At 70.4% G+C, this 115,343-nt stretch carries 99 protein-coding genes, 1 pseudogene and 4 riboswitches (2 of these 104 cut by a window edge); of the genes and pseudogenes, 48 read left to right on the top strand and 52 right to left on the bottom strand.

Annotated elements, in window-relative coordinates:
- The 5 genes from ISO16_RS10480 to ISO16_RS10465 all read right to left on the bottom strand — a co-directional run.
- On the bottom strand, positions 1–670 hold the 5' portion of the coding sequence (locus ISO16_RS10480) for an FAD-binding oxidoreductase (RefSeq protein WP_072635908.1). 122 nt of this gene lie to the left of the window's left edge; only the first 670 of its 792 coding nucleotides appear in the window; it begins with the start codon at positions 668–670; its stop codon lies beyond the left edge, outside the window.
- 40 nt (positions 671–710) lie between these two features.
- Positions 711–833 (bottom strand): hypothetical protein, encoded by a 123-nt coding sequence (locus tag ISO16_RS28920; protein ID WP_268256893.1) that lies wholly within the window; start codon positions 831–833, stop codon positions 711–713.
- A 55-nt stretch (positions 834–888) separates the two neighbouring features.
- The gene (locus ISO16_RS10475; RefSeq protein ID WP_072635907.1) at positions 889–1,212 is read right to left on the bottom strand and encodes a YciI family protein; all 324 of its coding nucleotides are present in this window, start codon (positions 1,210–1,212) and stop codon (positions 889–891) included.
- A gap of 119 nt (positions 1,213–1,331) precedes the next feature.
- Entirely contained in the window at positions 1,332–2,507 is a 1,176-nt protein-coding gene (locus tag ISO16_RS10470) for an Nramp family divalent metal transporter (protein WP_043796689.1), read from the bottom strand.
- A 382-nt stretch (positions 2,508–2,889) separates the two neighbouring features.
- Positions 2,890–3,828 carry a dihydrodipicolinate synthase family protein gene (locus tag ISO16_RS10465; protein ID WP_006931219.1) on the bottom strand — a complete coding sequence of 313 codons (939 nt, stop codon included), beginning with the start codon at positions 3,826–3,828 and terminating at the stop codon, positions 2,890–2,892.
- A 177-nt stretch (positions 3,829–4,005) separates the two neighbouring features.
- On the opposite strand from ISO16_RS10465, the gene ISO16_RS10460 reads away from it, so the two are divergent.
- The 3 genes from ISO16_RS10460 (at position 4,006) to ISO16_RS10450 (ending at position 10,205) form a co-directional block, all read left to right on the top strand.
- Positions 4,006–5,052 (top strand): LacI family DNA-binding transcriptional regulator, encoded by a 1,047-nt coding sequence (locus tag ISO16_RS10460; protein WP_029545453.1) that lies wholly within the window; start codon positions 4,006–4,008, stop codon positions 5,050–5,052.
- A 551-nt stretch (positions 5,053–5,603) separates the two neighbouring features.
- A complete protein-coding gene (locus tag ISO16_RS10455; RefSeq protein WP_072635906.1) occupies positions 5,604–7,157 on the top strand; it encodes an AMP-binding protein in 1,554 nt (517 codons plus the stop codon).
- A 231-nt stretch (positions 7,158–7,388) separates the two neighbouring features.
- Positions 7,389–10,205, top strand: coding sequence for a BTAD domain-containing putative transcriptional regulator (locus tag ISO16_RS10450; protein ID WP_072635905.1), 2,817 nt, complete (start codon positions 7,389–7,391; stop codon positions 10,203–10,205).
- Here ISO16_RS10450 and ISO16_RS10445 read toward each other — a convergent pair whose 3' ends face one another.
- From ISO16_RS10445 to ISO16_RS10370, 17 genes are all read right to left on the bottom strand, one after another.
- Positions 10,206–10,751 (bottom strand): phage tail protein, encoded by a 546-nt coding sequence (locus ISO16_RS10445; RefSeq protein WP_072635904.1) that lies wholly within the window; start codon positions 10,749–10,751, stop codon positions 10,206–10,208.
- Complete coding sequence (locus tag ISO16_RS10440; protein ID WP_072635903.1) at positions 10,748–12,697, bottom strand: putative baseplate assembly protein; 1,950 nt, start codon at positions 12,695–12,697, stop codon at positions 10,748–10,750. The genes ISO16_RS10445 and ISO16_RS10440 overlap by 4 nt, the downstream gene beginning before the upstream one ends.
- A 4-nt stretch (positions 12,698–12,701) precedes the next feature.
- A complete protein-coding gene (locus tag ISO16_RS10435) occupies positions 12,702–13,139 on the bottom strand; it encodes a GPW/gp25 family protein (protein WP_072635902.1) in 438 nt (145 codons plus the stop codon).
- Between the two features lie 3 nt (positions 13,140–13,142).
- Entirely contained in the window at positions 13,143–13,424 is a 282-nt protein-coding gene (locus ISO16_RS10430; RefSeq protein WP_072635975.1) for a PAAR domain-containing protein, read from the bottom strand.
- 10 nt (positions 13,425–13,434) lie between these two features.
- On the bottom strand, positions 13,435–15,246 hold the full coding sequence (locus tag ISO16_RS10425) for a VgrG-related protein (protein ID WP_072635901.1): 1,812 nt from the start codon (positions 15,244–15,246) through the stop codon (positions 13,435–13,437).
- Entirely contained in the window at positions 15,243–16,037 is a 795-nt protein-coding gene (locus tag ISO16_RS10420) for a CIS tube protein (RefSeq protein ID WP_072635900.1), read from the bottom strand. The genes ISO16_RS10425 and ISO16_RS10420 overlap by 4 nt, the downstream gene beginning before the upstream one ends.
- Positions 16,038–16,047: 10 nt before the next feature.
- A complete protein-coding gene (locus tag ISO16_RS10415; protein ID WP_072635899.1) occupies positions 16,048–16,488 on the bottom strand; it encodes a phage tail protein in 441 nt (146 codons plus the stop codon).
- 2,527 nt (positions 16,489–19,015) lie between these two features.
- Positions 19,016–19,216, bottom strand: a complete 201-nt coding sequence (locus ISO16_RS28985) for a DUF6760 family protein (RefSeq protein WP_139310894.1) — start codon at positions 19,214–19,216, stop codon at positions 19,016–19,018.
- A complete protein-coding gene (locus ISO16_RS10410) occupies positions 19,168–19,461 on the bottom strand; it encodes a phage tail assembly protein (protein WP_202400428.1) in 294 nt (97 codons plus the stop codon). The genes ISO16_RS28985 and ISO16_RS10410 overlap by 49 nt, the downstream gene beginning before the upstream one ends.
- 148 nt (positions 19,462–19,609) lie before the next feature.
- Entirely contained in the window at positions 19,610–20,062 is a 453-nt protein-coding gene (locus ISO16_RS10405) for a phage tail protein (protein ID WP_050035730.1), read from the bottom strand.
- Between the two features lie 28 nt (positions 20,063–20,090).
- Entirely contained in the window at positions 20,091–21,626 is a 1,536-nt protein-coding gene (locus ISO16_RS10400) for a phage tail sheath family protein (protein WP_072635897.1), read from the bottom strand.
- 519 nt (positions 21,627–22,145) lie between these two features.
- Positions 22,146–25,760, bottom strand: coding sequence for a phage tail protein (locus ISO16_RS10395; RefSeq protein WP_170913971.1), 3,615 nt, complete (start codon positions 25,758–25,760; stop codon positions 22,146–22,148).
- A 103-nt stretch (positions 25,761–25,863) separates the two neighbouring features.
- On the bottom strand, positions 25,864–26,592 hold the full coding sequence (locus tag ISO16_RS10390) for an eCIS core domain-containing protein (protein ID WP_072635973.1): 729 nt from the start codon (positions 26,590–26,592) through the stop codon (positions 25,864–25,866).
- 123 nt (positions 26,593–26,715) lie between these two features.
- Positions 26,716–27,588 carry an RsiV family protein gene (locus ISO16_RS10385; protein ID WP_195886202.1) on the bottom strand — a complete coding sequence of 291 codons (873 nt, stop codon included), beginning with the start codon at positions 27,586–27,588 and terminating at the stop codon, positions 26,716–26,718.
- Between the two features lie 80 nt (positions 27,589–27,668).
- Positions 27,669–28,163, bottom strand: a complete 495-nt coding sequence (locus ISO16_RS10380; protein WP_050035726.1) for a hypothetical protein — start codon at positions 28,161–28,163, stop codon at positions 27,669–27,671.
- Positions 28,160–29,650: a peptidoglycan DD-metalloendopeptidase family protein gene (locus ISO16_RS10375; protein WP_170913970.1), complete on the bottom strand. Its 1,491-nt coding sequence runs from the start codon at positions 29,648–29,650 to the stop codon at positions 28,160–28,162. The genes ISO16_RS10380 and ISO16_RS10375 overlap by 4 nt, the downstream gene beginning before the upstream one ends.
- Before the next feature lie 1,510 nt (positions 29,651–31,160).
- Positions 31,161–32,051: a hypothetical protein gene (locus tag ISO16_RS10370; RefSeq protein WP_195886201.1), complete on the bottom strand. Its 891-nt coding sequence runs from the start codon at positions 32,049–32,051 to the stop codon at positions 31,161–31,163.
- Positions 32,052–32,069: 18 nt separating this feature from the next.
- Here ISO16_RS10370 and ISO16_RS10365 point away from each other — a divergent pair, with 18 nt between their 5' ends.
- Positions 32,070–33,491: a COG1470 family protein gene (locus tag ISO16_RS10365; RefSeq protein ID WP_195886200.1), complete on the top strand. Its 1,422-nt coding sequence runs from the start codon at positions 32,070–32,072 to the stop codon at positions 33,489–33,491.
- 8 nt (positions 33,492–33,499) lie between these two features.
- Here the strand turns inward: ISO16_RS10365 and ISO16_RS10360 are convergent, their stop codons facing one another.
- The 4 genes from ISO16_RS10360 to ISO16_RS10345 form a co-directional block, all read right to left on the bottom strand.
- A complete protein-coding gene (locus tag ISO16_RS10360) occupies positions 33,500–35,524 on the bottom strand; it encodes an ATP-binding protein (protein ID WP_072635892.1) in 2,025 nt (674 codons plus the stop codon).
- On the bottom strand, positions 35,521–36,258 hold the full coding sequence (locus ISO16_RS10355; RefSeq protein WP_072635971.1) for a DUF4255 domain-containing protein: 738 nt from the start codon (positions 36,256–36,258) through the stop codon (positions 35,521–35,523). The genes ISO16_RS10360 and ISO16_RS10355 overlap by 4 nt, the downstream gene beginning before the upstream one ends.
- Before the next feature lie 14 nt (positions 36,259–36,272).
- Positions 36,273–36,884: a response regulator transcription factor gene (locus ISO16_RS10350; RefSeq protein WP_373566445.1), complete on the bottom strand. Its 612-nt coding sequence runs from the start codon at positions 36,882–36,884 to the stop codon at positions 36,273–36,275.
- 255 nt (positions 36,885–37,139) lie between these two features.
- Positions 37,140–38,300: an FAD-binding oxidoreductase gene (locus ISO16_RS10345; RefSeq protein WP_072635891.1), complete on the bottom strand. Its 1,161-nt coding sequence runs from the start codon at positions 38,298–38,300 to the stop codon at positions 37,140–37,142.
- A 242-nt stretch (positions 38,301–38,542) separates the two neighbouring features.
- Here ISO16_RS10345 and clpB point away from each other — a divergent pair, with 242 nt between their 5' ends.
- From clpB to ISO16_RS10300, 9 genes are all read left to right on the top strand, one after another.
- Complete coding sequence (gene clpB / locus ISO16_RS10340; RefSeq protein ID WP_050035718.1) at positions 38,543–41,098, top strand: ATP-dependent chaperone ClpB; 2,556 nt, start codon at positions 38,543–38,545, stop codon at positions 41,096–41,098.
- A gap of 77 nt (positions 41,099–41,175) precedes the next feature.
- Positions 41,176–42,111 carry a DUF5666 domain-containing protein gene (locus ISO16_RS10335; RefSeq protein ID WP_072635890.1) on the top strand — a complete coding sequence of 312 codons (936 nt, stop codon included), beginning with the start codon at positions 41,176–41,178 and terminating at the stop codon, positions 42,109–42,111.
- Between the two features lie 30 nt (positions 42,112–42,141).
- The gene (locus ISO16_RS10330; RefSeq protein ID WP_006931240.1) at positions 42,142–42,801 is read left to right on the top strand and encodes a hypothetical protein; all 660 of its coding nucleotides are present in this window, start codon (positions 42,142–42,144) and stop codon (positions 42,799–42,801) included.
- Between the two features lie 50 nt (positions 42,802–42,851).
- The gene (locus ISO16_RS10325; protein WP_072635889.1) at positions 42,852–43,640 is read left to right on the top strand and encodes an SDR family NAD(P)-dependent oxidoreductase; all 789 of its coding nucleotides are present in this window, start codon (positions 42,852–42,854) and stop codon (positions 43,638–43,640) included.
- 108 nt (positions 43,641–43,748) lie between these two features.
- Positions 43,749–44,381 carry a LemA family protein gene (locus ISO16_RS10320; protein WP_029545439.1) on the top strand — a complete coding sequence of 211 codons (633 nt, stop codon included), beginning with the start codon at positions 43,749–43,751 and terminating at the stop codon, positions 44,379–44,381.
- A 78-nt stretch (positions 44,382–44,459) separates the two neighbouring features.
- Complete coding sequence (gene pyrE / locus ISO16_RS10315; RefSeq protein WP_006945331.1) at positions 44,460–44,999, top strand: orotate phosphoribosyltransferase; 540 nt, start codon at positions 44,460–44,462, stop codon at positions 44,997–44,999.
- Between the two features lie 19 nt (positions 45,000–45,018).
- Positions 45,019–46,125, top strand: a complete 1,107-nt coding sequence (gene galT / locus ISO16_RS10310) for a galactose-1-phosphate uridylyltransferase (RefSeq protein ID WP_044476460.1) — start codon at positions 45,019–45,021, stop codon at positions 46,123–46,125.
- Positions 46,122–47,264 carry a galactokinase gene (gene galK, locus ISO16_RS10305; protein ID WP_072635888.1) on the top strand — a complete coding sequence of 381 codons (1,143 nt, stop codon included), beginning with the start codon at positions 46,122–46,124 and terminating at the stop codon, positions 47,262–47,264. Before galT ends, galK begins: the two co-directional genes overlap by 4 nt.
- A gap of 46 nt (positions 47,265–47,310) precedes the next feature.
- Positions 47,311–48,060 carry a lysoplasmalogenase gene (locus ISO16_RS10300; RefSeq protein ID WP_072635970.1) on the top strand — a complete coding sequence of 250 codons (750 nt, stop codon included), beginning with the start codon at positions 47,311–47,313 and terminating at the stop codon, positions 48,058–48,060.
- A gap of 36 nt (positions 48,061–48,096) precedes the next feature.
- Here ISO16_RS10300 and ISO16_RS10295 read toward each other — a convergent pair whose 3' ends face one another.
- Positions 48,097–48,543, bottom strand: coding sequence for a hypothetical protein (locus ISO16_RS10295; protein ID WP_006945336.1), 447 nt, complete (start codon positions 48,541–48,543; stop codon positions 48,097–48,099).
- Positions 48,544–48,606: 63 nt separating this feature from the next.
- Here ISO16_RS10295 and ISO16_RS10290 point away from each other — a divergent pair, with 63 nt between their 5' ends.
- The 5 genes from ISO16_RS10290 to ISO16_RS10270 all read left to right on the top strand — a co-directional run bounded on the left by ISO16_RS10290 (position 48,607) and on the right by ISO16_RS10270 (position 53,029).
- On the top strand, positions 48,607–49,374 hold the full coding sequence (locus tag ISO16_RS10290) for an SDR family oxidoreductase (protein ID WP_044476450.1): 768 nt from the start codon (positions 48,607–48,609) through the stop codon (positions 49,372–49,374).
- A 47-nt stretch (positions 49,375–49,421) separates the two neighbouring features.
- Positions 49,422–50,042: a hypothetical protein gene (locus ISO16_RS10285; RefSeq protein ID WP_083662295.1), complete on the top strand. Its 621-nt coding sequence runs from the start codon at positions 49,422–49,424 to the stop codon at positions 50,040–50,042.
- 2 nt (positions 50,043–50,044) lie between these two features.
- Complete coding sequence (locus ISO16_RS10280; protein WP_029545427.1) at positions 50,045–50,710, top strand: TrmH family RNA methyltransferase; 666 nt, start codon at positions 50,045–50,047, stop codon at positions 50,708–50,710.
- Positions 50,711–50,786: 76 nt separating this feature from the next.
- Entirely contained in the window at positions 50,787–51,947 is a 1,161-nt protein-coding gene (locus ISO16_RS10275) for a glycoside hydrolase family 76 protein (RefSeq protein WP_072635887.1), read from the top strand.
- A gap of 17 nt (positions 51,948–51,964) precedes the next feature.
- On the top strand, positions 51,965–53,029 hold the full coding sequence (locus tag ISO16_RS10270; protein ID WP_065922232.1) for a GTP-binding protein: 1,065 nt from the start codon (positions 51,965–51,967) through the stop codon (positions 53,027–53,029).
- Here ISO16_RS10270 and ISO16_RS10265 read toward each other — a convergent pair.
- Both ISO16_RS10265 and ISO16_RS10260 read right to left on the bottom strand, forming a co-directional pair.
- A complete protein-coding gene (locus tag ISO16_RS10265; RefSeq protein WP_006945353.1) occupies positions 53,026–53,691 on the bottom strand; it encodes a DedA family protein in 666 nt (221 codons plus the stop codon). The genes ISO16_RS10270 and ISO16_RS10265 overlap by 4 nt on opposite strands.
- A 23-nt stretch (positions 53,692–53,714) precedes the next feature.
- Complete coding sequence (locus ISO16_RS10260) at positions 53,715–54,488, bottom strand: DedA family protein (RefSeq protein ID WP_006945355.1); 774 nt, start codon at positions 54,486–54,488, stop codon at positions 53,715–53,717.
- Positions 54,489–54,638: 150 nt separating this feature from the next.
- Here ISO16_RS10260 and fbaA point away from each other — a divergent pair, with 150 nt between their 5' ends.
- Complete coding sequence (gene fbaA, locus ISO16_RS10255; protein ID WP_006945356.1) at positions 54,639–55,676, top strand: class II fructose-bisphosphate aldolase; 1,038 nt, start codon at positions 54,639–54,641, stop codon at positions 55,674–55,676.
- Positions 55,677–55,745: 69 nt separating this feature from the next.
- Here fbaA and ISO16_RS10250 read toward each other — a convergent pair whose 3' ends face one another.
- Positions 55,746–56,735 carry an Rv0361 family membrane protein gene (locus ISO16_RS10250; RefSeq protein ID WP_072635886.1) on the bottom strand — a complete coding sequence of 330 codons (990 nt, stop codon included), beginning with the start codon at positions 56,733–56,735 and terminating at the stop codon, positions 55,746–55,748.
- 80 nt (positions 56,736–56,815) lie between these two features.
- On the opposite strand from ISO16_RS10250, the gene ISO16_RS10245 reads away from it, so the two are divergent.
- The 3 genes from ISO16_RS10245 to ISO16_RS10235 all read left to right on the top strand — a co-directional run bounded on the left by ISO16_RS10245 (position 56,816) and on the right by ISO16_RS10235 (position 59,365).
- Complete coding sequence (locus ISO16_RS10245) at positions 56,816–57,232, top strand: DUF3151 domain-containing protein (protein WP_029545418.1); 417 nt, start codon at positions 56,816–56,818, stop codon at positions 57,230–57,232.
- Positions 57,219–58,364, top strand: coding sequence for an FUSC family protein (locus ISO16_RS10240; protein ID WP_072635885.1), 1,146 nt, complete (start codon positions 57,219–57,221; stop codon positions 58,362–58,364). The genes ISO16_RS10245 and ISO16_RS10240 overlap by 14 nt, the downstream gene beginning before the upstream one ends.
- A 68-nt stretch (positions 58,365–58,432) precedes the next feature.
- Positions 58,433–59,365 carry a cation diffusion facilitator family transporter gene (locus ISO16_RS10235; protein ID WP_029545414.1) on the top strand — a complete coding sequence of 311 codons (933 nt, stop codon included), beginning with the start codon at positions 58,433–58,435 and terminating at the stop codon, positions 59,363–59,365.
- Between the two features lie 6 nt (positions 59,366–59,371).
- Here ISO16_RS10235 and ISO16_RS10230 read toward each other — a convergent pair whose 3' ends face one another.
- On the bottom strand, positions 59,372–59,911 hold the full coding sequence (locus tag ISO16_RS10230) for a histidine phosphatase family protein (RefSeq protein WP_072635884.1): 540 nt from the start codon (positions 59,909–59,911) through the stop codon (positions 59,372–59,374).
- A gap of 59 nt (positions 59,912–59,970) precedes the next feature.
- Positions 59,971–60,084: riboswitch (cobalamin riboswitch) on the top strand.
- A 59-nt stretch (positions 60,085–60,143) separates the two neighbouring features.
- Here ISO16_RS10230 and ISO16_RS10225 point away from each other — a divergent pair.
- The 4 genes from ISO16_RS10225 to ISO16_RS10210 all read left to right on the top strand — a co-directional run bounded on the left by ISO16_RS10225 (position 60,144) and on the right by ISO16_RS10210 (position 63,416).
- Positions 60,144–60,308, top strand: coding sequence for a CbtB domain-containing protein (locus tag ISO16_RS10225; RefSeq protein WP_373566487.1), 165 nt, complete (start codon positions 60,144–60,146; stop codon positions 60,306–60,308).
- 86 nt (positions 60,309–60,394) lie between these two features.
- Positions 60,395–61,186: a CbtA family protein gene (locus tag ISO16_RS10220; protein ID WP_050035707.1), complete on the top strand. Its 792-nt coding sequence runs from the start codon at positions 60,395–60,397 to the stop codon at positions 61,184–61,186.
- Positions 61,187–61,191: 5 nt separating this feature from the next.
- On the top strand, positions 61,192–62,685 hold the full coding sequence (locus tag ISO16_RS10215; protein WP_072635883.1) for a cobyric acid synthase: 1,494 nt from the start codon (positions 61,192–61,194) through the stop codon (positions 62,683–62,685).
- Complete coding sequence (locus ISO16_RS10210; RefSeq protein WP_072635882.1) at positions 62,682–63,416, top strand: cobalt-precorrin-6A reductase; 735 nt, start codon at positions 62,682–62,684, stop codon at positions 63,414–63,416. Before ISO16_RS10215 ends, ISO16_RS10210 begins: the two co-directional genes overlap by 4 nt.
- Positions 63,417–63,473: 57 nt before the next feature.
- Here ISO16_RS10210 and ISO16_RS10205 read toward each other — a convergent pair whose 3' ends face one another.
- The 5 genes from ISO16_RS10205 to ISO16_RS10185 all read right to left on the bottom strand — a co-directional run bounded on the left by ISO16_RS10205 (position 63,474) and on the right by ISO16_RS10185 (position 70,017).
- Positions 63,474–64,031 (bottom strand): hypothetical protein, encoded by a 558-nt coding sequence (locus ISO16_RS10205; RefSeq protein WP_050035705.1) that lies wholly within the window; start codon positions 64,029–64,031, stop codon positions 63,474–63,476.
- Positions 64,032–64,084: 53 nt separating this feature from the next.
- Positions 64,085–65,035 (bottom strand): cobalamin biosynthesis protein, encoded by a 951-nt coding sequence (locus ISO16_RS10200; protein ID WP_072635968.1) that lies wholly within the window; start codon positions 65,033–65,035, stop codon positions 64,085–64,087.
- The gene (locus tag ISO16_RS10195) at positions 65,017–67,386 is read right to left on the bottom strand and encodes a cobyrinate a,c-diamide synthase (protein WP_072635881.1); all 2,370 of its coding nucleotides are present in this window, start codon (positions 67,384–67,386) and stop codon (positions 65,017–65,019) included. The genes ISO16_RS10200 and ISO16_RS10195 overlap by 19 nt, the downstream gene beginning before the upstream one ends.
- Positions 67,387–67,462: 76 nt before the next feature.
- Positions 67,463–68,077 carry a cob(I)yrinic acid a,c-diamide adenosyltransferase gene (gene cobO / locus ISO16_RS10190; RefSeq protein ID WP_006945402.1) on the bottom strand — a complete coding sequence of 205 codons (615 nt, stop codon included), beginning with the start codon at positions 68,075–68,077 and terminating at the stop codon, positions 67,463–67,465.
- Positions 68,077–70,017: a magnesium chelatase subunit D family protein gene (locus tag ISO16_RS10185; protein ID WP_170913969.1), complete on the bottom strand. Its 1,941-nt coding sequence runs from the start codon at positions 70,015–70,017 to the stop codon at positions 68,077–68,079. The genes cobO and ISO16_RS10185 overlap by 1 nt, the downstream gene beginning before the upstream one ends.
- A 34-nt stretch (positions 70,018–70,051) precedes the next feature.
- Positions 70,052–70,243: riboswitch (cobalamin riboswitch) on the bottom strand.
- Between the two features lie 39 nt (positions 70,244–70,282).
- On the opposite strand from ISO16_RS10185, the gene cbiE reads away from it, so the two are divergent.
- Together cbiE and ISO16_RS10175 are read left to right on the top strand one after the other, a co-directional pair.
- Positions 70,283–71,485 (top strand): precorrin-6y C5,15-methyltransferase (decarboxylating) subunit CbiE, encoded by a 1,203-nt coding sequence (gene cbiE / locus ISO16_RS10180; RefSeq protein WP_072635879.1) that lies wholly within the window; start codon positions 70,283–70,285, stop codon positions 71,483–71,485.
- Positions 71,482–72,246 carry a cobalt-precorrin-4/precorrin-4 C(11)-methyltransferase gene (locus ISO16_RS10175; protein WP_006945407.1) on the top strand — a complete coding sequence of 255 codons (765 nt, stop codon included), beginning with the start codon at positions 71,482–71,484 and terminating at the stop codon, positions 72,244–72,246. Before cbiE ends, ISO16_RS10175 begins: the two co-directional genes overlap by 4 nt.
- 54 nt (positions 72,247–72,300) lie before the next feature.
- On the opposite strand, the gene ISO16_RS10170 is transcribed toward ISO16_RS10175, so the two are convergent.
- The 3 genes from ISO16_RS10170 to ISO16_RS10160 are packed head-to-tail and all read right to left on the bottom strand — an operon-like array spanning position 72,301 to position 75,532.
- A complete protein-coding gene (locus ISO16_RS10170; RefSeq protein ID WP_072635878.1) occupies positions 72,301–73,830 on the bottom strand; it encodes a precorrin-2 C(20)-methyltransferase in 1,530 nt (509 codons plus the stop codon).
- Entirely contained in the window at positions 73,827–74,477 is a 651-nt protein-coding gene (locus ISO16_RS10165) for a precorrin-8X methylmutase (RefSeq protein ID WP_006945411.1), read from the bottom strand. Before ISO16_RS10165 ends, ISO16_RS10170 begins: the two co-directional genes overlap by 4 nt.
- Complete coding sequence (locus ISO16_RS10160; protein WP_072635877.1) at positions 74,474–75,532, bottom strand: cobalamin biosynthesis protein CobG; 1,059 nt, start codon at positions 75,530–75,532, stop codon at positions 74,474–74,476. Before ISO16_RS10160 ends, ISO16_RS10165 begins: the two co-directional genes overlap by 4 nt.
- 37 nt (positions 75,533–75,569) lie before the next feature.
- Positions 75,570–75,763, top strand: a riboswitch (cobalamin riboswitch).
- Between the two features lie 73 nt (positions 75,764–75,836).
- On the opposite strand from ISO16_RS10160, the gene cobN reads away from it, so the two are divergent.
- Both cobN and cobF read left to right on the top strand, forming a co-directional pair.
- Positions 75,837–79,445, top strand: a complete 3,609-nt coding sequence (gene cobN, locus ISO16_RS10155) for a cobaltochelatase subunit CobN (RefSeq protein ID WP_072635876.1) — start codon at positions 75,837–75,839, stop codon at positions 79,443–79,445.
- Positions 79,442–80,215 (top strand): precorrin-6A synthase (deacetylating), encoded by a 774-nt coding sequence (cobF, locus tag ISO16_RS10150; RefSeq protein ID WP_072635875.1) that lies wholly within the window; start codon positions 79,442–79,444, stop codon positions 80,213–80,215. Before cobN ends, cobF begins: the two co-directional genes overlap by 4 nt.
- 131 nt (positions 80,216–80,346) lie before the next feature.
- Here the strand turns inward: cobF and ISO16_RS10145 are convergent, their stop codons facing one another.
- From ISO16_RS10145 to ISO16_RS10130, 4 genes are all read right to left on the bottom strand, one after another.
- Entirely contained in the window at positions 80,347–80,859 is a 513-nt protein-coding gene (locus ISO16_RS10145; protein WP_072635967.1) for an Rv2732c family membrane protein, read from the bottom strand.
- Positions 80,860–80,893: 34 nt separating this feature from the next.
- Positions 80,894–82,336: a PepSY-associated TM helix domain-containing protein gene (locus ISO16_RS10140; RefSeq protein ID WP_072635874.1), complete on the bottom strand. Its 1,443-nt coding sequence runs from the start codon at positions 82,334–82,336 to the stop codon at positions 80,894–80,896.
- A 132-nt stretch (positions 82,337–82,468) separates the two neighbouring features.
- The gene (locus ISO16_RS10135) at positions 82,469–82,993 is read right to left on the bottom strand and encodes a hypothetical protein (protein ID WP_072635873.1); all 525 of its coding nucleotides are present in this window, start codon (positions 82,991–82,993) and stop codon (positions 82,469–82,471) included.
- Positions 82,994–83,081: 88 nt separating this feature from the next.
- Entirely contained in the window at positions 83,082–83,402 is a 321-nt protein-coding gene (locus ISO16_RS10130; protein WP_029545390.1) for a hypothetical protein, read from the bottom strand.
- 225 nt (positions 83,403–83,627) lie between these two features.
- Here ISO16_RS10130 and ISO16_RS10125 point away from each other — a divergent pair, with 225 nt between their 5' ends.
- Positions 83,628–84,524: a glucose 1-dehydrogenase gene (locus ISO16_RS10125; RefSeq protein ID WP_072635872.1), complete on the top strand. Its 897-nt coding sequence runs from the start codon at positions 83,628–83,630 to the stop codon at positions 84,522–84,524.
- A 116-nt stretch (positions 84,525–84,640) separates the two neighbouring features.
- On the opposite strand, the gene ISO16_RS10120 is transcribed toward ISO16_RS10125, so the two are convergent.
- Entirely contained in the window at positions 84,641–86,785 is a 2,145-nt protein-coding gene (locus tag ISO16_RS10120) for a catalase (RefSeq protein ID WP_072635871.1), read from the bottom strand.
- Positions 86,786–87,208: 423 nt separating this feature from the next.
- The gene (locus tag ISO16_RS10115) at positions 87,209–87,676 is read right to left on the bottom strand and encodes a pyridoxamine 5'-phosphate oxidase family protein (RefSeq protein WP_006945450.1); all 468 of its coding nucleotides are present in this window, start codon (positions 87,674–87,676) and stop codon (positions 87,209–87,211) included.
- A 63-nt stretch (positions 87,677–87,739) separates the two neighbouring features.
- Here ISO16_RS10115 and ISO16_RS10110 point away from each other — a divergent pair, with 63 nt between their 5' ends.
- Entirely contained in the window at positions 87,740–88,690 is a 951-nt protein-coding gene (locus ISO16_RS10110) for a helix-turn-helix transcriptional regulator (RefSeq protein ID WP_072635870.1), read from the top strand.
- Between the two features lie 68 nt (positions 88,691–88,758).
- Here ISO16_RS10110 and ISO16_RS10105 read toward each other — a convergent pair whose 3' ends face one another.
- Positions 88,759–89,409, bottom strand: a complete 651-nt coding sequence (locus ISO16_RS10105) for a hypothetical protein (RefSeq protein ID WP_029545383.1) — start codon at positions 89,407–89,409, stop codon at positions 88,759–88,761.
- Between the two features lie 264 nt (positions 89,410–89,673).
- Between ISO16_RS10105 and ISO16_RS10100 the strand changes: the two genes are divergently transcribed.
- Positions 89,674–90,963 carry an adenylosuccinate synthase gene (locus ISO16_RS10100; RefSeq protein WP_006945457.1) on the top strand — a complete coding sequence of 430 codons (1,290 nt, stop codon included), beginning with the start codon at positions 89,674–89,676 and terminating at the stop codon, positions 90,961–90,963.
- Between the two features lie 19 nt (positions 90,964–90,982).
- On the opposite strand, the gene ISO16_RS10095 is transcribed toward ISO16_RS10100, so the two are convergent.
- Entirely contained in the window at positions 90,983–91,522 is a 540-nt protein-coding gene (locus tag ISO16_RS10095; RefSeq protein WP_006945458.1) for a methylated-DNA--[protein]-cysteine S-methyltransferase, read from the bottom strand.
- 66 nt (positions 91,523–91,588) lie between these two features.
- Here ISO16_RS10095 and yczR point away from each other — a divergent pair, with 66 nt between their 5' ends.
- Together yczR and ISO16_RS10085 are read left to right on the top strand one after the other, a co-directional pair.
- Positions 91,589–93,052 (top strand): MocR-like transcription factor YczR, encoded by a 1,464-nt coding sequence (gene yczR / locus ISO16_RS10090; protein ID WP_006945460.1) that lies wholly within the window; start codon positions 91,589–91,591, stop codon positions 93,050–93,052.
- Between the two features lie 124 nt (positions 93,053–93,176).
- Positions 93,177–96,655, top strand: a pseudogene (locus ISO16_RS10085) (protein kinase domain-containing protein).
- Positions 96,656–96,725: 70 nt separating this feature from the next.
- Here the strand turns inward: ISO16_RS10085 and ISO16_RS10080 are convergent.
- A complete protein-coding gene (locus ISO16_RS10080) occupies positions 96,726–97,823 on the bottom strand; it encodes a CaiB/BaiF CoA transferase family protein (RefSeq protein WP_029545380.1) in 1,098 nt (365 codons plus the stop codon).
- A gap of 92 nt (positions 97,824–97,915) precedes the next feature.
- Positions 97,916–98,296, bottom strand: coding sequence for a nuclear transport factor 2 family protein (locus ISO16_RS10075; RefSeq protein ID WP_006945477.1), 381 nt, complete (start codon positions 98,294–98,296; stop codon positions 97,916–97,918).
- Positions 98,297–98,382: 86 nt separating this feature from the next.
- Between ISO16_RS10075 and ISO16_RS10070 the strand changes: the two genes are divergently transcribed.
- On the top strand, positions 98,383–98,763 hold the full coding sequence (locus ISO16_RS10070; protein ID WP_050035689.1) for a VOC family protein: 381 nt from the start codon (positions 98,383–98,385) through the stop codon (positions 98,761–98,763).
- Positions 98,764–98,851: 88 nt separating this feature from the next.
- Here the strand turns inward: ISO16_RS10070 and ISO16_RS10065 are convergent, their stop codons facing one another.
- The gene (locus ISO16_RS10065; RefSeq protein WP_050035688.1) at positions 98,852–101,491 is read right to left on the bottom strand and encodes a vitamin B12-dependent ribonucleotide reductase; all 2,640 of its coding nucleotides are present in this window, start codon (positions 101,489–101,491) and stop codon (positions 98,852–98,854) included.
- A gap of 43 nt (positions 101,492–101,534) precedes the next feature.
- Here ISO16_RS10065 and purT point away from each other — a divergent pair, with 43 nt between their 5' ends.
- Together purT and ISO16_RS10055 are read left to right on the top strand one after the other, a co-directional pair.
- On the top strand, positions 101,535–102,740 hold the full coding sequence (gene purT / locus ISO16_RS10060; RefSeq protein WP_072635869.1) for a formate-dependent phosphoribosylglycinamide formyltransferase: 1,206 nt from the start codon (positions 101,535–101,537) through the stop codon (positions 102,738–102,740).
- Positions 102,737–103,219: a DUF456 domain-containing protein gene (locus ISO16_RS10055; protein ID WP_006945492.1), complete on the top strand. Its 483-nt coding sequence runs from the start codon at positions 102,737–102,739 to the stop codon at positions 103,217–103,219. The genes purT and ISO16_RS10055 overlap by 4 nt, the downstream gene beginning before the upstream one ends.
- Positions 103,220–103,317: 98 nt before the next feature.
- Here ISO16_RS10055 and ISO16_RS10050 read toward each other — a convergent pair whose 3' ends face one another.
- Positions 103,318–104,703, bottom strand: a complete 1,386-nt coding sequence (locus tag ISO16_RS10050) for an FAD-dependent oxidoreductase (RefSeq protein ID WP_072635868.1) — start codon at positions 104,701–104,703, stop codon at positions 103,318–103,320.
- 293 nt (positions 104,704–104,996) lie between these two features.
- On the opposite strand from ISO16_RS10050, the gene ISO16_RS10045 reads away from it, so the two are divergent.
- The 10 genes from ISO16_RS10045 (at position 104,997) to ISO16_RS10000 (ending at position 114,578) form a co-directional block, all read left to right on the top strand.
- Positions 104,997–105,425, top strand: a complete 429-nt coding sequence (locus ISO16_RS10045) for an Rv0361 family membrane protein (protein WP_043802335.1) — start codon at positions 104,997–104,999, stop codon at positions 105,423–105,425.
- A gap of 62 nt (positions 105,426–105,487) precedes the next feature.
- Positions 105,488–105,898, top strand: coding sequence for a rhodanese-like domain-containing protein (locus tag ISO16_RS10040; RefSeq protein WP_006945501.1), 411 nt, complete (start codon positions 105,488–105,490; stop codon positions 105,896–105,898).
- Positions 105,895–107,118, top strand: coding sequence for an O-succinylhomoserine sulfhydrylase (locus ISO16_RS10035; protein WP_072635867.1), 1,224 nt, complete (start codon positions 105,895–105,897; stop codon positions 107,116–107,118). Before ISO16_RS10040 ends, ISO16_RS10035 begins: the two co-directional genes overlap by 4 nt.
- A 216-nt stretch (positions 107,119–107,334) precedes the next feature.
- Positions 107,335–108,285 (top strand): DUF808 domain-containing protein, encoded by a 951-nt coding sequence (locus ISO16_RS10030; RefSeq protein ID WP_170913968.1) that lies wholly within the window; start codon positions 107,335–107,337, stop codon positions 108,283–108,285.
- An 89-nt stretch (positions 108,286–108,374) separates the two neighbouring features.
- Positions 108,375–108,517, top strand: a riboswitch (cobalamin riboswitch).
- Positions 108,518–108,597: 80 nt separating this feature from the next.
- Positions 108,598–109,569, top strand: a complete 972-nt coding sequence (locus ISO16_RS10025; protein ID WP_072635865.1) for an ABC transporter substrate-binding protein — start codon at positions 108,598–108,600, stop codon at positions 109,567–109,569.
- Positions 109,566–110,594 carry a FecCD family ABC transporter permease gene (locus ISO16_RS10020; protein ID WP_006945506.1) on the top strand — a complete coding sequence of 343 codons (1,029 nt, stop codon included), beginning with the start codon at positions 109,566–109,568 and terminating at the stop codon, positions 110,592–110,594. Before ISO16_RS10025 ends, ISO16_RS10020 begins: the two co-directional genes overlap by 4 nt.
- Positions 110,591–111,397: an ABC transporter ATP-binding protein gene (locus ISO16_RS10015; RefSeq protein WP_072635864.1), complete on the top strand. Its 807-nt coding sequence runs from the start codon at positions 110,591–110,593 to the stop codon at positions 111,395–111,397. The genes ISO16_RS10020 and ISO16_RS10015 overlap by 4 nt, the downstream gene beginning before the upstream one ends.
- Positions 111,397–112,743: a bifunctional adenosylcobinamide kinase/adenosylcobinamide-phosphate guanylyltransferase gene (locus ISO16_RS10010; protein ID WP_072635863.1), complete on the top strand. Its 1,347-nt coding sequence runs from the start codon at positions 111,397–111,399 to the stop codon at positions 112,741–112,743. The genes ISO16_RS10015 and ISO16_RS10010 overlap by 1 nt, the downstream gene beginning before the upstream one ends.
- Positions 112,744–113,096: 353 nt before the next feature.
- Complete coding sequence (locus ISO16_RS10005; protein ID WP_065922256.1) at positions 113,097–113,825, top strand: MspA family porin; 729 nt, start codon at positions 113,097–113,099, stop codon at positions 113,823–113,825.
- 63 nt (positions 113,826–113,888) lie between these two features.
- The gene (locus tag ISO16_RS10000) at positions 113,889–114,578 is read left to right on the top strand and encodes an MspA family porin (protein WP_065922257.1); all 690 of its coding nucleotides are present in this window, start codon (positions 113,889–113,891) and stop codon (positions 114,576–114,578) included.
- A gap of 200 nt (positions 114,579–114,778) precedes the next feature.
- On the opposite strand, the gene ISO16_RS09995 is transcribed toward ISO16_RS10000, so the two are convergent.
- Positions 114,779–115,343 carry the 3' portion of an HAD-IIA family hydrolase gene (locus ISO16_RS09995; RefSeq protein ID WP_044476465.1) on the bottom strand. Its footprint extends 194 nt past the window's final position, so only the last 565 of its 759 coding nucleotides appear in the window; the start codon falls outside the window, past its right edge — the gene reads right to left on this strand; the stop codon is at positions 114,779–114,781.

The raw sequence follows: 115,343 nt of genomic DNA, 5'->3' as shown, positions 1-115,343 counted from the left end.
AGGAGGTGACCACCTCGTCGAGGCTGCCCTCGAGCAGCTCGTCGGGGTGGAACCCGGGATCGCCGACGTGGGCGACGATGCGGTCGTACCACTCGTCGGAGATCCCGGGGTCGTCGACCGACTCGACCACCGGCACCACGGTCAGCCACGGCAGCGTCTCGGCGAGCAGGATCAGCATGTCGGCGGCGTACAGGTCGCGGGGCGTGCGGCCGCCGACGAACAGGAAGGTCTGGGGCGGGTCCGGCCGGCGCGCGACGTCGAGGATCAGCGCCCTCAGCGGGGCCAGGCCGGTGCCGCCGGCCACCATGATCACGATGCGGCCGGAGTCGTCGACGTGCAGGTTGCCGCCCTGCGGCGCGCCGATCGTCCACACGTCGCCGGGCCGGGTGGCGGTGACGATGCTGCCGCTGACCCAGCCGCCGGGGACGGTACGGACGTGGAACTCGAGCTTGCCGTCGAGCGACGGGGGCAGTGCGGGGGAGAGGCGGCGCGGCAGCCGGGGATGCTGCGGCACGGTGACGTCGACGTACTGCCCGGGCGCGAACGGCACCATCGCGTCGTCGCATTCGAGGCGTACCACCGCGACGTCGTGGCGGAGCCGGTGGTGCTCGACGACGGTCGCCGACCACACCGTGTCGGGGGTGTGCAGGGTCTGTCCAGCCGGCTGCATGGTGTGACTCCCGGTGCTCGAGCGTGAAGGTGGCCCCACTCTAGGGACCGCTCCAACGCGGCTTGCACGCGCCCACCGCGACCTCGCCACAGACGATCAGCGACTCGTGCGTCCAGCGCGAGCACTGCTGCGCCAACTGCTGGGGATCGAGTGTTTCGGTCACGATCGTGAGTTCTCGCGAAACAAGCTCGGCGCGTCGGCCGAAGCCGGATCAACCGTTATCCCGAGAGTCCCTGACGTGTTGGAGGACGCGCGTCGAATGCGGGAAGGCGGCCGAGGACGGGAGTCCATTCGTCGATTCGGTAGTGGGGAACGAGGCCGTGGACGACAAAAGGATCGTGGGTCAAGAGGGAGTCGACGGTGTCGACGGTGTCCGACTCGAGGAGGATGAGGGCGCCGGAGTCGTCGGCGTAGGGGCCGCAGGCAATGACGGTGCCGCGGTCGACCAAGGCGGCGAGCCATGTTCGGTGTGCGGCTCGATAGGTGTCCCGGCCGGTGGCGGTCTCGGCGGTGTAGGTGTAGTCGACGACGAAGAGCGGCATGTTCTCGGGTTCCTTGTCGGGCCGGAGGTGGTGGCGAGTGGTTTTCGTGTGGCAAGCAGTGGGGCGGACACCGAGTCCCGGTGTCCGCCACACTGCCTGCCATGTGTGCGTGAAGTGCTTCAGCTGAGCAGTTCGTAGAGCAGCAGCGCGGAGAGCGACAGGATGGCGACGAGGCCGGCCGCGGCGATGGCGTTCTTCCACCAGGTGTTGCGCAGGGTGCCCATCAGATCGCGGTTGTTGCTCATCACCAGCAGCAGAACGCCCAGGAGAGGCGCAATGAGAACTGTCAGGGCTTGGGCAACGATGATGAGTTGGACCGGGGACTTGGTGAACAGCAGCGTGATGGCCAGGCCGAAGGTGAGGATTGCCGCACTGGTGAGTTTTGCTGTCGGGGTGCTGGGCGAGGGGCCCTTGTCCAGGGCGTCGGAGAGCATAGTGCCGCCGGCGGTGGCGTTGGCGACCATCGAGGAGAACGCGGCGCCGGACAGGCCGAGGGCGAAGATGGTGGATCCGACGGGGCCGGCGATGGGTTCGAAGACTTTGGCCAGGCCGGTGAGGGTGGTGGCTTCGGTGCCGGTACGGCCGAGGACTGCGGCGGCGACGATGATGACGAGGCAGGTCATGATGCCAGGTGCCACGATGCCGGGGATGGTGTCGGCGATGGTGGTCCGCCGGTAGTCGGCGGCGGAGCGCTCGCGTTCGTGGGTGCCGTAGGCGGTGAAGAAGGCAGCGTTGAGGGAAAAGTTGGTGCCGACGAGGGCGACGATGAGTAGTTGTCCGCCGGCAGGGATGGTGGGGACGGCGCCGCTGAGGGCCTGATACCAGTCCGGCTCGGCGATGACGGCGCTGAGGACGAACGTTGCCGCCATCAGGGCGACGATCACCAGCAGCACCCGTTCGACGGTGCGATAGACGTTGCGGAACAGCAGGATCAGCCCGACGAAGGCTGTGCAGATCGCCGACCACAGCAGTGGGGAGCCCCCGAAGACCATGGACAGCCCGAGGCCGGACCCGACGGCATTGCCGACGGAGAAACACAAGGTAATGAGGAAGACGCCCGCACCGGCCGCCACGCCGACACGACGGCCCAGGACGTCCTTGACCGAGCTGATCATCGATACCGGGGTGCGGATACCGAGGCGCACGCTCATGTCGGCATAGACGAGCATGAAGGTCGTCGACAGTGCGATGACCCAGATCAGGGAGTAGCTGTATGCGCTGCCGGCCTGTACGGCGCTGGCGAGGTTGCCGGGGCCGAACTGCCATGCTCCCGCGATGAACGCCGGTCCGGCCATTGCCAGGGTGCGAACCCAGCTCCGTTGGGGTCGGGGCCGGCTCTGTTGCGGTGAGGGGCTGCCCGCGACCACTGGTTCGCCTCCGGGGGCCTCGGTGGAGAGAGAAGTGTGCTGACTCATCGACGAGCCTACTTTCTGGTGCTCGAACCGCGGGCGGACGGCTGCGTGGACGACGAGGAGGTCGTGCGGGCGCTGACGGTTCGACGGGAAGGTGACCACGGATGCACGAGTGTGGTGCCGGTGGCATGTGGTGGAGGTCGGCCGGCCCGCCGGGCCGTGTGAGCGGCGGGCCGGCCGAACCTGTGCGTCACGCACAAGCGGTGACGGCCGGGAACGCGGAATGCGGATGGTCCGTCGGATGCTGACGGCGCAGCGATGAGGGTCAGGCGAAGGCGGCGACCGACCCGAGGCCGGCCGACTGCAGCGCGGCCGCGATCTCGGCGCCGGCGCCGGCGGCCAGCGGCAGCAGCGGAGAGCGGACGGTGGCGTGCTCGAGGATGCCGCGGGCGACGAGGCCTTCCTTCAGGGCGACGGTGCCTTCCATGTGGGAGCCGCGGTGGTAGACGTTGGCGGTCACCGGCAGCAGGCGGTCGTGGAGGGCGCGGGCGGCGGGGTAGTCCTTGGCCTTGCCGGCGGCGATGAGCTCGACCAGCGGCTCGGGAGCAAGTCCGCCGTAGCCGACGAGCAGGCCGTCGACGTCGAACACGGTGTGCAGCAGGTACTCGTCGTGGCAGCTGAGGATCTGCAGGTCCGGGTTCTCCTTGCGCAGCACCGGGATCTCGCGGTCCCAGCGGCGCATGTTGCGCACGCCGTTCTTGGTGGCGAACACTCCTTCTTGGGCGGCGATCTCGAGCTGGGTGTCCAGGTTGTACGTGGCCTTGGTGGCATCCGGGTACTGGAACAGGATCAGCGGAAGCCCCGATCCTTCGTAGATGGCCTTGTAGCGGTCCTGCGGAGCGCCGTCCTGGTAACCGAAGCGCAGCCACCCGTGAGAGGGATAGACCAGTCCGGCCGAGGCGCCGGCATCGACGGCTCGCTTGGCCTCCTCCACCGAGACTGCGGTGCCCTCGCCCGTGATGCCGGCGATGATGGGCAGACGGCCGTCGACGGAGTCTTTGAACGCGGCGATGACGCGCACCTGCTCGTCCTGGGTGAGGAACGTGCCCTCGCCGGCGTGGCCCAGGACCACCAGGCCCTTGACACCGTCGACGCTGCCGAGCCACGAGCCGAGGCGCTGGATGGCGGCGTAGTCGACGTCGCCGTCACGGGTGAACGGGGTGACCGGTGCAGGGGTGAGGCCGCGGAGGTCGAGTGTGCTCATGATCGCTCTTTCCTGGAAGTATGACGCTTCTTTGCAAACGTTCCCGGGAACGTTCCCGTGAACGATTTCATCGTGCGGTACGATCGGTCTCTGTGTCAAGGGTCACTCTCGACTCGGGATGTGATCAGCCGGCCTTGGCCGGGCAGACGAGGGCCAACGCGGTAGACAGGGACGATCATGAAGACGAACGGGAACGCGGCAGAGAGCAGGCACAAGGTCGTCACGCTGCGCGAGGTGGCCGAGGCTGCCGGCGTGAGCACGTCGACGGTGAGCCGGGTGCTCGACGATCGGATTCCCCCTTCGCACTCACCGACGGCCCAACGCGTCCGCGAGGTCGCCGCCGCCCTCGGCTACCGGCGCAACACCTTCGCCTCCAGCCTGCGCCGTGGCCAGACCGCCACGATCGGTGTGCTCGTCCCCCGGCTCAGCGATACCGTTATGGCCCTGATGTACGAGGCGGTCGGGCGGGCCGCGAAGCGACTCGGCTACTTCACCATGGTTGCCACCACCGGCGACGACCCCGCCGACGAGCAGGACGCGGCGCATTCCCTCCTCGGCCGCAACGTCGACGGGCTGATCATCGCCTCGAGCCGCCGCGACGATCCGTTACCCCGCCAGCTTCGCGAGCAGAACGTGCCCCATGCCCTCGTGTTGCGCACCGACGGCATCAGCCCGTCCTCGATCGGCGACGACGAAGCCGGCGGATACCTCGCCACCCGGCACTTGATCGACCTCGGGCACACCGACATTGCCGTGCTGTCGGGACCGTTGTTCACCTCCACCGCCGCCGGCCGCCTTGCCGGTGCACAGAAGGCCCTGCGGGAAGCCGGGATCGAGGTCGATCCGGGCTGGATCGTCGAAACGGGATTCGGCATCGAAAGTGGAGAGGAAGCCGGACGGCGGCTCTTCGCTTCCTCCGTGCGCCCAACGGCCGTCTTCGCCGCCAACGACAATCTTGCCCTGGGGGTCATGGCGGCGGCCCACCAGAGGTCGCTGGCTATAGGCGACGACGTGGCCCTGGTGGGCTACAACGACATCCCGTTGTCGCAGCGCCTCCCGGTTCCGCTGACATCGGTACGGACGCCGTTCGATCAGATCGCGGCTACCGCACTGGATTTGATGCTCGCCGCCGGTCCTGTCGGCACTCCGATCCGCCGAGCCCTGCCCACGCTGATTCCGAGACAGTCGTCCGGCCCGCACAGAAGCGCCGCATCCGCGCTCTGATCCGGACACCGGCGGCACCCGACCGCATCGTGCGACAGAGCCGCCAGGGGGCGAGGCGACGGCAAGGCGCAGCCGCGGCGATCAGCGGAGTGGACCCGCCGCAGCAGGGTATACACCTTCGAGCATTCGCCGGTGTGTTCGCCCCGACGATGCAGATGCTGCCCTGTCTTCGGGCCCGGCGGTGTGCCGCCACCCGCCCGGCGGCGTTGCAGGGCAACCGCTCGCCCCCGAAACGGGTGAGCCTCAGGCGCTACCACGCTGTGTGAGATCGACCGGGTCGCGATCGGTGAACGTTCGCCGAGGCGATGCGCGTCGGCAGCGCGGCTCAGCGCGACCCGGCAACTGCTACGCCGAGACATTCGATCTCCGGATGAGGATCTCGACGTCGGCGTAGCGAGTGGTATCCGTCGACGAGGACCATCGGGATGCGACCGGACCGCGTCCGGAATGAAACATGTTCCAATTTCGGTGTCGATGTGGTTATGGTGACGAAGGCGGCGGCCCGTCGCGCCCAGCTGCCGTCACGCCGCCCACGACCGGAAGGACGCTCAATGACCGAGGAGTACGCCGACCTGCATCGGCCCGTGTTCACCGCGGACCTGCTCATCACCGCCCTCGAGCGCAGCGCCGAGAAGCCGGCCCTGTACCTCGGCGACGTCGTGCTCACCGGCGGGGAGATGCGCGACGAGATCAGCCGGTTCGGGCAGGCACTCGCCTCGGTCGGGGTGGGGCAGGGATCGTCGGTGGCGATGCTGTCGAAGAACCGCCCCGAGGTTCTCATCTCGATGGGCGCGACGATGGTCGCCGGCTGCCGCAACAGCGCGCTCAATCCCATGGGTTCGCTGTCGGACCACCTCTACATCGTCGACGACGCCGCCATCGAGACCCTCATCTTCGATCCGAACCACTTCGAGGAACGCGCCGCCGAACTGAGGGCACAGGTGCCGACGCTGAAGAACGTCTTCTCCCTCGGCCCGTCGGAGGTCGGCACCGACATCCTCGCCCTGGCCGCACAGTTCACGCCGCAGCGGCTCGTCGCCGCGCCGGTGGCGGCCGAGGACACGTCGAGCATCGTCTACACCGGCGGCACCACCGGCAAACCCAAGGGCGTCATGGGCTCGTTCCGCTCCGGCGCGACGCTCACCCAGATCCAGATGGCCGAATGGCAGTGGCCCGACGAGCCGCGCTTCCTGATCTGCACGCCGCTCTCGCACGCCGGCGCCGCGTTCTTCGTCCCGACGCTGCTGCGCGGCGGATCCCTCTACGTGCTGCCGTATTTCGAGCCAGGCCTGGTGCTCGAGACGATCGAGAAGCACCGCATCAACGCCACCATGCTGGTGCCCACGATGATCTACCTGCTGCTCGACCACCCCGATTTCGACCGCCGCGACCTGTCCAGCCTCGAGACCCTGTTCTACGGCGCGTCGGCGATGTCCCCGGCGCGGCTGCGGGAGGGCATCGAGCGGCTGGGCCCGGTGTTCTTCCAGTTCTACGGGCAGAGCGAATGCGGCATGACCATCTCCGTGCTGCGCAAGGAGGACCACCTCGCCGACGATCCGGAACGCCTCGCCACGTGCGGGCGGCCGGTCCCGTGGCTCGACGTGCGACTGCTCGACGACGACCTGAACGAGGTGCCGCGCGGGGAGCTGGGGGAGATCTGCGTACGCGGGCCGCTGGTGATGAAGGGATACCTCGGCAAGCCCGCAGAGACCGCCGAGGCGCTGCGGGGCGGCTGGCTGCACACCGGCGACGTCGCCCGGGCCGACAAGAACGGCTTCCTCACCATCGTCGACCGCAAGAAGGACATGATCGTCACCGGCGGATTCAACGTCTTCCCCCGCGAGATCGAGGACGTCATCTCCGCGCATCCGGCGGTCGCGTCCGTCGCGGTCGTCGGCGTGCCCGACGCCAAGTGGGGTGAGGCCGTCAAGGCGTGCGTCGTGCTGCGGGAGAACCAGTCCGTGTCCCCCGAGGAACTGATCGAGAAGGTCCGTGCCGCCAAAGGCTCTGTTCACGCCCCCAAGTCGGTGGACTTCGTCGACGCCCTGCCGCTCACCCCGCTGGGCAAGCTGGACAAGAAGACTCTGCGCTCATCGTACAGATAGGCGGAACATTCGTTTCGCAACCGAGGCAGGTTGTGCGGCGGGTAGAAACCGACGTCGGATCCTCACGAACACGGACGTCGAGGCTCTACAACTCGCGGCATCCGTAAGTGTTCCGTCCCTCGGAGCTGCAATGAGTTCGGAAATCGGCCCACCGAACACTGGCGTTCGGTTTCGTTCGGGAGGATATTCGAACGGTGGGGATTGCAGTCCGGTGCCAGGGGTGGATCCGAAATGCCAACGTCGGAAATTTTGAGGGCAAAACTTCGAGTGCCCCCTCAACGTGGGTTGCGGCGAGAAAGGTTGTTGAAACAATGCTACGACGAGTTGACCCCCGTGGTCGTCGTCGTCGGTCCGGCGGGATCAGGGAAATCGACATTGTTGTCCCAGGTCGCCGCGTCGACTGACTCCCCGGTCGGGTGGTATCGGGTGACCGAGGACGACTCGACCGAACATGCCTTCGGTAAATATCTCTGCGCTGCTGCTCGGCAAATGGGCGTTGCTCTCGACCCGGAAACGAATTCGATCGACGCTGTTCTCGGCGAATTGGACAAAATCGGCGACGTCGATGCATTGTTGATCATCGACGATGCTCACGAGATCGCCGATAGTGGCGCCGAAATGGCACTGGGTCGTTTCGTCGCATTGCGCCCTCCTCGTCTACGCATCATCCTCGGAACGCGGCGCACCCTGGAAATCAACTTACCCCGACTCGTTGTGTCGGGCGAGGCTCGCGTGATCGATCAGGACCAGTTGCGATTCCGGTCGTGGGAAGTGGAAGAGCTGTTCGCAACCTTCTACGGCGAGCCACTCTCGCCTGAGCCGGCAGCCAGACTGACGCGCCGGACAGGAGGATGGGCAGCAGGCTTGCAGCTGTTTCATCTCGCCACGTCCAAACTCGCGGACTGCGACCGGCAGCGTGCCGTCGGCCACCTCACGGGGCACTCCAGACTCGTCCGGGCGTACCTCGCCCGTAACGTTCTGGCGGAACTGCCGGCCGATCAGCGATGGTTCATGACGCACACCGCCTCGCTCGAGCTCATGACACCTGCCCTCTGCGACACTTTGCTGGGAATCAGCGACAGCGGGCGCATTCTTCAGCAGTTGACCGAACATCAGCTGTTCACCGAGTGCGACGACGTCGGTCGGACCTTCCGGTATCACGAGGTGCTCCGGACATACCTCGAGCTCGCATTGCTGGAAGCCAACGGGGAGAGGGAAACCAAGGCGTGGTACCTACGGACAGCCCGGGTGTTGGAGGAGGCCGGCGAGCACCGACATGCCGCCCACGCCTATGCCAAGGCATCGGACTGGGCGGCGGTCTCGCGACTGGTCCGACACGCAGCCGGCTGCACCGTGCCGATAGGGAACGACGATCCCCTTATTACATGCAGCGAGTGGCAGACCGATCCGTGGCTGGCACTCGCGTTGGCGCGCTTGCGCGTGCGGGAGGGGGCCATCGCCGAAGCCGAACAAGTCTATCGAGCGGCGCGCGAGTTGCTCGACGACCCGGAGTTCGTCGCACGGTGCGAATCCGAGCGGCGCGAACTGCTGGCATGGCTGCCGGGAGCGTCGGTCGACGCGCGACTCCTGCAACACTGGCTCGGGCCCTTGCGGGCCGCATTGCGGGCCCCTAACACTGGGCGCGCCGCAACCGAACCAGGAGCGCCGAAGGCGCGATTCGTAGAGGGGATGTGCGCCCTCAGCGCGGGCGACATCGCCTCGGCCAGAGAGGCAATGGTCGAGGCGCAAGCCGCGGACGAGCCGATTGCCGCGATCTCGTCACGGTTGGTGGTCACAATCGTCGATGCGCTTCGCGGAGCGATGCCAGATCCTGCGGTAGTGAACGATCTGGCATCGAGATGCTATCGGGAGGGCCTGCTGTGGCTCGAGAGAGTTTGCCGCGGCCTGCAGGAATTGGTGCTCATGCGGGACCTTCCCGCCGAGTGGCGCGCCGACATCTGCGAGGAAATGTTGGTCGAGTGCGAGAAGGTCGACGATCACTGGGGCGCTGGACTGCTGACATTCGGGCTCGCGCTCGTCGCGCTGCACCGACGTGACCCGACGGCGTTCGATCGGTTCGAAGATGCGGCACGCCGCTTCGAGCGCCTGAATGCGCCGGTTCTCGTGGTGTGGAGTCGTGTCCTGGGGCTGAACCCGGCCGCCCTCGACATCGTCGCCCGGTCGAAACAGGCAGCCGCCGCCGCGCACGGCGTCGGACTGTACCGAGCCGAGATGATGGCATTGTCGTACGCAACAGGCTACGACAAGAGTCGCTCTCCCACTCTCAAAGAACTTGCGCCAATGACGGCCCATCAGACGGATCCGATCCGCGGTGCCGTGCTTCCCGCGATCGGGATCTTCTGCTTCGGCGGATACCGACTGGAGGCATTCGGACAAATCGTCGACCTCACAGGTCTCCGGCCCCAGGCACGGATACTGCTGCACCTCCTGTCGATGACCCCGAACCTCGATTACCACCGGGAGGTGCTCGAAGATGCGCTGTGGCCCGGTGCCGCGCACGAGGTGGCATGCCACCGATTGCAGGTCGCAGTCTCGAGCGTGCGAGGTCTGCTCGGTGAGTACGGGATGACGCTGCAGCGCAGCGACGAGTCGTATCGATTGGCGACGCCCGGGTATGTCTTCTCGGACGTGGTCGAATTCGAACGCGCGTTGTCGAATGCCGCCGCCCGAACCGACCCGGAGGCGGCACGTGACCGGGTGGCATCCCTCGAATACGCGCTCACTCTCTACACCGGCGACCTCCTCCAGGAGGATGGTCCCGCGGAGTTTGTGGCCTCCGAGCGACATCGGCTGCGCAGTGCCGCTGCGAGCGCAGCCGTGGGACTCGCCGAGGACTATGTGGCGCTCGGTGACAGCGTGAAAGCCGACATCGCTGCCCACCGTGCGGTGGATCTGAACCCTTATCAGGATCGGCCCTGGTGGATCATGGTCGATATCCGCGAGAAGGCCGGCGACATGAGCGCCGCCGAACAGGTACGACTCGACCATCGACGGGTGCAGGAAGAACTCGGTCTCGTCGAGAGTTGATCAAACGGCGCCTCCGGAAATCTCGACTCGGTGCGGAATATGTGCAGGCTTGACCGCCTCGACCAAGGCGTCGAATCGGCGTTCGTCGACCATCCTCGGGTCGGTGACGGTCAGGCGGACGACAAGATAAGGATGGGGACTTCCCGGTGGTGCGACACCGGCCGTGGTGGAACCCACGGTCCCTCCGGACTCCTCGATCTCGGGCTCGAGGTCGAACACGGCCGCTACGGCCTCCCTGATCCCGTGCACGGTTCCGAGAACCGCCATCGTCCGGACTCCTGCGGCGATGAGGTCGCGTCGGCGGGATTCGGATTCGTGGCCGTCGAAGGCGAGTCCGATCCAGCCGGCGAGCCAGCCGAGCATGTCCTCCGGCGTGGTGTGTGGGTCCAGGTAGGCACAGAACGAATCGAGGGTCGCCAGTATCGGCGCGAGGACCTCGTCGAATGCGTCGCACAGCTGTTGTGTGCGCGCATCCTGTCGATACACCGCGGGCATTGTCTCGACGAGTGGTCGCGGGGACGACAGCGCTGCGACGGTGCCTCTCATGCTGTCATCACCACCTGGTGGTCGTACGAGTAAACGAGCGTGTCCGCGGCCAGCGGCAAGACCGATGCGCGTTCTCCGCGACTGCCCGTGACGGGATCCGCGGGATACAACCGGATCGACGTGCTGCTCGACATCTCGAAGCCGGGCACCGCACTGATCGCCGCGGCGATCTCACCGTCGCGCACCGCGCGGCCCAGCGGCCAGCCTCGGCCGTCCCGTCCGCCACGCAAGGGGTCGAGATAGCGGTACAGGACATCGAGCAGACCCGATTCGACTTGGGCGGCAGTGAATCCGGGTCCCGGGCGCACGTTCACCACGACGACCGTCACGCCCCGATAGACCGGTGGTTCGATGATCAGACGGGTACCCACGAGCCGGCGTTCGTCGAGATACCGCCGGATTCGCTGGACGGTGTCGTCCGGGGGTTCGAGATCGGCCAGGGCGATGTGTCCCGCATCGTCCGGACGGACGTGGGGAACCAGGAGGACCCGGACCACGCCCGCCTCGGACGCGTCATTGGACGGAATACAGTGCACACGCGCGGTCTCCGGCGCGACCTCGCGTGTCAACTCCTCGAAGTCGCGGGCGGTCACCGCGCGCCCGCGGGAACGCAACAGCAACGGTCCGCGGATCTTGAGTTCCTCCAGGGTTTCCGGGGGTGCACCGCCGATCGCCGGGCCGCGATTCTCGATTCGGGAGATATAGGGCACGCTCGTCTTCAGCACCCGGATCCGTCCGGTCGCGACATTCCCTTCGGCGCCGCCGCCCGTCCGATATGCGGCCATGCGTATCGCCGACGATTTCGCCGGCACCGAACCGTACCGCCGCAGGGTCCCGTCGGCCTGACGCAGGGCGGGACCGAAGGACACCTCGCCGGTGACGGCGTCGACGTGGAACACCTTGTCCTGCGCGGTCGATTCGGCGAAGTGTTCCACGTGATGCCACCGCGACTCCTGGCCGGCGTCGACGACCACCATGCTGCATCCCGGCCACCGCAGGACCGGCGTGTGCCGCACCCGAAGGTGCTGGTCGGCAGCACCGTCGGAGACCCCGAGGAACTCGTCGTGCACGACACGGGCGTGGATGACCGGAGTGGTGCCGCCGATCGTCCGGGCGGTGATCTTCCGGATGCGGGGAGGTTCGGAGTAGGTGCGTTCGCCGCTCTCGGTTTCCCGCAGCCGGCAGCGGATCCACGCCCGGCGCACGCCGGCGAACACCGATTCGGTGTGCTCCGGGGGGACGTGCAGGACCACGTCGCCGGGCTTGTTCAGGCCTCCCGTCTGGTCGCGGTCGACCTCGCAGCGCTGCCAGCCGGTGGGGGTCCTGGCCTCCCAGACCCGCGGTGGTCGTCGTGGATCGACACCGATGCCGGAGACCTCGCAGTCGATCCGGAACAGTACCGCGCAGCGCGGAACGGCATTCGACAAGCCGATCACCAGGGAGTCCCCGGGGCGTGGGACCGGTGAGAAGCATGTGAACCCGGCCGAGCCGCGCATCTCGTTGGTGCGTTCGGCCGGTTCCGAGCCGACCAGCTGGACGCCCACCCAGGCGGCGCTGCAGGGAACGATGTCGAGGCGCTCCGCCGTCGAGAACACGACCGGTTCGGTGACGTCCGTGCGATCCGTCGCCACCTCGGTCTCCGCGCGCACGACGACCGTCTGCGGTTGCGGTGCGGACAGCCAGAAGGTGACCGCCCCCTGAGCAACTCCCGGTGGTCGTCGCTCCACGCCGATCAGTTCCAGGAACTTGAGATAGTTCCGGTCGGGGACGCGATTGAGCCGGTAGATGAGCTGGTCGACCATCATCGCGAACGCCTCGATGAGCGTGATGCCGGGATCGGAGATGTTGTGGTCGCTCCATTCGGGGCATCTGTCCTGAACCAGTCGACGTGCGTCGTCCACCAGCTGCTGGAAGGTTCTGTCGTCGAGGTTCGGGGCGGGGAGCACGGTGTCACTTCCTCTGCGGTGGTTCGACGGCCGTGAACGACTGGGCGGGTTCGTCGACGATCAGATAGAACGGGAAGACGAGATTGCGGATGTCGTTGCGCTCGCGGAGCGAATAGGAGATATCGATGTAGCAGGTCGTCGGTACGTCCGGATCGAACCGGACCACCACGTCGACCAGGTCGATGCGGGGCTCCCAGCGGGTGAGGGCATCGTGGACGTCGGCGGCGATCGCGGCCGCGGTCCCGTCGTCGGCGGGTGAGAAGACGTGATCCTGGACGCGGCAGCCGAATTCGGGTCGCATCGGCCGCTCGCCCGGTGTGGTTCGCAGGATCAGCTCGATCGCCTGCTCGATGTCGCGGGGCCCCGACGCCAGCGCCACCGCGCCCGCGGCGTCGAAGCCGACGGGATAGTTCCAGCCACGCCCGATGAAATCGGTGGACATGGGTCAACCTCCGATCAGGACAGTGGGGGCGCCGGAAACGATCGGAGCTCCGCAGGCGGACATGTCTCCCATCCGTGCGGCGGGCATCCCGCCGATGAGGACGGTGGCCGAGCCGGGTCCGACGATCGCCGAGGGTGGGTGCGGTGGGGGAGGTGGGAAGCTGCAGATGTGCGGGGTTCCCACCGTCGCCGCCGGTTGACCGGCGATAAGGACGGTGGGGACTCCCGGAGGGCCGATGACTCCGGGATGGCCTGTGGGATCACCGACGCGCGCGGCAGGGGGCACGACCACCTCCTCAGTTGATCTTGACGAGTGCACCGGAGACGATTGCCGGTCCGCCGGACTTGAACTCGGCGGTCGCGCTCGCCGCCACCTTCACGCTCGGGCCGTCGACCTTCACGCCGGTCATGTCCGCCTCGACCGTTCCCCGGGCGCCCGAGATCTTGACCGAACGCTTGCCCTTCAGGACGATCTCACCCGAGGTGAGCTCGATCTTCGAGTCCGCGCCGTCGATCACCACGCCCTGAGTTCCCTCGACGAGAACCCTTCCGTCACTGTGTATCTCGATCTTGGTGCCGATCTTGTCCAGCGACAGGCGCAGTCGTCCGTCACCGGTCTCGGCCAGGATGCCTTCGGTCTTCCCGTCCTCGTCGAGCAGATCGATCCGGTGTCCGTTGCGGGAGACGAACGAACGACGATTGACCGCTCCCGATCCGGCGTCGACGAGATCCGGTCCCTTCGTGTCCGGTGTGTCGATTCCGTTGTGCAGCCCGGCGAGGACATAGGGTCGATTCGGGTCGTTCTGTTCGAAGGCGACGAGCACTTCGTCTCCGACCTCGGGGACGACGAGTGCGCCGCGATCCTTCCCGGCGCCCGGCTGCACGACGCGCGCCCAGTCGCTGACGTAGTCCTCGGACAACCACGGGAAGGTCAGACGGACCCGGCCGAGCTGTTCCGGGTCGCGGGCGTCGCTGACGACGGCCACGACCACTCCGTAGTCCGCCCCGCCACCGGTGCCGGAAGACAGCCCGAACAGGCTGCGTTCCTCCCTGCCGGTGACGGACAGCGACGTGGTGTAGCCCCCGGCGCCGGGCACGTACCGATGGCGGGCTGCGGTCACGAGGTACTTCCCGTCGAACGGTTCACCCATGTTCGCCAGGCAGATCGGGGTGTCCGCCCGCAGTTTCGGGTTCCCGCGGACGAGGGCCTCGACCTGAGCGAACGACCCGCCGATCACCTCGGCGAGAGCGGTTGCCGCCGAGTCGGCTTCGGGCTGGGTGCGGTAGGCGACGTCGGAGGCGACGTAGGTGGGGTCCCCGAAGGTCGCCGCGACCTCCGCCGGGGTGATCGTCGGCAGCACCGCGCTCTTCGTCTCCGCAGGCGCTTCGGCCACGATCGCCTGCTTCTGCGCGATGTCCCAACCCCGTACCTGAACCTTGGCGACCTGCTCGGCGGCGGTCACCACCGAACGCACCCGCAGCAGATCGGTTCCGAAGGTCAGCACGAGCGGATCCCGGCTGGAGGTGCCCTCGGCCTGCGGGGCCTCCTCGGCGGGTTTCCGGGGACCGAAGTCGAGTTTGTTCTCGCGCACGGCGACCTCGAAACCGACGCGTCGCGCGAGGCCGACGAGGAATTCCCAGTCGGTTCGGCCGCACTGGGACAAGTGATCGAAGACGGTTCGGGTGGACGTGATGTTGCCCAGTTCGATGCCGGCGTCCCGTGCAACGCCGACCGCCGCGTCCGACGCCGTCGTCTGGGTGAAGGCCCGGGTGTGCCGGCCGCGGAAGAGCCGGTGGGACGCGTCGTAGCCGCGCACGGTCGTGAACGTTCCCGTACCGTCGAATTCGATTTCGACGGCGGTGACCTCGCCTGTCACCAACGGTTCCGGAACGGCGACCGCGTCGGTGACGACGGCGATCGTCAGCTCGGAGCCGATCTTGATCTTCGACTTGGCGAGCAGGGTCCGGTCGGTGTCGCGGAAGCGCAGGGCAAACATGTCGGGCACCTGCAGGCTCGAATCCACGAATGCCGTTGCGAGCACGGCCACGAGATCGTCGGCCAGACGATCGCCGTCGACCTCGATCTCCAGTCCGGATGCCGATGTCATCGCAGCGATCCGATCTTCGTGAGCAGGTCCGTCACATTCGGCAGCACGAGCGATCGGCCGGGCGGGAGGCGCGTCGGGTCGTCGATTCCGTTGTAGGCGGCCACCGCTCGCCACATGGCTGGATCTCCGTATTCGCGATAGGCCAGCAGGTGCAGCGTGTCGCCCTCGATCACCTCGTGGACCCGGGAGTGGGTGACCGAACCCGACGACGGATTCTGTCGGCTCGTCTCGCCCGGCATCTCCTCCAGGCTCACGCTGCACACAGCGCGGATCGGTTTGCCGGCGGCCGAGAAGAGGGTGTACTTCGCGCTCACCTGGGTGACGAAGGCATTGAAACTCGTGGTTCCACCCCACTTCAGTACCACCAGCGGCGGCATGGGCTTCTTGTCCTTCTCGTCGACCGGGACGCAACACGAGAAGAGCTTGTCGACGCACTTCGCGACGTCGGTGTCCTGTTTGAAGGTCGCGTCGAAGAACATCTCCAGGGTGAGCTTGCACGGCTCGGGCCCGGAGTATTCCGGTGGGCCTGCCTTCTTCGTTCCTTTGGCCGGGCTACGGTCCCACTTCGCGGACTTGGAGATGGTGATCTCCTTGGGATTGAACTGGAACGCGATCGTCCCCAGCGAACTGCCTCGCTTGCTTCCACCCACGGCCTTCTCCGCCTTGTAGAGGAGCAGCTCCGCGTGGCTCTGCGCCTCGGGTGGTGGCGACGGCTTCTTCGCGGCAGCTTTTCCGGCCTTCTTTGCCGGGGCCGTGCCGGGGGTATTGGCCAGTGCGATCGGATCGGACATTCGTCGGCCTTCACTTCGTAGGTCCCGGCAGGATGCCGTGGTGTGCGATCTCAAGGGTCTCGGTGGCGACCTTCGCGGTGTCGACGTTCAGGCTCGGTCCGGTCCATCGGACCGGCACGACGCCGCGCAACGACCAGCCGGCGATGACCGTTCCGTCTGCCGTACGAGCAGTGATGCCGGCCGTGGTGGGTTGGAGATCCTCGAGGGCCTGGCTGAGCCATTCGGTCAGTTTGCGGCTGTTCGGGCCCACCGGCCGAGTGAGTTTGACGTTGGTGAACTTCATGCGAGTGGGAAGCTGCCACACCATGGTGTTGTTGCCGCCCTCTTCGCGCTGCTCCATGACGATCTCCACCCCGAGTCCTTCGCAGCTGTTGAAGGAGCCCAGGTCCATGCCGTCCACCTCCACCGTGAAACACACGCTCACGGCAGGGTCATCGTCCGAGGTCGGCATCAGACCCTCCTTCGGTTCAGATTCGTGGATCGGCGAGCAGACCGGTGCGTTCCCGGTCGAGCCACAGTTCCGTCTTGATGCGGGTGACGATCGGTTCGTAGAGGCGGTTGGCGAGATCGTCGATGTTCATGCCCGCTAGGGGGCCGGTCGGGGGAGCGGTACCGGCGGTCGGAGTTGCCGTGGTCGGAGGTTGTGGTTCCGTGGTCGAAGCCGGCTCGGATGGAGGGGAAGGTTCCTCCAGGCGCTGAGCGACGGGGGCTTGCCGGGACGGCTCGGGGTCGTCGTCGACCTCACGTGCGACATGGGCGAACATCTGCCGGAGCGACACCGGTCGGTCGATTCCGCCGGAGATCGGTCCCGGCGCCGGATCCGTGATCGGCGATCCGATACCTGCGAGTTGCGAAGTGCCGGTGTGCCGTTGGGTTGTGATCGGTGGGTTCGGTGCACCGCGAAGGGTGACCATGGGTGCGGAGGGGCTTGGGTCTACGTCATGGGCCGCGTTGCGGTGGGTTGGGGGCGGGGCGCCGGGCGTCCCGGGCGGATCGGCAGGAACGGCCGCCACTCGCATGAGCAGAACCGGCTCATCCTGTGCCGCAGTGTGAGGAGGATCCGGGGCGAATTGCACCGACGTAGTCGGGTGGGGTTGCGGCGTAGCAGGAGCGGTGACGGTTTCGGGTGTGGGGGTCCGCTGCAAGGGAATCCGATGTGATGGGACGAGTGGTTCGAATCGGGCGGGAGAGCTCGAGCGGACCGCCTCCGGGTCCGTTGTCCGTGTCGGCGGCAGAGGGTGCGTCATCACGACTGGCAGGGGCGCGACCTCGTCCGGTACCGGCGACATGTCATCTGCGACTCTCGAAGGACCGACGGGGTTCTCGGATGCCTCGATCGAATCGATCTCGTCCGTCGAAATCCGTTGCATCGGAGAGCTTGTAGGACTGGTTGCATCGATCGGCGTTTCGGGAACTCTCCAGGCGGTGGGGACGGTCCGGGCAGGCGGGAGATCGATCGGTGCTGCTCGGTTCGGAACCGGCGCGGGCGTTCGCGATCGACTCGACGCTGTGGTCGTGGGAATGTCGTCGACTCGTTGGACGCTCGGGGCGAACTGCAGCGGAGCTTCCTCTCCGCGAGATGGATGTTCGACCGGGGCGGGAGCGGCGGTGTGACGAGCGACCACGCGGACAACCGGGGCGGGTTCACTCGCTTCGAGGACCGGGTCCGTGACGGTCGGACTCGGCTCGGGATGCGGACTGTCTCCGGGATCCGGAACCGGAAGAACGTCGCGCTGCACTATCGGAGGTGCAGGGATCGATGACGACGACGGGGACGTCCTCTCCGGGACTATGCGGGGCGCAGAGACGAGGTCATGCGGGGTGACAGGCTCGTGTGTAGTGACGGCTTCGGGTGACGGGATGATCCGTTGGACACCGCGCTCTTCGAAGGGCGGGGACGTGGGCGCCGAACGAGGTGCACGCGGCGGTTCCGGGATCGGTGTGCTCTCAGGGCGAATTTCTTCGGGTGGGGGCATCTGCACCGACGGTAGGTCGAATGTGGGCTGCACCGTCCCGACCGCTGTGTCGTCGGCTTGGATGTCGAGGCGAGTGGGGCTTTGGGTGGGTTCGGGCGTGGCGGGATGCTCGGCCGGGGCCGGGGCCTGGGGCGATGACGAACGTTCGAGGTGTGGCGCCGATGTCTCCACCGCCGATCGCTGAACGGGACGACGGAATGGTTGCTCGCGCGGGGGAGGAGGCCCATCGCTGCTCTGCCGTTGCACGTGCGGTGATTCGTGATACGTGGGAAGCGCTTGCGTCGGTTGTGGTTGGGATTCGAATCGAGTTTGGGGGCGTGGGTCGGTGGATGTTCGCTGTGCGACTTCCGGCTGCGGCACCGACGGCGGATCGACGGGCTGGTCCGGCACAACCTCCGCGGGGTCCGGATTCTCGTGGCCGGCGGCGGCATGGAGAGGCAAGATCTGTCCCACCGGAAGGTCCTCAATTGGGGGCGTCGGAACAGCAGGAAGTACCCGTTCGTCGTCGGGTGCCGACGCGGTAACCATCTCGTCGATCTCGACATTTGCACCGGGCACCTCGTTCGATACGGGCGACGAGTCGAGGTGACGAACGGGAGCGGGCGGGGGAGCCGTGTCGGTGGGGGAGGACGGCACGGCACCGACCCATGATCGCTGCAGGGAGGTCGAGGGTCGGTGGTGCCGCTGCACGACGAGGTGGGGGGGTGAACCGTCGTGCCGAGATACCGGCGTAGCCGCGGGTGCCGTGGTGAGCGACAACCACGGCAGGCCGGTGCCGATCGTCGGGAGCGGTTCGACGAGAGCCGGCGATCGGGAGGTTGTGAGCGTTCGACTGAATCCGTCGAACTGTGCGGTCGATTCGATCGGCTCGACCACCCGCTGCACCGGGGGCAACGACAGCTCCTCGCGAGAGGCCCGCGAGGGGAGAACGTCCGGACTCTTGGTCGGTGTCCGGGCAGGTTCGGCCGGCCGACGTTGCCACGGCCATCGGATGGCCATCGCTCACCTCCTCGCGGATTCCTGTGCCAGCTTCCGGCTCGAGCGCACATACCGTTGCCGATCTGCGTGTTCGAGGTCGAGGATCGTGTCGAACGACCAATGCAGGTGATAGGCGATGTACGCGACCTCGCTGTGCAGACGTTCGGTCCCGTACGTCACGATTCCCCCAGGCGGCCCCCGGCGATGTCGACAGCGAAGTCGCATCCGCACTCCGGGCAGGTGACGCCCGCCCGGGTGTGCCCGTCCTGATTGATCCGCCGATACAGATCCTGGAGAAAGGCGAGGTCGGACGCGAACATGTTCTCCACGATTCCGGCGTGCACGTCCTCGATGCCGCCGAGCCGGGACACGACCCGACTGATCAGCACCACCGTCAGATACGACGGATCCTCCCGCACCCGGTCGTCGCGTTGGGAGACGAGTTCGTCGCGGGCCGTCGCGAGGCGCATGACACCGTCGCGGTGGACGGTGCCTGCCGAATCGATGTAGCCACGGGGTAACAGGAAACCGAATTCCGTGCGCAGCGCTTCTCGGGTAACCGAAGTTTCTGCCGAACGGTCCGGCTCGTGCTCCGCTGTCAGGGTGGAGGTGCTGGTTCTACGCACCGTCCACCTCGACACGTTCGAAGGTCAGTACCAGTTTCTCCGTCATGACGCTGGTGTCGCCGGCCTTCATAGAGCTGACCTCGAGGCTCTTCGGCCAGGCATTGGTGAGTGTGTATCGCTTGACGGGCTGTCCTTCGTAGTCGTACACCACGATGGCGCCACCCTTGCGAACGTCCTTCATCTTGCCCAGCTGAGAGTCCTTGATCCACTTGTCGAATCCGTGATCCTCGGTGAGCGGCCGGGTGAGAGTGACCTCACCGGCCTTCCAACGTCCGGGAAGCTTCTTGACGAGGTACTTTCCGTCCTTCGCTTCGTTGGACTTGTACTCGATAACGTCCTGTTCCATTTTCAGACCGGTCACCTCGGTGATGGCCTTGATCTGAAGCCCGTCGAACTCGAGTCCGAATGAGTGGCCTACCGAGCTGTCGAATTCCGGTAGAGGCATTGCTGTTCCTCACTGTTCGATACGTCGATTACTCGGCGACCAGGCTGGTGCCGCCGGGGAACTGGGACAGTCGGAAGATCACGAATTCGGCCGGCTTCACGGGGGCCACGCCGATCAGGCATACCACTTCACCCGCGTCGATTCCTTCGGCCGGGTTCGTCTCCTCGTCGCACTTGACGTAGAACGCCTCGTCGGGAGTACTGCCGAACAGTGCGCCCTTTCGCCATTCGTTGACGAGGAACGCGCTGATAGTCCGGCGCAGCTTCGCCCACAGTGCTTGATCGTTCGGCTCGAAGACCACCCAGTCCGTCCCGTTGAGGATGGACTCCTCGAGGTAGTTGAAGAGCCTGCGGATGTTGAGATACCGCCACGCCGGATCGGACGACAGCGTACGGGCACCCCACACGCGGATCCCACGGCCGGGGAACGAACGGATGCAGTTGATGCCTACGGGATTGAGCAGGTCGTGCTCGTTGCGGGTGATCTGGGTCTGCAGGGAGACGACACCGCGCAGTACCTCGTTCGCGGGGGCTTTGTGGACACCTCGCGTGTCGTCGTTGCGCGCCCAGACACCGGCGACGAAACCGGAAGGCGGAAGGTAGGTGCCACCGTCCGTGCTCACCCACGGCCAGTACAGGGTTGCGTACTTGGAGTCGTAGTTGGCCTTGTCGCTCTTCCACTCCTTGATCTGTTGCGCGTTGAGGCCGGGCGGCGGGTCGAGGATCGCCATCCGGTCACCCATCAGCTCGCAGTGCGCGATCATGGCCTGCTGGACGGAGATGACGGTGTCGAGATCGATCGCGCTGCGTTGGTAGGCGGTGACCAGATCCGGAACGCAGACCATGGTGATCTCGTCGATCGCCTCGAGACCGGAGAAACCGGTGCGTTCCGAGACGTCACCGACGTAGTCGTCGGTTGTGAGTTGAGCGGACGGCAGCAGCGCCGGTTGTGCGGGTGCCGCCAGCGTCACCTTCTTACCGACGGCGAGTTCGTCGGAGGCCTGGGCGTTGGGGATCTGCTCGAGCTTGATCGTTCGGGACTGCCCGTTGACGACGGTCGCGGCATTCGTCTTGCCCCGTCCGGGCGTGACACCCGAATGCTCCTCGACGGTTTCACCGCCCCTGCGAACGACGAGCTTGAAGGTCCCGTCCGCGGGCTCGGCGTCACTCGGCGCGACCTCGACTTCGATACCGGATTCGGCTGCGGCCGGGTCGATCGCGAGCACACGGAAGTTGCCGAGAATGCCCTGCGGGGCAGCCTCGACGGGCTTGGGAGCCGGCTTCGAACCACTGCTGCCGTTGCTGTCGCCGATGCGAATGATGTACGCGTTGCCGCCACCGTTCTGGAAGTACGCGTAGACCGATCGCGCGAGGCATGCGCCATCGACGAAACCACCGAAGAGACCGGTGAACTGGGTCCAGTTACTGACAAGGGTCGGTTCGTTGAACGGCCCTTTCTCCGACAACCCGACAAAGGCAGCGACGGCGGTCCCGACGCCTTCGATCGGCCGGGATCCGGAGTCAACCTCTTCGACGTAGACCCCGGGCGACAGGTAGGTCGGCATGGCGCCTCCTCGGATGGCGTTCGGTGAGATGGGTTGATGGTGGCCCGATTCTGTGGAGCGGCACAGATGCGGGGGGACGGACGGTCGGGTAGGGGGAAGTGCGCGAAAGGGCACAACGCGTGAGACCGCAGGCAGGATTCAGGGCCCTACGGTATGAGCGCGAACACTGTGCCCGTTCGCAAACAGTGAAATTCTGGTTCGTCCGGAAGTAACCACCGAGTCGACGTGTGGCGATGCATACACAGTTCAATAACCGAGTACTCGTGGCGGCCTGGCTGGCCTCGCGGCTGCTTGGAGGAACCCGTTGGACTCCAAGGTCGCGCGGTGGGATCTGACCACTGTGAAAAACTGTCTCAGACAAGTGATCAACGGGTCTGTGCGTCGAAGGTTCGAGGCTGCTGTGCGCCGACCATTCGGCGCATCACTCGGTCTAACTGGGCTGACTGTTCAGTCTGGGGAATACGTTGGCATCGAGGGGCTTCGAAGTGTGGATTCTCGGTTTCGGGAAAAAGTTGGCATTCACTGAAAGTCGGCTTTCGCGACAAGCTCCTCGATGGCCTTCCCGAGTACTCTTAGTTGGGAATGATAGCAGGTATCAATTTCTGAATCGGATGGCCGAGGTTCGGCATTTTCTCCGCGGCGATCCTTGACGGACTGTTGCTCCGACTTGACCGCCTCTTTGGTGCGTGTCAAAGCTTCATTGGAAATGCGTAATATTTGGGGCGACACTCGACGTGAGTACTGATCTTTCAGGTAAGCGCGCCAGTCTGCCTTCGTTGCAAGTGTTTCTGGTACCGGAGATTTTCGCAGATCTTTTCCGGATCCACCGGCTCGATCGCGGATCATTCCAATGATGTTTCTCATCGAACGAATCAAGCTGAGATCGCCTCGTCCGGATGTGCTCGATTTCAGGGCGTGTGTCTTTTTCTTTGCGGCTTCCTCATATAGGAGAATGGTCGGCTGCAGCTTGTACCCTGTATCCTCGGCGGTGACCTCGCCTTCCTTCTTCAATCCCATGAGTGCTCGTCTGATAAATGCGTCCGGAATTATGTGTTCCGCTATCATCTTCCATTCTGGTATGGGCTTCTTGCCGTGCAAGCTACTAATCTTGGCGCCATACGGTGCGATGGTCCCGATTCCGGGTGCGTGTGTGCCCGGTCCTGCAGACTCGTCCTTCAAGTGCTCCCGAGCTAGTGCCAGTATGCCTTTTTGGAATCTTGCTGCTCGGCGGCCGGCGGCCTTGATCTGCCTGAGCTCTTCTTTCGCTGCAGTTCCGAGTTTGACCAATTGATCTTCGCTTCGCCCACTCAGTGTGTTGAGTCGATTTAGGTAGTGCGCCATCTCGTCCCGAAACTTCCCCTCAAGATCGGAAATTTGCGACCTTACTGTTGCGTCGCAATTCTTGAATGCGTCGGCTAGGGGAGTTGGGGATGAGGCGACGTAAAGCTTGTCGGGTGATCCTGGTCGGTTGTATAACTTATGAACCTGCCGGCTCGATTTCGGTCGGAACTCGGAATGGAACTTTATGTTAATAAACTCCTTGCACTTCGCTCGGATGTAGTCGGCGATAGATCGAGTACCTGATCTAATTTTATTCCGTGTCTGCTTGTACTTCTTCTTCGCCCAAGCCTTGCCCGCCTCGTACTTCTTCTTCACCCAAGCCTTACCTGTGGCGTAGGCGACCTTCGCCTTCGCCTTGATATTTGCCGCAGACTTGCCGAGCTTGGACTTCTTCAGCCTGTCGAGGAACTTCTTGCCGTACTTGACCGCCTTGGCGATCAGCCAGTCCACGGCCTTGCCGACGGGAGTCTGCACCTTCTCGAGGATGCTTTTGATCTTGTCGGCGATCCCGCCCAGCCCCAGCAGGCTGGCGAGACCGCTGATCAACATCGGGACAGTCTTCGACAGCGTGCCCTCGATCAGGGCCGCCACCTTGCCGACCCCACCGGCCGCGATCGACTCGACCGAGTCGAGGACGGAATCGACGAAGTCCTTCAATCGCTGCGCATTGTCCACGAACCACATCACCGCGTCGTAGATCATCTTGCAAGCCTTGATGAACGCCGCTGCGGGATTGAGGAGCGAGATCAGCCACGTCACGCCGGCCATGATCACCTTGGTGATGACGAAGTCGCGAATGCGACTCATCACCTGTTCCTTCAGATCCGAGATCTTCTGCGCGATGAACTTCCACAAGCCCGGGACGCCCTCGGTGAGGATCAATTTGACGAAGTCGACGCCCTTCTCGATCGCGCTCATCGCCTTCTCCCCGACAGCCTTGACGATCCGCGTTCGGATCGACGTCCATGTGAGGCCGAGCAGGGACAGCAGTAGACCGATGATGCCCTTCAGATCGAACTTCTCGGGGATCTCGATTCCGGCGTCGGCGAGGGTGCCGAACAACCAGCCCTGCAGCCCCTTCTTCAAATGCGTGAGGATGTTCGCCATGAAGTTCTGGATGCCGGTCTTGACGGCGTTGACGAACTTCTCGAGGAAGTCCATCGGGTCCTTGATGATCTTCTCGACAGCGTTCGCGGCTCGGGTGAAGACGCCGAGCAGCATGTCCTTGAGTTTCTTCACCGTCTCGATCGCGCCACCGATCGCCTCGGCGGCCTGCCCTGCGAGTCCCTTGTTCTCCGCCTGAAGCTTCTTGATCTCCTCGTCGACCGCATTGCGTGCCTCGACGTACTTGTCCGCCAGGTCGTCGACGAGCGCCTCCTGCTTCTCGTCGACGGACTTCTCCAGATCGTCGAACTGCGAACCGATTTCCTTGGCGGCTTCACCGGCAAGCTTCTGGAGAGTCTTGGGCTGCTCCGCGACGAACTTCTGGACCTGTGCGCGACCCTCGGACACCCGGGCCTTCGCACGTGCGAGTTCGGAACCCACGAGATCGGCGATACCGCCGATGACGTCCTTCATCCGCGACTCGTACAGCTTCTTCGATTCCAGGAACTGCGCGTTCGCCTCGGGCGGCATGTCCAGGAGCAGGTCCTTCAACCACAACGCGGACCCACCGGGACCGCCGTATCGCTTCGCTCTATACGCAGCCATGCGAGCCTGGTGGTCGGCGACGAACGCTTCCTTGGCTTTTCTCTCACCTTCCTCGAACCGCTCGGACACGGTCTTGTCGAGACCGGTCAGGATCCCCTCGACATCGGTCTTCGCCTTGTCGAAGATCTTCTTGATCTCGCCGGTGATCCGGGTTCGTTCCCCTTCGTCGGCGGACTTGGTGGCCTGCTTGCCCGCACCGGCCGCTTGCAGCGCACTACCCCGTGAGGCGGTCATCGCGCTCAGTCCGGTCTTCGCCGTGGCATCGGCATCCGCAGTGGCACCGGCGATGACCTGAGCTTCCTTCTCGCGCACAGCAGTGGGCGCATTCGCGTCGTGCTCCTCGGCAGTCTTCTTCGCCGCGAGCGCACCGGTGAACTCGGGCTCGTTCGATTTGGCGAGTTGTTCCTCGGTGACACCGGCTTCCGCCATCTTGTGGTCGGTGGCGCAGCTCGCCGCACCCAGCCTCGTCTGTTCCTCGGGGGCAGATTTCGGTGCCAACAGATTCGGATCCGGTGGTGGAGGCGTAGGGGGAGATGGGGGTGCCTGAAGCGGTGTTACCGGCTTGTCCTTCGCAGCGGAGGTATCCGGTGTCGCCTCGGTCGTGTCCTTGATTTCTCGGGCGGACGCCTGCTTCCCTCCGGTGACCTTGCTCATCACCTCGTTCTTGACCTGATCCGCCTTGCCGGATTGCGCGAACTTGTCCGCCTCGTCCAGGTTCTTCGGAGCCTTGGCCGCGATCGCGGCCTTCACCGCGGCGATGAAGCCCGCCTTGTCGAATCCACCTGGCCTCGCGGCGTCCATCTTGACGGTGTGGGCCGCCTTGGCCTGAGCTTCCTTGTCGTCGGGTGGCGCGACGGCCGCGTTCTGCGCCTCGCCCACTTCCTTCGAGGCAGGGGGATGCGTTTTGGTTGCATCGGCTTTGGTCTCGATCTCATGTTTCGCGTGGGCCCATTGCGGATCCTTCTGCGGATCAGCCGGTGTCGGTTCTACGGGTGGCGCAACGCAACCGCCCTGGACGGGTCCGGCGTCGAGACGCTGGGTGACGAGAGACGCAACGGCGTGGTTGCCCGCGGCGGACTGCAAGCGGCGTAGTGAGTTGGAATCCGACCGCACAGCAGCAGCCGATCGCGCAGGAGTGCGTGCCGGGGCAACGGATCTCGTGACCCGAGTGGGTGCAGTCATGGCATCACGCCGATTCTTCCTCGGACTCCTCCTCCTGACGCTGCACGAAGGTCTGGGCGGTTTCGTCTTCCTTTTCCTCCGCGGCCTCCTCACGCTGCACGGCAGCGGATCCCTCTTCCGTGGTTCGCTGGAGTGCGCCGGAGGGCGCGGTCGTGGGAGCGGGTGCGGCCATGACGTGGTCGGCATTCGCGACGGCGTCGCGTTCGAACCGATCCGAGGGATCGCTGATCCGTACCCCACCGCCGGCGTCGGTTCCGTCGACAGGGCCATTGCGCTGCTGCACGACATGCGTCAGTTCGTGAGCGATCATGTGCTTGCCGGTGTCCGATCCGGGGTCGTACCTGTCGTTCTGGAAGACGATGTCCGAACCCACCGTGTACGCCTGTGCATTGACGGATTTCGCGGATTCGTGCGCTGTTCCGTCGCTGTGGACGCGCACGTTTCCGAAGTCCTGACCGAACCGGCCCTCCATCTCGGTGCGCAGGTCGGTGGGCAGCGGTGTTCCCGCAGAGGCGACGACGTCGTGCACGGGCGAACGGTCCTCGTCGAGGAGTGCCGACGCTCCGGCATTGCCGACGACACGCTGCAACCCGGCCATGCCTTCGGGTCCGGCGACGTCGAGACGTCCGGACAACGCCGCTCTCAGAGCGAGAGCCGAGTTCGGTTCGTCGAGTCGCGAAGCCTTGGGACGCAGCTCCGCATCGCCGTCGTGATCTGTCTCGTGCGTGCGCATGGTCTCTCGCTTCCGTCGGTACGCACCGAACATCCACCGTTCTCCAGCCGCACGAAAGATCCGAAGGCGTGGCTGTTCGGGCAACGATGACTGCCCGAACGTGCATCTGATAGGGCAGGATTCTCAGCTGGTGAGGACTGCATGCATGTCCGGGTCGAGCACAGTACTCAGTTCGTCCCACGGCACGGTGAGTTCCACAAGATCGGAATAGGTCGGTGCGACGGATCCCTCGGCGAAGTAGATCCGCATCCCGTCGGGGGTCGCAAGCCAGCGAGAGAACAATGCCGGGTCGGCGCTGACGGCATTCAGGTCGAACGAGGCGCCCGCGTCGGTGCTTGGGCCGAGTTCGCGGGAGACGGCAACAAGACGATCGAGGCCGTCAGCGGTGTCGGTGAAGATCTCGTCGAGCGTGAGTACGTCACCGGAGTCGATTCCGACCACGACGGTGTCTGCGAAGTCCTCTGCGGACTCCTCGTATTCGGCTGTCACCAGTAGCACGCCACTAGTGACGCGTTCGCCGATATGGGCGACCTCGCCGTCCGAGCCGGTCAATCGACCACCTGCCCGTACCTCCGCGATGCGGTCGTCCAGAGCGGCGCGCATCGCTGCATTGAAGGTATCGGTGACGGCGGGGTCGCCCCCGGTGATCTGGGGGAGGACGACATCGACAGGTACGGGATTCGGCGTGACGACTTCGGTCGAGGCGTCGGTGTAGGGCTCCGGGGTGGCGGTGCCGGAGCCACCTCCGCCGCCTCCGCCAGCGCCGCCTCCGCCTGCGCCGCCGTTCCCGTACGGTCCCGGTACGGTGCTGGGCTCCGGTGCTGGTGCGGAGTCGGGCGCTCCGCCGCCCTCAGGTGGGTGGTCGGGGCCACCCGTCGCTGCGCTGGAGTCGGCTTCACCCGGCGGTGCGTTCGCGGCGATGGACGTGTCGGAGACTGCCGAAGGTGTAGTAGGGCCGGTAAGGAGACCGTGGCCGACGAAGATCACTGCCACCACGAGAGCGACCACACCGACCGCAGCGGTGAAGATCCGTCCGCCGTTCTCGAGCATGCCGGGATCCCATCTCTACAGGAAGATCAGAACTGCAGCGACGTCAGCCGCCATCCGTCGTCACCTCTGGTCGCAATCGCCCATGCGACGTGTTCGTTCTCGTCGATGAGCAGGTCGTTCGGTGTCGTTGCCGATTGTCTGATCGAGACGACACGGTGGACGGTGTCGTCGCTGTCGGGGGGATGCTCGTCGGCGAGGAAGGCGGCGTCCGCACGGACGGTCGCCTGGTCGCGTTTCCACTGCTCCCACTGTGATCCGGGTCCTGGTTGAGAGACGACGGTTTGGGACCCGAGTTCGGGACCGAGGTACGGTGCGGCCCGCTCCAGTGCGGCTGCTCCCGATTCGTCCTCTGCCGGCCTCCATGTGAACATCGTCTCCAGTGCGGTCTCGATGACGACGAGCGGATCCTCCCGGTCGATGTCCGGAGTGGCCGTTCCCTGGACACTCTCCCCGCATCCGGACGCGATGAGCACCACTGCGCACGACGCGAGCAGCGATCCGGAGCACTTCCCGAGGTTCATGTCACTCGCCGCCCCTCCGACTCGGGGTCGAAGTTCGAGACGGTCACGCCACTGTCGGTCGACGCGTGCACCATCTTGCCGCCGCCAACCGCGATCCCGACGTGGGTGGGAATGTCGAACTCGTTCCACCCTGAGAAGACCAGGTCCCCGGGGTCGAGTTCGTTGACCGGAACGGGGTCGCCGATCTCCCACTGTTCCTGAGTCGAACGTGGCAACACGACCTTGCCGTCCGTTGCCTGCGCCACCGCATGCCGGGTGAGGCCGGGACTGTCGATACCACCCCTGGTCGGGCCGTCGATGTTGCCGCCGCCCCAGACCCACGATGTCCCCTCGAGGGTCCGGGCCACCTCGACGATCCGGTCGCCGACATCGGGCTGCGGCGCCTCGGTCGGCGGCGGTGGGGTCGTCCCCGTCGCCCAGGGCGCGGCCGCGAACGCCTTGGCGCGCTCGAGGATCTTCTTCACGTAGGGCTGTGTCTGGGTGGTGTACTCCCCACCGAAGGGCATGCCTCCCGCCTCCAGCACCGCACCGAATCCGGCGTTGTAGGCGGCGAGCGCCAGGGCCACCGGATCGCCGACCACACGGCCCGTGGAGATGGCGTCGGCGCTTGATCGGTGGTTCTCGCACATCAGCGCGCCCTGGGCCATCACAGCGTCCGCGATGCTGTTGACGTCCGGGGGAGGTCCGCTGCCGTCGTAGTCCTTGCCCCAGGTCGTCCATGTGGCAGGCATGAACTGTGCCGGGCCGCGGGCTCCCGTCGACGAGACGGGGGCCGACGGGCCGTGCCGGAATCCGTTCTCCGCCTCCAGTTGCGCCGCCAGGAGTGGTGCGGTAACACCCGAACACATCACGCCGGCCTTCAGCAGCCACGGTACGAACTCGGGCGGCACGAGTCCGGGGGTGAGAACGCCGACGGAGCAGTCGGTGGTGGCGGCCACCAGTTCCACCACGGAGGAACCCGACGATGCGCCCTCGTCGAGCAGGGGAGCGGGGTCGACGGCTCGACCGCTGATACGTCCGCCCTCCCATAGCTCGAAGTGGAGGTGCGGTCCGCTCGACTGGCCGTTGGATCCGATGTCCGCGATGTGCTGCCCGGTCCTCACAGCATCACCGGTGCGCACCAGCACGCCGTCGGGGTACATGTGCCCGTAGACGGTGGAGACGACGCCGGTGCGAGTCGGCGTGTCGATCACGATCCATTGCCCGAAGCCACTGGCAGGCCCGGCCGCCGAGACGGTGCCGTCGAGGGCTGCGTAGATATCGGTTCCGGCATTTCCGGCCAGGTCGACGCCCTGATGGAAGCCACCACTTCGTGCACCGAAGGGCGAGGAGACGACGAACGTGCCGTCCGCGACCGGTTTCCGGTTCGTAGGGCACGGGACACCCGCCCCGGTATCGGCGAATGCCGGTCCCGGGTGACCCAATGCAACTGTCAGGACGACCACGAGCAGGCCCGCAAGTCGTCCGAGTGCAAGACGCATTCTCATGGCATGGATCCCGCCGGCATCTTGTGGACTCGATCGCATCCGATGTACGGCTTCAACTATCACAGATCTGTTCTACGACGGCAGGGTTGCCGGCCGGTTCGGCCCTTTCGTCGAGGATCCGTGCCCCCCCAGTCCGGTATGCCCGCTCGAACGTTCCGAGTGCCGTTCCCGAACGGGCATTCTGTTGTTCGCCACCGTTCTTCGGCCATGGGGGCGTGCAACGATCGACTCCCAGGAGGGTTGATGAGATCGCTGCGCTTTCTCTCGGCATTCGTAGCGCTGATCGCAGCGCTGGGTTTCGTCGTGGCGTGCGGAGACGGAGAACCGGATCCTCAGTCGGCGTGGACGGGGACTGATGAAGACCCGCTTCCGGACGGTGCACGAGACGCCATCGAAGGTGCCCTCGAAACCATGTTCACGTGGTATCCGACGACGGACGCCTCCACACGCGACGCCTACGAGCGGGCATCGACGTATCTGACTCCCGAGCTCGCGGCAGCGAATCACTCCAGTGAACGCGGAACCAGCGTGTGGTGGGACGAATGGAAAGCCGCGGATGCCTCGGTGATCGCCGACGCCCTGGTGATCTTCGGGGAGCACCCGAAGGACTCCGAGAACGCCGTCGAGCGCGCCGTGATGCTGAACCAGAAAGTGACGGCATCGGACGGGGAGGTTCTCAACGAGACCGACATGCGCGTCGACCGCGTCGCTGCTGTGAAACAAGGTGACGATTGGCGCGTCAGCCTCATCTCCTTCTTCCCCGACCTCCCGACGCAGGCACCGCCGCCACCGGAATGCGCCGAAGGGGAACAGCGTCTACAGCCCCCGACCGGCCCATGCGTCCCGATTCCGCAGGTACCGCCGGGGTCGGGGACTCAGCCTCACAAGCCGGGAAGCCCCGGACCAAGCCCCGGACCGGGAACACCGAATCCCGGAACTACAGGAACCACGTGCCCGGATGGAACTACGGTGCAGGCGGGGCAGACCTGTCCGCCGATTGTGGATCCTCCGGAGCCGTGTCCGGATGGTAGTCCTCGGTTGCCGGATGGGACGTGTTACGAGCCTCCGGAGCCGTGTCCGGATGGTAGTCCTCGGTTGCCGGATGGGACGTGTTACGAGCCTCCGGAGCCGTGTCCGGATGGTAGTCCTCGGTTGCCGGATGGGACGTGTTACGAGCCTCCGGAGCCGTGTCCGGATGGTAGTCCTCGGTTGCCGGATGGGACGTGTTACGAGCCTCCTGACTGCCCTCCGGGAAGCTATCCCCTAGCGGACGGAACATGTTACGAGCCTCCCGACTGCCGGCTGGGGAGCATTCCCTTGCCTGATGGGACCTGCTATACGCCCGAGGACGATGATTCCTCCTATATTTGTCCCCCTGGAACGATTGATCGGGAACGCTGTAGACGGCCTAAGCCAGACCGAAGGCGGACCAGGTCGAAGATGATCGCCGCAGATCGATGTGTGCAGGGGGACAGGTAGGTCGAGTAAGAAGCCGGCTGACATGGACGATTCAGAACGGGTCTCGAACGCGGATGTCGCACCCATCTGCGGCAACTGCGGCACCGTCAACGCGGCGAATGCCGAATTCTGCGTTCGCTGCGGTCGGTTCGTCGGGTTCGAGTCGGGATCGGGCACCCATGAGGGGCGCACACTTACGTCCCAGATCCCGGTGGTGACGTCCTGGAGTCCACCGGATCGTGCTACCGGTTCGGACGTTCGAAGTGCTGCCCCCTCCGCCCCGAGCCGGAGCTCCGCCGGCGGTCACGGTGAGGCGCGTCCTCCCCGCGTCGAGATCGTCACTCCGGAGCTGACGATCGATCCGGAAGGGGGTGGCACGTTCGATCTGCGGGTGCACAACATCTCCACGATCGTCGATCGCTTCCGGGCGGTGCCGCTCGATGCTCCGGGCTGGTTGAAGCTGACGCATCCCGCGATCGCCCTCTATCCCGACGAGGAGAAGCCGGCCACGATCAGCGTCGTGATCGATGCACCCAGATGGCCTGCCGCTCAGAGATTCACGCTGCCGATCCGAGTACATTCGGACGAGGATCCTGACGCCGCCACCGACGTCGCTCTGGCGTTGACGGTGCCACCGATCGGCGACCCCGCTCAGCTCCACGTCGAACCGGAGCGGGTCAGGCTCCGGGACGGGACATCGGCGAAGGTCGAGCTGAAGGTCGACAATCGAAGCAGCAACTATCCTCAACGTTTCGAGTTGAGCGGTTCGGACGCCGAGGATCTCCTCGAGTTCGAGTTCTCCGCCGACGTCATCGAAGTTCCTCCGGGGGAGACGGTTCCGATCGGACTCGCCGTCCTCGTGCCACCACCGGAGGCCGGTTCGGCACGGTCGTATCGCGCCACGATCCGCGGTGCGAACGATCAGGCCGAGATCGAGACGCACCTGACGATCGAACAAGAGGTGTCGGCACTGCAGCTGCGGCTCGAACCGAGCACGCTCAAGGCTGCCGATGCGCCCTACGGGCAGGGGTGGCTGATCATCGACAACCGCAAGGGGGGCGTCGCCCGACATGTCCAGCTCTCCGGCCGAGACCCGGAAGGATCGGTGCGGGTGTTGTTCTACGTAGCAAAGATCGACGTCGCGGCCGGTTCGGAGAGTCGCGTCGGTGTCCGCGCTCAACTCGTCACGCCACCGAAGGAGCCGGAAACGAGCAAGCCCTTCACGGTCGTCGCGACCGACGGCACCAGGGAGGCCACCGTAGACGGAACTCTGATACAGACCACCTCACCGAATCCGATCACCACAGCCGAGATCCGGCTCGAACCCGAGCAGGTCACGGTCAGGGACCGCACACACGGTCGCTGCCGTGTAGCGGTGGACAACACCCGTGGATTGCAGCCACTGAAAGTGCGGCTGAACGGTTCCGATCCGGAACGCGCCGTCGGATTCGAGTTCGAGGCGTGGGCACTCGAGGTGCCGCCGGGCGGTGTGTCACGGGTCGCGATAACGGTCTCCGCTCCGCCACCGCCGGGTGGGGAAACGATCTCCCGGGAGATCCGGGTCGTGGCAAGCAACGAGGACGGTTCCGTCAAGACCCAGGGCGCCTTCGTGCAGACGGCGTCCCCGGCACCGATCACCCTCGCTCGGATACGGCTCGAGCCGGAACAGTTCACCGTGCACAATAGTTCGCGTGGACAGCTGCGTGTCGTCGTCGACAACAGGAGCAGGGCACTCCCTCTCCGGGCGCGTCTGATGGGCCGGGACCCCGAGAACGCCGTCCAGTTCTCCTTCGACCCGCCGACGTTGAACGTACCCCCAGGGCAAGCCGGTTGGGCGAAGGTCACCGTCCGGGCGCCGCGTCCACGAATGGGGCACGCGAAGGTCCGAAACCTCGAGGTGGGTGCCAAGGACGGCGGAATTGTCGTGGATACCGGCGCCGTGCTCACCCAGACCTCGGACGACCTGCTTCCGCTGATCCGGATCGCTGCGACTCTCCTCGGAGGCCTGATCGCGCTTATCGGCGCGTTTCTCCCGTGGACGGGTGACGCACGGCAGGTTCCGCTGCTGACCGTGCGGCGGTTCCCTGGTATCGGTGACATTATGAGCGTCGCTACTGGAGACGACTACACCTACGTGACTCAACCCATCGCTCGGGCGGTCGTGATCGTACTCATCGCACTCATGCTGATCGGCATCCTGCGTCCCAAGGGTGGCATGACCATCATCGCCGGCCTACTCTCCATCGCCGCCACGATCGGATTCGCCGTCTATGCCAATGCACAGTTCGCTGCGGCGCCCGGAGGAAATGGTTTGACGCTTATGGTGGTGGGGTGTCTCCTCGGATGCATCGGTGGATTGTGCATCCGAAGAAAGGAATCGTGACGATCGGATCACCCGGCGGCGACGGATTCCGGCACGAGTCGGCCGAGCTTGCGGTATTCCTGACGCACCGCGGGTATGACATGTTCCATGCCGATCGCGCTGTTGCTCCCCGCCGCGAGGTAGGCGGCGGTGATGGCTGCGGAACGAATGTTGCCGCCCGACAACGTGAACGATCGGGCGAGGTAGTCCACGTCGAGATCGTCGCTGCACGGCGCGGGTGAGTCGAAGCAGTGCAGCCACAGCGCCCGACGTGCGTCCTCGTCGGGCGTCGGAAAGTCCACGATGGCATCGAGGCGGCGGATGAATGCCTCGTCTAGGTTGGCACGCAGATTGGTTGCGAGGACGGCGAGCCCGTCGAAGCTCTCCATGCGTTGCAGCAGATAGGCACTCTCGATGTTCGCGTAGCGATCGTGCGCGTCGCGTACTTCGCTCCGCTTGCCGAACACGGCATCGGCCTCGTCGAACAGCAGCACGGCGTTGACGCCACTCGCTTCCGCGAAGATGCGTTCGAGGTTCTTCTCCGTTTCGCCGACATACTTGTCCACCACCGCGGCCAGGTCCACCGAATACAGGTCGAGACCGAGATCCGCGGCTATGACCTCGGCGGTCATGGTCTTGCCGGTGCCCGATTCACCTGCGAAGAGGGCGGTGACTCCACGCCCTCGTCCGCCACCGGGCCGCATCCGCCAGTCGGTGAGGACCCGTTCCCGATAGCGCGCACGGGCGGTGAGCTCGTGCAGCTGGTCGACGACGCGGTGGGGGAGTACGAGATCGTCCCAGCCGACCGAGGGTTCGATGCGCCGGGCGAGTCGCTCCAGCCCAGCCGCGTTCTGCGCCCGCGCTCCCTGGCACAGGTCTCGTCCGGTGAGGGTGCTGCCGGTCAGGCTCGCCGATATACGCGCCGAACGAACCGCACGTTCGATCTGTGCCGGACCCAGCACGAACTGGTTCGCGACCTCGGTGAGGGAGCCGTCGACGACGCTGTCCCCGGCTGCGACGGCCCAGAGGTGTGCTCGGTCCTCGGTCGACAGGCGCTCCGCATCGACCTGGAGCGGCACGCTGTCCGACCAGCGCGGATCCCAGGTGACGGTTCCGATCGCAACGACGGGTGCTGTCAGTTCGCACAACGCCCGGATGATCGCCGTGTGTGTGGCCAGCGCGTCCATGGGTGTCACGACTATCCCGGCTCCGCGTAGCATCGCTTCTCGGCCCAGCCCAACCACCGCGCGGGCCGGGTCGGGGTGCTCGAGCAGCCGGTTGGCGTCCACACACAGGGCGGAGCGACCTGCTGCCTCCAGGGCTGCAACGGCAACAGCAGGAGCGCCGGACCCGATGGACTCCCGGATGTAGGTGCAGTGCTGGCCTGTTCGTATCGTCCGCGCGATCCGGCCGGACACGGGAGACTCGAAATGCCCTGCATCGAAAGGCAGATCGGCGATCTCCGGGTCGCAGCGATCGTCGCCGAGCAGATGCTGGGTCACACGATCCGGAACTCGCAGGCCCCGGGTGAGAAACGGGCGCTCCTCGTCCTCCACCAGTACGAGGCCGGTTTCGATCAGCGGCGCCCCTGCCGCCAATCGTGCGCGGTGCTCGGCTGTCATGGGGGACAGCTCGAGTAGTTCGAGGACCAGGCCGATCGTCGCCCTCCGCCGCGTGACGTCGTCGTTGAGGTAGCCGTAGAGACGTTCGAACCGCGAATTCAAGTCCGGCAGCATGCACATCAGCAACGCGTCGACATCGATGTCGGACAGCCCGGCGGACCGGGCAAGCCGACGCAGCCGCAGGTCGCCGCCCGCCGCTTCTGCCGCGTCGGCCCGGCGATCCAGTGCGATGCGAGCTACGCGGTCGGACTCCGGCGGGGGTGGAACCACGTCGAGCAACGCCACTGCGGATTCGTCGCTCAGATACAGGCCTCGGAAGGGGTCGTCGGGGGTGGGATCGTAACTGCGCCGATGGGTCACGACCATGCGGACGCGTGCCTCGATCAGGGCGCACCGGTCGAGCAGATCCCGCAGGTTGGCGTCCGAGTTCATTCGTTGCGTCCCTGCTTGCGGCGAGCCTTGCGCATGGTGATCGACGGACTCTCGCCGTCCGCCGGAGGTGCGTCCTCCGGCAAGGTCTCGAGGCCGGACGGGACGGGATCGGAGCCGTCCGGCGCCGGCGTGCGTCTGCGCTTCTGCTCACCAGGAACCGAGCCGTGTTTCCCTTCAGCGGACAGGCGCGGAGTGCGAAGGGCAGGTGGAGCGGCCGGGTGCACACGACCGGTAGGTGTGGGCATGCTGACGACGAGGTCGAGGGACGGTTTGAGTTCACCGCCGAGCGCTGTCCAGACGTCCGCGAACGATCGGTCTTCGGGCGGTGGCAGTGCGACGGCGACCGGAACAGGCATCCCGAGGTCGGCCAGCGAACCGGACAACAGGCTCCCCGGCAGTGCATCGTGCCGCAGGAAGCAGGTCAGCAACCGACCCAACAGGTGATGTTCGTCCTCGGGACGTTGGGTCCAGGCGGCCACGAGATAGGAGAGCTTGAAGTAGCGGGGGGGTAGATGCCGGGCGCGCACGAGCCCGTTGTCGTATTCGTTCACGAGGCCACGCTGGCGTCGGCGCAGGTCTTCCCTGATGTCGTACAGGTAGACGTCGACCGTCGGACCGGTGCGGCGGGCCGCCCAGTCCTTGGTCGGTGCGTCGAAGACGACATCCACCTCCGCGTCATCGATCGCCTCGTGCTCGATCAGCTGGCGGAGAGCTGCATCGACATCGGATATCACGGCGACCACCGGCCTCAGATCAGTCCCTCGCGGACGGCATATGCCACGGCGTGCGATCTGTTGCGGAGCTGCAGCCGGGTGGTGATGTCGTGCAGGACGTTCTTGACCGTGCGCTGGCTGTAGCAGAGCTTCTGCGCGATCTCAGAGGTGTCGTGTCCGTCGGCCACCAGACGCAGAACCTGGACCTCGCGTTCGGAGAGTCCCGAGAATCGCAATCCGCGCGGCGTCAGTACCTGTCGCTGCAGGGCACCGACCTGGCCGAGCAGGCGGCCGAGAAGGTCAGGAGGAACGACCCCGTCCCCGGCGATGACGCGCTGGACGGTGCGGACCAGCAGGTCGGGTGTCGCGTCACTACGGCGGAGCAGGCCGCTGATACCGCCCTCTGCCGCGGCGACGAGCGTGGAGTCGTCGATGACACGCAGGACGAGGATCACTCGCGGCGAGAAGCCGCGCTGGAGGGCGTGGAGGGTCCGCATGGCGGCGTCGTCGAGAACGTCAGCGGCGAGGATGGCGACCTCCGCGGATTCCGGATCGGTGTCGACGACGGCCACCTCGCTCCGCATGCGCAGCTGACTGACTACTCCGGCCCGGAGTATCGAGTCGTCGGCGTATACGTAAACAGGCACTCGGGGTTGCATCTCTTGCTCCCGGGGGAGGTGTGAATGGGCAACAACAAGTGTCCGGACGGCGCTCAACAACGGCTCAACGGGCGAATCGGAACGCTCAACACGGTGGACGTCCATTGCCCGGACCGAACGAGATCCCCAGGAATCGCTTCGGAGGTCGAATTACCCGTGGGGCGGCTCGAAGGGGAACGAATTGCGGTCACCGCCGGTGCGGTGCGTAGGCTCACCGGCACACAATGTGCGGCAGATGCGGATCTACAGCGGGTCGAAGCTGATGTTCTGCCGCGGCGTGCCGCCGGCGGACAGTGCGTAGAGGGTGGTCTTGATCATCGACGGGGACCCGGCGATCTGGATCTGCCGATCGGCCCAGGAGCCGAACTGTGAGACCACCTTTCCCAGCTTGCCGTGCAGGGTCCGGTGCAGGCCCGGCGGCGGATCTTCCACGGGAACCGGGTGCCACCACGGGTTCTCGGTCTCCTCCACGACGGGCACGACCGTGAGCCACGGATTGGTGGTGGCCAGCTGCCACAGCGTCTGCAGGTCGTAGAGGTCGCAGGGGTACTTTCCGCCGAAGAACAGGTGCACGCGCGGGTTGTCGCCCCGCATGCCCATCTCCATCAGTTGCGCACGCAGCGGTGCGAGGCCTGTGCCGGAGGCGATCATCAGCACGTCCTCACCGCTGTCGCGGTCGACGTGCAGGCCGCCGAGCGGGGGCCCGATCACCCAGCGGTCCCCGACGGAGGTGTCGCCGACCAGTGCCGGGCTGACCCAGCCGCCGGACACGCGACGGACGTGGAACTCGATCTGGCCGTACGGGTTCGGGGGGATTGCCGCCGACAGGTACCGCCACATGTGCGGCCGCTGCGGGATCTGCACGCTCATGTACTGCCCGGCGTGGTACGGGATGGGCGAGTCCGTCTCGAGCCGGATGATCGCCAGGTCGGGCAGGACTCGCTCGTGGCCGACGACGGTGGCGCCCCACGCTGCGGGCAACTCGTCGTCGGCGACGGCGTCGGCCATGGTCCCGACGAGCAGGTCGATCACCCGGGCCCAGGTGCGGTCGAGTGCGTCGGTCCACAGGATCGGCGGGGTGCACTCGCGCACGGCGGTGTGCAGCGCCCGGCCCGCGGACCGGAAGTGCTCGGGCCGGACGCCGTACTTGCGGTGGTCGCGGCCGAGCTGGGTGAGGAAGGCGGTGACGGTGTCGGGGTCGCCGAGCCGGTTGATCGCCCAGCCGACGGCGGTCGCGAACCGCTGCCGCATCGTCTCCATTCCCGCGGGGAACAGCTCGCGGATGCCGACTGTGTCGCTCCACAGGGCGGTGTAGAAGGCCGTGGCGAAGCGCTCGGCGCCGCCGGGGGTCGCGACGATCGACGCGAAGCTGAGCTGGACGCGGGCGACGGCGAAGGCCTCCACGCACCCTCCCGCTCGCCGTCTCTGCTGGTCGGCCGCCACTGTAGTCCCGCGGCGGTGTTTCGGCCACAATCGACGTCGAGCGGCTCGGTGACCCCCGCGATGTGCCGCAGGTCACACGACTCGATAAAGTTGAGCGGAACAAACTCAACTTTGGTGCCGTTGAAGCATGCGAACGCCCGCGGCGGGAGGCTTGCGGGTGCAGAATTGATACCGGCTCGCTCAATGAAGGGAAGGGGTTCGCAGTGGACTCGTTCAATCCCACCACCAAGACCCAGGCGGCGATGACGGCTGCCATGCAGTCCGCGTCCGCTGCGGGCAATCCGGAGATCCGTCCGGCCCACCTGCTCGTCGCGCTGCTCGACCAGACCGACGGCATCGCCGCGCCGCTGCTCAAGGCCGTCGGCGTGGACCCGACCGTCGTGCACCGGGAGGCGCAGACACTCGTCGACCGGCTGCCCAGCGCCACCGGCGCCACCACCACGCCGCAACTCGGCCGGGAGGCCGTCGCCGCCCTGACCGCCGCGCAGCACCTCGCCACCGAACTCGACGACGAGTACGTCTCGACCGAGCACGTGCTCGTCGGCCTGGCCGGCGGCGATTCCGACGTCGCCAAGCTCCTCGTCGGGCACGGCGCCACCCCCGCCGCGCTGCGCGACGCGTTCACCACCGTCCGCGGCAGCGCCCGCGTGACCAGCCCGGACCCCGAGGGCACCTACCAGGCGCTCGAGAAGTACTCGACCGACCTCACCGCCCGCGCCCGGGAGGGCAAGCTCGACCCGGTCATCGGCCGCGACAACGAGATTCGTCGCGTCGTCCAGGTGCTGAGCCGACGCACCAAGAACAACCCCGTGCTCATCGGCGAGCCCGGCGTCGGCAAGACCGCCATCGTCGAGGGCCTCGCCCAGCGCATCGTCGCCGGCGACGTCCCCGAGTCGCTGCGCGGCAAGACCGTCATCGCGCTCGACCTCGGGTCGATGGTCGCCGGCGCCAAGTACCGCGGCGAGTTCGAGGAACGCCTCAAAGCCGTGCTCGACGAGATCAAGGAATCGGCCGGGCAGATCATCACCTTCATCGACGAGCTGCACACCATCGTCGGCGCCGGCGCGACCGGCGAATCGGCGATGGACGCCGGCAACATGATCAAGCCCATGCTCGCCCGCGGCGAGCTGCGCCTCGTCGGCGCCACCACCCTCGACGAGTACCGCAAGTACATCGAGAAGGACGCCGCCCTCGAACGCCGCTTCCAGCAGGTGCTCGTCGGCGAACCCAGCGTGGAGGACACCGTCGGCATCCTGCGCGGGCTCAAGGAGCGGTACGAGGTGCACCACGGCGTGCGCATCACCGACTCCGCGCTCGTCGCCGCCGCCACCCTCTCCGACCGGTACATCACCTCCCGGTTCCTGCCGGACAAGGCCATCGACCTCGTCGACGAGGCCGCGTCCCGGCTGCGCATGGAGATCGACTCGCGCCCCGAGGAGATCGACTCGGTCGAGCGCATCGTCCGTCGCCTCGAGATCGAGGAGATGGCGCTGCAGAAGGAGACCGACGAGGCCTCCAAGGACCGCCTCGAGAAGCTGCGCGCCGAACTCGCCGACGAACGCGAGAAGCTGAACCAGCTCACCACCCGCTGGCAGAACGAAAAGACCGCCATCGATTCGGTGCGGGGGATCAAGGAACAGCTCGAGGCGCTGCGCGGCGAGGAGGAACGCGCCGAACGCGACGGTGACCTCGGCAAGGCCGCGGAGCTGCGCTACGGCCGCATCCCGCAGCTGGAGAAGGAACTGGAGAAGGCCGCCGCCGCGTCCGGAGCCGCCTCCGACGGCGACGTCATGCTCAAGGAGGAGGTCGGCCCGGACGACGTCGCCGACGTCGTCGCCGCCTGGACCGGCATCCCCGCCGGCCGCATGATGGAGGGCGAGACCGCCAAGCTGCTGCGCATGGAGTCCGAGCTCGGCAAGCGGGTCGTCGGCCAGGACGAGGCCGTACAGGCCGTGTCGGACGCGGTGCGCCGCTCCCGGGCGGGCGTCGCCGACCCGAACCGGCCCACCGGCTCGTTCCTGTTCCTCGGCCCCACCGGTGTCGGCAAGACCGAGCTGGCGAAGGCGCTGGCGGACTTCCTGTTCGACGACGAACGCGCCATGGTGCGGATCGACATGTCCGAGTACAGCGAGAAGCACTCCGTCGCGCGGCTCGTCGGCGCCCCTCCGGGCTACGTCGGCTACGAGTCGGGTGGCCAGCTCACCGAGGCGGTGCGTCGCCGCCCCTACTCGGTGGTGCTGTTCGACGAGGTCGAAAAGGCCCACCCGGACGTGTTCGACACCCTGCTGCAGGTGCTCGACGACGGTCGGCTCACCGACGGGCAGGGACGCACCGTCGACTTCCGCAACACGATCCTGATCCTCACCTCGAACCTCGGTGCGGGTGGCGACCGGGAGCACATCATGGCGGCGGTGCGGGCGGCGTTCAAGCCGGAGTTCATCAACCGGCTCGACGACGTGGTGATCTTCCACTCGCTGACCGAGGAGCAGCTCGAGCAGATCGTCGACATCCAGCTCGAGCAGCTGGCCGGGCGTCTGGCGGCCCGGCGGCTCGCCCTCGACGTGTCGTCCTCGGCCCGGTTCTGGCTCGCCGTGCGGGGCTACGACCCGCAGTACGGTGCGCGTCCGCTGCGCCGGCTCATCCAGCAGTCGATCGGCGACCAGCTCGCCAAGAAGCTGCTGGCCGGGGACATCAAGGACGGCGACACCGTCTCGGTGGGCGTCAGCGACGACGGCGACCACCTCGTGATAGGCGCCTGACGGCGCCGGTGCGTCCTTTGGGCTGCTGTGCCAGCCCAAAGGACGCACCGGCGCGCAGCGCCTAACCTGGAGGGACCATGACGAACCCGCACGATCCGCGCACCCCCCAGGAGCGCGCCTACTCGCTCGACGAGGGGCGTGCGGACGACGCGCGCGCGACGGGCACCGGCCGCACCGACCCGGACGCCGACGACACCCGGGTCCTGCACACCGCCGACCCGACCGAGGCGTACGGCCGGCCGCCCGCCAACCCCACCCTGGTCTACCCGGCGTACGACCCCCGGTTCGATCCGACGGCGGCGCCGCCCAACCCGACGCAGGCGTTCGAGCAGCCCGGCTCCTACGGGCCCCAGCCGCCGTACGCGCCGACCCAGCAGTACACGCCGACCCAGCAGTACGCGCCGACCCAGCAGTACACGTCGGCGCAGCAGTACCCGCACACCCAGCAGTACGGGGCGGCGCCACCCACCCCGCCGCACACCGGCGAGTACCCGGCGCTCGACGCGAAGCCGCCCCGGCGGCGCCGTTGGGGCCTGATCCTGCTCGCCGCGGTTGCGCTGATCGTGCTGGCCGGCTTCGGCGGCTATCTGCTCAGCGGCGGCAGCGGCGACGACCCGCAGCAGCGCAGCGCGGCGGCCCCGACCACCACGACCACGGTGCCCCGGCCCGCGCCCACGACGCCCGCGCCCACCACCGACCCGGCCGTGCCCGGCCTGCCGTTCGAGCAGCTGCCCGGCGGGCTCGGCGACGTCATCGGCGCGGCCGGCACCGTCGTCGGCACGATCACCGCCAACGACGGCACCTCCCTCACGCTCAGCGGCATGGGCGGCTCGAGCGTCACCGTGCGGCTCACGCCAGAGACACAGATCATGTCGCTCGCGGGCTCCGATCCGTCGGCGCTGCGGGTCGGCGACTCGGTCGTCGCGCAGGGCTCGCCGTTGCGGGACGGGGAGATGATCGCCGACACTGTGGTCAGCGCGTCCCTGCCGTCCTTCGGCGGTCCGGGCAACTAGAACGCGATAGGCTGACCCTCGATGACGGTTATGTGGTTCGGACTGGCGGCGATCGCACTCGCGGGTGCGCTGGTGCTGCTCTACATCGACCGCACGCGCCGCGAACAGTCCGGCCGCGTGCGCGAGATCTGGGCGCGCGCCCAGGGCTACAAGTACAGCGCCGCCGACGACACCCTGCCCGGGCACTGGCACCGGGCGGCCCTGGCCAAGCAGGAGTATCTCGGCGCGGTGGACGTGGTCCACGGCATCCGCCGCGGCGAGGAGTTCATCCTCTTCGACATCGAGGAGACCGCGACGATCGTCGCGGTGCGCCGCAAGGTCGGCTCCGACGTCGACATCGACCTGCGCCTGAAGTCGACGCCGCCGCCGAAGGACTCGGACATGAACCTGCTGGGCGCCATCGGGCCGCGCATCGTGTTCGCCACCGACCTCGAGATCGCCCGCCGCATCTGTGACCAGCGCATGGTCGCCTACACCGAGTCGATCCCGCCGCACGTGCAGATGCTGTGGAGCGAGGGCGAATGGACCCTCGGCTCGATCCCCGTGGGCAGCACCGGCCGGGAATGGGACTCGGCCATCGAGACCGTCGCCCGGCTCTCCGGGATCCTGCACGTGCTGCCCCCGATCGTGGAGCCGCAGGAACTCGACCGGGTGGCGCACGACCCCGGCCGCCCCTCCGCGCGGCGCTGAGCCCACCGCGTCACCGGAAGCGGTCCGGCGCGCTGCGCTAGCTTTAGCCCATGACTTCCGCTGCCACCCGGCCCGTCGCCCTGATCACCGGCCCCACGTCCGGCATCGGCGCAGGCTACGCGCGCGCGCTCGCCGGCAAGGGGTACGACCTCGTGCTCGTCGCCCGTCGCGAGGAGAGCCTGCGGTCCCTCGCCGACGAACTGACGTCGCGTTTCGGCACCACCTCGGAGGTCCTCGCCGCAGACCTGGCCACCGAGGACGGCCGCGCCTCCGTCGCGCGGCGTCTCGCCGAGGGCGTGGAGATGCTCGTCAACAACGCCGGGTTCGGTACGTCCGGCGAATTCTGGACCGCCGACCCCGCTCTGCTGCAGTCGCAGCTCGACGTCAATGTCACCGCCGTGATGCAGCTGACCCGGGCCGCGCTGCCGCCGATGATCGCGGCAGGCAGGGGCAGCATCGTCAACGTCGCCAGCGTCGCCGGATTGCTCTCCGGGCGTGGTTCGACGTACTCGGCGAGCAAGGCCTACGTCGTCTCGTTCACCGAGGGACTGGCCGGCGGACTCGCCGGCACCGGGGTGCGGGTGCAGGCGCTGTGCCCCGGCTTCGTGCACACCGAGTTCCACGAGCGGGCCGGGATCGAGATGAGCTCGATCCCGGAACTGATGTGGCTCGACGTGGACACGGTGGTGCGCACGTCCCTTGCCGACCTCGAGGCCGGCAAGGTGATCAGCATTCCGGGCCTGCAGTACAAGGTGCTCACGACGGTGGGCCGGCTCGTCCCGAAGAACCTGGTGCGCAGGGCGACCAACCTGGTCGGACGCGGCCGGGGACGGACGTAGGCCCAGCGCAGGTAACGGTCCGGACACGGCGCGCCGACACGGCGCGTCGCGACTCGGGCGTCCCCTCGGCCCCGCGGTAGATTCCGCCCTGTGACGTCTGTGGCTCTTGTGATTGTCGTTGCGGTCGTGGTGGTACTGCTGCTGTGGACGCGCGCCGCCGTCCGCCGCCTCCGGGTGCTGAAGTCGCGCCACCGTGACAGCCTGCGCCTGCTGACCAACGAACTCGACGACCGCTACGACCAGGTGCCCGCCCTCGTCGCGGCCTCCGCCGGCGCCGGCATGGATCGCAGCCGGCTCAGCCCCGTCGTCGGAGCCCGCTCCCTGGCAATCGCCATGCGCGACCAGCGGCTGCCCCTGGGCGAGCGGGCCGCGGCCGAGAACACCCTGTCGGCGGCCCTGCACGACCTGATCGGCGTCCTCGACGGCGTCAACCACTGGCCGTTCATCCGCGTCGCCCGCGAGTTGCAGACCCGCGAGCAGCGCATCGCCGGGGCCGCCCGCGTCCACAACGACCTCGGCCGCGCCATCAACACCGCGACCATCACCTTCCCGGCCTCGGTGTTCGCGCGCCTCGCCGCGGTCGGACCCGTCCCGCTGTTCGAGGTCGCCGCCCCGCCCGCCCCCACCGCCGTGGCCCCGCCGGAGCCCGTCGCGACGGCTCCCGCCTCCGCCCCCGGAGGCGATGCGCCGACCGGCGGATCGGACGCGCCGACCGGCGGATCGGACACCGTCGCGGCCTGACCGTCGGACCCCGACTAGGCTCGTCGTCGCCGGCGCCCTCGGGGCGCGGCGTGGAACGAGAGACGGTGAGGGGTTGCGATGAGTGATCGCGAGGAGTTGGCTGCGCTGGTTCGCGAACTGGCGGTGGTGCACGGCAAGGTGACCTTGTCGTCCGGCAAAGAGGCCGACTACTACGTGGATCTCCGCCGCGCCACCCTGCACCACCGGGCCGGCCCGCTGATCGGCAAGCTCATCCGGGAACTGGTCGCCGACTGGGACTTCGACGCCGTGGGCGGCCTCACCATGGGTGCCGATCCGGTGGCGCTCGCGGTCATGCACGCCGCCGGCCGCCCGATCGACGCGTTCGTCGTCCGCAAGGCCGCCAAGGCGCACGGCATGCAGCGGCAGATCGAGGGTCCCGACGTGCTCGGCAAGCGTGTCCTGGTGGTCGAGGACACGACCACCACGGGCAACTCTCCGCTCACCGCGGTCAAGGCCCTGCGCGACGCCGGCGCGACGGTCGTGGGTGTCGCCACCGTCGTCGACCGGGCCACCGGTGCCGGCGAGGTGATCGCCGCGGAGGGCGTCGAGTACCGCTACCTGCTGGGTCTGCAGGACCTGGGACTGCAGGACGCCTAGGTTCTCCGTGGCCGGGCGGGTGCGACGGACCGCGACGCGCCTCGCGGACGGCCGGGAACTGTTCTATTTCGACGACACCGAGCCGTACGTCGGTGGTGGCGCGGTGCGGGAGCGGCACGACACGCGGCGGCTACCGTCGGCCGGGGCCGCGTCCGAACTCCGCTTCGACCCGCTGACGGGGGAGTGGGTGGTCTCCGCGTCGCACCGCATGGACCGCACCTTCCTGCCGGACCCCGCGGACTGCCCGCTGTGCCCCACCCGTCCGGGCCGGGCCGCCACCGAGATCCCCGCCGACGACTACGACGTGGTGGTGTTCGAGAACCGCTTCCCGGCCCTCGGGCCGGGTGGCGCCGTCGCCGGTCCGGTGGACGGCGACCCGCTGTGGCCGCGACGACCCACGACGGGCCGCTGCGAGGTGGTCGCGTTCACCGCCGACCACGACGCCCGGTTCGCCGACCTGAGCGTCGCGCGGGCCCGCACGGTGTTCGATGCGCTGGCCGACCGCACCGCCGAGCTCTCGGCCGCCCCCGACGTGCGGCAGGTGTTCTGCTTCGAGAACCGTGGTGCGGAAATCGGTGTGACGCTTCAACATCCGCACGGGCAGATCTATGCCTACCCGTTCCTGCCGGCGCGCTCGCAGGTACTGGTGCAGCGCGCCCGCGCGCACCACGCCGCGACGGGCCGGCTGCTGCAACGCGACGTGCTCGAGGCCGAACGCCGGGCGGGCACGCGCATTGTGTGGTCCGGTCGGCGGTGGACCGCCTACGTGCCGGCCGCGGCGCGGTGGCCGATCGAGGTGCACCTCGCCCCGCATCGCGACGTGCCGGACCTCACCGCCCTCGACGACGCCGAGCGCGACGAGCTGGCGGTGGCCTACCGGGAGTTGCTGCGCCGCGTGGACCTGTTCTTCGACGGCATGGACCGCGTCCCCTACATCGCGGCCTGGCACCAGGCGCCGGTCGGCGACGAGCGGCCGTACGGTCGTCTGTTCTGCCAGATCTTCTCGCTGCGCCGCGCCGCCGACAAGCTCAAGTACCTGGCCGGCTCGGAGTCCGCGATGGGTGTATGGATCAGCGACACCTCCGCCGAACGCATCGCGGCGCGGCTGCGGGAGCTCGCCGGATGAAGGTGTGCGCGGCCGCGGCGGCCGAGTTCGCCCGGGAGTTCGGTGGGATACCGGAGGGGGTGTGGTGCGCGCCGGGCCGGGTCAACCTGATCGGTGAGCACGTCGACTACGCCGGCGGGCTGTGCCTGCCCCTGGCGCTGCCGCAGGTCACGGCGGCGGGGGTGCGTCGCCGCGACGACGGGACGGTGCGGCTCGTCAGCGAGGGCTTCGCCGGTGCGTCCTTTGGGCTGCTCCAGCCGCCCAAAGGACGCACCGGCGGCTGGGCCGCCTACGTGGCCGGGGTGATTCACACGCTCGACCCGCCCGGGTTCGCGGGCGTCGACGTCGCGATCGCCTCCGACGTGCCGGTGGGGGCAGGCCTGTCCAGCTCGGCGGCGCTCGAGGCGGCCGTCGCCCTCGCCCTCGCCGAGTTGTACGGGCTGCCGGTCGACGATGCCGGCCGGGCCGCCCTCGCCGCCGCCTGCACGCGGGCCGAGAACGACTGTGTCGGCGCCCCCACCGGCGGCATGGACCAGCAGGTCGCGCTGCGCGGCCGGGCCGGTCGTGCACTGCTGCTGGACTGCGCGACCGGAGCGGTCGAGCACATCCCGATCGACCTGGAATCGCACGGCCTGGCGCTGCTCGTCGTCGACACGGACGCGCCGCACCGCCTCGTCGACGGGCCGTACGGGCAGCGGCGCCGCGACGTCGAGGAGGCCGCGCGCCGGCTCGGCGTGACGAGTCTGCGCGAGGTCGACACCGTGGCTGCGCTCGACGCGCTGACCGATCCGGTGCTGCGGCGCCGGGCCGGGCACGTCGTCACGGAGATCGCCCGGGTGCGCGCCGCCGTCGCCGCGCTGCGGGACGACGCCCCGGACCGGCTCGGGCCGCTGCTCGACGCCGCGCACCGGTCGCTGCGCGACGACTTCGAGGTCAGCTCCGTCGAACTCGACAGCGCCGTCGACGCCGCCCGCGCCGCCGGGGCGCTCGGGGCCCGGATGGTCGGCGGCGGATTCGGCGGATCCGCGATCGCGCTGTGCCGGGCGACGGACGTCGCCGCGGTGGCGGAGGCCGTGACGGCGGCCGCCCGCGAGCGGGACCTGCCGCGGCCGAAGTTCCTGCGTGCGGTGGCGGCGGCGGGCGCCCGGCGCTGCTCCTGAGGGAAGGCGGCCGGGTGACGTCGTGCGGGTCGGTACGCTGCCGGCCATGGGATGGTTCAGCCGGGACAAGTGGAACGCCGAGCATGCGGTGTTCGCCGCGGCCGCGGCGGCGACGGTCGTGGGCGGGGTGCTCGGCAACGAGCGGTTGCAGCGGGTGGCCAAGCCGCTGATCGGCCCGTCGCTGGCGGTGCGGGTGCTGCGGCACGCCCCGCACACCGACCGGCTCGACACCGCTTTGTTGCTGCTCGGGCTGACCGGCGCGACCGTCGGCGACGTGTTCATGATCGACCCGGACGACGACGCCCGGCTGCTGCGCGGTGCGTCGTCGTTCGCCGTGATGCAGGCCTGCTACTCGGCCCTGCTGGTGCGTCGCGGTGCCCGTCCGACGCGGTCGGCGGCGGTGCCGCGGGCGGTCGCGGCGCTCGGGGCCGCCGGTCTGCTCGGCGCACGGTCCCCGGAGGTGGCGGCGCCGCTGACCGGGTACGGCGCCCTGCTGGGCACCACCGCGACCCTCGCCGCCGATCCGGCGCTCGCGCCCGGGGCCCGGCGGGTGGCCGGACTGCCGATCCCGAACGAGGACCGGCGCAGCTGGCTGGGCGCCGGCGGCCTGGTCTTCACCCTGTCCGACGGCACCATCGTCGTGCGGCGGGTGCTGCTGCGGTCGCAGCGGACCCGGGCCGCGGCGGAGGGATTCGTGCTCGCGACGTACGCGCTCGCGCAGTTGCTCCTCGTCGAGGGCAAGCTCGCCCTCGGCCGGGACGGCACTCGCGCGCGCCGGGGCCACCTGCGCGGGTAACGACGGGCGCGACAGGCACTTTCGTGCGCACGTCGCCTACGGGCAGAGGACGATCCGGTCGCGGTCGCGGGGGTCGACCCGGATGCCGACGACCCGGCCGGGCTCGAACCGGGCGAGATCCTCGCGGGCAACCTCGTAGAGCACCCGTCCGTGGTACGGCTCGGAGCCCGGCACCGTCAGGTCGAGGTCCAGTTCGGTCAGCTCGCCGTTGTCGACGGTGTGGCCGAGTTGCCGGGCCGAGGTGATGGTGGCCCAGCCCTCGAGGCCGCGGCGGGCGAGGCGGCGGTCGGCGCGCGGCGGCCGCCCGGCGAGGATCATGGCGATGCCCAGCGCCGAGCCGTACGCGGCCAGCAGGAACATGATCTGGTAGGGGACGGTGCCCTCGGGGGAGTTGGCGACGAACAGGCCCAGCCACAGCGCCAGGACGACGATGTACCCGGCGGTGACGAATGCGACGGCACGAACGACTCGAACGTGGTTCATTGCTCCTCCGATGCCAGGATAGTCCGTGACCTGCGCCACGTCCGTCGTCGCTACGCTGCATCCATGAATTCACCCAGTGTGTTCGTCACCGGCGCCGCCTCGGGGATCGGCCGCGCCACCGCACTGCTCTTCGCCCGCCGCGGTTACCGGGTCGCGGCCGTCGACGTCGACGCGGCGGGCCTCGAGGTGCTCGCCGCGGAGCAGCCCGGCATCGTCACCGGCGTTCTCGACGTCACCGACGCGCTGGGCTGGGAGCGGGCGCTGAAGGGGTTCTGCACCGACGGCACCCTCGACCTGCTCGTCAACAACGCCGGCCTCCTGGCGTCGGGACCGTTCGAGACGACCGCGCTCGAACGGCACCGGCAGATGGTCGACGTCAACGTCACCGGCACGATCACGGGCTGCCACAGCGCGTTCGAGTACCTGCGCCGCACGCCCGGCGCCCAGGTGGTCAACCTCTGCTCGGCGTCGGCGCTCTACGGCCAGCCGGAGCTCGCGACCTACAGCGCCACCAAGTTCGCCGTGCGCGGGCTGACCGAGGCGCTCGATCTGGAATGGGCCCCGCACGGCGTCCGGGTGATCGCGTTGTGGCCGCTGTTCGTCGAGACGGCGATGACCCGGGACCTGAACGTCGGCGCCGCGCGGCGGCTCGGGATCCGGCTCACCGCCGACGACGTCGCCCGGGATCTCTACGACCTGACCCGCCCCGGGCGGCGGCCGTCGGGTGTGCACCACGCGGTGGGCTGGCAGGCCAAGGCGTTCGCCGCCCTCGCGCAGGTTACGCCCACCCGGCTCAATCGCCTGGTCAACCGGTGGGTGACCGGCAGCTGAGGCGGTCTCGCTAGAGTGGCGGACGGATCAGCGACGGAGGGAGTCGGGTGAACGTGCGTCGGATGTCGTCGATCGGTGCGGCCGCGGTGGCGGTGCTGGCACTGGCCGGCTGCGGAGGGACCGCGGACGGCGGGGAGCAGCCGGCCGCCGCGTCGTCGGCGAGCGCGGCCGCCACGACCACCACCACGACCGCGGCACCCGCGCCGACGGCCCCCGGGACCACGACGGCCACCGGGACCACGACGACCACGCCGCCGGCGCCGGCCCCCGACAGCGCGCCGACGACGCTGGCGGACGTGCAGTACGAGCGCAACGAGTCGTACTACTTCACCAGCCCCGACGGCGGGTTCCGCTGCGGCATCGTCAGACTCCCCTCGCGCACCGAGGCCGGCTGCGAGGGTGCCACCGATCCGGTCCCCCCGCGTCCCGAGAATTGTATGGTCAACTGGGGCAACGGTATTCGCGTACAGGACGCGGGCCCGGCGGAGTTCATGTGCTCGGGCGGCTCGGTCTACACCTCCGGCGGCGACGACCCGGTGCTGCCGAGCGGATCGCGGCTGAGCAAGCTCGGCTACACGTGCGAGACCACCGACGCCGACGTCACCTGCGCCAACGACGCCACCGGTCACGGCTTCACGATCGCCGCCGGCTCCAACACGACCTTCTGACCGTGCAACTCGACGACGCTCCCGGCCCCACCGAGTGGGGCGAGCACCCGCACGGGTGCGGCCCGTGGGCCGAGGAGTTCGGCACCGAACCGCCGCAGGATCCGCGCTACGATCCGGAGCTGCTCGCCCGCGGCGACCGCCGCAACGTCGTCGACGCCTACCGCTACTGGACGCGCGAGGCGATCGTCGCCGACATCGACAACCGCCGTCATCCGCTGCACGTGGCGATCGAGAACTTCGGGCACGACGCGAACATCGGCACGGTGGTGCGCACCGCCAACGCGTTCGCGGCGGCCGCCGTGCACATCGTCGGCCGCCGGCGCTGGAACCGTCGCGGGGCCATGGTGACCGACCGGTACCAGCATCTCGTGCACCACCCCGACGTCGACTCCCTGATCGACTGGGCAGCCGGACGGGGACTGACGATCGTCGCGGTGGACAACACACCCGGATCGGTGCCGCTCGAGACCGCGCAGCTGCCCCGCGCGTGCATGCTGCTGTTCGGCCAGGAAGGGCCCGGTGTCACGGCGCGGGCGCGGGAGGTCGCGGCGACGACCGTGTCCATCGCCCAGTTCGGCTCGACCCGCAGCATCAACGCCGGCGTCGCCGCCGGGATCGCGATGCACGCCTGGATCCGGCAGCACGCCGATCTCGACCGGGCCTGGTGAAGAAACGTTCGACGGGGAGCGGCCGATAGGGGAAAGCTGGTATCGGTAGCGACGGTGAGACGAGGTTGGCGACGACATGTCGGATGTGTGGGCCGAGCGGGCGGATCTCGCGGAGGCTGCAGTCATGTCGCGGCACGTGCGGCGGCTGTGGGCGCTGCCCGGCACCGCGCTCGGGGTCGTCGGCTGGCCGGCGGTGCGCCGCGAACGGCTCTTCCTCACCTGGCACTACTGGTGGCAGGCCCACCTGATCGATCTCGCGGTCGACGCCGCCGAGCGGGAGGCGACGCCGCGGCGCCGGCGCCGGGTGCTGCGGCTGACGCGCTCGCACCGGATCCGCAACCTCGCCGGCTGGACCAACAACTACTTCGACGACATGGCCTGGCTCGGCCTGGCGCTCGAGCGGGCGCAGCGACACCTCTACGTCGACCGCCGCGACGCCATCGCCGTCCTCGAGAACGAGTTGTTCGCGGCGTGGGCGCCCGAGCGGGGCGGCGGCATCCCCTGGCGGCGCCGCGACGACTTCTACAACACCCCGGCCAACGGCCCGGCGGGCCTGCTGCTCGCCCGCACCGGAAAGCTGCTGCGGGCCCAGGAGATGGCGGACTGGATCCACGAGACGCTGCACGACGCGGAGACCGGCCTGATCTTCGACGGGATCCGGCGCGACCGGGTCGAGCGCGCCGTCTACACGTACTGCCAGGGCGTCGTGCTCGGCCTGGAGACGGAGCTGGCGGTGCGGATGGGCGATCCGCGGCACCGGGAGCGGGTGCACGCCCTCGTCGACGCCGTCGACAACGAGCTGACCGAACGGGGGGTGATCACCGGCGGCGGCGGTGGGGACGGTGGGTTGTTCAACGGCATCCTCGTCCGGTACCTGGCGATGGTCGCGACGACGCTGCCGGTGGTCGATCCCGAGGACGAACGGGCGCGCCGGGTCGCGGCGCGGATCGTGCTCGCGTCCGCGCAGGCCGCGTGGGCGAACCGCCTGCAGATCGAGGGGCTGCCCCTGTTCGGGCGGGACTGGTCCGTCCAGGCGCGGCTGCCGGGAACGGCCCCCGGGATCGCGCGCTTCTCCGGCGGCACGGTGCGCAGCTCGGGGGTGGCCGAGCGGGATCTGTCGGTGCAGCTGAGCGGGTGGATGCTGATGGAGTCGGCCTACGCCGTGGCCGCCGAGCGGGCGCCCGGGCCGAGCGCCGCGCGGCCCGACGGCACCCGTTTTGAAAACGGTTATCGATAACGGCTATCGTCGACGGCATGACCGTCGCGACGCCCCTGCCCGTCACCGTGCTCTCCGGCTTCCTCGGCGCGGGCAAGACCACACTGCTCAACCACATCCTCGCCAACCGCGACGGCGCGCGCGTCGCGGTCGTCGTCAACGACATGAGCGAGATCAACATCGACGCCGCGCTCGTCGCCGGCCAGGGCAGCCTCGACCGCACCACCGAGAAGCTCGTCGAGCTCACCAACGGCTGCATCTGCTGCACGCTGCGCGAGGACCTGATCGAGACGGTCGCGCGGCTCGCCCGGGAGAACCGGTTCGACCATCTCGTGATCGAGTCGACCGGCATCTCCGAGCCGATGCCCGTCGCCGCGACGTTCGACTGGGAGTTCGACGACGGCTTCCGCCTCAGCCGGCTCGCGCGCCTCGACACGATGGTCACCGTCGTCGACGCCGCCACATTCCTCGCCGAACTCGCGCGCGGCGACCGCCTCGACGACCGCGCGCTCGAGGCCGGCGCAGGCGACGAGCGCAGCATCTCCGACCTGCTCGTCGAGCAGGTCGAGTTCGCCGACGTGCTGCTGGTCAACAAGACCGATCTGGTGAGCGACGCCGTCGCCGGGGCCGTCGAGGCCACGCTGCGCCGGCTCAACCCGACGGCGCGGCTGCTGCGCACCGTCCACGGCGCCGTCCCGATCGACGAGGTCCTCGGCACCGGCCGCTACGACCCGGAGGCGGCCGCGCTCGCCCCGGGCTGGGCCGAGGAACTCGCCGGCGGTCACACCCCGGAGACCGAGGAGTACGGCATCCGCAGCGTCGTCTACCGCGCCGACCGCCCCTTCGACCGGGCCCGGCTCGAGGCGGCGGTGGAGAACCTGCACGGGGTGCTGCGCAGCAAGGGCTTCTGCTGGTTCGCCGACGACCCGGACACCGCGGCGATCTGGTCGCAGGCCGGCCCCAACCTGATGCTCGAACCGGCGCAGCCGTGGTCTCTGACCGGCGAGACGCCGGGCCAGGAGATCGTCTTCATCGGGGTGCGCCTGGACCCGGACACCCCGCGCCGCCTCCTGGATCCGGCTCTCGCGGCCGGGCACTCCTAGTCGGGGTCGACGTCCGCGATCTCCACGTCCACCGCGGGCCGCGCCATCTCGATCCGGTACTGCCGGACGCCGAGCACGGTGCCCACCACGAGGACGGCGGCCATCACGGCGAGGACCGTCGGCAGCAGCCACGAGACCCGCTCGAGGTATTCGCCGAAGTAGAACCCGACGAGCAGCAGGACGGGCGCCCACAGGATCGCGCCGATCGTGGACGCGATCGTGTACCGGGTGTGGTTCATCCGGGCGGCCCCGGCCACCAGCGGCGACAGCGTGCGCACCCACGGGATCCAGCGGGCGATCAGCACCGCCCAGAACCCGTACCGGTCGAGCAGGACATTGACCTTCCGCAGGTTGGCCGCGTTGAGGTATCGGCCGTTGCGGCGGGCGATGAGGTGGTGGCCGCGACGGTGGCCGATCACGTACCCCACCTGGTTCCCGGCGATCGCGGCCACCATCGCGCCGACCGCCAGGGCCCACACCTGCGCCGCACCGGAATGGTGGGCGGCCAGCACGACGCCGGCGGTCAGCAGCATGGAGTCCCCGGGCAGGAACAGTCCGAGGATGATCGCGCACTCGACGAACACGAACGTCACGACGACGAGCCACACCAGGGCGGGCCCGGCGGTTTCGAGAGGACCGAAGGTTTCCGCGGCGAGAATCATGGAGGACGCGTTCGCGCGCGTGCTCAGGGCGTGGTGTCGCGACGGGTCGTCGGCACCGGCACCGTGTCGGCCGTGGCCTCGGCCTCCGTGACGGCCGCGGCCCTGCGCTTGGCGATCAGGTGCTTGCCGATCTCGAGCAGGATCGGGACGACGGAGACGAACACGATGAGCAGGAAGATGATGTCGATGTTGTCGCGGATGAAGGCGATCTGACCGAGCAGGTAGCCCAGCAGCGTCACGCCCGCGCCCCACAGCACGCCACCGACGATGTTGTAGGTGAGGAACACCGGATACCGCATGCGGGAGGCGCCCGCGACGACCGGCGCGAAGGTGCGCACGATGGGCACGAACCGGGCGAGGACGATCGTGATCGGACCGTGCCGCTGGAAGAAGTCCTCGGACTGGTCGATGTACTGCTTGTTGAGGATCTTCGCGTCGTAGCTCTTGAACAGGCGGGTGCCGCCCTTGGCGCCGATCCAGTAGCCCACCTGGTCGCCCAGGATCGCCGCGATCGGGATCGTCACCATCAGCACCCACAGCGGCGCGAACGGCGGGATCTCCTCGGACTTCGAGGCGGCGATCAGGCCCGCCGTGAAGAGCAGCGAGTCGCCCGGCAGCAGGGGGAACAGCAGACCCGACTCGATGAACACCACGAGCAGCAGGCCGATGAGCACCCAGGTGCCGAAGGAGTTGAGCAGGTTCACCGGGTCCAGGAATCCCGGCAGCAACGCCAGATTCGTCACGCTCTCCGGGACGACGGTCACGGACTCCAGGCCTCCGAGCACACTCACGGCCACCAGAGTACCGGTGGGATGCCGGTGGCCCGAATCACGGCGGGCACCCGACTGTGTCCCCGCGCCGGCAGTTGACATACTGCAGGGACAACCCTGGCGCCTCCCGCACCCCCGGGGAGGCACCCATCGACTCTCATCTGGAGGACAGCCGCCGTGCCAATCGCGACTCCCGAGGTCTACGCCGAGATGATCGCCCGCGCCAAGGATCACTCCTTCGCGTTCCCGGCCATCAACTGCACCTCGTCCGAAACCATCAACGCCGCCATCAAGGGCTTCGCGGACGCCGGCAGCGACGGCATCATCCAGTTCTCGACGGGTGGCGCCGAGTTCGGCTCCGGCCTCGGCGTCAAGGACATGGTGACCGGCGCCGTCGCGCTCGCCGAGTTCGCGCACGTCATCGCCGCGAAGTACGACGTCACCATCGCGCTGCACACCGACCACTGCCCGAAGGACAAGCTGGACGGCTTCGTGCGCCCGCTGCTCGCCATCTCGCAGGAGCGGGTGAAGAACGGCGAGAACCCGCTGTTCCAGTCGCACATGTGGGACGGCTCGGCCATCCCGATCGACGAGAACCTGCAGATCGCCCAGGAGCTGCTGGCCCTGTCGAAGGACGCGAACATCATCCTCGAGGTCGAGATCGGCGTCGTCGGCGGTGAAGAGGACGGCGTCGAGAACGCCATCAACGAGAAGCTCTACACCTCGATCGAGGACTTCGAGAAGACGGTCGACGCGCTCGGCGCCGGTGAGAAGGGCAAGTACCTGCTCGCCGCGACGTTCGGCAACGTCCACGGCGTCTACAAGCCGGGCAACGTCAAGCTCGAGCCGTCCGTGCTGGCCGACGGCCAGGCCGCCGCTTCGAAGAAGCTGGGCCTGCCCGCCGGCTCGAAGCCGTTCGACCTGGTCTTCCACGGCGGTTCCGGCTCGCTGAAGTCGGAGATCGACGAGGCGCTGAGCTACGGCGTGGTGAAGATGAACGTCGACACCGACACCCAGTACGCGTTCACCCGCCCGATCGCCGGCCACATGTTCGCCAACTACGACGGTGTGCTGAAGATCGACGGCGAGGTCGGCAACAAGAAGACCTACGACCCGCGCAGCTACCTGAAGAAGGCCGAGGCGTCGATGACCGCTCGGGTCGTCGAGGCCTGCAACGACCTCAAGTCCGCGGGCCGCTCGGTGTCCGCCGGCTGATCCGTCCCTGCGCCGTCATCCCACACGAGCGGTGACGCGGGCCCGGCCCGCGTCACCGCTCGTGTCGTTTCACTCCCCGCAGACCTTCCAGTCCTCGCCCTCCCGGGCCAGGTCGAAGGTGCGCTGGGTGACGTCGGTCGGGGTGCCGGCCGGGTGCGCCGTCACCTGCGCGATGGCCTGGCCGTCGGTGATCTGCACCTTGTCGATGCCCGTGACGACGGGCACGGTGCCCTGGTCGACGGCGGTGCGGTGGATGTCGGCGAACTGCTCGGGCGGCACCGAGGCGTAGAACTCCTGCAGGCCGCCGCACGTCGTGGTGCGCAGCGTCGTCAGGTCGCCGGCGGCGAGCGCCCGGACGAAGGTCTCGACGGTGGTCCGGATCCGAGCCTCCGGCGAGTTCGCCGCCCGGTCGTCCAGGTAGACCTTCACGGCCGCGGCCGCCACCGCGGCGACGACGAGCAGGCCCGCGACGAGGGCCGCGATCGCCCAGCCCCGGCGGCCGCGCCGGGCGGGTGCGACCGGGTCGATGCGCTGCGGCCCCGGGACCGGCTGGACGCGCTGGGGTTCGATGCGCTGGGGTTCGATGCGCTGGGGTTCGACACGCCGCGCCTCCGGCCGGGGCGGCGGGACCCGCGTCGGCTGGACGCGCGGCGGTTCGGCGCGCTGGGGGGCGACCCGCTGCGGCTCCGCGCGTCCGGCCGCCCGATCGGGCTCGATCCGCTGCGGCGCCTGCTTGGGGGTGTGCGTGGTGACGGGGATGCGTGCGGTGGGTGCGTCGGCGGGGGAGGGCGCGGGCTCGGCGCGGCGCGTGGCCGGGATGGCCACGGTCGCCGCCTCGCTCGCCGCGGCCGGCCCGGGCTGTGCGGCCGGCGCGTCCGGGCCGCCGGCGGCGGGATCCGCGGCACCGGCCGGGGCCGGCGCGTCGTCGCCGGGGGTGTCGCGCTCCGAGCCCGCGCGCGGTGCCGGGTCCTCGGCGTCGTCGTGCTCCGCGGAGGACCGGGGGGTGTCCGTCGCCGGACGGGGAGACGTGGTGGTGTCTTCGTTCTTCGGATCCGGCACGCGATCCCCCTTGCTGGACGGACGGCTGTTCTCCCGGGCAGCCTATCGACCGTCTTCGGGCGGTGGGCACAATGGTGGCCATGACGTCTTTCGGTGACCTTCTCGGACCCCAACCCACCCTGCTGCCCGGCGACGACGAGGCGGAGTCGGCGCTGCTGAACCACGAGGACCCGGCGAAGGTGGCCGCCGATCACCCGACCGCGTCGATCGCCTGGGCATACCTGGCCGAAGCCGCCCTCGGGCGCGGCGAGACGATCGCGGCCTACGCCTACGCCCGCACCGGCTACCACCGCGGTCTCGACCAGTTGCGCCGCAACGGCTGGAAGGGCTTCGGTCCCGTGCCGTTCGACCACGAACCGAACCGGGGCTTCCTGCGGTGCGTCGCGACGCTGGCCCGCGCGGCGAAGGAGATCGGCGAGGCCGACGAGCATGCCCGCTGCCTCGACCTGCTCGAGGACTGCGACCCGCGCGCCGCCGAAGCACTTGGCGTCGATTAGTCCCCGGTTACCCACCAGGGTGGGCACGCGCCGGCGGCTGCGCACGTCGGGGCGCCGCCTGCGTTCCTCGGCGCTGCCGATCCTGCAGTGCGCGCTGGCAGCGGGCATCGCCTGGTGGGTCGCCACGGGGCCGGTCGGGCACGAGCAGCCGTTCTTCGCGCCCATCGCGGCGGTGGTGTCGCTCGGGCTGTCACTGGGTGCGCGGATGCGACGGTCGGTCGAACTCGTCTGCGGTGTCACCGTGGGCATCGGTGTCGGCGACCTGATCATCTCGTTCATCGGCAGCGGCCCGTGGCAGATCGCGCTCGTCGTCGCGATGGCGATGGGCACGGCGGTCGCGCTCAACAGCGGCCCGATCTTCTCCATGCAGGCCGGGAACTCGGCGGTGCTGGTGGCGACCCTGATCCCGCCCGGCGGGTCCGGGGGTATCGACCGAATGGTCGACGCCCTCATCGGCGGGCTGGTCGGCATCGCCGTCGTCGCCGTCATCCCCACCCACCCGGTGCGCCGGGCGCGGCGGGAGGCGGCGAACGTGCTGTCCACCACGGCGGACGTGCTGCGCAAGGTCGAGGCCGGCCTGGTCGAGAACAACCCGAAACCCATCGAGGCGGCCCTCAGGGAGGCCCGGGCCACGCAGTCGGCGATCGACGCGATGCGCGCCAACATCTCCGGCGGCAAGGAGGTGAGCCGCATCTCGCCGCTGTACTGGAACAGCCGGCCCCGGCTCGAGCGCCTCATGGCCGCGGCGGACCCGATCGACAACGCCATGCGCAACACGCGGGTGCTGGCGCGCCGGTCGCTCTCGCTCGTGCGCGACGACGAGATCCTCGACCCGCGGCTGGTGCGGCGCATCGAGGAGCTGGCCGGGGCGGTGGACGTGCTGCGGCTGATGGTCCTCGCCGAGCCGGGGGAGCAGCCCGATCAGGCGGAGGCGGCCCGGGTGCTGCGCAGCGTGGCCCGGGAGATGAAGCCGGACCTCGTGGCGGGGGCGGGCCTGTCCTCGACGGTGGTGTTCGCGCAGATTCGTTCGCTGATCGTGGACCTGCTGCAGGTGGCCGGCCTCGAGCGGGTCTCGGCGATCGCCACGCTGCCCCCGACGGTGGAGCATCCGGCGTATCCCCCCGAGTCCTGACGGCTCCCCTCTCCGTTGAACATATGCGTATGTCTGCATATGATTGCCGAAACTTCGGAGGGAGGACCATGGGCGTCGGACACGGCCACTCGCACGGCCATTCCGGGACGAGCACTCCCGGCGGGGCCGGCCCGTCGAAGGGACGGCTGTGGCGGATGGCGATCGCCCTCGTCGTCCTGGTCGCGTTCCTGATCCTCGAGACGGGCGTCGCCCTGTGGATCGACTCGCTGGCCCTGCTCGCCGACGCCGGCCACATGCTCACCGACGTGGTGGGCATGTCCATGGGCATGGTCGCGTTGATCCTGGCCCGGCGGGGCAGCACGGCGGCCGCGCGCACCTTCGGGTGGCACCGCGCCGAGGTACTCGCCGCCATGGCGAACGCCGCGCTGCTGCTCGCGGTGGCGGTGTGGGTGTTCTACGAGGCGATCCGCCGCATCGGTGACGCCCCGGAGATCCCCGGGACGGCGCTGGTGGTCACCGCGGCGGCCGGCCTGGCCGCCAACCTCGTCGTCATGCTGCTCCTGCGGGCCGACGCCAAGGACAGCCTCGCCGTGCGCGGCGCCTACCTCGAGGTGCTCGCCGACGCGGTCGGCAGCGTCGGGGTGCTCGTCGCCGGTGCCCTCGTGCTGCTGTTCGACTGGAGCCTCGCCGACGTCGTCGTCGGCGTCCTCATCTCCCTGTGGGTGGTGCCGCGGGCGGTGCGCCTGGCCGCGGCGTCGCTGCGCATCCTCACCCAGGCTTCGCCGGCCCACCTCGACGTCGACGGGGTGCGCGCCGACCTGTCCGCCCTTCCCGGCGTCACCGGCGTCCACGACCTGCACGTGTGGACCCTGACCACCGGCATGGACGTCGCCACCGTGCACCTGATCAGCGACCACGACGGGCAGTGGGTGCTCGAGTCGGCCCGCGCCGTCCTCACCTCCCACGGGCTCGAACACGCCACCGTCCAGGTGGAGACGACCGTCAACGGGCGGCGCTGCGAGGAGAACGTCACCTGGTAGGGCGGCTCAACCCAGCCGCAGCGACCACCGGCCCCCGCGTCCGTGCAGCCGGACCTGTGCGAGCGGGCGCACGTCGATCCGCCAGAATCCTGCCGGGGGCGCGCCGAGGGCGTACACCGTCGCGGCGCGGATCACGGCCGGGTGGGTCACCGCGACGACCCGGCCCGGCGCCAGCTCGTCGAGCCACCGCGCCACCCGTTCGGTCAGCTCCGCGATCGACTCGCCGCCGTGCGGCGCCGCGTGCGGGTCGGTGAGCCACTGCTGCAGGCTCTCGGCCGGCACCTCGTCCATCGCCCGCCCCGCCCAGTTGCCGTAGTCCAGGTCCCGCAGCGCCCGATCGACCGCGGCCGTCGTGCCCAGCGCGGCCGCAGTCTCGACGGCCCGTCGCTCCGGCGCCGCGACGACGCGGTCGGCCACCGGCGCGACCGCCCGCTCCAGTTCTCGTCGGCCGCGTTGCGACAGCGGCTCGTCGGCGGGGAACCGGACGGCGCGCTGCGCCTCCGTCGAGGCATGGGCCAGAAGGACGAGGCGAACCACGGCGGTCATCGAATCACAACCGCCGGGGGTGTCGCCTTGACAGGGGCGGGCTCACGGTGCGACTGTTCCTGCGTCACACGTGCCGAGGTGCAGGCAATCCGGTGCAAGTCCGGAGCGGTCGCGCCACTGTGACCGGGCGACCCGCCCGGGAGTCAGAAAACTGTCTCGGCGCATGGATTTTCGACGGGACGCGTTATCCCAGGAGGATGCCATGGCTACTGTCCACACCCCCGAGTCCACGATGGGCTCCGCTGCGCTGGCCGCCGCGATCACCGCCGTCGTGCTGCTCGCCTTCGTCACCCTCTACCTGGTCGGCTTCGATCAGGGCGCGATCTCGCGCACCGGCATGTTCATGCATGAGCTGATGCACGACGGCCGGCACCTGCTCGGCCTGCCGTGCCACTGAGGCCGGGGGGCGGCGTGTCACCGAGTCCGGGGGCCGGCGTGTCACCGAGTCCGGGGGCCGGCGTCTCGTCGCACCCGGACGCTGCCGTGTCGGCAGGCGTCCCGCTGACCGGCCCCTACACCCGGATCCTGCTGCGCGGCCTGCTGGCCGGCCTGATTGCCGGCCTGCTCGCCGGCGCCGTCGCCTTCGTGGTCGGCGAGCCGCACATCGAGGCCGCGATCGCGCTGGAGGAGGCCGCCGCGACGCACGCGGCCACCGAGGCGCACTCCCACACGCACGAGGCCGCGTCCGCCGGTCACAGCCACGGCGAGGACGCCCTCGTCAGCCGCACCGGGCAGAAGGTGGGCCTGATCCTCGCCACCACCCTCGCCGGTCTGGCGCTCGGCGCGCTGTTCGCGTCGGTGCTGCACTTCGCCCGGCGCCACACCACGCTGTCGGGTCCCGCTCTCGGACTGCTCGGCGCCGGAGCGGGATGGCTCGCGATCGAAGCGGTGCCGTTCCTGAAGTACCCGGCCAACCCGCCGGCGGTGGGGGACCCGGACACCATCGACCAGCGCACCCTCCTGTGGGTCGCGGCGGTCGTGCTCGGCCTCGTCGCGCTCGCGGTGGCGGTGGCCGCCGCGAAGGCGCTCGCCCGTCAGGAGCTGCGTACCGTCCGGCTCGCCGGACCGGTCCTGGCGTTCCTCGTCGTGGTCGGTCTCGGGTATGCGGTGCTGCCGACGATCGACGAGGTCGGCACGGACTTTCCGGCCACGCTGCTGTGGGACTTCCGCGTTGCGTCGGTGATCGTTCAGACCACCCTGTGGTTCGCCCTGGGCGTGGCGTTCGCGTTCCTCACCGAACGCGCCGATCGTCGCGTGCCCGTCCGCGTGGCGTAGCCGTCGTGGGACAGGGCCTGCTCGTCGCCGGAACCACCTCGGACGCCGGGAAATCCGTGGTGACCACCGGGATCTGCCGGGCCCTGGCCCGCCGTGGGTTGTCGGTCGCGCCGTTCAAGGCGCAGAACATGTCCAACAACTCCATGGTGGCCGTCGACCCGGTCACCGGCGACGGCGTGGAAATCGGCCGCGCGCAGTGGATCCAGGCGGTGGCGGCGCGCGCCGTACCCGAGGCCGCGATGAATCCGGTGCTGCTCAAACCCGGCAGCGACCGCCGCAGTCACGTCGTGGTGCTCGGCCGGCCCGCCGGTCACCTCGAGGCCGGCGAGTTCGCCGGCGGCCGAAAGCACCTCGCCGAGGCCGCCTTCGGTGCGCTCGACGACCTGCGGGACCGGTTCGACGTGGTGGTCTGCGAGGGCGCCGGCAGCGCCGCCGAGATCAACCTGCGGGCCCACGACTACGTGAACATGGGCCTGGCCCGGCACGGCGACCTGCCGACCGTGCTCGTCGGCGACATCGATCGCGGCGGGGTGTTCGCCGCCATGTACGGCACCCTCGCCCTGCTGGATGCGTCCGATCAGGCCCTCGTCCGCGGCTTCGTGATCAACAAGTTCCGTGGAGACCTCGGGCTGTTGCGTCCCGGTCTCGAGTCGCTCGAAAAGCTCACGGGCCGGCCCGTGCTCGGCGTCCTGCCCTGGCAGCGCGGCCTGTGGCTCGACTCGGAGGACTCGCTCGCCCTGTCGTCGCGCCCGGCCCACGACGGCGCCGGGTCGCTCACCGTCGCGGTGGTGATGCTGCCGCGGATCAGCAACTTCACCGACGTCGACGCGCTGTGCCTCGAACCGGACGTGCGGCTGCGGTTCGTCGACGATCCGCGCGCCCTCGCCGGCGCCGACGTGGTGATCCTGCCCGGCACCCGCGCCACCCTCGCGGACCTCGCGTGGCTGCGCGGCCGTGGCCTCGACACCGCCGTCGCCGACCACGCCCGTCGCGGGGGCGTGGTGCTCGGGATCTGCGGCGGCTTCCAGATGCTCGGCCGGCGGATCTCCGATCCGCACGGCGTCGAGGGCACCCCCGGGGCGTGCGTGGACGGGCTCGGACTGCTGGACGTGCACACCCGTTTCGAACCGGAGAAGGTGCTGCGGCTGCCGGCCGGGTCGGCGCTCGGGGTGCCGGCCTCCGGGTACGAGATCCACCACGGCCGCATCTCCCGCGGCGGCGACGAGGAGTTCCTCGGCGGCGCCCGGGCGGGAACGGTGTTCGGCACCATGTGGCACGGCAGCCTCGAGGGCGACGCCCTGCGCACGGCGTGGCTCCGCGAGGCGGCCGCCCTCACCGGGCGCGACCTCGCCACCGGCACCGTCGGCTTCCACGCCGCCCGCGAGGCGCGCCTCGAGGTGCTCGCGGACATGGTCGAGGAGCACCTCGACGTCGGCGCCCTGCTCGGGATGCTCGAGGCTCGGCCGGTGCTGCCCACACTGACGGGCGGCCTGGCGTGACCGTCCTCATCCTCGGCGGCACCGGCGAGGCGCGGGCGCTCGCCGCCGGCCTGGACACCGCGGGGGTGGCGTACGTGTCGTCGCTCGCGGGACGGGTGCGCAACCCGCGCCTGCCGGTCGGCGACGTGCGGATCGGCGGTTTCGGCGGCATCGACGGACTGCGGGAGTATCTGCGCGGCAACGGTATCCGCAGGGTGGTCGACGCCACGCACCCGTTCGCCGCGCGGATCAGCGGTAACGCCGCGGCCGCCTGCGCGGCGGCCGGGGTGCCGCTGCTGCGTCTGGCGCGGCCGGGCTGGACCGGCACCGGCGACTGGACGTGGGTCGACGACCATGATGCGGCCGCCGCGGTGGCCGCCCGAGGGGCGAGCGTGTTCCTGAGCACGGGCCGCCAGACCCTCGATCGCTTCCTCGGGCCGCTCGCGCGGCACCGCGTCCTGGTGCGGGTGGTCGAGCCGCTGGACCTCGACGTGCCGGACTCCTGGACGGTGCTGCTGGCCCGCGGCCCCTACACCGTCGACGGAGAGCGTGCGCTGCTCGCCGGCCACGGGGTGGACGTGCTCGTCACCAAGGACTCCGGCGGGGACCTCACGCGCGCCAAGCTCGACGCGGCGGCCGAACTCGGGGTGCGGGTGGTCGTCGTGCGCCGCCCGCCCTCGCCGGCGGGCGTGCCGACGGTGGCGACGGTCGCGGACGCCGTCGCGTGGGCGACGGATTCCCGCGCGAATTAGTCCTCCGTGCACGCAATGTCGTGTGCAGGCGACCGGGAATTGCGCGGGTCCGCGATCTCAGACCTGCGGGCCCTCGGTGCGCAGGTCGTCGACCTTGCGCATCGCCTCGCGGAGCTCGGCGAGCCACTGCTCGCTGTGCTGCCCCACGAGCTGGACGCACCAGGCGAGCGCGTCGGAGCGCGAGCGGGCGACGCCGGCGTCGACGAGGGTGTCGAGGACCTTGCGCTCGGGCTGGCGCAACCGGGTCATCACCGGAACGGCCAAGTGGGTGAACAGCACTCGACGATCGCCGAGCGTGACACCCCACGCGACCTTCCGGCCGTAGCGGGCCTCGGCCTCGTCGGCGATGCGCATGCGGTCCGGCCGGGTGGTCTCCCGGAACCGGGCGATGCGCCCGTCGACGGACGCCGGGCCGGTGTCCTCGGGCGGGGGCAGTTCCCCGACGACCACGATCTCCTCGCGGTCGACCTCGATGTCGGCGGGGCCGGTGAACCAGTCGTCGGGCAGGCGTCCGGCGAACCACTCGGCGGCGTCGCTCGCATCGGGGACGTCGGCCTGTTGCCAGCCGCCCGGGCGTCCGAAGCGGGGTCCGTGCATGTGCGGATGGTGTCGCATGTCGTCCTCCTCGGGACGAAGTGCCAATATCACTGATTACAGTGTTACACCGCTTACGTGATTCGCGCCACAACGGTGCCCGCGGACGCGACGACCGCGGACACCGCGAGCGCGCCCGCGCCGACCCGGGCCGCGAGCCGCACGCCCCGCGCGATGTCCCCGGGTTCCGGGGCCGGGCCGTCGCCGAGGGTGCCGCGGTCCTCCACCACGCCGTGGTAGACGTTCACCCCGCCCAGAGTGACCCCGAGCGCGCCCGCGAACGCCGCCTCGACCGGCCCGGCGTTCGGGCTCGGATGCCGGTGGGCGTCGCGGCGCCAGGCCGTCAGGGCCGCGCCGGGCCGCTCGCCCAGGCCCGCCGCGAGCAGCGCGGACAGCCGCGCCGGCGCCAGGTTGAGCAGGTCGTCGAACCGGGCGGACGCCCAGCCGAACCGCTCGTGCCGCGGCGTGCGGTGGCCGACGCGGGCGTCGAGGGTGTTCGCGGCCCGGTAGCCGAGCAGGCCCGCCGGCCCCGCCACCGCACCCCACAGCAGCGGGGCGACGACGGCGTCGGAGGTGTTCTCCGCGAGGGACTCCAGGGTGGCGCGGGCGACGCCGGCGGCGTCGAGGCGCGACGGGTCGCGCCCGACGAGGTGGGTGACCTGACGGCGCGCGGCGGGCAGATCCGCGCGGCGCAGCTGGCCGTCGATCGTCGTCGCCTCCCGCGCCAGCGACCGGCCGCCGAGCACGGTCCACGTCGCGGCCGCGGTCACCGCCGTGCGCACCAGCGGACGACGCCGGGTGAGCCGGTCCACCCCGTAGCCGAGGCCGGCCGCGCCGCCGACCAGCACCGCGGTGAACAGCGTCCCGGCCGCCCGGTGGTCCGCGTACAGCGCGCGCTCGGTGGTCCGGGCGATCCGGCCGAAGCCGCTCACCGGGTGGCCGCGACGGGGATCGCCGAACGCCTGATCGGCGAGGTAGCCGAGGACGAGGCCGGCGGCGCGCGGGTTCACGTCAGGTCCCGCCATGCCCCGAGCAACGCCTCGGTGGTCTGCGCATCGCGCACCGCGATGCGCACCCAGTCGGCGCCGAGGCCGGGGAAGCTGTCCCCACGACGCACCGCGAAGCCCTTGCCCCGCAGTCGCTCCCGCGTCCCCACGGGGACGTGCGCCAGCACGAACGGTGCCGCCGACGGGCCGGTCACCTCGATGCCGAGCGCGGTCAGGCCGTCGACGAGGACGGCGCGGTCGGCCGCGACCTGCACGGCGATGCGCTCCGCCTCGACCGTGGCCGCCGGCGACGCGCACGCGATCATCGCCGCCGCCGCCGGTGTGGACACCGACCACGGTGGCTGGTGCGCGGCGAGCTCGGCGACGATCGACTCGTCGCCGAGCACGTACCCGGCGCGGATACCGGGTATCGCCCACGTCTTGGTGAGCGAGCGGACCACCACGAAACCCGGAATCGACATGCCGGCAAGCGATTCCGGTTCCCCTGGTACCGCATCCATGAACGCCTCGTCCACCACCAGCACCCGGCCGGGCCGCGCCAGGGCCCGCAGCGCGGCACCCGGGTGCAGCACGCCGGTCGGGTTCGTGGGGTTGCCGACGATCACGAGGTCGGCGTCGTCGGGCACCAGCGCCGGGTCGAGGACGAAGCCGTCCTCGCGGCGCAGCAGCACCCGGGTCACCTCGTGCCCGGCGGCGCGCAGCGCCGCCTCCGGCTCGGTGAACTGCGGGTGCACCACCGCCGGTCGCGCCCAGCGACGGGCACGGGCGACGAGGGTGAACGCCTCCGCGCCGCCGGCGGTGGGCAGCACCTCGAGCGGGTCGCGGCCGTGCCGGGCGGCCAGGGCGGCCCGCGCCGCGCGCGGGTCCGGATACTGATCCAGCTCGGCCAGCGACCCGGCCAGCGCGGCGTCGAGCCACTCCGGGCGCGGCCGGCGCGAGACGTTGACGGCCAGATCCACCAGTCCCGGCGTGGCCTCCCGGTCGCCGTGGTGCTGCAGGTCCGGTGCGGCGGCCCGGGTCGTGCGCGGCGGCGGGGGGACCGGCGTCGCGGCCCGCACCGCGTCGGCGAACCGCTGCGCCAGCGCCGGATGCCCGGCCCAGTGGGTGTGCAGGTAGGAGGCGTGCACGGTGGCGGACGCGAAGCCGTCGGGCCGTCCGCCCAGCAGCCACGCCGGCTCGTCGGTGGAATCGACCGTGGTGCGGTGGAATTCGTGTCCGGTCACCCGCGTGCCCGCCGGCGCGAGCAGGGTCTCGCGCGGCGCGACGGCCGTGCGGTAGCCGAGGGTCAGGCGCGGCGTCATCCGGGCGGCCGCGTCGATCGCGCCGATCATCGGCGCCCCGTCCACCTCGCGGCACAGGTACAACAGTCCGGCGCACTCGGCGACGGTGGGTGTGCCGGCCGTGATCGCGGCCCGGAGATGTTCGCGCAGAGCGGTGTTGGCGGCCAGATCGGCCGCGTGCACCTCGGGGAAGCCGCCGCCGAGATAGATCCCGGCCGTGCCGTCGGGCAGTCGTTCGTCGCGCAGCGGATCGAACACCACGGTGCGGCACCCGGCGGCGCGCAGCATCTCCTCGGTCTCGGCGTAACGGAACGTGAAGGCGCGGCCGCCGGCGATCGCGACGACCGGGCCGTCGTCGGCCGGCGCCCCCGGATCCCACGGGCTCGCAGGAAGATCCGGTGCGGCGCATGCGATCCGCATCACCTCGGCGAGATCGACCCGCGCGGCGATCTGTGCGGCCAGGCGATCGAGCTGGGCGGCGGCCTCGGCCCGCTCCTGCGCCGGCACCAGCCCGAGATGTCGCGACGGCGCCGAGATCCCGTCGTCGCGCTGCAGGACGCCGAGCACCGGGACGCCCGTCGCGGCCAGAGCGTCGACCACCTCGTCGGAATGCCGCACCGAGCCGGCCTTGTTCAGGATCACCCCGGCGATGCGGACGCTGCGGTCGAACGTGGCCATCCCGTGCACCACGGCCGCGACGGAGCGGGAGGCATGGGAGACGTCCACGACGAGGATCACCGGGGCACCGAGGACGGCGGCCGTGTGGGCGGTGGAGGCGAACCCGTCGGTGCCGAGCATCCCGTCGTACAGGCCCATCACGCCCTCGACGATCGCGACGTCGGCACCGCGGGCGCCGTGCGCGAGCAGCGGTGCGAGCAGGTCGGTGCCGACGAGATGGGCGTCCAGGTTGCGGCCGGGCCGGCCCGTCGCGAGGGCGTGGTAGCCCGGGTCGATGTAGTCCGGGCCGACCTTGTGTCCCGACACGGTGTGCCCGGCCGCCCGCAGGGCCGCCATGAGGCCCGTCGCGACCGTGGTCTTCCCGTGTCCGGAGGCCGGTGCGGCCACCACCAGCCGGGGCAGCGGTGTCATGCGGTCACCACGCCGTCACCCGCGAGTGTCACCACGCCGTCACCCGCGAGTGTCACCACGCCGTCACCCGCGAGTGTCACCACTCGATGCCCCTCTGGCCCTTCTGGCCCGCATCCATCGGGTGCTTGATCTTCGTCATCTCGGTGACGAGATCCGCGGCCTCGATCAGCGCCGGATGCGCCCGGCGGCCGGTGATCACGACGTGCTGGTGGCCGGGGCGCGTCCGCAGGGTCTGCACCACCTCGTCGGCGTCGATCCATCCCCAGCCGATGGGGTAGGTGAACTCGTCGAGCACGTACAGCCCGTGCTGCTCGGCGGCGAGCCGGCGCTGGATCTCCCGCCACCCGGCGAGCGCCGCGGCGGCATGGTCCTCCTCGGTGCCGTCCTTGCGCGACCACGACCACCCGGAGCCCATCTTGTGCCACTCGATCGGGCCCCCGGTGCCGCGTTCGGTGTGCAGGTCGCCGAGGGTCTCGAAGGCGGTCTGCTCGCCGAGGCGCCACTTGGCGGACTTGACGAATTGGAACACCGCGACGGACCAGCCCTGGTTCCAGCCGCGCAGTGCGAGACCGAACGCGGCGGTCGACTTGCCCTTGCCGTCGCCGGTGTGGACCATCAGCAGCGGCCGGTTGCGGCGCTGGCGGGTGGTGAGACCGTCGTCCGGCACGGCGGTCGGTTGTCCCTTCGGCATCAGGCGGCCCTTCCTCGCACGACGGTGGTGAGCGCGTCGGCGTGGACCTCACCGACGGGGACGTGTTCGGCGCCGAGCCGCTCGGCGAGCCGGGCCGCGAGGCCCATGCGGAACCGGCCGGTCTCGGAGTCCACGACGACCGCGTCGATCCCGGCGGCGGCGAGCCGGTCGGCGGCCGCGAGGGACCGGGCCACCGCGTCCGGCCCGGCGGTGGCGCGGCCGTCGGTGACGACGACGAGCAGGGCCCGCCGGTCGGGTTCGCGCAGCCGGTGCCGCCGGATCGTCTCGGCCGCCTCGAGCAGTCCCTCGGCGAGCGGGGTGCGCCCGCCCGCCGGCAGCTCCCGCAGCCGCGTCGCGGCCACGTCCACCGAGTTGGTCGGCGGCAGCACGAGCGTGGCGCGATCCCCGCGGAAGGTCACCAGGCCCACCGTGTCGCGACGCCGGTAGGCGTCGAGCAGCAGCGACAGGATCGCCGTCTTCACCTGCGTCATCCGCTGCCGCGCCGCCATCGAGCCGGAGGCGTCGACGCACAGCAGCACCAGGTTGGCCTCGCGGCCCTCGACGACCTTCCGCCGCACCTGCCACCCGTGCGTGGTTTCGGTAGTCCCCGCTACCGGAACCACGCACGGGTGGGTGGCGGTGGCGCGGATGGTGGCGGGCAGATGGATCGGGCCGGTGTCGCCGCGACGCTCGCCGACGGTCCGGCCGACCGTGGTGCGGGCGCGGGAGCGGCGGCCCGCGGCACCGCGGCCGGTGCGGTCGGCCGTGAACAGGCGGGTCCGGTAGGGCTCGGCGGGGGCCGCGACGGACGTCGCCGCACCGGAGCCCTGTCCCCGGTAGTCCCGGCCCGGCGTCGCCTCGCCGGCGCCGGGGCCGTCCGGACCGGAATCGTCGGGACCGGAATCGTCGGGGCCGTCCGGATCGGGCTCGGGCGGCTGCTCGCCGAGCAGCTCGTCGAGCAGCGACTCGTCCATGCCGGGCTCGTCGAACGGATTGCGGCGACGACGGTGCGGCAACGCCAGCCGCGCCGCCACCGCGATGTCCGCCCGCGTCACCTCGTCGCGGCCCACCCACGCCGCATGCGCGACGGCGGTCTTCGCGGTGACCAGATCGGCGCGCATCCCGTCGACGTCGAACGCCGCGCACACCTCCGCGATCGCGACGAGCGCGTCGTCGCCGAGCCGCACCTGCGGCAGCCGGTCGCGGGCCTGCGCCAACCGCCGCGTCAGCGCCGCCTCGGCGTCGGCCCACCGCGCGACGAACGCGTCCGGGTCGGCGTCGAACGCCAGGCGCCGCCGCACGATCTCCGCCCGCACCTGCGGATCGCGGGGCGCGGCCACCTCGACGGTGAGGCCGAAGCGGTCGAGCAGCTGCGGCCGCAGCTCACCCTCCTCCGGGTTCATCGTGCCGACCAGCACGAACCGGGCGGCGTGCGAGACCGACACCCCGTCGCGCTCGACGGAGCAGCGGCCCATCGCGGCGGCGTCGAGCAACAGGTCCACCAGGTGGTCGTGCAGCAGATTGACCTCGTCGACGTAGAGCACCCCGCGGTGCGCCCGGGCGAGCAGGCCGGGCTCGTACTCGGCGGTGCCCGCCGACAGCGCCTTCTGCAGGTGCAGGGAGCCGGTGACGCGGTCCTCGGTGGCACCGACCGGCAGTTCCACCAGCCGCGCCGGACGGGTCTGCGCCGCCGCACCGCCCGGGTGCGGCCCGTCGGGGCACGCCGGGTCGGGGGCGGCGGGATCGCACGCGAAGCGGCAGCCGGTGACCTCGGTGACCTGCGGCAACAGCGCGGCCTGGGCGCGTACGGTGGTCGACTTGGCGGTGCCCTTCTCGCCGCGCACGAGCACCCCGCCGATCGACGGCGAGACCGCGCACAGGGACAGGGCCAGCGCCAGGTCGTCGGAGCCGACGACGGCACTGAACGGATACACGTGCACTCGAACCTCCACAGGCTCCCGCTGGGATGTCTTCTCGGCAGCTGAAATCGAGGCCGGTATTCGGACTTCCCGGTCGAACGCCGTGCGATCGCCTTCCCGGACCGGCCGGTCCAGTGGCTGCGCGTGTTGCGCGTGATCGACGACTCCCGGGTCACCGCAGCGGGCCTGTGCCGGATTCGCACCGGCTTCCCGATTATCCCCGTGAGGGGCACCTCGATTGTCTTGCCGCCGCCGAGTCTAACCGCACCGGCTAGGGTTCGACGCCATGGGTTCACAGATCACCGTCGTCGGCATGGGCGCCGACGGCTGGGACGGCCTGCCGCCGCCCGCTCGCGACGCGGTGCTCGGCGCGCAGGTCCTGCTGGGCGGGCGCCGCCACCTGGCGCTGCTGCCCGAGACCGGCGCCGTCCGGGAGCCGTGGCCCTCCCCGCTGCGCGACGGGCTCGGCGCGCTGCTCGAGCGCCATCGCGACCGGCGGATCGTCGCGGTCGCCTCGGGCGACCCCCTCGTCTCCGGCATCGGCTCTATGCTCATCGCCCACCTCGGCGCCGCCGCGGTGACGGTGCTGCCCGCGGTGTCATCGGTGGCCCTGGCCCGCGCGCGGATGGGGTGGAGCGCCGAGTCGGTGGACGTGGTGACGCTGGTGGGCCGCGACGTGCACGCCGTCCGCCGCGCATTCGGGCGGGGCCGGCGGCTGATCGTGCTCTCCTCCGACGGCGGCACGCCCGCGCAGGTCGCGGACCTGCTGCGCCGCGACGGCTTCGGGGCGAGTGTGCTGACGGTGCTCTCCGACCTCGGTGCCCCCGCCGAGGCCCGCCGCAGCGCCACCGCCGACGAGTGGTCCGGCGACGCCCCCGCCCTCAACGTGGTCTGCATCGAATGCCGGGGTGCGGAGGGCTACTCCACCGCGCCGGGCCTGCCCGACGACGCGTTCGAGCACGACGGGCAGATCTCCAAGCGCCCGATCCGGCTCGCCGCGGTGTGCGCGCTCGCGCCCCGGCCGGGGCAGTTGCTGTGGGACGTCGGCGCCGGCGCCGGTTCGGTGGGGATCGAATGGGCGCGCACCGATCCGCGCTGCCGCGCCGTCGCGATCGAGCGCGACGAGGGGCGTGCGGAGCGGATCGTGCGCAACGCCGCGCGGCTCGGCGTCCCGTCGGTCGCGGTGGTGCGCGGCCCCGCCCCGGCGGCGCTCGACGGTCTCGACGCCCCCGACGCCGTCTTCGTCGGCGGCGGCGGATCGATTCCCGGTGTGCTCGAAAAGTGCTGGGAGGAACTGCGTCCGGGAGGGCGGCTGGTCGCGCACGCGGTGACGCTCGAGACCGAGGCGACGCTGGTGCAGTGGTGGAAGACCCACGGCGGGGAGCTGACCCGGCTGACCGTGGAGCAGGCCGCACCCCTCGGCGGGTTCAGCGGCTGGCAGGCGCTGCGCCCGGTGGTGCAGTGGCAGGTGACGAAAGGCGAGAAATGACAGTGCACTTCGTGGGATCCGGGCCGGGTGCGGCCGACCTGCTGACGCTGCGGGCGGCGCGGCTGCTGAGCGAGGCACCGGTGGTGCTCTATGCCGGCACCTACCTCGACGCCGAGGTGCTCGCGCACTGCCGGCCCGACACGGAACTCGTCGACACCCAGCACCTGGACCTCGACGAGATCACCGCGCACCTGGTGGACGCGCACCGGCGCGGCCTCGACGTCGTCCGGTTGTGTTCCGGTGACCCGTCGCTGTATTCGGCCCTGACCGAGCAGACGCGCCGGCTCGACGCGGCCGGGGTGCCCTGGGACGTGACCCCCGGCGTGCCGGCCTACGCGGCCGCCGCCGCGACCCTCGGCGCGGAGCTGACCGTGCCCGAACTGGTGCAGACCGTGGTCCTCACCCGTACCCGGGCACGATCCACGGCGATGCCCGACACCGAGTCCCTGGCGCGCGTCGCGGGACTGCGCGCCAGCCTGGTGCTGCACCTGGCGATCACCCGCATCCGTGCCCTCGCCGAGGAACTGAGCGGCGAGTACGGCGCCGACTGCCCGGCCGCGGTGGTGGCGTTCGCGTCCCGCCCGAACGAGCTGGTGCTGCGCGGCACCCTCGCCGACATCGCCGACCGGGCCGAGGCGGCGGGACTGAAGCACACCGCGGTGATCGTCGTCGGCCGGGCCCTGGGCGTGCGGGCGCAGCCGGACGTCGCGTGCTCGCATCTCTACGACCCGGCGCGGGATCGCACGGAATTCACGCGCTGACCCGGAATCCGCGCCCGCCGCGGCGGGCGCGGATTCCGGTGTACCGCACGGATGTCAGGAGTCGGTGCGTACCGACCGCGCCGTCCACACCGCGCCGGCGTCGGTGACCGTGGTCCCGGACGATCCCACGATGAGCAGGCACTTCATGTCGATCGTGGCCGGGTCGAGCTTCTCGAGCGTGGTCACCTCGAGCGACTCGCCGGAGCGGCCGACGTCGCGGCCGACCACGACGACGGTGTCGGCCGGCCGGTGCCGCAGCAGCACGGCCTGGGCCTGCGCGACCTGCGTGGTCCGCGACCGCGACGCCGGGTTGTACAGACCCAGCACCAGGTCCGCCTGCGCGACGGCCGCGAGCCGCTGCTCGATCACCTCCCACGGCTTGAGCCGGTCGGACAGGCTCATCACGGCGAAGTCCCCGCCGATCGGGGCGCCCGCCCGCGCGGCCACCGCCTGGATCGCCGACACCCCGGGTAGCACGCGCACCGGCAGCTCGGCGAACCGCGGATCCTGCGCGGCCTCGAACACGGCCGACGCCATCCCGAACACCCCGGCGTCGCCGCCCGAGACGACGGCCACCCGTTCCCCGGACAGCGCCAGCTCGAGCGCGAACCGGGCCCGGTCCACCTCGACGGTGTTCCCGCTCGCGTGCCGCCGCTGGCCCGGGCGGACCGGCACGCGGTCGACGTAGGGCCCGTAGCCGACGATGTGGTCGGCGGACGCCAGCGCGGCGGCGGCCTCGGGGGTGAGCCACTTCTCGTCCGCGGGGCCGAGACCGACGACGAGGAGCTCCCGGGCAGCGACCGCCTCGGGAGCATCGGCGACGACGGGCCGGGACCGGTCGGTGATGTCCCGGTTGCGCGGCGCCCGGTCGCCGGGGGTGAGGATCACCGAGAAGTACGGCACCGCGTCGGCATCGACCTCGGCGACGGGGACGATGCGCTGCCCGCCCATCGACGCGCGCTCGACGTACACCGCGTCGTCGAGCCGGCCCGCCTGGGCGAGCGCGCTGCGGACCGCGGGGAAGGTACGGCCCAGCTTCATGATCGCGGCGCCGTCCGTGTCGGCGAGACGGCGCGCCAGCTCCGGCTCGGGCAGCGTGCCGGGCAGCACCGTGAGCACGTCGGTGCGCCGCACCAGCGGTTCCGACGCGGCCGCGGCGGCCGCGGACACCGACGTCACGCCCGGAACCACCTCGGTCGCATAGCGATCCGCGAGCCGGTCGTGCAGATACATGTAGGAGCCGTAGAACAGCGGATCGCCCTCGCACAGCACGACGACGGTGCGGCCGGCGTCGAGGTGTGCGGCCAGGCGCGCCGCGCACTCGTCGTAGAAGTCGGCGATGGCGCCGTCGTAGCCGCCGGGATGGTCGGTGGTGCCGGTGGTGACCGGGTAGATCAACGCCTCCTCGATCACCCCCTCCCGGATCAGCTCGGCCGCAATGCCCCTCGCGATGGAGCGGCCGTGGGTGCCCGAGTGGTAGGCGATCACGTCGGCCTGCTCGATCAGCCGAGCCGCCTTGCGGGTGATCAGCTCGGGATCGCCGGGGCCGAGCCCCACGCCGTAGAACCGTCCGGTGTCGTTCACTCCGCCTCCTGGGCCAGGGCATTGATCGCGGACGACGCCATCGCCGAACCCCCGCGGCGCCCCCGCACCACCAGGTAGGGGAGCTGCAGCGGATGCGCGGCGAGCGCCTCCTTGGACTCGGCGGCGCCGATGAACCCGACCGGCACCCCGACGATCGCGGCGGGCCGGGGGCCGCCGGCGTCGATCAGCTCGAGCAGGTGGAACAGCGCGGTGGGGGCGTTGCCGATCGCGACGACCGCGCCGTCGAGCCGGTCCTCCCACAGCGAGACCGCCGCGGCCGAGCGGGTGGTGCCCCACGCCGCCGCGAGGTCCGGCACCCGCGGGTCGCGCAGAAGGCACAGCACCTCGTTGTCCGCGGGTAGCCGCGTGCGCGTCACCCCGGACGCGACCATGTGGGCGTCGGTGAGGATCGGCGCGCCCGCCCGCAGCGCCCCGCGCGCCGCCGACACCAGGTCCGGATGGATCGCGAGGTCGCGGGTCAGGTCGGTCTGGCCGCACGCGTGCACCATCCGCACCGCCACCTTCTCGGCGTCGGCGGGGATCGCGGACAGGTCCGTCTCGGCACGGATCGTCGCGAACGACCGGACGTAGATGTCGGCGCCGTCGGTGACGTAGTCGTAGCGCCGGGGTGGGGGAGTGGGCGTCATGGGCGGGTCCTCGCGAACAGGAGGGTATGTGGGAAATTCGGGGCGCCACAGGATCGTTCGCATCCCACGACGTGGAAGTGCCCGGCCGGGGGCGCGCCGGCGACGGCACGCCGGGCCGCGGAACGGGTGTCGCCCTCGGCGAGGCTACACCCCGGCGCGCCGGCGCACGCGGTGGTGCGGGTCCACGGCGACGCACCGTCGAGCACGAACCCGGCGTCGCGCAGCGGCTGCGGATCGGGTTCGCCGGCGAGGACGAGGCCGCGCCACGGCGTGACGATCACCTCCGACTCGGGCAGCGCCGCCACCATCGCCGGCGAGAGGATGCCCAGCGGGACCAGCGCCGAGACCGCTCCCGGCAGGGGGCCGTACGGCATCGTGTACCGGGCGGCCGGCGGCAGCGGCGCGCCGCCCCCGAGCTCGGCCCCCGCCTCGGGCAGCTGGTGCACGTGCCAGCGGGTGCCGCGCACCGCCGCGAACCGCCGCGCCAGGTCGATCAGCGTGTCGACGACCCGGTCGGCCGGGACCACCGGCCCGCAGAGCCTCCCGATCGCGATCTCGAACAGCCCCGAGTCGGCGGCCGCCGCGGCGAGGTCGCAGCGCAGGGCCGCGACGTCGCCGCGACCGTCGTCGAGGCCGAACAGGAACCGGCCCGGCAGCTGCGCGAGTACGGGTTGGGCGCACAGGGCGGTGTCGAGCGCGCCGATGAGCGGACGGAGGTCGGCGCGTCCTCCGACGATCCCGGACAGCGGCGAGGCGACGACGTTGCGGACCCGTTCGTGCGACGGTGCCGGCAGGAACCCGGCCGCCGCCACCGCGTCGACGAGACCGGCCGGCACACCGCCGCACTCGTCCACCGTGACGCCCCTGAGCTGCAGGTTTCCGCGCGAGGTGAGGTGGATATCGCCGTCCGCGAAGGCAGTCGACGCCGCCGACAGCGCCCGCAGTCCACCGTCCGGGAGCCTGCCGCCGGGCGCGCGCAGCCGCACCAGCGCGCCGTCGGCGGCGAGGTGGGGGCGCAGCAGACCGGGGCACCGGTCCGGGGGAAGGTCGACCATGGGGGCACATGGTTGCACACGACGAGGAAGCGGTGCGTTACGCTCCACCTGCCGTGGTGCTCGGGAAGCCGGTGTGAGACCGGCGCGGCCCTCGCCACTGTGAGCGGGTAGGTGCTCGCCCTCGTCCGGACCGGTCCGCCGGTCCGGAGACCACTGGACGGAAGTCCGGGAAGGTCGGCGCGGCAGCGATGATCCGTCAGCCAGGAGACCGGCCACGGCGCGGGAAGTCCACGAGGGTTTGGAGACTGAACATGGCTGATTTCGTGCTGCGCAGGGGCGATCGGGAACTGCGCGGGGCCCGGTCGTGACGCGGCTCGCGCTGCTGTCCACGTCGGACACCGACCTGCTGTCGGCGCTGAGCTCGGACGCCGAGTACGCGCTGGGCAACCCGTCGCGCCTCGACGTCGGGACCGAGCTTCCCCGACTCCTCGACGGCGCCGACCTGGTGATCGTCCGCATCCTGGGCTCCGTCCGGTCCTGGCAGAACGGTATCGACGCGGTCCTGGCGCACGGCGCACCCGTCGTCGTGCTCGGCGGCGAGCAGCTGCCCGACGCCGAGCTGATGAGCCACTCGACCGTCCCCGTCGGTATCGCCACCGAGGCGCACGCCTACCTCGCGCAGGGCGGGCCCGCGAACCTCGCCCAGCTGCATGCCTTCCTGTCCGACACCGTCCTGCTCACCGGCGAGGGCTTCGAGCCGCCGGCCGCGCTGCCCGCGTGGGGCAGCCACGCGCCCGCCGCGACCGATCCCGGCCTGCCGCGGGTGGGCATCCTCTACTACCGCGCCCACGAGACCAGCGGAAACACCCGTTTCGTCCGCGATCTCGCGCAGGCGGTCGACGCCACCGGCCGCGCCGTGGCCGTGCCGATCTTCTGCTCCACGCTGCGCGGTGCCCCCGCGGACCTGCTGGCCGAGCTCGGCACCCTCGACGCCCTGATCGTCACGGTCCTCGCCGCCGGCGGCACCCGCCCCGCCACCGTCTCCGCCGGCGGCGACGACGATGCCTGGGACGTCGAAGCGCTCGCCGCCCTGGATGTCCCGATCCTGCAGGCGCTGTGCCTGACCTGGGGACGCGACGCGTGGGCCGACTCCGACGAGGGTGTCTCCCCGCTCGATTCCGCGACGCAGATCGCCGTCCCCGAGTTCGACGGCCGCATCATCACCGTGCCGTTCTCGTTCAAGGAATTCGGCGCCGACGGCCTGCCCCGCTACGTCACCGACCCCGAACGCTGCCGCCGCGTCGCCGGCATCGCCGTCGCGCACGCCCGCCTGCGGCGCATCCCGCCCGCACGGCGGCGCCTGGCGATCATGCTCTCGGCGTATCCGACGAAGCACTCCCGGGTCGGCAACGCCGTCGGCCTGGACACCCCGGTGTCCGCGATCCGGTTGCTGCGCGCGCTGCGGGAGCGCGGCTACGACCTCGGCGACGGCTTCCCGGGCCTCGACACCGCGGACGACGCCGAGGCGGGCAACGCGCTGATCCATGCCCTGATCGCCGCGGGCGGGCAGGACGAGGAATGGCTCAGCGCCGAGCAGATGGCGGGCAACCCGGTCCGCGTGAGCGCGGCGCAGTACCGCGAGTGGACGGCGGACCTGCCCGCGGAACTGACCGACGCGATGACCGAGGCGTGGGGCGCGGCCCCCGGCGAGCTGTTCGTGGACCGGCAGTCCGCTCCCGAGGGCGAGATCGTCCTGGCCACCCTGCAGGCCGGCAACGTGGTGCTGATGATCCAGCCGCCCCGGGGGTTCGGGGAGAACCCCGTGGCGATCTACCACGATCCGGACATGGCGCCGTCGCACCACTACCTCGCCGCGTACCGGTGGGTGGAGAACGGCTTCGGCGCCGACGCCGTCGTCCACCTCGGCAAGCACGGCTCGATGGAGTGGCTGCCCGGCAAGAACGCCGGCCTGTCCGCGGCCTGCGCGACCGACGCCGCCATCGGCAATCTCCCGCTGATCTACCCGTTCCTGGTCAACGACCCGGGCGAGGGGGCCCAGGCGAAGCGCCGCGCCCACGCCACCATCGTCGACCACCTCATCCCGCCGATGGCGCGCGCCGAGTCGTACGGCGACATCGCCCGTCTCGAGCAGTTGCTCGACGAGTACTCGAACATCGCGGCGATGGACCCGGCCAAGCTGCCGGCGATCCGCGCCCAGATCTGGACGCTGATCCAGGCCGCCAAGCTCGACCACGACCTCGGGCTCGAGGACCGCCCGCACGACGCCGAGTTCGACGACTTCCTGCTGCACGTCGACGGCTGGCTGTGCGAGGTGAAGGACGCGCAGATCCGCGACGGCCTGCACGTGCTCGGCACGGCACCCGTCGGCGAGGCCCGCGTGAACCTGGTGCTGTCGATTCTGCGGGCCGCCCAGGTGTGGGGCGGGCGGGCCCACGCCGTGCCCGGTCTGCGCACCGCCCTCGGCCTGAAGCCGGACGCGCCGCTCACCGAGACCGACGCGGTCGAGGCGCTGGCCCGGGCACTGGTGCAGGGTATGGAGGACGCCGGCTGGCAGGCGGGTAGCGCCGCCACGGTCGTGCAGTCCGTGCTGGGCGGGGCGGACCCGGAGGTCGAGCGGGTGCTTGCCTTCGCCGCCGAGCAGGTCGTGCCGCGCCTGGCACGCACCACCGACGAGCTCGACGCGGTGCTGCACGCCCTCGACGGCGGCTACGTGCCCGCCGGCCCGTCCGGATCGCCGCTGCGCGGCCTGGTCAACGTGCTGCCCACCGGCCGCAACTTCTACACCGTCGATCCGAAGGCGGTGCCGAGCCGGCTCGCCTACGACACGGGCGTGGCGCTCGCGAACAACCTGCTCGACCGGTACCGCGCCGACACCGGCGGCTATCCGCCCTCGGTCGGCCTGTCGGTGTGGGGGACCTCCGCGATGCGCACCTCCGGCGACGACATCGCCGAGGTCCTCGCCCTGATCGGCATGCGCCCGGAATGGGACGCCGAGTCCCGGCGGGTGCGCGAGCTGACCGTGATCCCGCTCGACGAGCTCGGCCGGCCGCGCATCGACGTCACCGTCCGCATCTCCGGGTTCTTCCGCGACGCCTTCCCGCACGTCGTCGCGATGCTCGACGACGCGATCCGCACCGTCGCGGCCCTCGACGAGCCCGACGAGCTGAACTACGTGCGCGCGCACGCCCGCCGCGACGAGGCCGAGCACGGCGACCCCGAGCGCGCGGTGCGCCGCATCTTCGGGTCCAGGCCCGGCTCCTACGGCGCCGGCATCCTGCCGCTCATCGACTCCGGAAACTGGCGCAGCGACGCCGATCTCGCCGAGGTGTACACCGCGTGGGGTGGCTTCGCGTACGGGCGGCACCTGCACGGCGTCCCGGCTGCGGACGACATGCGCGCCAACTACCGGAGGATCGCGGTGGCGGCGAAGAACACCGACACCCGCGAGCACGACATCGCCGACTCGGACGACTACTTCCAGTACCACGGCGGCATGGTCGCCACCGTCCGGGCGCTCACCGGTGCCGACCCGAAGGCCTACATCGGCGACTCGACCACCCCCGACCAGGTCCGCACCCGCTCGCTGGCGGAGGAGACCGCCCGCGTGTTCCGGGCCCGGGTCGTCAACCCGCGCTGGCTCGCGGCGATGCGCCGGCACGGCTACAAGGGCGCGTTCGAGCTCGCCGCCACCGTCGACTACCTGTTCGGCTACGACGCCACCGCCGGGGTCGTCGCCGACTGGATGTACGAAACCCTCGCCCGCACCTACGCCCTCGACTCCGAGAACCAGCGGTTCCTGCGCGAGGCCAACCCGTGGGCGCTGCGCGGCATCGTCGAACGGCTCACCGAGGCCGCCGACCGCGGCCTGTGGGCCGAACCGGATCCGGCGACGCTCGCGGAACTGCAGCAGGCCTACCTCGATGTGGAGGGCGACCTCGAGGACCGCGCGTGAGGAGGCGGCTGCGGCTGATCGGGATCGGGCCGGGCGGGCCCGACGACCTCACCGTGGCCGCGGTCCGGGCGCTGAACGACGTCGACGTCTTCCTCGTCGCCGACAAGCGGCGGGGCGTCGACGACCTCGTCGCGGTGCGGGAGGAGATCTGCCGTCGCCACATCGCCGGCGACTACCGGACGATCCCGGTGCCGGACCCGCCGCGGGACCGCGCCCCGTCCGCCTACGGCACCGAGGTGCGGGACTGGCACGCCGCCCGGGCCGCCGCGTACGAGACGGTGCTGCGCGAGCAGGTCGCCGAGCACGAGACCGCCGGATTCCTCGTGTGGGGCGATCCGAGCTTGTACGACAGCACGATTCGCGTCGTCGAGCGCATCCGTGACCGGGGCGTGCTCGACGTCGACTACGACGTGATCCCCGGGGTGAGCAGCGTGTCGCTGCTCGCGGCGCGGCACCGGCTGGTGCTCAACCGGATCGGCGGCCCGATCGTCGTCACCACGGGCCGCCGGCTCCCGCAGGAGGTGGCGGCCGGAGGTGACAACCTCGTCGTCATGCTCGACGGTGCGCTGGAATGCGCCCGGCTCGAAGGTGATTGGCGCATCTGGTGGGGCGCAGACCTCGGCACGTCCGACGAGGAACTCGTCGCCGGCCCGCTGCGGGAGGTGCTGCCGGACATCGAGCGGGCCCGCGCCCGCGCGAAGGCCGCGCGCGGCTGGGTGATGGACACCTACCTGCTACGTCGCGCGGACGGCGACGGCGTCGTCTCCTGACCGCACGCCGAGGAATGCGCCGACCCGGTGCGGCCGATTCGCCGGGGAAATGTCCGCCGCGTCCCCCGGCGCGCAGTGGATCCGTGCACACGGGGCATCCGCGCGCCGAGGAACGGCGCGCGGATGCCCCGTCAGAGCACGGGCGTGGTCACCGGATGCGGGTGCCGGTCCGTGGGGGAGCGGCTGAGCACGACGGGCAGCCACTGCGAGGTCAGCGCCACCATGCCGAGCCAGGACAGCACCATCCCGGCGCCGGGGGCGTGCGGGGTCTCGACCGGCATGCCGTTCTGCGACCAGTAGCCGAGCAGCCCGAACAGGGACGCCAGTCCGGAGCCGAGCATCGACGCCGACGCGAGCCGCCAGCGGTGCGTGCACAGCGCCGCGGTGGACGACACCACGCCGAACACCAGGGCGAGGCTCACGAAGATCCGCATCGGCACCGTCGTCGTGGCGTCGTGCCCGAACCACGTGCCGAGCACCGTCCACGACCATTCCGTATCCGACTGCGGCAGAAGCAGACCCAGCACCACCGCGACGATGCAGGCGACGAGGACACGGTGCCGCCGGCCGGCGTCGAACTCGCCGGCGACCTTTCGTTCGATGCGGGCGAACTCCTTACGGTACGCGGACAGCTCGTCGCTCACCGGCACTCCTCGTCGATCGGCACACGAGGGACCATTATGCGCGCCCCCGCATGCGCCACCGGACGGCGGTGTCGACGACGAGGAACGCCAGCAGGCTCAGCCCGAGCACCGGGGCGAACCAGCCCACGACCGCGGCCGCGACGCCGATCGCGACCGCCGGACCTGCGCCGATGCGGCGCAGCGCGCCGCGTGCCGGGGCCCGGCCGACGGCCCACGCCGACCCTCGCGTGGGCCGTCGCCGCCACCACATCACGTAGCCGCGCAGCACGACCGTGATCAACGCCACCGCCAGCAGCGCCAGGGCGACCTGCGTGACGAGCCCGAACATGATGCCCATGTGGAGAGTGATCGACCACCACGTCAGCTGCGCGGCGAGCGGCCAGTCCGCGAACCGCGACACGTCGACGACCTCGCCGGTCGCGCCGTCGACGGCGACCGAGTCGATGCCGTACACCCAGGGCTGGCGGGTTTCGGCGACGGTGAACGCGGTGCCGGGGCGCGCCGGGATCGAGGCCTCGACGACCCCGGTCAGTCCCGCGGCGGCGGCCGTGTCCAGCACCGAGTCGATCCGGGCGATGTTCGCGTCGAGCAGTCCCGGGTCGGCGGCGTGCCCGGCGTGGCCGCCGTGCCCCTCGTGGCCCGTCGCTGCCGCGGCGCCGCCCCCGGTCAGGGCCGCGTCGACGGTCGGCGTCTTCCAGTGCAGCGCGGCCCGCAGCTCGGCGATGTTGTCGCCGGCGAACCGGGACCAGGTCAGGCCGGTCGCGGACAGGAACACCAGGCCCACCGCGATCCACACGCCCACCACGCCGTGCCAGCCGAGGGTGCGGGACCGGCCGGTGGCGGTGCGGTCGACGGTGAGCAGGCGTGCCTGGGCGTGGCGGGCACGCACCGTGCGGTAGCGGCGCACCCACAGGTACACGCCGCCGAGCGCGATCACCCACATCCAGGACGCGGCCAGCTCGCTGTAGAGGCGGCCGGGCTCGCCGAGATGCAGGTGCCGGTGCAGCTGCGAGATCCAGGTCCGGACCGGCAGCGCGCTGCTGCTGCCGTAGACGGCCAGCTCACCGAGCGGCCGCGCGGTGACCGGGTCGACGAAGACGGCGAGCCGCTGCGACTCGCCGAGGCTCGGGTCGGCGAACAGGACCCGGGTGGTCTCGCCGGGGGCCGCGGCCGGCCGCACCGCGGTGACGGTGAGATCGGGGCGCTGACCGGCGGCCACCCGGATCTGCTCCGCCACCGGCACGGCCGGACCGGTGGCGTCGGTGTGCAGCTGGTCGCGGTAGACGAGCTGCTCGATCGTCGGGGCCAGGGCGTAGAGGCCGCCGCTGACCGCGGCGATCAGGATGAACGGAGCGACGAGGATGCCGGCGTAGAAGTGCAGCCGCAGCATCAGCGGGTGCAGCGCGGGCGCCGCGGATCGGTCCGGGCGGGAACGGGGTGGGACGGGACGATCCGTCCCGAGGTCGGTCGTGGACATGCGAATGCTCGTTTCGATCGTCGGTGGCGACGGCAGCGCGCAGCGCCGTATCGAGGGGCGGCGCACCGCGCCGGGCGTCGGCACACGGGGAAGGCCGCCGCGGCGTACGGGCCACGGCGGAACGGGATCGGGTCAGGCGGTGCGGGGCGGACCCCGGGTGCCGGCCTGCGCGGAAACGAGCACCCGCAGCACGAGACGTGCCCGGTGCGACGGCGTGGCCACCCACAGCGGCGCACGCGCCGGGGGCGGGGTGAGCACCGCGGCGACGATGCGCCGCAACACGCCGAGCGCCGCGGCACAGCCCTGCTCGGCCGCCCGGATCAGGGCGGCGGAGACGACGAGGGCCGCGGCGTGGGCGCCGAGCATCGCGGGCGAGAGCCCGGGGCCGTGGGCGTGCTCGGCGGTGAGGGTGAGGACGGTATGACCGACGATCTGTCCCGCCCCCAGGGTGAGCACCAGGGCGGGCAGCAGCCGGGACGGCCGGATGGCGGACACCGCGGCGCCGAACGCGGCGCAGGCGGCGATCAGCAGCACCACCGACGACTGGGACGGAATTTCGCCGCCCGCCAGGCCGTGGGCCGCGACGGACACCGCGGCGGAGGTCGAACCCACGAACGCGCCACGCATCGGCGCGGACGTCTGCGGGCGTGGATTCACGGTTGGGCACACTACCCGTCGTGACGACGGACCGGGCCGGCCCGGGGTGCGCAGCCGCAGCACCCCGGGCCGGGCGGGCCGGTGGGCGTCAGTGACCGCGCGGCTCGCGCAGGCTCGTTCCCTCGACGTCGCGGACCCGCTTGCGCTCCAGCATGACCAGCACGGCGCCCACCGCGAAGGACACGATGCACGCCGGGCCGGCGATCCACGCCCAGCCCTCGAATCCGTACCCGGCGGCCACCAGCGTCAGCCCGAGCAGGAGCAGCCCGAGGCCCAGGAAGAAGTAGCCGGGCCAGCCCTTGGAGTCGGTCAGGGCCTCGCCGGCGTGGCTGCGCATCGTGCGGGCGTCGTCGGCCGGGAAGTCGCTGTCGGTCGTCAGATCCCTGTTGTACGTCTGCCTGCCGTGCACCGGATCGGCACCCGCCCGGGTCTCGTCGCTTCTCCGAAACTCGTTCTCGTGTTCCGTCACAGCCGCATCCTTTCCAGAAGTCGGGCCGGGAGAGCGCTGCGGCGCTCGGATTCGCCGACCGTGTCCCCCGTGTACCCGCTCCCGGGTCCGGGTATGCACCGGCCGGACCCGGCGGTCCCCGTCCGGGGGCGCCGGCACTCGCCCGCAGACCTCGAGGGAGGAACCATGACCGACCAGCACCGGCCCCGCAATCCGGTCGAGCAGTACCCGGCACCGGATCGCGAGCGGCAACCCGAGCTCGAATATCCGGGCCTCACGTCCGACATGGTGTCGGCACCCGACCACGGCGAGCAGACCTATCGCGGCAGCGGCAGGCTCGAGGGCCGGCGGGCGCTGATCACCGGTGCCGACTCCGGGATCGGCCGGGCCGTCGCGATCGCCTTCGCCCGCGAGGGCGCCGACGTCGTCCTCAGCTATCTCGAGTCCGAGGAGGACGACGCCCGCGACACCGTGCGGTGGATCGAGGACGCGGGCCGGCGCGCCGTCGCGGTGCCGGGTGACATCCGCGTCGAGGAACACTGCCGGCACCTGGTCGACACGGCGGTGCGCGAACTCGGCGGCCTGGACATCCTGGTGAACAACGCGGCGTTCCAGATGGTGCAGATGAACGGGATCGCCGACATCACGACCGAGCAGTTCGATCGCGTGTTGAAGACGAACCTGTACGCGTTGTTCTGGTTGTGCAAGTTCGGGGTCGGGGTGATGGAGCCGGGCTCGACGATCATCAACACGTCGTCGATCCAGGGGACGAGCCCCTCGCCGGAACTGCTCGACTATGCCACGACCAAGGCCGGCATCGTCGACTTCACCAAGGGGCTGGCGGCGGACGTCGCGAAGCGGGGAATCCGGGTCAATGCCGTTGCCCCGGGCCCGATCTGGACGCCGCTGATCCCGGCCACCATGCCGCGGGAGAAGTTCGAGTCCTTCGGTGACGACGTCCCGCTCGGCCGCCCCGGGCAACCGGCCGAACTGGCGCCGGCGTACGTCTTCCTCGCCTCGCAGGAGTCGAGCTACATCACCGGCGAGGTCATCGCTGTCACCGGCGGCAAGCCCTTCTCCTGACACACCCGTGGTGGCCGAATGTCACACGCGGGTGGCGGCCGAATGTCACACGCGTTCAATCCAATCGAAGCGGTGTGACATTCGGCCACCATCCCAGGCGGGGGACGCGCGGGGGGTCAGGCCTGGGCCCGCTCCCACACGCGGTGGGCGCCGAGCAGGTCGACGATCCCGGTGACCACCGCTTCCGGATCGTCGGCGGTGACCATACCCGGGGCCTCGGGGTGGACGGCCGCGTGCTCGAGCGCCTCGGTGCCGGCGCCCCACGTGCCGATCGCCTTGCAGTGCCGGAACGTCTCGTCGACCAGGACGCGCACGCGCGGATCGGCCGGGGCGCTCGCGAGCAGCAGCGCGTCGTACTCGACGGACCGGGCCGTGGCGAAGGTCCGCGAGATCGGCACCTCCTTGCGGCCGCCGTCGAGCTTGCCGCCGTGCGGGCCGATCACCAGCGGCACGGCCTTCGCGGCGGCCACCGCGGCGACGGCCTTGGCGACCTCGGCGACGTCGGCGCTGTCGTCCGCGACGATGCCGACCATCCGGCCCTCGATCGGCCAGGTCGCACCGACCTGGGACAGTGCCTCGCTGCGCAGCGACTCACCGGCGAGGGCCACCGTCGGCTCCGGTGCCGGCAGCCCCAGGCCGGCCGCGACGGTGGCGCACAGTCCGGCATCGATGTTCGCGAGCACGCGCAGGGCCCGCTCCTTGATCGCCTGCTCGAAGCACTTGCCGAGTTCGAAGGTGTAGGCGTCGGCCACGTGCTGCTTCTCGACCTCGGACAGGCTGGTGTAGAACAGTCGCGCCTGCGAGAAGTGGTCGTCGTACGAACTCGGCTGTGCGCGTTCCTTGACCCCGGCGGCGATGGGTGCCGGCACGTCGATGAACGCAGCCTCCTCGGCGCCGGCCAGGAACGGGCAGCCGGCCCCGAGCGAGTTGGGCCGGTACGGGGCCGCCCCGGGATGAATACCGGTCTGGTGCATGCCGTCGCGCAGCATGTCGTTGACGGGCGCATGCGGCCGGTTGATGGGCAGCTGACCGAAGTTGGGCCCGCCGAGCCGGCTGATCTGGGTGTCGAGGTAGGAGAACAGCCGGCCCTGCAGCAGCGGGTCGTCGGTGACGTCGATACCCGGCACGAGGTGCCCGGGGTGGAAGGCCACCTGTTCGGTCTCGGCGAAGAAGTTGGTCGGGTTGGCGTTGAGCTGCATCGTCCCGATCAGCTGGACCGGCGCGAGCTCCTCGGGGACGATCTTGGTGGGATCGAGCAGGTCGATGCCCTCGAACGTCTGCTCCGGGGTGTCGGGGAAGACCTGTACGCCCAGATCCCACTCCGGGTAGGCCCCGGCCTCGATCGCGTCGGCGAGGTCGCGGCGGTGGAAGTCCGGGTCGATGCCGCCGAGCAGCTGCGCCTCCTCCCACACCAGCGAGTGCACCCCCAGGCGCGGCTTCCAGTGGAACTTCACCAGCGACGTCTCACCGTCGGCGTTGACCATGCGGAAGGTGTGGACGCCGAAGCCCTCCATCATCCGGTAGGAGCGGGGGATGCCGCGGTCGGACATGTTCCACAGGGTGTGGGCGGTGGCCTCGGTGTGGAGCGAGACGAAGTCCCAGAACGTGTCGTGTGCGCTCTGCGCCTGCGGGATCTCCCGGTCCGGGTGCGGCTTGGCCGCGTGGACGACGTCGGGGAACTTGATCGCGTCCTGGATGAAGAACACCGGGATGTTGTTCCCCACCAGGTCGAACGTGCCCTCCTCGGTGTAGAACTTCGTCGCGAAGCCACGCGTGTCGCGGACGGTGTCGGCGGAGCCGCGCGAGCCGAGCACGGTCGAGAAGCGGACGAACACGGGCGTCTCGGCGCCCTTCTGCAGGAACCCGGCACGGGTGATCTTCGAGGCGGCGCCGTTGGCCCGGAAGACGCCGTGGGCCGCGGCGCCGCGGGCGTGCACCGCCCGCTCGGGGATGCGCTCGTGGTCGAAGTGGGTGATCTTCTCGCGGAAGTGGTGGTCCTGCAGCAGGGTGGGGCCGCGCCGACCGGCCTTGAGGGAGTGGTCGGTGTCCGTCAGCCGCGCGCCCTGCGCGGTGGTGAGGTACCGGCCCTGGGGCCCGCGCGCGCCGTCGGGCAGGTCTTCGGGGGTGCCGGTGGCAGTGACCGGGATGGGTTCACGCTGGTCGGGCTTGGCCGGTGGCGGGTCCGTCGGGGTGGTGGGTTCCTCGACCGGGACCTCGAAACCGGCGGGTGAGCCGGGAACCGGCGGATTCTTCTCGAACACTGCGATGCTCCGTTCGGTCGAGACGGGTGACGTTCACGTCTCGGCCGAGTTGCCCCGCACGCCCGTTTCCAAACATCGGCCGGGGCGCGTCGGGTCTCGGCGTGCGCCGGGGTGGCGACCCACCCCGCCCGTGACAACGTCTGTGGCCGGCCACGCGCGGTGGCCGGCCACCACGGGCGGGTACCCCTTCGGCGGGGATCCCGCACTTCGCCCGACGGGGCGACGAGAACGGATGCCCGGCGGGCGGACGTATTCGGGGCCGGAGGTTTCGACCGCGCGTCAGTGGGCACAACGGTTCAGGGCCGTCTCGTAGTCCGGATGCGGGCCGGCCAAGGTGCCCCGGGTTGAACTCGACAGCCCGGGGCGCCGAACTCCCTCGGCATGCCGGGCCGACCGGCGGGTCGAAACGGCAGCTCCGGCCGGTCAGCGGGTGAAGCGTTCGACCGCGGCACCGGGCCGCCACAGGTCCACGTACAGGTGCTCCCCGTCCACCGACGTGAGCACCGCCTCGGCCAAGCCGAGTTCGAACACGTGCATCGGTCCCGGCGGCACCTCCTCCGGGTAGGCGGCGAGCACGGCTGCCTTCTCCTCGTCGTGCAGCTCCCGGGCCCGGCCGGCGACCTTCGCGTCGCCCCCTGTCATCGAGTGGTGCCCGGGATTCGAATGCAGGGCGTAGCGCGGATCGCGCTGCAGATCGCGCGCTTTCCGCGCGCCCGGCATCGAGCCGAGCACCAGCCGGCCGCCGACGATCTCGACCTCCGTCCCGCTGACGCGGGGCGACCCGTCCCGTCGCACCGTCGCCAGGACGTGATGCTTGTGCGCCTGCAGTCGTGCGGCGATCGCCTTCGCCAGATCCGGTGCCTGCTCGGAGAACTCGTCCCATGTGGTCATGGACCCAGCATGCACCCGTATCGCTGACATCCGATGTCAGCGATTTCCGCGTAGGCTGCGGACATGCGATCGGCACGTCTGCTCGCGATGATGCTCCGGCTCCAGGGCAGCGCGGGCCTGACCGCGCGGCAACTCGCGGACGACCTCGGCGTGTCGGTGCGCACCGTGTACCGCGACGTCGGTGCCCTGTCCGCCGCGGGGGTCCCGGTGTGGACCGAGAGCGGGCCGGGTGGCGGCATCCGCCTGCTCGACGGGTGGCAGTCCCGGCTGAGCGGGCTCACCAGCGACGAGAGCGCCGCGCTGATGCTGCTGGGGGTGCCCACCCTCGCCGCCGACCTCGGGGTGGAGCTCGAGGCGGCACGCGGCAAGCTGCTCGGGTCCATGCCGGTCACCCTGCGCAGCGCCGCCCAGGTGTGGCGCGACCGGGTACACGTCGACGTCCCAGGCTGGTTCGCCGCACCGGGCGACAACACGCACCTGCCGGCGGTCGCGTCCGCCGTGTTCGACGAGCGCCGCCTGCACATCCGCTACCGGCGCGGCGCCCGGACCGTGGCCCGCACCCTCGACCCGCTCGGGCTCGTCGCCAAGGCCGGGGTCTGGTACCTCGTCGCCGCCCACACCGGTCACGTCCGCACCTACCGCGTCGGGCGCATCGCGTCCGCCGACGTGCTCGACGCTCCCGCGCACCGCCCCGGCGGATTCGACCTGCCCGCCTACTGGGCGGCGTCCGCGGCGGAGTTCGACCGGGCCCTGCGCACGTTCGCCTGCACGGTCCGCCTCACCCCGGCCGCGTGGCGGCGCCTGCCCCGCGTGGTGGGCGCCGACGCCGCCGCCGTCGAGCCGGGCCCGCCGGACGCGGACGGGCGGGTTCGGGTGGACCTGCTGCTCGAGACCGAGGAGGTGGCGCTCGACCAGCTCCTCGCCCTCGGCGGCGGGGTCGAGGTCGTGGCCCCGCGGTCGTTGAGGGCCGCCCTCCGCGGCGCCGGCGAGACGCTGGCCCGGTGCAACTCGTGACGTCGGATCGAAGGCGACAGGCGTTCTGCGCGAACGGCTCTCGTGGTGCAGCGGGGTGAGCGGACGGCTCAGCGCACCAGCTTCCACTTGTGCTCGTGCCGGTAGAACGTGGATCGCTTCACCGCCCGGGGATTGGCCACCCCGTCGCGGGTGAGCAGGGCGCCGGGCGAGCCGAGCTGGACGGCGCGTCCGGTCACCCAGCGGTAGCCGCCGAACCAGCGCGGCCGGTCGATCGCGGCCCGCAGTCCCGGCATGTCGGGGATCGGCTCGATCCGCACGCCCGGGGCGACCCCGCTGAACAGGCGGGTGTCGTCCACGTACGCCTCGCCGACGAGCTCGCCGACCTCACCCTCGACGAGGGCACGCCCGACGAGGGCGATGCCGGCGTCGTCGCGGATGAGCGGCACCGGCCGGGCCACGCCTTGCAGGGCGACGGTCGCGGCCTTGGACCCGAACCGCAGCCCGTAGGCCTCGGCGGCCGGGGTGCGCCGCTCGGGCACGTAGGCCAGTTCGATGCCGAGCCGCTCCGTGCGCATCATCCGGGTCAGCGCCGCGGCGAAGGCGGCATCCCCGCCCACCACCACGAGCCGGGGATCCTCGACCGACTCGAGATGCGCGAACACGTCCTCGAAGTCGTCCTTGCCGGGAAGCACGGGGGCGGTCAACGTGGTCAGGGACGTCAATGTCAACGGCAGCGGGGCGTCACCGCACTTGAGCACAACGGGGGTCAAGAGCACTCCTCTCGCGGCCGACGATGCTCCGTTCACTCTAGTCACGACGGGCCCCGCCGCCGGGCGCCCGAACGTGGCACGGTGAGTCGGGCGGATTCTCGGTCCCCGTCACAGGCGGGGCGGCGACCGGCGGACGCCGGAGGCAGCGCCGCGCGCGTGGTCCGCTAGACTGTCCCCCCGGCTTCTGTTCTGTGACGGCAGAACCCTGCAGGCGGAGGGCGCCCGCACGTCGACACCCTAGGAGACAGCGAAATGCCGGCAATCGTCCTGATCGGCGCCCAGTGGGGCGACGAGGGCAAGGGCAAGGCCACCGATCTGCTCGGTGGCCGGGTGCAGTGGGTGGTGCGCTACCAGGGGGGCAACAACGCCGGCCATACCGTCGTCCTCCCCAACGGGGAGAATTTCGCGCTGCACCTGATCCCTTCCGGCATCCTCACTCCCGGCGTCACCAACGTGATCGGCAACGGCGTGGTCGTGGACCCGGGCGTGCTGCTCGACGAGCTGGCCGGTCTCGAGAACCGCGGGGTCGACACCACGAACCTGCTGCTCAGCGCCGACGCGCACCTGATCATGCCGTACCACGTGGCCATCGACAAGGTCACCGAACGCTTCCTCGGCGCCAAGAAGATCGGCACCACCGGCCGCGGCATCGGCCCGTGCTACCAGGACAAGATCGCCCGCGTGGGCGTCCGCGTCGCCGACGTCCTCGACGAGAAGATCCTCACCCACAAGGTCGAGGCCGCCCTGGAGTTCAAGAACCAGGTGCTGTCGAAGATCTACAACCGCAAGGCCCTCGACCCGCAGCAGGTCGTCGACGAGGTGCTCGGCCAGGCGGAGGGCTTCAAGCATCGCATCGCCGACACCCGGCTGCGCCTGAACCTGGCCCTCGAGGCCGGCGAGACGGTGCTGCTCGAAGGCTCGCAGGGCACGCTGCTCGACGTCGACCACGGCACCTACCCGTACGTGACGTCGTCGAACCCCACGGCCGGCGGCGCGGCGGTCGGGTCGGGCATCGGCCCCAACCGGATCGGTACGGTGCTCGGCATTCTCAAGGCCTACACCACCCGCGTCGGTTCGGGCCCGTTCCCGACCGAACTGTTCGACGAGCACGGCGCCTACCTGGCCAAGACCGGCGGCGAGGTCGGCGTCACCACCGGCCGGGCCCGGCGCTGCGGCTGGTTCGACGCCGTGATCGCCCGCTACGCGACCCGCGTCAACGGCATCACCGACTTCTTCCTCACCAAGCTCGACGTGCTGTCGAGCCTCGAGACCGTGCCGATCTGCGTCGGCTACGAGGTGGACGGGGTCCGCGTCGACGAAATGCCGATGACGCAGACCGACATCCACCACGCCACGCCGATCTACGAGGAGATGCCCGGCTGGTGGGAGGACATCTCCGACGCCCGCACCTTCGAGGACCTGCCGAAGAACGCACAGAACTACGTGCTGCGGCTCGAGGAGCTTTCGGGCGCGCGCATGTCGTGCATCGGCGTCGGCCCGGGCCGCGACCAGACGATCGTGCGGCGCGACATCCTGGGCTGAAACCCGCTGCGGCTGCCCGTCAGAACAGGGTCGGATCGTCGAAGCCGGGGGCGTGCTCGAGCGCGAGCAGCTCCCGCTTCGTGACGGTGCTTCCGGGTGCGGAGAAGCCGCCGATGCCGCCGCCCGCGGCGAGGATCCGGTGGCACGGCACGACGAGCGGAACGGGGTTGCGTCCCAAGGCCTGTCCGACGGCCTGCGCTCCGGCCGGCCGGCCGATCCGGGTGGCGACCTCGCCGTAGGTCGCCACCGTCCCGGGGCCGATCGTGCGCGCGAACTCGTAGACCGCGGTGTCGAATTCGGACACGTTCTGGTAGTCGACCGGAACCCAGCGCAGGTCGTCCGGGGCGCCGGCGAGATGCGCGGTGACGGCCTCGATCACGGGCTGCACCGCGGCCGGGGCCGGGCGCTCGACCGCGTCCGGGAACCGCTCGAGCAGTTCGTCGCGCGTCGGCTCGGGTGCGGTCTCGGGCAGTTGCAGGCCGACGATGCCGGCTGCAGACCACACGAGCCCGCACGTGCCGACGGCGGTGTCGAAGAGGGTATAGCCGAGGGTGGTCACGTCGTCAGTATGGACTGGCCCGGGGACAGGCGACCACTTCACCGACTGGACTGCGATACTGGACCGGTGATCACGCGTGCGATCGGCGCCGGCTCCCTGGCCCGCGACCTCGGCAACTGGCAGGACACCGCCGATCGGCGGCCCGCGTACCGGGCCCTCGCGGACGGAATCCGCCTGCTGGTGCACGACGGCCGCGTCCCCCTGGGGGTGGCGCTGCCCAGCGAACGCGAGCTCGCCGCCGCGCTGGCCCTGAGCCGCACCACCATCACCTCCGCGTACACGGCGCTGCGCGAGGCCGGCTACCTGCGCAGCCGGCAGGGCGCGCGCAGCACCGTCGCGCTGCCGTCGGGCCGGACCGCCGCCCCGGCGCGGGCGGGCGGTCCCGGTCCCGCCCGGGCGCCCGAGACCGTGGATCTGAGCTACGCGTCCATGCCCGCGCCCGCCGCCGAGATCGAGTCCGCCTACGCGGCCGCGTTGCGCTCGGTGCCGGCCTACCTCGACTCGCACGGCATGGAGCCGATCGGCGTGGCCCCGCTGCGCGAGGTCATCGCCCGGCGCTACCGGGAGCGGGGGCTGCCCACGGACGCCGACCAGATCATGGTCACCTCCGGCGCGCAGCACGCGCTGCGCCTGCTGCTCGGCGTGCTCACCGACGCCGGCGACCGCGTGATCGTCGACCATCCGACGTATCCCAATGCGCTCGAGGCGATCCGGCGGCACGGGGCGCGGCCGGTCGTGGTGCCGGTGCGGCCCGAGGGCGGCGCCGACGCCGGCTGGGACCTCGAGGGCCTGCGCAGCGCCGCGCGGCAGACGGCGGCGCGAATGGCGTTCCTGATCCCGGACTTCCACAGCCCCACCGGGCTGTGCATGGGCGCACAGGGCCGGGCCGAACTCGTCCGGATCGCCCAGGAGACCCGCATGACGCTCGTCGTGGACGAGACGATGGTGGACCTGTGGCTGGACACCCCACCGCCCCCCGCGGTCGCCTCGTACGGCGCGGACCGGTCCGTCGTGACGGTGGGATCCACCGGGAAGTCCCTGTGGGGCGGGCTCCGGGTGGGCTGGATCCGTGCCGACCGGTCCCTGATCACGCGGCTCGTGGGGGCACGCTCCGCCGTCGACCTCGGCACGCCGGTGATGGAGCAGCTCGCCGCGGCGCACCTGCTCGGCGACGTCGAAGACCTGCTCGAGCGGCGGCGTGGACAGCTGCGCCGCCGCCGGGCGGCGATGCTCGGCGCGCTCGGCGAGCACCTGCCCGACTGGAAGTACACGGTGGGGCCGGGCGGGATGTCGCTGTGGGTGCGGATGCCCACGCCGGTGTCGACGGCCCTCGCGGCGACCGCCCCAAATCACGGTGTGGTCCTCGCCGCCGGACCGCGGTTCGGCGTGGAAGGCGCGTTCGAGCGCTTCCTCCGGCTGCCGTACGCGCGGGAGGTCGACGAGGTGCGCCGGGCGGTGGCGTCCGTGGCGTCGGCGTACGACGCGCTCGCCCGCGGCCGGGACCTCGCGGAACCACACCTCGTGGTCTGATTCGGAGGTGGCCGGACGGGGCCCGGGAACCGGTCCGCGGCGTTATGCTCGAGGGGTACGCACGGGCGGTCACGCCGTTGTGGCCGTCCGCGAGCCGCCACTTCGGACGGATGCGAGAACGACTGTGGCCGAAAAGGATCCGTACGCGACGCAGCGCGACATCGGGTTCGACCTCGCTGCCGAACTCGCCGCCGCCGGGTTCGACGACGCGCGGGAGATCGGGCGCGGCGGATTCGGTGTCGTCTACCGCTGCTACGAGACCGCACTCGATCGCCCGGTCGCGGTGAAGGTCCTCACCTCCCACATGGACACAGACAACCTCGAGCGTTTCCTGCGTGAGCAGCGCGCCATGGGACGGCTGTCCGGGCATCCCAACATCGTCAACGTCCTGCAGGTCGGCACCACCGAATCCGGGCGCCCGTACCTCGTGATGCAGTACCACCCGCGCGACTCGCTCGACGCGCAACTGCGCCGCTCCGGGCCCATCCCGTGGGCCGAGGTGGTGCGGATCGGCATCAAGCTGGCCGGCGCCCTCGAGACCGGCCACCGCGTCGGCATCCTGCACCGCGACGTCAAGCCGGCCAACATCCTGCTCACCGAGTTCGGCGAGCCGCAGCTCACGGACTTCGGGATCGCCCGCATCAGCGGGGGCTTCGAGACGGTGACGGGTGAGGTGACCGGGTCGCCGGCGTTCACGGCCCCGGAGGTGCTCAGCGGCCGCGTGCCCACCCCCGCATCGGACGTCTACAGCCTCGGCGCCACGCTGTTCTGCGCGCTGACCGGGCACGCGGCATTCGAACGGCGCAGCGGCGAGCGGGTCGTGGCGCAGTTCGTGCGGGTGACCACCCAGCCCGTTCCGGACCTGCGCGAGCAGGGCGTCCCGGACGGATTGTCCTCGGCGATCGAGCGTTCCATGTCGGTGGACCCGCAGGTCCGGCCCGCGACCGCCGCCGAGTTCGGGGAGCTGCTGCGCGAGGTGCAGGCCGACGAGGGTCTGCCGGTGGACGAGCTGCCGGTAGCCGGGGAACTCGAGCCGGGCTCGGAGCCCGGTCACCCTCCGTCGCCGTCCGTGTCGGAGCGGCGGAGCACCTACCGGTCCGGCGTGCGTGCCACCACCCCGCCGGTGCCGGCGACCCGGTTCCGTCCGCCGTCGACCACACGCCGGCTCGTGCCGCGACGACGCCTGCTCGCCGTCCTCGACACGGAGCAGCGCCGGAAACTGACCGTCATCCACTCCCCGCCGGGATTCGGCAAGACCATGCTGGCCCTGCAGTGGCGCTACGCGCTCACCGAGAGGAACGTGCCCGTCGCCTGGCTCAACGTCGACCACGACGACAACAACGTGGTGTGGTTCCTGGCCCACCTCGTCGAGTCGATCCGGCAGGTGCGGCCCTCGCTGGCCCGCGAGCTCGGCCAGGTGCTCGACGAACACGGCGACGAGGCCGAACGTTACGTGCTCACCTCACTCATCGACGAGATCCACAGGGCCGGTGAACGACTCGTCGTCATCATCGACGACTGGCATCGGGTCGACGACCCCGCGACGATCGCCGCGATGGCCTTCCTGCTCGACAACGGCTGCCACCACATGCAGCTCGTGGTGGTCGGCCGGACCCGCGCGGGACTGCCGACGAGCCGGATGCGGGTGCGCGACGAGCTCGTCGAAATAGACTACGAGGCATTGCGATTCGACGAGTCCGAGGCGCGGACCTTCCTCGTCGACCTCGCCGGGCTGGACCTCGACGACGACGAGGTCGCCGACCTGACCGCCGCCACCGACGGGTGGGCGGCCGCGTTGCAGCTCGCGGCGGTGTCGCTGCGCGGACGCGAGGACCCGGGGGAACTGATCTCCCACCTGTCCGGCCGGCACCGGGCGATCGGCGACTTCCTCGCCGAGAACGTGCTCGAGTCGCTGCCCCCGGACGACGTCGAGTTCCTGCTCACCACCGCGGTGACCGAACGCATCTGCGGCAGCCTCGCCACCGCGCTCACCGGGCACGAACGTGGTCAGGCCCTGCTCGAGGACCTCGAGGACCGGGACCTGTTCCTGCACCGGATCGACGAGGACGGCCGCTGGTTCGGATATCAGCCGTTGTTCGCCGAGTTCCTCCGGCAGCGGCTCGAACGCGAGCACCCGGAGCGCGTCCCGGCCCTGCACCGGACCGCGTCCGAGTGGTACGAGGGCCATGCGATGGTCGGCGAGGCGGTCGACCACGCCCTCGCCGCGGGCGACGAGGACCGCGCCGTCGACCTCGTCGAGAAGAACGGGCGCCGGATGATCGAGCACGGGCACGCCACCACGCTGCTCGGGCTCGTCGCCAAGCTGCCGCGCCGCGCCGTGGCGGGCCGGATCCGCCTGCAGTTGTCGATCGCCTGGGGGAACATCCTGCTGCACCGCTCGGCGCCGGCGCTGCACGCGCTGGACGTGGTCGAGGCGGCGGTCGCGGCCGACGGTGTGAACGCCGAGGAGGCGGCCGACATCGCCGTCGAGGTGGAGGTCGTGCGCAGCATCGTCGCCCTGCGCTGCGACCGCCTGGAGCGCGCCGACGATCTCGTCGAGCACTGCCTGGCCCGCGCCGCCACACTGCCGCCGCTGGTGATCTCGTCCGGGCTCAACGTCGCCACGTTCGCGGCGGTCTACCGGGCCGACTACGACGAGGTGGTTCGGCTGCAGCAGGTGGCGCAGCCGTACCACGAACTCAATGAGGGCCCCTACAACACCATGCACGCCCGCGCCCTGCTGGGGCTGGCCGCGGTCGAACAGCTCGACGTCGCCGGGGCCGAGGAGCATTTCCGCGCGGGACTGCGCGCGGCGCGGCGCGGCAGCGGCCGGCACTCGTCGGCCGCGGTGCTGGCCGGGTCGATCCTCGGTGAGCTGCTCTACGAGCGGGGCGAGCTCGACGAGGCCGAGCGGCTGCTCGACGACGGCTTCGCCCTCGGCTCGGAGGGCGGGGTCGTGGATTTCAAGATCTCGCGGTACGTCGTCGGTGCCCGGCTCAAGGCCGTGCGCGGCGACCGCGAGGCAGTGGTGTCGCGACTGGCGGACGGCGCCCGTGCGGCCGCCGCCATGAACCTGGAGCGGCTCGCGGCGGCCGTCGAGAACGAACGCGTCCGGCTCGGTCTCGGGCCGCTGCCGTCGGCGCCGCGGCAGCAGCCGGTCGCCTACGGGACGCGGCCGCGCCCCGACCACGGCACGGCGGCGTGGACCGCGCAGCTCGAGGAGGCCACGGCCATCCGGGGCTGCTCGCCGATCCCACGCCGGAGAACACCGAGCTGGCGTGCCGGTGGGCCGGCGAGTGGGTGCAACTGCTGCGCGGCAGCCGCCGGGCGCGCAGGCTGCTGCGCGCGGAGCGGCTCGAGGTGGCCTGCCTGGCCGCGGCCGGGCACGACGAGGAAGCGGCGACCCTGCTGGCCTCCGTCGCCGCGCGGTGCGAACAGGCAGGTCTGCTCCGGTTCCTGCCCGACGGCGGCCCGCTCGTGCTCGACGTCGCGCGCCGGCTCGCGGACGAGCTCACCGCGGGCAGGGGCCGCGCCGGTCGCCCGGACGTGTCCCCGGCGTTCCTGCTGGACGCGGTCGACACGGGCGCCGTGCACCTCCTGTAGGCGCCTGCGGCGCCGGTGTGTCCTTCGGGTCGCCAGGGCAGCCCAAAGGACACACCGGCAGCTCCGCTGCCTAGCGCCAGACGGAGTCGACGTCGGTGGCCTCGCCGGCCGGCGGGGCCGGCGGGCCCGCCGGGGTACGGGAGAACCGGGGCGCGGGGGCGTGCTGGGTGACGCCGTCGAGCTCGATCAGCGAGCCGCGGGCCGCGATGTGCGGGTTGGCCGGGGCCTCGCCGAACGTGAGCACGGGGGAGACGCACGCGTCGGTGCCGTCGAAGATCGCCGCCCATTCGTCGCGGGTCTTGGACAGGAACTTCTCGGTGAACAGCTTCTTCATCTGCGGCCACGCCGAGGTGTCGAGCTGCTGCGGCAGCTCGGCCGGATCGAGCTCGAGGCCCTGCAGCAGCAGCGCATAGAACTGCGGCTCGATGGAACCGACGGCCATGTACCTGCCGTCGGCGGTCTCGTACACGTCGTAGAACGGCGCGCCGGTGTCGAGGAGGTTCACACCGCGCTCGTCCGACCACACGCCGCGGCCGCGGAACGCCCACATCATGTGCGAGAGCGCCAGCGCGCCGTCGACCATCGCGGCGTCGACGACCTGCCCCTTGCCGGAACTCTGGCGCTCGACGAGGGCGGAGAGGATGCCGAAGATCAGGAACATCGAGCCGCCGCCGAAGTCGCCGACCATGTTCAGCGGCGGCACCGGCCGCTCACCCTTGCGCCCGATGGCGTGCAGCACGCCCGTCAGGGAGATGTAGTTGATGTCGTGGCCGGCGGCGTGGGCGAGCGGGCCCTCCTGGCCCCAGCCGGTCATCCGCCCGTAGACCAGGCGCGGGTTGCGGGCCAGCGCGACGTCCGGGCCGAGCCCCATGCGCTCGGTCACGCCCGGGCGGAAGCCCTCGATGAGGACGTCGGCGCGCTCGATCAGCCCGAGGACCTTCTCGACCTGCTCGGGATCCTTCAGGTTGGCCTCGACGACGCGGCGGCCGCGCTGGATCTGGTCGCGGTGACCGGCGGGCGGGATCAGGCCCGGCCGCTGCACGCACACGACGTCGGCGCCGAGATCGGCGAGCAGGGTGGCGGCGTGCGGGCCGGGGCCGAGTCCCGCGAACTCGACGACGCGGATACCCGCGAGCGGACCCTTCTTCTCAACAGCTTCAGCGGACACTCGTCGAACCTCACTCGGGGTGCGTTGGGACCATTCCACGAGGAGGCTACCTTAGCGATCGCTAGAATGTGCCGGGGGTCACGGCACGTCGCCTATCCCTCGTAGAGATCCCCCTCGTTCAGCCGGGTGGCCTCGAACGCCTCCTCGAGGGTGTCGTGCCGGTACACCGAGACGACATGGTCGCCCACCACCCGGAATGCGATCGCCTCACTGCGCGGGTGCTCCGGATCGGCCGCCCACGTGGCGGTCTCCTCGACCACGACGATCCCCTCGTGCACGAACATCCGGCCGGGCCGGAACGTCACGCCCGCCGTCGTCGCCCACTCCCGCAGCTCGTCGAGGCCCTGATCCTCGTCGTCGTCCCCGGTGGGGAGCACGATGTCGTCGCTCGACAACGCCAGCAGGGTCTCGATGTCGTTGGAATTGACAGCGTCGTGCCAGGCCAGGACGGTCGCGATCTCGGAGGTGCTCATACGAGCAGATGCTAGTACCCCGGACCCGCCACGCACGGGTTGCCGCAACCTTGCCTGGCCGCGGGGTGAGGCGCACAGTGGTTCCCATGACGATCCGCGGTCAGCTCGTGAGCTTCCTGCCCAGTACCGATCTCGACATCTCGGAGATGTTCTACGTCGACACCCTCGGCTTCGAGAAGCTGTCCCGGGACCACTTCACGCTGATTCTGGATGCGGGCGGCGGCTCGCCCGTACGGGTGACGCTGGTGCAGTCCCGCGCCGATACCGGTTACACCGCCCTGGGGTGGCGGGTACCGAACCTGAACGAGACCGTCGAAGCGCTGCGCGCCAAGGGCGTCGAATTCATCCGGTACAACGGCATGGCCCAGGACGAACACGACGCGTGGACGTCGCCCGAGGGCATGCGGGTCGCGTGGTTCCGCGACCCCCACGGAAACGTGCTGTCGCTGATGGAGGCCACCGGCTAGGGCCGACGTGGCCGCGAGGGGGCGGTTCTCGTCGACGCCACTCGCGTGATGCCGCGACAACGTCCCCCTCGGCGCAACCGCGACCGCGTCAGCTGCACCCGCTGGTGCTGCCGCACGACGGACAGGCGTGGCAGGAACCCGAGCGCTGCATCTGCACCCCGCACTGCATGCAGTACGGCGCGTCGCTGCGGCGCGCACGACCCTGCCGGGTGTCGGCCACCGCGTCGTCGAAGACGGGCGCGCTGCGCTCGGCACCGGTGCGGATGCCGAGTTCGGCCCGCTCGTCCGCGTCGAGGTACTCCACCGCCAGGCGCCGGAAGATGTAGTCCAGGATCGACGTCGCGATCCGGAGGTCCGGATCGTCGGTGATGCCCGCCGGCTCGAACCGCGTGCTGGTGAACGCGTTGACGAACGTGCGCAACGGAACCCCGTACTGCAGGCCGTAACTGACCGCCATCGAGAACGCGTCCATGATTCCGGCCAGGGTCGAGCCCTGCTTGGCCACCCGCAGGAACATCTCGCCCGGACGGCCGTCGTCGTACTGGCCGACGGTGACGAAGCCCTTGCAGTCCGCGACGCGGAACTCGAAGGTGCGCGACCGGCGCAGCCGGGGCAGCCGTTCCCGCCGCGGCGCCGGGGCCGTCGCGGCCGGGGCCGCCGTGGCCGACAACGGTTGTCCCAGTTTGCAGTTGTCGCGGTACACCGCGATCGCCTTGAGCCCGAGCCGCCACGCGTCGAGAAACAGTTCCTCGATGTCGGCCGCCGTCGCCGACTCCGGCAGGTTGACCGTCTTCGAGATCGCGCCGGACAGGAATGGCTGCACCGCGGCCATCATCAGGACGTGGCCGCGCGGCTCGATCACGTTGTCTCCCATCGACGTCGCGAACACCGGCAGATGCTCGGGCCGCAACTGCGGCGCGCCGACGACGGTGCGGTGCGTGTCGATGTGGGTGATCAGCTCGGCCACCTTGTCCGGGGGATAACCGAGCCGCGACAATGCCCGGGGCACCGTGCGATTGACGATGGACAGCGTCCCGCCGCCCACCAGCTTCTTCGTCTTCACCAGGGCCAGATCGGGTTCGATGCCGGTGGTGTCGCAGTCCATGGCCAGGCCGATCGTGCCGGTCGGCGCGAGGACCGTCACCTGGCTGTTGCGTACCCCGTGTTCGGCGGCGAGGGCGCACGCGGTGTCCCAGTCCTCCCGCGCCGCGGCGAGAACGTCGGCGGGCGCGACCTGTTCGTCGATGTCGTCGACGGCACCGCGATGACGGGCCAGCACCGCGAGGGTGTGCTCCCGGTTCTCGGCGAATCCGTCGAACGGCCCGAGCCGGCGCGCGAGCCGTGCCGACACCGCGTACGCGTGCCCGGTCATGAGCGCGGTGAGCGCCGCGGCGTACGCCCGTCCGGCGTCGCTGTCGTACGGCAGCCCCAGGGCCATCAGCAACGCCCCGAGATTGGCGTAGCCGAGGCCGAGTTGCCGGAACCGGCGCGAGGTCCGCGCGATGCGGTCGGTGGGATAGTCGGCGCGGCCGACGAGGATCTCCTGGCCGGTGAGCACGACCGCGACGGCGTGCCGGAACCCGGCGACGTCGAACGTGCCGTCGTCGCGCAGGAACGTCAGCAGGTTCAGGCTCGCCAGGTTGCACGCCGAGTCGTCCAGATGCATGTACTCCGAGCACGGATTCGAGCCGTTGATCCGGCCCGTCGCGGCCGCGGTGTGCCAGCGGTTGATGGTGGTGTCGAACTGCAGGCCCGGATCGGCGCACTCCCACGCCGCGGCCGCGATGCGGTGCAGCAGTTCGCGGGCCGGCACCGTGCGCACCGTCGCCCCGGTGGTCACCGCGCGCAGCGGCCACTCGGCGCCGTCGGCGACGGCCTGCATGAACTCGTCGGTCACCCGCACCGAGTTGTTGGCGTTCTGGTACTGCACCGAATGGATGTCGCGACCGTCGAGTCCCATGTCGAAGCCGGCCGCGGCCAGCACCCGCGCCTTGCGTTCCTCGATCGCCTTGCAGTCGACGAACTCCTCGATATCGGGATGGTCGACGTCGAGGATCACCATCTTCGCGGCCCGGCGCGTCTTGCCGCCGGACTTGATGGTGCCCGCCGACGCGTCCGCGCCGCGCATGAAACTCACCGGACCCGACGCGGTACCCCCACCCGCCAGCGGTTCGGCCGACGATCGGATGCGCGACAGGTTCACGCCCGCCCCGGACCCGCCCTTGAAGATCACCGCCTCCTGGCGGTACCACTCGAGGATCGAGTCGATGCTGTCCTCGACCGACAGGATGAAGCACGCGCTGGCCTGCTGCGGGGTGCCGGGCACCCCGATGTTGAACCACACGGGGCTGTTGAACGACGCCCGCTGCGTGAGGATCAGGTACGTCAGCTCGGCGGCGAACGCCTCCGGGTCGTCGAGATGACCGTCGGCCGCACCCCACGCGGTGACGGTGTCCACGATGCGGGCGACGACGTCGCGCAGCGAGCGTTCCCGCGCCTCGGTGCCGAGAGTGCCGCGGAAGTACTTCTGCGTGACGATGTCGGTGGCGATCTGCGACCAGGCGGCGGGAAACTCGACGTCGCGCTGCTCGAACACGACCGCGCCGGTGCCGTGATGGACGATGCGGGCGTCGCGCCGCTGCCAGTCCACCTCGTCGGCCGGGTCGACGCCGGCCGTGGTGAAGAACCGTCCGGTGTCCGACTCGAGGTTCGGTTCTGCGACGTCCATCGCGTCCTCCAGGTGCGACCTGCGGGGCACATATAGTCCCCTCATGGTCTCACCCCGAATCGGCACCCCGCTCACTCCCGGCGCCCTGCGCGTCATGCTGCTCGGCGCAGGTGAGCTCGGCAAGGAGGTGGTCGTCGCGCTGCAACGGCTCGGTGTCGAGGTGATCGCGGTGGACCGGTACCCGAACGCGCCGGGGCACCAGGTGGCGCACCGCGCGCACACCGTCGACATGAGCGACCCGCAGGCCCTGCTCGCGCTCGTCGAGGCCGAACGACCCCACCTGGTCGTGCCCGAGATCGAGGCGATCGCCACCGACGCGCTCGCGATCGTCGAGGAACGCGGTCTCGCCGAGGTGATCCCGACCGCGCGCGCCACCCGGCTGACCATGAACCGGGAGGGCATCCGCCGCCTCGCCGCCGAGGAACTCGGGTTGCCCACCTCCCCGTACCGCTTCGCCGAATCCCTCGACGAGGTCCGCGCCGCCGCGGCCGAGGTCGGCTTTCCGTGCGTGATCAAGCCCGTGATGTCCTCGTCCGGCAAGGGCCAGTCCACGGTCCGCACCCCCGACGAGATCGCCGCCGCCTGGGACTATGCGCTCGCCGGCGGGCGCGTCGACCTCGGCCGCGTCATCGTCGAGGGCTTCGTCGACTTCGAGTACGAGATCACCCAGCTCACCGTCCGCGCCGTCGGGCCGTCCGGGGAGGTCGAGACGTTCTTCTGCGAACCGATCGGGCACCTGCAGCGCGCCGGCGACTACGTCGAGTCCTGGCAGCCCCAGCCGATGAGCGAGCGGGCCCTGGCCCGGTCCCGGGAGATCGCGGCGACGGTGACCGGCGCGCTCGGCGGCCGCGGCGTCTTCGGCGTCGAACTGTTCGTCGCGGGCGACGACGTGTTCTTCTCCGAGGTGAGCCCCCGCCCGCACGACACCGGCCTGGTGACCCTGCGCTCGCAGCGCTACTCCGAATTCGAGCTGCACGCCCGCGCGATCCTGGGCCTGCCCGTCGACACCGCGCTCCTCGCCCCCGGGGCGTCGGCGGTGATCTACGGCGGCATCGACGCCGCCGGCATCGCGTTCGAGGGCATCGCCGACGCGCTGTCGGTGCCCGAAACCGACCTGCGGCTGTTCGGCAAGCCCGAGTCGTTCGTCCGTCGTCGCATGGGTGTGGCGGTGTCGACCGGCCCGGACGTCGAGACCGCGCGGGCCCGCGCGGTCGAGGCGGCGTCGCGCGTGCGGCCGGTGGCGCCGTGACCGCCGGCGCGGAGGTCCTCGTCGGGCTCGCGATCCTCGTCGGCCTCGTCGGCATCGTCGTGCCGATCCTGCCGGGCACCCTGCTGATCTTCGGGGCGATCGCGGTGTGGGCCGTCCTCACCGGCGGCACCGTCGCGTGGACGGTCTTCGCCGTCGCGACGACGGCCCTGCTGGTCACCGGCATCGTGAAGTACACGTGGCCGGGAGGACGGATGCGCCGCGCCGGGGTGCCGACCCGCTCGATCGTCGCCGGCGGTCTGCTCGGCATCGTCGGCTTCTTCGTCGTCCCGGTGATCGGTCTGCTGCTCGGTTTCCTGCTCGGCACGTACCTGTCCGAGGTGCAGCGGCACCGCACCCACCGCGACGCCTGGCTCTCGACCGTGCACGCGACGAAGGCGGTGGCGCTGTCGATCCTCGTCGAGCTGCTCGGCGGTCTCGTCGCCGCCGGCGTGTGGCTCGGCGCGGTGCTGCTCACCTGAACGCCGCAGCCTCCGGATACGGCTGTGGCCGAATGTCACATCGTGTCGATCCAAACGACGCGATGTGACATTCGGCCACGGCGGGGGAGCGGGTGGCGTCAGGCCTTGTGCGGCTCCGAGGCGCGGAACATGTCCTCGCGCTCGACGACCTTGACGCGCTCGCGGCCCTCGGCCTCGCCGAGGCTGCGCTCGTGCGCGTCGAGGCGGTACCAGCCCTGCCAGGTGGTGTAGGGCAGCTGCTTGTCCTCGAGGAAGGCGACGATCGCGTCCTCGGACGGGTCCTCGGGGGTGCCCAGCAGCCCCTGCGCCCGGTCGGCGAGCAGGTTCGCGACGGTCTCGTTCGCATCGCCCTTGGTGTGGCCGATCAGGCCGACGGGGCCGCGCTTGATCCAGCCGGTGACGTAGGTCGCCTGCAGGTAGCGGGCGGTGCCCTCGGCGGCGTCGTCCGCGACGACGCGTCCGGCCTCGTTGGGCACGGTGCCGGCCTGCTCGTCGAACGGCAGCTTGGCGATGTTCTGCGACAGGTAGCCCACGGCCCGGTACACGGCCTGGACCTCCCAGTCACGGAACTTGCCGGTGCCGCGGACGTTGCCGGTGCCGTCGAGCTGGGTGCGCTCGGTGCGCAGGCCCACGACCTTGCCGTCCTCGCCGAGGATCTCGGCGGGGGACTCGAAGAAGTGCAGGAACAGCTTGTGCGGGCGGTCGCCGACGTCGCGGATGGCCCAGTCCTGCAGGGTGTTGGCCACCATGTCGACCTGCTTGGAATTGCGGCGCGCCGCCTCCGAGCCCTCGTCGTAGTCGATGTCCTCGGGGTCGACGATGACCTCGATGGTGGGCGAGTGGTCGAGCTCACGCAGCTCGAGCGGGGTGAACTTGGCCTGGGCGGGACCGCGGCGGCCGAACACGTGCACCTCGACGGCCTTGTTGTTCTTCAGGCCCTCGTAGACGTTGGCGGGGATCTCCGTCGGCAGCAGCTCGTCGCCGGTCTTGGCCAGCACCCGGGCGATGTCGAGGGCGACGTTGCCGACGCCGAGCACGGCGACCTTCTCGGCCTCGAGCGGCCAGTGGCGGGGCACGTCCGGGTGGCCGTCGTACCAGGAGACGAAGTCGGCGGCGCCGTAGCTGCCGTCGAGTTCGATGCCGGGGATGTTCAGGGCGCGGTCGGCGTTGGCGCCGGTGGAGAAGATCACCGCGTCGTAGAAGCGGCGCAGGTCCTCGAGGGTGATGTCGGTGCCGTAGTCGAGGTTGCCGAGCAGCCGGACCTGGGGCTTGTCGAGCACCTTGTGCAACGCGGTGATGATGCCCTTGATGCGCGGATGGTCCGGGGCCACGCCGTAACGGATGAGACCGAACGGGGCGGGCATCCGCTCGAACAGGTCGATGCTGACCTCGGTGTCGGACTTCATGAGCGCATCGGCGGCGTAGATACCGGCGGGGCCGGCACCGACGATCGCGACGCGAAGGGGACGAGTCTGATCGGTCATCAGGGGTCAACTACCTCTTCGGTGTGCGGACGGACGTGGTTCAGCTTAATTGAGGAAGGGAGCCGGCAGGGGTGGCTGCCATGGGCACGCGGGAGCGGCAGGAACTGCGCGACGAACCGGGCGTGACGAGAAATCGCTTCAGCGACAACACATGTGGGCGCTCACTCGACACAGGTCGACGGCGAGACGTCGAACGAGGTGCGTAGAGGCCATGGGCAATTCCTACCTCGAGAGGGTTTATTGGGGCAAATGCGCCCGCGGGGGGCCGTGCCCGCGCGGCCTAGGATCGCCCCATGGCAGCCGAACGCGCACCCGAACCCGACCCGGACGAAACGGACCGCAGCAGCGCGACGCCGTTCCTCGCGGCGCTCGCGATCATCGTGGTGCTCGTCGTCGGGGTGTTCGTCGCCCAGCTGGTGTCGCCGTCGGACAGCAGCACCTCCGGGACCGAGCTCGTCGTGCGAACGGTCGACGACTACGTCCGCGCGCACAACGCCGGCGACGCCCCCGCACAGGACCGCTTGCGCTGCGACGGGCTCCCTGCCGACCGGGCCCCGCTGGCCGGCGTCGACGGCGAGGTGCAGCTCGAGGGCGTCGAGAACGTCGAGACGGACGGCGACCGGGGAACCGCCGACGTGCGCGCCCGGTTCGACGGGAACGAGCAGACCGCCACGTGGCAGTTCGTCCGGATCGACGACGTCTGGCGGGTCTGCACCTTCTGATCGGGGACCGGCGCCGCCCGCCCGCCTGGTCGGCTCGCCGCGAACTGTGAAAAGCTGGTGCGGTGAGCTACGCAGGTGATATAACGCCGCAGCAAGCGTGGGAGCTGCTGCGCGAGAACCCGGACGCCGTGCTCGTCGATGTGCGTACCGACGCCGAATGGAAATACGTGGGGGTTCCCGAGACCTCTCCCATCGGGCGCCGCACCGTCTTCGTCGAGTGGGTGCGCTACCCGGACGGTGCCCGCAACGCGGGGTTCGTCGAGCAGCTGAAGGACGCCGGCGTGACCGGCGGGCCGGTCGTGTTCCTGTGTCGCTCGGGACAGCGTTCCATCGCGGCCGCGGAAGCGGCCACCGCGGCGGGCCTGGCCCCGTCGTACAACATCGTCGAAGGATTCGAAGGCGGCCTCGATGCCGAGAGGCATCGCGGAGCCGAGGGCTGGCGGGCCGCGGGCCTGCCGTGGAGGCAGTCGTGAGCGCAATTCCCAGGGGCGGCGCCTTCGAGCGGCCGCTGCCGGCATCGGTGCGTCCCGCCACGCTCGGCGTGCGCGGCGGCACCATGCGGTCCGGATTCGAGGAGACCTCCGAGGCGATCTACCTCAATTCCGGTTTCGTCTACGAATCGGCCGAGGCCGCGGAGCAGGCGTTCACGGGCGACGTGGACCACTTCGTCTACTCCCGGTACGGCAACCCGACCGTGAAGATGTTCGAGGAGCGGCTGCGGCTGCTCGAGGGCGCCGAGGGCTGCTACGCCACCGCCTCCGGCATGTCGGCGGTGTTCACCTCCCTCGCCGCGCTGCTCGGCAAGGGCGATCGCCTGGTCGCGGCCCGGAGCCTGTTCGGCTCCTGCTTCGTGGTGTGCAACGAGATCCTGCCCCGCTGGGGCGTGGAGACGGTGTTCGTCGACGGCGAGGACCTCGACCAGTGGGAACAGGCGCTGTCCGTGCCCACGACCGCGGTCTTCTTCGAGACGCCGTCGAACCCGATGCAGACCCTCGTCGACGTGCGCCGGGTCTCCGAGATGGCCCACGCCGCCGGTGCCAAGGTGGTGCTCGACAACGTCTTCGCTACGCCGCTGCTGCAGCGCAGCCTGGAGCTCGGCGCCGACATCGTCGTGTACTCGGGCACCAAGCACATCGACGGCCAGGGCCGCGTGCTCGGCGGGGCGATCCTCGGCCCGCAGGACTACATCGACGGCCCGGTGCAGCAGCTCATCCGGCACACCGGCCCGGCGCTGAGCCCGTTCAACGCCCACACCTTGCTCAAGGGCCTCGAGACGATGCCGCTGCGGATCCGGCACTCGGTGGAGTCGGCCGGGCGGATCGCCCGCTTCCTCCAGGACCACGCCGCGATCAAGTGGGTCAAGTACCCGTTCCTCGAGTCGCACCCGCAGTACGACCTGGCGCGGTCCCAGATGAGCGGCGGCGGCACGGTCGTGACCTTCGAGCTGGACGCCCCGGAGGGCGAGGGCAAGAAGCGCGCGTTCGAACTGCTCGACGGGCTGCGTATCGTCGACATCTCCAACAACCTCGGCGACGCCAAGTCGCTGATCACCCACCCCGCGACGACGACGCACCGGGCGATGGGTCCGGAGGGCCGGGCGGCAATCGGCCTGTCCGACGGTGTGGTCCGGTTGTCGGTGGGGCTCGAGGATCCGGAGGACCTGCTCGAGGACTTCGAGCAGGCGCTGAAGTAGCCCGCGGCCACGTCGGAGGCGACAGCCACGTCGAGGCCGTACCGGCATCGCGGACTCTGATCCGCCCCCTGGGCCTGCCGAGTCGATGACACCGGCCGTACCGGACACCGAAGGAGAGCCGGCTCGGCGGTCGGGTGTGCTTCGGTAACGTACAAGTCGACCCGCAACTGCGTGTCGTTCGATCGGCTCTGCACAGCCGAACTGTGGGAGGTTCCCGTGGCTGGTGGTCTCGTCGCCCTGTTGGACGACGTCGCGGCACTGACGAAGGCGGCCGCGGCGTCCATCGACGATATCGGCGCCGCGGCCGGCAAGGCCGGCGTCAAGGCGGCCGGTGTCGTCGTCGACGACACCGCCGTCACCCCGCGCTATGTGCACGGGTTCACCCCCGATCGTGAACTGCCGATCATCCGCAAGATCGCGACCGGGTCGATCCGCAACAAGCTCCTGATCATCCTGCCGGTGGCGATGCTCCTGAGCCAGTTCCTGCCCCAGGCGCTGCCCTACCTGTTGATCGCCGGTGGTCTGTACCTGTGCTACGAGGGGGCCGAGAAGGTCTACGAAGCACTCACCGGTGGTCACCACGACGAGGACGCGACCGCGGGGCAGAGCGGGCCGGAATTCGAGAAGTCGATGGTCAGCGGCGCGATCCGCACCGACCTCATCCTGTCGGCCGAGATCATGGTGATCTCACTGGCGTCGGTCGAGGACGAACCGTTCCTCACCCGGCTGCTGGTGCTCGTCGTCGTCGCGATCCTCATCACCGCCCTGGTGTACGGCGCGGTCGCGCTGATCGTGAAGATGGACGACGTGGGCCTGTCGCTCGCCCGACGCCGATCGTCGTTCAGTCGACGATTCGGGCGGGGGCTCGTGGCCGCGATGCCGAAGGTGATGACGGTGCTCACCGTGGTCGGGATCGCCGCGATGCTGTGGGTCGGTGGCCACATCCTGCTCGTCAACGTCGGCGAGGCAGGATTCCATTGGCCGGCCGATCGCCTCCACGATCTCGAACACTGGTTCGGCGATCTCGTGCACGGCGGCTTCGGCGGTGTGCTGTCCTGGACTGCCGGGACCGTGGCGTCCGCACTCGTCGGGCTCGTCGTGGGCGCGATCATCGTCCTGATCGCGCACCTGATTCCGAAACGGAAGAAGCGCGGCGCGGTGCACTGACGGTGTCGACGTCCTCCGATGGGGTCACCGGGGTGGGGAACCGGTCGAAGACGGCGTCGGGCCGCCGTCCCCGGACCCGGCGTCCTGCGATACGCTGCGGTGACCCCGCTTGCCGGCGGGGTGCCGCAGCGTATCGGTGAAGTCCGGTGTAATCCGGCACTGTCCCGCAACTGTGAGGCCGGCAGCGCGCTGCCGGACGAGTCAGGTCGGCCGGCGCGGCGGTCACGTACTGGTCCTCGGACGAAGGACGGTGTCGTGCCGCAACGGTGATCCGTTGCAGCCGTGCTGTTTTCGTCCTCCGCCTCACGGAGGATGGCTGTGCCTGCCCCCACTGCGCCCGCCCGCCGGCTGTTCGCTACCGGACTCGCCGCGCTCGCCCTGCTCGCCGCCTCGTGCGGCTCGAGCGGCGGATCCGACCCGGCCTCCGCGTCGTCCGGCGACGGCACCTTCCCGGTCACCGTGGGCTCCGGCGACGGCGCGATCACCCTCGACGCGGTCCCCGGATCGATCGTCTCCCTCAGCCCCACCGCCACCGAGATGCTCTACGCCGTCGGCGCCGGCGACCAGGTCGTCGCCGTCGACGACCAGTCCGATTTCCCCGCGGAGGCGCCCGTCACCGCCCTGTCCGGATACTCGCCGAACGTCGAGGCCGTGCTCGGCTACGAACCGGACCTCGTGGTCGCCATGGACGTCGGCGACCTCGTCTCCGGCCTCGAGGCGGCCGGCGTCCCCACGCTGCTGCTGCCCGCCGCCACCACCCTCGACGAGGCGTACACGCAGATGGAGCAGCTCGGCGCCGCCACCGGGCACGTCGGCGACGCGGCCGAACTCGTCGCCTCGATGCGCAGCGACATCGACGAGGTCGTCGCCGGGCTGCCCCCGCGCCCGGCCCCGCTGACCTACTACCACGAGCTCGACGACACCTACTACAGCGTCACCGGCGGCACCTTCATCGGCGGCATCTACTCGATGCTCGGCCTGCGTTCGATCGGCGACGCCGCCGGAGCCGACGCCTACCCGCAGCTGTCCGCCGAGTACGTCCTCGACGCCGACCCCGACCTGATCTTCCTCGCCGACGGGCAGTGCTGCGGTGTCACCCCGGACACCGTGGCCGCCCGCGCCGGCTGGGGCGAGCTGACGGCCGTCCGGTCCGGCCAGGTCCACGTGCTCGACGAGGACGTCGCCAGCCGCTGGGGACCCCGGGTCGTGGACCTCGTGCGGCACCTCGGGACGATCGTGGCCGCCGCGCCCGCGTCCGAACCCGCCGCGCAGCCCACCCGGTGACCCGCGCCGCGCGCCACCCGGCCCTGGTGCTCGGCGCGGCAGCCCTCGTCCTGGTGGTCGCGCTGCACGTCGGCGTGCTCGTCGGCCCCGCCGGGCTCACCGTGCGCGGCGTGTTCCTCGAGCTGATCGACGCCCTGCCGTTCGTCGACGTCGACTCCGGACTGACGACGCGGCAGCAGGCCATCCTGTGGAACATCCGGATGCCGCGGGTGGCGCTCGGCGCGCTGGTCGGTGCGATGCTCGCCATCGCGGGCGCCACCTACCAGGGGGTGTTCCGCAACCCGCTGGCCGATCCTTACCTGCTCGGCGTGTCGAGCGGGGCGGGCCTGGGCGCCACCCTCGCGATCGCGCTCGGCGGGGCGCTCGGCGCCGCCGGGGTGCCGGTCGCCGCGTTCGCCGGCGGCCTGGTGGCCGTCGCCGCCACGTACGCGCTCGGGCGCAGCGTCGGCGGGATGCGTTCGGAGGTCGTCATCATCCTGGCCGGCGTCGCGGTCGCGGCGTTCGCCAATGCGGCGCAGACGTTCGTCCAGCAGCTCTACGACGACACCCTGCGGCAGGTGTACACGTGGCTGCTCGGCCGCCTCAGCACCGACGGCTGGTCCGACGTGGTCGTCGTGCTGCCGTACGTCGTGGTGTCCGCCGCGGTCATCCTGCTGCACCGCCGGATGCTCGACGTGATGGCGGTCGGCGACGTGGAGGCCGCGAGCCTCGGCGTGAGCCCGGCCCGGGTCCGGCTGGTCCTGGTGTGCGTGGCCACCCTCGGCACCGCCGCCGTGGTCGGCGCCAGCGGGCTCATCGGCTTCGTCGGAATCGTGGTGCCGCACGCGATCCGGCTGATCGTCGGCCCGGGGCACCGGCTGCTGCTGCCACTGTCGCTGATGATCGGGGCCGCCTTCCTCGTCCTGGCGGACGTGCTGGCCCGGACCGTGATGTCCCCGGCCGAACTGCCCATCGGCGTGGTGACCGCGGCCGTCGGCGCCCCGTTCTTCCTCGTCGTGCTGCGCCGGCATCGGGGGGTGTCGTGAACGCCGTCGACTGCCACGGCCTGAGCGTCGCCCGTGGCGGCAAGACCGTCCTGCACGGGGTGGACCTGCTTGTCGGACAGGGGGAGTGGGTCGCGCTCGTCGGGCCCAACGGCGGTGGGAAGACCACGCTGCTGCACGCGCTCGCGGGCCTGGTGCCCGCGACCGGCCGGATCCGCGTCGGCGGCCTGGACCCCGCTCACGCCGGACGCCGGGCGATGGCCCGGACGGTGGCGCTCATGCCGCAGCGGCCGGTGGTGCCCGAGGGCATGACCGTCGCCGACCTGATCCGGCTCGGCCGTACCCCGCACATGCCGCGGTTCGCGACCGAGTCGGCGCACGACCGCGAGGTGGTCGAGTCGGTGCTCGACCGCCTCGACCTGCGCGGGCTGGCCGCGCGGCCGGCGACCGAGCTGTCCGGCGGTGAGCTGCAACGGGTGGTGCTCGGGCGCGCACTCGCGCAGGAGCCGAAGGTGCTGCTGCTGGACGAGCCCACCAGCGCCCTCGACATCGGCCACCAGCAGCACGTGCTGGACCTGGTGGAGTCGATGCGCGCGGAGAACGGGCTCACCGTCCTCGCGGCCATGCACGACCTGACCTCGGCGGCGCTGTACGGCGGACGGCTGGTGCTGCTCGCCGACGGCCGCGTCGTCGCCGACGGCACGCCCCGGCAGGTGCTGACGGCCCGGCGGATCGCCGACGTGTACGGCGCGCGCGTCGAGGTGGTGGACCGACCCGGTTCCGGACCGGCTATCGTTCCGGTTCGCGGGAGCTGTTCCGGCCGAACCGAATCGGAGGGTTCGTGATGGAGGTCCTGCTGCTGGGCACGGGTGCGGCCGACGGCTGGCCGAACCCGTTCTGCACGTGCGCATCGTGCTCGGACGCGGCCGCCAGCGGCGAGATACGCGGGCAGACGGCGGCGCTGGTGGACGACGTCCTCATGCTCGACTGCGGGCCCGAGGCGCCGCGCGCGGCCCTGCGCCACGCCCGCACCCTCGCCGGGGTGCGGCACATCCTGCTCACCCATTCGCATCCCGACCATCTCGGCCCGCAGGCGCTGCTGTTCCGTGCTTGGGCGACAGTGGATTTCGAGATCGAGGTGATCGGACCCCCCGACACGCTGGACCAGTGCCGGGACTGGGTGGGTCCCACCGACGCGGTGCGGTTCGTGCCCGTCGCGGCCGGGGACGTGCTGACGGTGGGCGAGTATCGGGTGCGGGTCCTGCCCGCCGCCCACCGGGTCCTGAGAGAGGGAGACTCGGTGCTCTACGACGTGCAGGGCCCGGGCGGCGACCGGTTGCTGTGGGCGTGCGACACCGGCCCGCTGCCCGCGGACTGGTTCGAGCGGGTCGCCGGCGCGGGGTACGACGCGGTCTTCCTGGAGGAGACGTTCGGTGACCGCATCGATCTGGGGGACGCGCACCACACGCTGCCCGCGTTCGGCGAGACGGTGGGGGCGCTGCGCGCGTGCGGGGCGGTGACCGAGCGGACCGACGTGGTGGCCGTGCATCTGGGGCACCACAACCCGCCGGTCGCGCAGTTGCGGATCCGCCTGGCGGCCTGCGGGGCGCGACCGGGCGACGACGGTGAGGTGACGACGGTGGGACAACCGACCGGCAAAGCCGCTGCGACGCAGCGCACCCTGGTACTCGGCGGTGTCCGCTCCGGCAAGTCGCAGCACGCCGAGGAGTTGCTCGAATCGTTCCCGGCGGTGACGTACGTGGCGACCGGCGGCACGCGCGACGGCGACGCGGAGTGGGCCGAGCGGGTGGCGCTGCACCGCGTCCGTCGGCCGCGGTCGTGGACGACGGTGGAGACCGACGACGTGGCATCCGTACTGCGCGGGTCGCGCGAGCCGTTGCTGATCGACTGCCTCGGGACCTGGCTCACCGCCCGTCTGGACCGTCACGACGTGTGGTCGGGCGGCGACGTCGCCGCGGTCGAGGCGGACGTCGAGGACTTGCTCGAGGCGTGGCGTTCGTGTGCCGTGCCGGTGGTGGCGGTCAGCAACGAGGTCGGCAGCGGCGTGGTGCCGCCGACGGCGTCCGGCCGGCTCTTCCGCGACCTGCTCGGGCGGCTCAACGCGCGGGTGGCCGCCGAGTCGGAGGCGGTGACGTTGGTCGTGGCGGGCATTCCGATGCGGTTGCGCTAGAGCATCGAACTTCGTTCTGTGCAAGTCGGATTCCCGGTCACACATAAACCTCCGATCGCACACGAGTGTGTGCAGATGTGATCTGGAACACAGCCGTAACTGTTTAGTGACCCTTCGCATCGGGCGTGTTATCGTTCCGAAACGAACTGGGGTCCGAGCGGGGGTGTCGGTCCACAGTGCCCTTCGGGGCAGCACGCCAACGACACCTGAATCCGCCTGTGCGAGAAACCGACCGGTATCTCGCCCGACCTGACCAGAAGGCACATCCGAATCGACCGCGGCGGTCGCCCGCGGCCGTGATCAGCCGTGCCCGGGGGCGCCCGGGTAACCGCACACCTGAGTAGGGGAATGAATTGAGCATCAAGCACACGTCCGGCCTCCGCCGCGGCGCACGCATCGGTGGTGTCGCAGCTGCTGCTGCGATCGCCCTGGGCTTCCTGTCCGCGGGTGCGGCGAACGCCGACACCTTCGTGCCGCTGCCCGACGGCGAAATCGTCGCCCCCAATGGGAACGTCATCAAGCGTTTCGCCGAAACTGCGCTGATCTCGCCGTCGCTCGCTGCTAACGGCGCTGGTCGCGTGGCGTGGGTGTCCGGCACGATCACCGCCGACGTCAAGGGTGTTCCCGCCACTGCGGAGGCCGGTCCCTCCAACGGTGGTATCGCCGAGAACCCCGACGGTTCGGTCAACCAGAACGGCACTCAGGGCACCTCGACCAACGGCGTTCCGCGCCTGACCACCGGCTACATCGTCGGCTGCCAGGTGGACATCAGCCAGATGTCGGGCACGCTGGGTCTCAACGTAGGCATGTCCGGCGATCTTGCCAAGGAGACCGGCAATGCGTCGGTCGGCGGTTCGGCAGGTATCACGGCACCCATGACCGCTGGTCAGGTCCGCTTCGTGCCGGTCCAGGGCAGGGACATCAAGAAGGACGGCACGTACACCATCCAGTACCAGGATGCCCAGATCGACGCTCAGGGCTGCGGCGGCTACGCCCAGGCTCGTTCGTACACGGTCCTCGAGGTCACCGGAAACAACTACTCCAAGACCACCCTGTACGGCCAGCCGTTCAGCATCGGCTGAGCATCTCCAGGCCACCCCTCCTTACCCTCGCTCGCACGAGCGTAGAACCTCGAGAGAGAGACCATGAAGACCAGCTTCAAGACCGGCCTGCGCCGCGCGCTCAAGACCGCCGGTGTCGGTGCAACCGTCGCCGTTGCAATCGGATTCGCCTCCGTCGGCGCGGCCAATGCCGACACCTTCGTTCCGCTGGAGGACGGCTCGATCAGCGAGACGCTGCCCGACGGCACCGTCGTCACCGTCACCCGGACCGGTGAGACCGCCACCATCTCGCCCTCCATGGGTGCCACCCCGCTGCACCGCAACGTGTGGGTTTCCGGCACGGCCAAGGTCGACCTCAGCGGGCCGGGTGCCGCGATCGGCGGACGGATCCAGCCCGGCTACATCGTCGGCTGCCAGCTCGGCATGACGGCCAACCTCGGTGCGGGGGCCGGCCTGGGCGCCGGAATGGGCACCTCGGGAGAGTCTGCCAGTGGCTCGGTGACGGGCAACGCCGGTATCACCCTCAAGCCGAACCAGGCCTACGACTACAAGGTTCTCGACCTGACCCAGGTCGATCCCTTCGGCGCCGAGGTGCACCGCAACTTCAACACCTTCAAGGGTGCGAGCGGCACCGTCACCTGGGGCGACTCGACCCTCGGTGTGACCGGTTGCGCCGGCTTCGCCCAGGCCCGCAGCTACGTCAAGGTCACGGTCGACACCCCGACTGCGACCCAGCAGGTCACCCTCTGGGGCCAGCCCTTCAGCATCGGCTGAGCGAGGCGCCTTCAGAGGTGAGCAGCCCCGCCGACGAGAACCTCATCCTCTCGTCGGCGGGGCGTCGTCGCTGCCCGGTCCGGTGGGGGCCGGGCAGTGGCGTCATGGATGAACGGTGACGGGGAGGTTGTTGCGGCATCGCCCGAGTGGCATGCGCGACAACCTCCCCTTCGGCGTCGAAACCGCCCGCTCGATGCCGCTCAGAACGGATTCGCGGTGCGCCCCACCAGTTCCGCGATCGATTCGATGACGCGGGTGGGCCGGTAGGGGAACATCTCCACGGACTCGCGGGTGGAGATGCCGGTGAGGACCAGCAGTGTCTGCAGGCCCGCCTCGAGGCCGCAGACGATATCGGTGTCCATGCGGTCGCCGATCATGAGCGTGTGCTCCGAGTGCGCGCCGATCGCGCGCAGGGCGGACCGCATCATCAGGGCGTTGGGCTTGCCCACGAAGTACGGTTCGCGGCCCGTCGCGCGGGTGATCAGGGCAGCGACGGCCCCGGTGGCGGGGAGCGAGCCCTCCCGCGACGGCCCGGTCGGATCCGGATTGGTCGCGATGAACCGGGCACCCCGCTCGACGAGCCGGATCGCCGTGGTGATCGCCTCGAACGAGTACGTGCGGGTTTCCCCCAGGACGACGTAGTCCGGATCGCTGTCGGTGAGGACGTAGCCGATGTCGTGCAGGGCCGTGGTCAGCCCCGACTCGCCCACCACGTATGCGCTGCCACCGGGGCGCTGATTCGCCAGGAACGTCGCCGTCGCCAGC

Source organism: Rhodococcus sp. M8, from assembly GCF_015654185.1.
In the GTDB taxonomy this organism is placed as follows: domain Bacteria; phylum Actinomycetota; class Actinomycetes; order Mycobacteriales; family Mycobacteriaceae; genus Rhodococcus; species Rhodococcus aetherivorans.
This window is presented reverse-complemented; position numbering and strand designations above follow the sequence as displayed.

Bases quoted from the DNA above. Each gene is read 5' to 3' on its own strand.
- ISO16_RS10475 (WP_072635907.1), bottom strand. From the start codon at position 1,212: ATGCCGCTCTTCGTCGTCGACTACACCTACACCGCCGAGACCGCCACC.
- ISO16_RS10470 (WP_043796689.1), bottom strand. From the start codon at position 2,507: ATGGCCGGACCGGCGTTCATCGCGGGAGCATGGCAGTTCGGCCCCGGC.
- ISO16_RS10465 (WP_006931219.1), bottom strand. From the start codon at position 3,828: ATGAGCACACTCGACCTCCGCGGCCTCACCCCTGCACCGGTCACCCCG.
- ISO16_RS10460 (WP_029545453.1), top strand. From the start codon at position 4,006: ATGAAGACGAACGGGAACGCGGCAGAGAGCAGGCACAAGGTCGTCACG.
- ISO16_RS10455 (WP_072635906.1), top strand. From the start codon at position 5,604: ATGACCGAGGAGTACGCCGACCTGCATCGGCCCGTGTTCACCGCGGAC.
- ISO16_RS10450 (WP_072635905.1), top strand. From the start codon at position 7,389: ATGCCAACGTCGGAAATTTTGAGGGCAAAACTTCGAGTGCCCCCTCAA.
- ISO16_RS10445 (WP_072635904.1), bottom strand. From the start codon at position 10,751: ATGAGAGGCACCGTCGCAGCGCTGTCGTCCCCGCGACCACTCGTCGAG.
- ISO16_RS10435 (WP_072635902.1), bottom strand. From the start codon at position 13,139: ATGTCCACCGATTTCATCGGGCGTGGCTGGAACTATCCCGTCGGCTTC.
- ISO16_RS10425 (WP_072635901.1), bottom strand. From the start codon at position 15,246: ATGACATCGGCATCCGGACTGGAGATCGAGGTCGACGGCGATCGTCTG.
- ISO16_RS10420 (WP_072635900.1), bottom strand. From the start codon at position 16,037: ATGTCCGATCCGATCGCACTGGCCAATACCCCCGGCACGGCCCCGGCA.
- ISO16_RS10415 (WP_072635899.1), bottom strand. From the start codon at position 16,488: ATGCCGACCTCGGACGATGACCCTGCCGTGAGCGTGTGTTTCACGGTG.
- ISO16_RS28985 (WP_139310894.1), bottom strand. From the start codon at position 19,216: ATGCGACTTCGCTGTCGACATCGCCGGGGGCCGCCTGGGGGAATCGTG.
- ISO16_RS10410 (WP_202400428.1), bottom strand. From the start codon at position 19,461: ATGCGCCTCGCGACGGCCCGCGACGAACTCGTCTCCCAACGCGACGAC.
- ISO16_RS10405 (WP_050035730.1), bottom strand. From the start codon at position 20,062: ATGCCTCTACCGGAATTCGACAGCTCGGTAGGCCACTCATTCGGACTC.
- ISO16_RS10400 (WP_072635897.1), bottom strand. From the start codon at position 21,626: ATGCCGACCTACCTGTCGCCCGGGGTCTACGTCGAAGAGGTTGACTCC.
- ISO16_RS10390 (WP_072635973.1), bottom strand. From the start codon at position 26,592: ATGCGCACGCACGAGACAGATCACGACGGCGATGCGGAGCTGCGTCCC.
- ISO16_RS10380 (WP_050035726.1), bottom strand. From the start codon at position 28,163: ATGAACCTCGGGAAGTGCTCCGGATCGCTGCTCGCGTCGTGCGCAGTG.
- ISO16_RS10375 (WP_170913970.1), bottom strand. From the start codon at position 29,650: ATGAGAATGCGTCTTGCACTCGGACGACTTGCGGGCCTGCTCGTGGTC.
- ISO16_RS10360 (WP_072635892.1), bottom strand. From the start codon at position 35,524: ATGAACTCGGACGCCAACCTGCGGGATCTGCTCGACCGGTGCGCCCTG.
- ISO16_RS10335 (WP_072635890.1), top strand. From the start codon at position 41,176: ATGACGAACCCGCACGATCCGCGCACCCCCCAGGAGCGCGCCTACTCG.
- ISO16_RS10330 (WP_006931240.1), top strand. From the start codon at position 42,142: ATGTGGTTCGGACTGGCGGCGATCGCACTCGCGGGTGCGCTGGTGCTG.
- ISO16_RS10325 (WP_072635889.1), top strand. From the start codon at position 42,852: ATGACTTCCGCTGCCACCCGGCCCGTCGCCCTGATCACCGGCCCCACG.
- pyrE (WP_006945331.1), top strand. From the start codon at position 44,460: ATGAGTGATCGCGAGGAGTTGGCTGCGCTGGTTCGCGAACTGGCGGTG.
- galK (WP_072635888.1), top strand. From the start codon at position 46,122: ATGAAGGTGTGCGCGGCCGCGGCGGCCGAGTTCGCCCGGGAGTTCGGT.
- ISO16_RS10300 (WP_072635970.1), top strand. From the start codon at position 47,311: ATGGGATGGTTCAGCCGGGACAAGTGGAACGCCGAGCATGCGGTGTTC.
- ISO16_RS10295 (WP_006945336.1), bottom strand. From the start codon at position 48,543: ATGAACCACGTTCGAGTCGTTCGTGCCGTCGCATTCGTCACCGCCGGG.
- ISO16_RS10290 (WP_044476450.1), top strand. From the start codon at position 48,607: ATGAATTCACCCAGTGTGTTCGTCACCGGCGCCGCCTCGGGGATCGGC.
- ISO16_RS10275 (WP_072635887.1), top strand. From the start codon at position 50,787: ATGTCGGATGTGTGGGCCGAGCGGGCGGATCTCGCGGAGGCTGCAGTC.
- ISO16_RS10270 (WP_065922232.1), top strand. From the start codon at position 51,965: ATGACCGTCGCGACGCCCCTGCCCGTCACCGTGCTCTCCGGCTTCCTC.
- ISO16_RS10265 (WP_006945353.1), bottom strand. From the start codon at position 53,691: ATGATTCTCGCCGCGGAAACCTTCGGTCCTCTCGAAACCGCCGGGCCC.
- ISO16_RS10245 (WP_029545418.1), top strand. From the start codon at position 56,816: ATGACGTCTTTCGGTGACCTTCTCGGACCCCAACCCACCCTGCTGCCC.
- ISO16_RS10235 (WP_029545414.1), top strand. From the start codon at position 58,433: ATGGGCGTCGGACACGGCCACTCGCACGGCCATTCCGGGACGAGCACT.
- ISO16_RS10230 (WP_072635884.1), bottom strand. From the start codon at position 59,911: ATGACCGCCGTGGTTCGCCTCGTCCTTCTGGCCCATGCCTCGACGGAG.
- ISO16_RS10225 (WP_373566487.1), top strand. From the start codon at position 60,144: ATGGGCTCCGCTGCGCTGGCCGCCGCGATCACCGCCGTCGTGCTGCTC.
- ISO16_RS10205 (WP_050035705.1), bottom strand. From the start codon at position 64,031: ATGCGACACCATCCGCACATGCACGGACCCCGCTTCGGACGCCCGGGC.
- ISO16_RS10200 (WP_072635968.1), bottom strand. From the start codon at position 65,035: ATGGCGGGACCTGACGTGAACCCGCGCGCCGCCGGCCTCGTCCTCGGC.
- ISO16_RS10195 (WP_072635881.1), bottom strand. From the start codon at position 67,386: ATGACACCGCTGCCCCGGCTGGTGGTGGCCGCACCGGCCTCCGGACAC.
- cobO (WP_006945402.1), bottom strand. From the start codon at position 68,077: ATGCCGAAGGGACAACCGACCGCCGTGCCGGACGACGGTCTCACCACC.
- cbiE (WP_072635879.1), top strand. From the start codon at position 70,283: ATGGGTTCACAGATCACCGTCGTCGGCATGGGCGCCGACGGCTGGGAC.
- ISO16_RS10175 (WP_006945407.1), top strand. From the start codon at position 71,482: ATGACAGTGCACTTCGTGGGATCCGGGCCGGGTGCGGCCGACCTGCTG.
- ISO16_RS10165 (WP_006945411.1), bottom strand. From the start codon at position 74,477: ATGACGCCCACTCCCCCACCCCGGCGCTACGACTACGTCACCGACGGC.
- ISO16_RS10160 (WP_072635877.1), bottom strand. From the start codon at position 75,532: ATGGTCGACCTTCCCCCGGACCGGTGCCCCGGTCTGCTGCGCCCCCAC.
- ISO16_RS10140 (WP_072635874.1), bottom strand. From the start codon at position 82,336: ATGTCCACGACCGACCTCGGGACGGATCGTCCCGTCCCACCCCGTTCC.
- ISO16_RS10125 (WP_072635872.1), top strand. From the start codon at position 83,628: ATGACCGACCAGCACCGGCCCCGCAATCCGGTCGAGCAGTACCCGGCA.
- ISO16_RS10115 (WP_006945450.1), bottom strand. From the start codon at position 87,676: ATGACCACATGGGACGAGTTCTCCGAGCAGGCACCGGATCTGGCGAAG.
- ISO16_RS10110 (WP_072635870.1), top strand. From the start codon at position 87,740: ATGCGATCGGCACGTCTGCTCGCGATGATGCTCCGGCTCCAGGGCAGC.
- ISO16_RS10100 (WP_006945457.1), top strand. From the start codon at position 89,674: ATGCCGGCAATCGTCCTGATCGGCGCCCAGTGGGGCGACGAGGGCAAG.
- ISO16_RS10075 (WP_006945477.1), bottom strand. From the start codon at position 98,296: ATGAGCACCTCCGAGATCGCGACCGTCCTGGCCTGGCACGACGCTGTC.
- ISO16_RS10070 (WP_050035689.1), top strand. From the start codon at position 98,383: ATGACGATCCGCGGTCAGCTCGTGAGCTTCCTGCCCAGTACCGATCTC.
- ISO16_RS10065 (WP_050035688.1), bottom strand. From the start codon at position 101,491: ATGGACGTCGCAGAACCGAACCTCGAGTCGGACACCGGACGGTTCTTC.
- purT (WP_072635869.1), top strand. From the start codon at position 101,535: ATGGTCTCACCCCGAATCGGCACCCCGCTCACTCCCGGCGCCCTGCGC.
- ISO16_RS10050 (WP_072635868.1), bottom strand. From the start codon at position 104,703: ATGACCGATCAGACTCGTCCCCTTCGCGTCGCGATCGTCGGTGCCGGC.
- ISO16_RS10045 (WP_043802335.1), top strand. From the start codon at position 104,997: ATGGCAGCCGAACGCGCACCCGAACCCGACCCGGACGAAACGGACCGC.
- ISO16_RS10025 (WP_072635865.1), top strand. From the start codon at position 108,598: ATGGCTGTGCCTGCCCCCACTGCGCCCGCCCGCCGGCTGTTCGCTACC.
- ISO16_RS10010 (WP_072635863.1), top strand. From the start codon at position 111,397: ATGGAGGTCCTGCTGCTGGGCACGGGTGCGGCCGACGGCTGGCCGAAC.
- ISO16_RS10000 (WP_065922257.1), top strand. From the start codon at position 113,889: ATGAAGACCAGCTTCAAGACCGGCCTGCGCCGCGCGCTCAAGACCGCC.